Source organism: Leuconostoc sp. S50 (assembly GCF_016624925.1).
GTDB lineage: Bacteria > Bacillota > Bacilli > Lactobacillales > Lactobacillaceae > Leuconostoc > Leuconostoc pseudomesenteroides.
On record NZ_JACVUE010000010.1, the window covers coordinates 1 to 84862 of the forward strand.

General features: G+C 39.4%; 89 protein-coding genes and 1 tRNA gene. 78 read left to right on the forward strand and 12 right to left on the reverse strand.

Going from position 1 to position 84862, the window contains the following annotated elements; genetic code table 11:
* Nucleotides 1–249: 249 nt before the first annotated feature.
* The 17 genes from IAE53_RS08355 to IAE53_RS08435 all read left to right on the forward strand — a co-directional run bounded on the left by IAE53_RS08355 (nt 250) and on the right by IAE53_RS08435 (nt 17188).
* Nucleotides 250–1224, forward strand: coding sequence for a ring-cleaving dioxygenase (locus IAE53_RS08355; protein ID WP_200136282.1), 975 nt, complete (start codon nt 250–252; stop codon nt 1222–1224).
* A gap of 59 nt (nt 1225–1283) precedes the next feature.
* Nucleotides 1284–1946 (forward strand): alpha/beta hydrolase, encoded by a 663-nt coding sequence (locus IAE53_RS08360; protein ID WP_188353020.1) that lies wholly within the window; start codon nt 1284–1286, stop codon nt 1944–1946.
* Nucleotides 1947–2034: 88 nt separating this feature from the next.
* On the forward strand, nt 2035–2475 hold the full coding sequence (gene msrB, locus IAE53_RS08365; RefSeq protein WP_148423723.1) for a peptide-methionine (R)-S-oxide reductase MsrB: 441 nt from the start codon (nt 2035–2037) through the stop codon (nt 2473–2475).
* An 84-nt stretch (nt 2476–2559) separates the two neighbouring features.
* A complete protein-coding gene (pnuC, locus tag IAE53_RS08370; protein ID WP_148423724.1) occupies nt 2560–3327 on the forward strand; it encodes a nicotinamide riboside transporter PnuC in 768 nt (255 codons plus the stop codon).
* Nucleotides 3328–3366: 39 nt separating this feature from the next.
* On the forward strand, nt 3367–4509 hold the full coding sequence (locus IAE53_RS08375; protein WP_148423725.1) for a nicotinamide-nucleotide adenylyltransferase: 1143 nt from the start codon (nt 3367–3369) through the stop codon (nt 4507–4509).
* A gap of 77 nt (nt 4510–4586) precedes the next feature.
* On the forward strand, nt 4587–6998 hold the full coding sequence (priA, locus tag IAE53_RS08380) for a primosomal protein N' (RefSeq protein WP_188353019.1): 2412 nt from the start codon (nt 4587–4589) through the stop codon (nt 6996–6998).
* 87 nt (nt 6999–7085) lie between these two features.
* Nucleotides 7086–8051, forward strand: coding sequence for a methionyl-tRNA formyltransferase (fmt, locus tag IAE53_RS08385; RefSeq protein ID WP_148423727.1), 966 nt, complete (start codon nt 7086–7088; stop codon nt 8049–8051).
* The gene (gene rsmB, locus IAE53_RS08390; protein WP_188353017.1) at nt 8041–9384 is read left to right on the forward strand and encodes a 16S rRNA (cytosine(967)-C(5))-methyltransferase RsmB; all 1344 of its coding nucleotides are present in this window, start codon (nt 8041–8043) and stop codon (nt 9382–9384) included. Before fmt ends, rsmB begins: the two co-directional genes overlap by 11 nt.
* Before the next feature lie 3 nt (nt 9385–9387).
* Nucleotides 9388–10122, forward strand: a complete 735-nt coding sequence (locus IAE53_RS08395) for a protein phosphatase 2C domain-containing protein (protein WP_188353016.1) — start codon at nt 9388–9390, stop codon at nt 10120–10122.
* A 2-nt stretch (nt 10123–10124) separates the two neighbouring features.
* A complete protein-coding gene (gene pknB / locus IAE53_RS08400) occupies nt 10125–12023 on the forward strand; it encodes a Stk1 family PASTA domain-containing Ser/Thr kinase (protein WP_200136283.1) in 1899 nt (632 codons plus the stop codon).
* Nucleotides 12024–12077: 54 nt separating this feature from the next.
* On the forward strand, nt 12078–12968 hold the full coding sequence (rsgA, locus tag IAE53_RS08405; protein WP_188353014.1) for a ribosome small subunit-dependent GTPase A: 891 nt from the start codon (nt 12078–12080) through the stop codon (nt 12966–12968).
* A gap of 14 nt (nt 12969–12982) precedes the next feature.
* Nucleotides 12983–13639: a ribulose-phosphate 3-epimerase gene (gene rpe / locus IAE53_RS08410; protein WP_200136284.1), complete on the forward strand. Its 657-nt coding sequence runs from the start codon at nt 12983–12985 to the stop codon at nt 13637–13639.
* Nucleotides 13639–14283, forward strand: coding sequence for a thiamine diphosphokinase (locus IAE53_RS08415; protein ID WP_148423732.1), 645 nt, complete (start codon nt 13639–13641; stop codon nt 14281–14283). Before rpe ends, IAE53_RS08415 begins: the two co-directional genes overlap by 1 nt.
* A gap of 1 nt (nt 14284) precedes the next feature.
* A complete protein-coding gene (trxA, locus tag IAE53_RS08420) occupies nt 14285–14599 on the forward strand; it encodes a thioredoxin (protein ID WP_148423733.1) in 315 nt (104 codons plus the stop codon).
* Between the two features lie 87 nt (nt 14600–14686).
* Nucleotides 14687–14887, forward strand: a complete 201-nt coding sequence (gene rpmB, locus IAE53_RS08425) for a 50S ribosomal protein L28 (RefSeq protein ID WP_002815208.1) — start codon at nt 14687–14689, stop codon at nt 14885–14887.
* Between the two features lie 226 nt (nt 14888–15113).
* Nucleotides 15114–15473 (forward strand): Asp23/Gls24 family envelope stress response protein, encoded by a 360-nt coding sequence (locus tag IAE53_RS08430; protein ID WP_010291951.1) that lies wholly within the window; start codon nt 15114–15116, stop codon nt 15471–15473.
* An 8-nt stretch (nt 15474–15481) separates the two neighbouring features.
* Nucleotides 15482–17188 (forward strand): DAK2 domain-containing protein, encoded by a 1707-nt coding sequence (locus IAE53_RS08435; protein ID WP_188353012.1) that lies wholly within the window; start codon nt 15482–15484, stop codon nt 17186–17188.
* A 31-nt stretch (nt 17189–17219) separates the two neighbouring features.
* Here the strand turns inward: IAE53_RS08435 and IAE53_RS08440 are convergent, their stop codons facing one another.
* Nucleotides 17220–17426 (reverse strand): DUF4044 domain-containing protein, encoded by a 207-nt coding sequence (locus tag IAE53_RS08440; protein WP_010291948.1) that lies wholly within the window; start codon nt 17424–17426, stop codon nt 17220–17222.
* Nucleotides 17427–17528: 102 nt separating this feature from the next.
* Here IAE53_RS08440 and IAE53_RS08445 point away from each other — a divergent pair, with 102 nt between their 5' ends.
* The 37 genes from IAE53_RS08445 to IAE53_RS08625 all read left to right on the forward strand — a co-directional run bounded on the left by IAE53_RS08445 (nt 17529) and on the right by IAE53_RS08625 (nt 56760).
* A complete protein-coding gene (locus IAE53_RS08445) occupies nt 17529–17870 on the forward strand; it encodes a DUF3397 domain-containing protein (protein ID WP_188353011.1) in 342 nt (113 codons plus the stop codon).
* A 150-nt stretch (nt 17871–18020) separates the two neighbouring features.
* Nucleotides 18021–18452 (forward strand): division/cell wall cluster transcriptional repressor MraZ, encoded by a 432-nt coding sequence (gene mraZ, locus IAE53_RS08450; RefSeq protein ID WP_004914780.1) that lies wholly within the window; start codon nt 18021–18023, stop codon nt 18450–18452.
* A gap of 39 nt (nt 18453–18491) precedes the next feature.
* Nucleotides 18492–19430 carry a 16S rRNA (cytosine(1402)-N(4))-methyltransferase RsmH gene (rsmH, locus tag IAE53_RS08455; protein WP_200136285.1) on the forward strand — a complete coding sequence of 313 codons (939 nt, stop codon included), beginning with the start codon at nt 18492–18494 and terminating at the stop codon, nt 19428–19430.
* A 56-nt stretch (nt 19431–19486) separates the two neighbouring features.
* On the forward strand, nt 19487–19858 hold the full coding sequence (gene ftsL, locus IAE53_RS08460) for a cell division protein FtsL (RefSeq protein WP_139967425.1): 372 nt from the start codon (nt 19487–19489) through the stop codon (nt 19856–19858).
* 2 nt (nt 19859–19860) lie between these two features.
* Nucleotides 19861–22005: a penicillin-binding protein gene (locus IAE53_RS08465; protein ID WP_188353009.1), complete on the forward strand. Its 2145-nt coding sequence runs from the start codon at nt 19861–19863 to the stop codon at nt 22003–22005.
* A 9-nt stretch (nt 22006–22014) separates the two neighbouring features.
* Nucleotides 22015–22977, forward strand: coding sequence for a phospho-N-acetylmuramoyl-pentapeptide-transferase (gene mraY / locus IAE53_RS08470; RefSeq protein WP_010291935.1), 963 nt, complete (start codon nt 22015–22017; stop codon nt 22975–22977).
* Between the two features lie 44 nt (nt 22978–23021).
* Nucleotides 23022–24368, forward strand: coding sequence for a UDP-N-acetylmuramoyl-L-alanine--D-glutamate ligase (gene murD / locus IAE53_RS08475; RefSeq protein ID WP_188353008.1), 1347 nt, complete (start codon nt 23022–23024; stop codon nt 24366–24368).
* An 11-nt stretch (nt 24369–24379) separates the two neighbouring features.
* Nucleotides 24380–25471, forward strand: a complete 1092-nt coding sequence (murG, locus tag IAE53_RS08480; RefSeq protein ID WP_188353007.1) for an undecaprenyldiphospho-muramoylpentapeptide beta-N-acetylglucosaminyltransferase — start codon at nt 24380–24382, stop codon at nt 25469–25471.
* A complete protein-coding gene (locus tag IAE53_RS08485; protein WP_148423739.1) occupies nt 25471–26184 on the forward strand; it encodes a cell division protein FtsQ/DivIB in 714 nt (237 codons plus the stop codon). The genes murG and IAE53_RS08485 overlap by 1 nt, the downstream gene beginning before the upstream one ends.
* A 111-nt stretch (nt 26185–26295) precedes the next feature.
* Nucleotides 26296–27624: a cell division protein FtsA gene (gene ftsA / locus IAE53_RS08490; protein ID WP_148423740.1), complete on the forward strand. Its 1329-nt coding sequence runs from the start codon at nt 26296–26298 to the stop codon at nt 27622–27624.
* A 23-nt stretch (nt 27625–27647) separates the two neighbouring features.
* Entirely contained in the window at nt 27648–28949 is a 1302-nt protein-coding gene (ftsZ, locus tag IAE53_RS08495; RefSeq protein WP_148423741.1) for a cell division protein FtsZ, read from the forward strand.
* 9 nt (nt 28950–28958) lie between these two features.
* Nucleotides 28959–29423, forward strand: a complete 465-nt coding sequence (locus tag IAE53_RS08500; RefSeq protein WP_010291918.1) for a cell division protein SepF — start codon at nt 28959–28961, stop codon at nt 29421–29423.
* Between the two features lie 3 nt (nt 29424–29426).
* On the forward strand, nt 29427–29690 hold the full coding sequence (locus tag IAE53_RS08505) for a YggT family protein (RefSeq protein ID WP_004914758.1): 264 nt from the start codon (nt 29427–29429) through the stop codon (nt 29688–29690).
* Nucleotides 29687–30484 (forward strand): RNA-binding protein, encoded by a 798-nt coding sequence (locus IAE53_RS08510; protein ID WP_188353004.1) that lies wholly within the window; start codon nt 29687–29689, stop codon nt 30482–30484. Before IAE53_RS08505 ends, IAE53_RS08510 begins: the two co-directional genes overlap by 4 nt.
* A gap of 75 nt (nt 30485–30559) precedes the next feature.
* On the forward strand, nt 30560–31222 hold the full coding sequence (locus tag IAE53_RS08515; RefSeq protein ID WP_148423743.1) for a DivIVA domain-containing protein: 663 nt from the start codon (nt 30560–30562) through the stop codon (nt 31220–31222).
* A 298-nt stretch (nt 31223–31520) separates the two neighbouring features.
* Nucleotides 31521–34313 (forward strand): isoleucine--tRNA ligase, encoded by a 2793-nt coding sequence (gene ileS, locus IAE53_RS08520; protein ID WP_200136286.1) that lies wholly within the window; start codon nt 31521–31523, stop codon nt 34311–34313.
* A 146-nt stretch (nt 34314–34459) separates the two neighbouring features.
* Entirely contained in the window at nt 34460–34780 is a 321-nt protein-coding gene (locus tag IAE53_RS08525) for a PTS sugar transporter subunit IIB (protein ID WP_010291907.1), read from the forward strand.
* A gap of 13 nt (nt 34781–34793) precedes the next feature.
* Nucleotides 34794–35114 carry a PTS lactose/cellobiose transporter subunit IIA gene (locus tag IAE53_RS08530; protein ID WP_031941278.1) on the forward strand — a complete coding sequence of 107 codons (321 nt, stop codon included), beginning with the start codon at nt 34794–34796 and terminating at the stop codon, nt 35112–35114.
* A gap of 76 nt (nt 35115–35190) precedes the next feature.
* Nucleotides 35191–36627 (forward strand): 6-phospho-beta-glucosidase, encoded by a 1437-nt coding sequence (locus tag IAE53_RS08535; RefSeq protein ID WP_200136287.1) that lies wholly within the window; start codon nt 35191–35193, stop codon nt 36625–36627.
* Between the two features lie 99 nt (nt 36628–36726).
* Nucleotides 36727–37218, forward strand: coding sequence for a PH domain-containing protein (locus tag IAE53_RS08540; RefSeq protein ID WP_188353002.1), 492 nt, complete (start codon nt 36727–36729; stop codon nt 37216–37218).
* Nucleotides 37211–38665 (forward strand): PH domain-containing protein, encoded by a 1455-nt coding sequence (locus tag IAE53_RS08545; protein ID WP_188353001.1) that lies wholly within the window; start codon nt 37211–37213, stop codon nt 38663–38665. The genes IAE53_RS08540 and IAE53_RS08545 overlap by 8 nt, the downstream gene beginning before the upstream one ends.
* 114 nt (nt 38666–38779) lie before the next feature.
* Complete coding sequence (locus IAE53_RS08550; RefSeq protein ID WP_010291897.1) at nt 38780–38986, forward strand: hypothetical protein; 207 nt, start codon at nt 38780–38782, stop codon at nt 38984–38986.
* An 87-nt stretch (nt 38987–39073) separates the two neighbouring features.
* A complete protein-coding gene (rpsP, locus tag IAE53_RS08555; RefSeq protein WP_188353000.1) occupies nt 39074–39502 on the forward strand; it encodes a 30S ribosomal protein S16 in 429 nt (142 codons plus the stop codon).
* Nucleotides 39503–39663: 161 nt separating this feature from the next.
* A complete protein-coding gene (locus tag IAE53_RS08560; RefSeq protein WP_148423748.1) occupies nt 39664–40455 on the forward strand; it encodes an alpha/beta hydrolase family protein in 792 nt (263 codons plus the stop codon).
* Entirely contained in the window at nt 40455–43937 is a 3483-nt protein-coding gene (locus IAE53_RS08565) for a PD-(D/E)XK nuclease family protein (RefSeq protein ID WP_200136288.1), read from the forward strand. The genes IAE53_RS08560 and IAE53_RS08565 overlap by 1 nt, the downstream gene beginning before the upstream one ends.
* Nucleotides 43937–47632, forward strand: coding sequence for a helicase-exonuclease AddAB subunit AddA (gene addA, locus IAE53_RS08570; protein ID WP_188352998.1), 3696 nt, complete (start codon nt 43937–43939; stop codon nt 47630–47632). Before IAE53_RS08565 ends, addA begins: the two co-directional genes overlap by 1 nt.
* A 344-nt stretch (nt 47633–47976) precedes the next feature.
* On the forward strand, nt 47977–48174 hold the full coding sequence (locus IAE53_RS08575; RefSeq protein ID WP_148423751.1) for a hypothetical protein: 198 nt from the start codon (nt 47977–47979) through the stop codon (nt 48172–48174).
* A gap of 346 nt (nt 48175–48520) precedes the next feature.
* Nucleotides 48521–48751, forward strand: coding sequence for a hypothetical protein (locus IAE53_RS08580; protein WP_148423752.1), 231 nt, complete (start codon nt 48521–48523; stop codon nt 48749–48751).
* 76 nt (nt 48752–48827) lie between these two features.
* Nucleotides 48828–49310 carry a methylated-DNA--[protein]-cysteine S-methyltransferase gene (locus IAE53_RS08585; protein WP_148423753.1) on the forward strand — a complete coding sequence of 161 codons (483 nt, stop codon included), beginning with the start codon at nt 48828–48830 and terminating at the stop codon, nt 49308–49310.
* Nucleotides 49311–49354: 44 nt separating this feature from the next.
* Nucleotides 49355–49876: a ribosome maturation factor RimM gene (gene rimM, locus IAE53_RS08590; protein ID WP_200136289.1), complete on the forward strand. Its 522-nt coding sequence runs from the start codon at nt 49355–49357 to the stop codon at nt 49874–49876.
* Nucleotides 49876–50616, forward strand: coding sequence for a tRNA (guanosine(37)-N1)-methyltransferase TrmD (gene trmD, locus IAE53_RS08595; protein ID WP_148423754.1), 741 nt, complete (start codon nt 49876–49878; stop codon nt 50614–50616). Before rimM ends, trmD begins: the two co-directional genes overlap by 1 nt.
* A gap of 118 nt (nt 50617–50734) precedes the next feature.
* The gene (locus IAE53_RS08600; RefSeq protein WP_188352996.1) at nt 50735–51688 is read left to right on the forward strand and encodes a ketopantoate reductase family protein; all 954 of its coding nucleotides are present in this window, start codon (nt 50735–50737) and stop codon (nt 51686–51688) included.
* A 60-nt stretch (nt 51689–51748) separates the two neighbouring features.
* A complete protein-coding gene (gene msrA / locus IAE53_RS08605; protein WP_188352995.1) occupies nt 51749–52270 on the forward strand; it encodes a peptide-methionine (S)-S-oxide reductase MsrA in 522 nt (173 codons plus the stop codon).
* A 111-nt stretch (nt 52271–52381) separates the two neighbouring features.
* On the forward strand, nt 52382–53338 hold the full coding sequence (gene rnz, locus IAE53_RS08610) for a ribonuclease Z (RefSeq protein WP_200136290.1): 957 nt from the start codon (nt 52382–52384) through the stop codon (nt 53336–53338).
* Nucleotides 53325–55292, forward strand: coding sequence for a single-stranded-DNA-specific exonuclease RecJ (recJ, locus tag IAE53_RS08615; protein ID WP_200136291.1), 1968 nt, complete (start codon nt 53325–53327; stop codon nt 55290–55292). Before rnz ends, recJ begins: the two co-directional genes overlap by 14 nt.
* A gap of 35 nt (nt 55293–55327) precedes the next feature.
* Nucleotides 55328–55858, forward strand: a complete 531-nt coding sequence (locus IAE53_RS08620) for an adenine phosphoribosyltransferase (protein ID WP_148423759.1) — start codon at nt 55328–55330, stop codon at nt 55856–55858.
* 65 nt (nt 55859–55923) lie between these two features.
* Nucleotides 55924–56760 (forward strand): DUF368 domain-containing protein, encoded by an 837-nt coding sequence (locus tag IAE53_RS08625; protein WP_200136292.1) that lies wholly within the window; start codon nt 55924–55926, stop codon nt 56758–56760.
* A gap of 35 nt (nt 56761–56795) precedes the next feature.
* On the opposite strand, the gene IAE53_RS08630 is transcribed toward IAE53_RS08625, so the two are convergent.
* A complete protein-coding gene (locus IAE53_RS08630) occupies nt 56796–57503 on the reverse strand; it encodes an SAM-dependent methyltransferase (protein WP_200136320.1) in 708 nt (235 codons plus the stop codon).
* Nucleotides 57487–57813, reverse strand: a complete 327-nt coding sequence (locus IAE53_RS08635) for a hypothetical protein (protein WP_139967454.1) — start codon at nt 57811–57813, stop codon at nt 57487–57489. The genes IAE53_RS08630 and IAE53_RS08635 overlap by 17 nt, the downstream gene beginning before the upstream one ends.
* Nucleotides 57814–58183: 370 nt before the next feature.
* On the opposite strand from IAE53_RS08635, the gene IAE53_RS08640 reads away from it, so the two are divergent.
* Nucleotides 58184–59323, forward strand: a complete 1140-nt coding sequence (locus IAE53_RS08640; RefSeq protein ID WP_200136293.1) for a PTS transporter subunit IIC — start codon at nt 58184–58186, stop codon at nt 59321–59323.
* 67 nt (nt 59324–59390) lie between these two features.
* Here the strand turns inward: IAE53_RS08640 and IAE53_RS08645 are convergent, their stop codons facing one another.
* Nucleotides 59391–59930, reverse strand: a complete 540-nt coding sequence (locus tag IAE53_RS08645; protein WP_010291839.1) for an LURP-one-related/scramblase family protein — start codon at nt 59928–59930, stop codon at nt 59391–59393.
* 51 nt (nt 59931–59981) lie between these two features.
* Between IAE53_RS08645 and IAE53_RS08650 the strand changes: the two genes are divergently transcribed.
* Together IAE53_RS08650 and pta are read left to right on the forward strand one after the other, a co-directional pair.
* Nucleotides 59982–60644 (forward strand): uracil-DNA glycosylase, encoded by a 663-nt coding sequence (locus tag IAE53_RS08650; protein ID WP_200136294.1) that lies wholly within the window; start codon nt 59982–59984, stop codon nt 60642–60644.
* A 111-nt stretch (nt 60645–60755) separates the two neighbouring features.
* Entirely contained in the window at nt 60756–61739 is a 984-nt protein-coding gene (gene pta / locus IAE53_RS08655; protein ID WP_200136295.1) for a phosphate acetyltransferase, read from the forward strand.
* A gap of 32 nt (nt 61740–61771) precedes the next feature.
* On the opposite strand, the gene IAE53_RS08660 is transcribed toward pta, so the two are convergent.
* Nucleotides 61772–62008 (reverse strand): phosphate acetyltransferase, encoded by a 237-nt coding sequence (locus tag IAE53_RS08660; protein WP_200136296.1) that lies wholly within the window; start codon nt 62006–62008, stop codon nt 61772–61774.
* Between the two features lie 4 nt (nt 62009–62012).
* Nucleotides 62013–63809, reverse strand: coding sequence for an ABC transporter ATP-binding protein (locus tag IAE53_RS08665; protein WP_200136297.1), 1797 nt, complete (start codon nt 63807–63809; stop codon nt 62013–62015).
* Between the two features lie 406 nt (nt 63810–64215).
* Between IAE53_RS08665 and IAE53_RS08670 the strand changes: the two genes are divergently transcribed.
* From IAE53_RS08670 to IAE53_RS08680, 4 genes are all read left to right on the forward strand, one after another.
* On the forward strand, nt 64216–64500 hold the full coding sequence (locus IAE53_RS08670) for a hypothetical protein (protein WP_188352991.1): 285 nt from the start codon (nt 64216–64218) through the stop codon (nt 64498–64500).
* A gap of 281 nt (nt 64501–64781) precedes the next feature.
* On the forward strand, nt 64782–65138 hold the full coding sequence (locus IAE53_RS08675; protein ID WP_233610720.1) for a holin: 357 nt from the start codon (nt 64782–64784) through the stop codon (nt 65136–65138).
* Complete coding sequence (locus IAE53_RS11565; RefSeq protein ID WP_255527372.1) at nt 65128–65262, forward strand: hypothetical protein; 135 nt, start codon at nt 65128–65130, stop codon at nt 65260–65262. The genes IAE53_RS08675 and IAE53_RS11565 overlap by 11 nt, the downstream gene beginning before the upstream one ends.
* Nucleotides 65263–65383: 121 nt before the next feature.
* Complete coding sequence (locus tag IAE53_RS08680) at nt 65384–66157, forward strand: MucBP domain-containing protein (protein ID WP_200136298.1); 774 nt, start codon at nt 65384–65386, stop codon at nt 66155–66157.
* A gap of 192 nt (nt 66158–66349) precedes the next feature.
* On the opposite strand, the gene IAE53_RS08685 is transcribed toward IAE53_RS08680, so the two are convergent.
* Nucleotides 66350–66433: transfer RNA gene (locus tag IAE53_RS08685), tRNA-Leu, on the reverse strand.
* A gap of 235 nt (nt 66434–66668) precedes the next feature.
* Here IAE53_RS08685 and serC point away from each other — a divergent pair.
* The 9 genes from serC (at nt 66669) to argF (ending at nt 77629) form a co-directional block, all read left to right on the forward strand.
* A complete protein-coding gene (serC, locus tag IAE53_RS08690; RefSeq protein WP_200136299.1) occupies nt 66669–67751 on the forward strand; it encodes a 3-phosphoserine/phosphohydroxythreonine transaminase in 1083 nt (360 codons plus the stop codon).
* 3 nt (nt 67752–67754) lie between these two features.
* Nucleotides 67755–68945: a 3-phosphoglycerate dehydrogenase family protein gene (locus IAE53_RS08695; protein WP_200136300.1), complete on the forward strand. Its 1191-nt coding sequence runs from the start codon at nt 67755–67757 to the stop codon at nt 68943–68945.
* 10 nt (nt 68946–68955) lie between these two features.
* Nucleotides 68956–69444 (forward strand): phosphatidylglycerophosphatase A, encoded by a 489-nt coding sequence (locus IAE53_RS08700; protein WP_200136301.1) that lies wholly within the window; start codon nt 68956–68958, stop codon nt 69442–69444.
* Between the two features lie 157 nt (nt 69445–69601).
* Nucleotides 69602–71371, forward strand: a complete 1770-nt coding sequence (locus IAE53_RS08705; RefSeq protein WP_233610721.1) for a hypothetical protein — start codon at nt 69602–69604, stop codon at nt 71369–71371.
* Nucleotides 71372–71452: 81 nt separating this feature from the next.
* Nucleotides 71453–72175: a YebC/PmpR family DNA-binding transcriptional regulator gene (locus tag IAE53_RS08710; RefSeq protein ID WP_139967462.1), complete on the forward strand. Its 723-nt coding sequence runs from the start codon at nt 71453–71455 to the stop codon at nt 72173–72175.
* Between the two features lie 300 nt (nt 72176–72475).
* A complete protein-coding gene (locus IAE53_RS08715) occupies nt 72476–73762 on the forward strand; it encodes an adenylosuccinate synthase (protein ID WP_200136303.1) in 1287 nt (428 codons plus the stop codon).
* Nucleotides 73763–73930: 168 nt separating this feature from the next.
* Nucleotides 73931–75157 carry an argininosuccinate synthase gene (locus IAE53_RS08720; protein ID WP_188357031.1) on the forward strand — a complete coding sequence of 409 codons (1227 nt, stop codon included), beginning with the start codon at nt 73931–73933 and terminating at the stop codon, nt 75155–75157.
* A 73-nt stretch (nt 75158–75230) separates the two neighbouring features.
* Complete coding sequence (gene argH / locus IAE53_RS08725) at nt 75231–76616, forward strand: argininosuccinate lyase (RefSeq protein ID WP_200136304.1); 1386 nt, start codon at nt 75231–75233, stop codon at nt 76614–76616.
* The gene (gene argF, locus IAE53_RS08730; protein WP_200136305.1) at nt 76613–77629 is read left to right on the forward strand and encodes an ornithine carbamoyltransferase; all 1017 of its coding nucleotides are present in this window, start codon (nt 76613–76615) and stop codon (nt 77627–77629) included. Before argH ends, argF begins: the two co-directional genes overlap by 4 nt.
* A 20-nt stretch (nt 77630–77649) precedes the next feature.
* On the opposite strand, the gene IAE53_RS08735 is transcribed toward argF, so the two are convergent.
* From IAE53_RS08735 to IAE53_RS08755, 5 genes are all read right to left on the reverse strand, one after another.
* Complete coding sequence (locus IAE53_RS08735; protein ID WP_200136306.1) at nt 77650–79347, reverse strand: NFACT RNA binding domain-containing protein; 1698 nt, start codon at nt 79345–79347, stop codon at nt 77650–77652.
* Between the two features lie 146 nt (nt 79348–79493).
* Nucleotides 79494–80549, reverse strand: a complete 1056-nt coding sequence (locus IAE53_RS08740) for a site-specific integrase (protein ID WP_200136307.1) — start codon at nt 80547–80549, stop codon at nt 79494–79496.
* Nucleotides 80550–80669: 120 nt separating this feature from the next.
* Nucleotides 80670–81047, reverse strand: coding sequence for a DUF4429 domain-containing protein (locus IAE53_RS08745; protein WP_200136308.1), 378 nt, complete (start codon nt 81045–81047; stop codon nt 80670–80672).
* 47 nt (nt 81048–81094) lie between these two features.
* A complete protein-coding gene (locus tag IAE53_RS08750; protein ID WP_200136309.1) occupies nt 81095–81529 on the reverse strand; it encodes an ImmA/IrrE family metallo-endopeptidase in 435 nt (144 codons plus the stop codon).
* A complete protein-coding gene (locus IAE53_RS08755) occupies nt 81526–81876 on the reverse strand; it encodes a helix-turn-helix domain-containing protein (protein ID WP_200136310.1) in 351 nt (116 codons plus the stop codon). Before IAE53_RS08755 ends, IAE53_RS08750 begins: the two co-directional genes overlap by 4 nt.
* A 286-nt stretch (nt 81877–82162) precedes the next feature.
* Between IAE53_RS08755 and IAE53_RS08760 the strand changes: the two genes are divergently transcribed.
* The 8 genes from IAE53_RS08760 to IAE53_RS08795 are packed head-to-tail and all read left to right on the forward strand — an operon-like array spanning nt 82163 to nt 84811.
* Nucleotides 82163–82378 (forward strand): hypothetical protein, encoded by a 216-nt coding sequence (locus tag IAE53_RS08760; RefSeq protein WP_200136311.1) that lies wholly within the window; start codon nt 82163–82165, stop codon nt 82376–82378.
* Nucleotides 82379–82393: 15 nt separating this feature from the next.
* Nucleotides 82394–82594: a hypothetical protein gene (locus IAE53_RS08765; RefSeq protein WP_200136312.1), complete on the forward strand. Its 201-nt coding sequence runs from the start codon at nt 82394–82396 to the stop codon at nt 82592–82594.
* A 13-nt stretch (nt 82595–82607) separates the two neighbouring features.
* Nucleotides 82608–82751: a hypothetical protein gene (locus tag IAE53_RS08770; RefSeq protein WP_200136313.1), complete on the forward strand. Its 144-nt coding sequence runs from the start codon at nt 82608–82610 to the stop codon at nt 82749–82751.
* The gene (locus tag IAE53_RS08775; protein ID WP_200136314.1) at nt 82748–82972 is read left to right on the forward strand and encodes a hypothetical protein; all 225 of its coding nucleotides are present in this window, start codon (nt 82748–82750) and stop codon (nt 82970–82972) included. Before IAE53_RS08770 ends, IAE53_RS08775 begins: the two co-directional genes overlap by 4 nt.
* Entirely contained in the window at nt 82965–83132 is a 168-nt protein-coding gene (locus IAE53_RS08780) for a hypothetical protein (RefSeq protein WP_200136315.1), read from the forward strand. Before IAE53_RS08775 ends, IAE53_RS08780 begins: the two co-directional genes overlap by 8 nt.
* On the forward strand, nt 83122–83319 hold the full coding sequence (locus IAE53_RS08785) for a hypothetical protein (protein ID WP_200136316.1): 198 nt from the start codon (nt 83122–83124) through the stop codon (nt 83317–83319). Before IAE53_RS08780 ends, IAE53_RS08785 begins: the two co-directional genes overlap by 11 nt.
* Before the next feature lie 51 nt (nt 83320–83370).
* The gene (locus tag IAE53_RS08790) at nt 83371–83673 is read left to right on the forward strand and encodes a VRR-NUC domain-containing protein (RefSeq protein WP_200136317.1); all 303 of its coding nucleotides are present in this window, start codon (nt 83371–83373) and stop codon (nt 83671–83673) included.
* Entirely contained in the window at nt 83654–84811 is a 1158-nt protein-coding gene (locus IAE53_RS08795) for a DEAD/DEAH box helicase family protein (protein ID WP_200136318.1), read from the forward strand. The genes IAE53_RS08790 and IAE53_RS08795 overlap by 20 nt, the downstream gene beginning before the upstream one ends.
* The last annotated feature ends 51 nt before the right edge of the window (nt 84812–84862 follow it).

An 84862-nucleotide genomic window follows, 5' to 3' on the forward strand; every position in this document is an offset into this window, starting at 1 on the left:
GACAGCTTGGCAGTGGCATCAGAGCCACCCTAAGGGCTATGATGATCATCATAATGACTAGCTGTTTAGTGATAAACCTACAATGAAAGAGAACATCAACGAATGCGTGAACGCATTTGGTTGATGTTTTTTATTTTGATACACGGTCAATATTACGCTTATAATTAGTAAGTCGTATTACTTGCGTTTATAATGTAATAGTGTATAGTATTGACTATACACTAACAAAAAGTAAGAGGAATAAAAGCTATGGGGACAAATATTCGCGGTATTCACCACTTAACAACGATTACTTCCGATTCGCCTAAGATTTGGGACTTTTTTACGAATAAATTGGGATTGCACTTAATTAAAAAAACGGTTAATCAAGACGATGTTCGTACGTATCATCTTTATTTTTCTGATGACCAAGGCGAGGGTGGCTCTGTTTTGACATTTTTTGATTTTCCAGGGATCCAAAAAGCGGTTTTTGGTACTGATGAGATTTCAAGAACGTCTTTTAGAGTACCTTCTCAAGACTCATTTGCTTATTGGCAAGCGCGTTTTGATGAATTTGGTATTCGTTATGATTCTAAAACATACGAATTATTTGGTGCCACATACTTAAATTTTTATGATTTTGATGATCAACGGTATGCTTTGATCGCCGACGATACCAATCCGCGTCACAATGAATTGACGGTGCCACACACGCCATGGCGACATTCTTCGGTGGATCCACAACATGCGATTGTGGGTTTAGGACCAGAATTGCTGACAATTAACAATCATGATGCAATGGATATGGTCTTAACCAAAGTAATGGGTGCTGAAAAAATTGATACCAAAGGCGATTATGCGTTGTATGAATTTGATCACGGCGGTTATGGTGCGCAGGTCATCACTTTGCTTTCTCGTATCATTCCGCGCGGTTTACAAGGATTCGGTGGGCCTCACCATTTAGCATTTATTGTTGATGATGAAGAAGCATTAAACTTTTGGATTAAGCGTCTACAAGAATTAGGATTTCAAGATTCAGGATTTGTTGATCGTTTTTATTTTAAATCAGAATATTTCCAACCAACGCCAGGTATTTTGTTTGAATTAGCGACAAACGGACCAGGTTTCTTAGTAGATGAAACTTATGAAGAAGCTGGTGTTCATCTTGAATTGCCACCTTTTCTAGAGGATATGCGAACACAAATTGAGGCTAATTTGGTTGACTTTAATAGTCCTAAAAATTAATATGACAGACAAACGGCTCATCAATGAATGGGCCGTTTTGTAGCATAAAGGAGTTCATTATGGTTGATACGAATGATAGTATGATTAAGCAGAATTTCAATGATGTGCACCATTTATTTATTGCTGGTAATCCAGATTTACCGACGGTTGTATTGCTACATGGCACAGGAGGTGATGAAAATGACTTAGTGCCTATTGCTAAATATTTGGCACCAAATCATCCAATTTTAGCTATTAGAGGTCGTGTTTTAGAAAATGGCTATCATCGTTTTTTTGAACGATATGCTGAAGGCAAATTTAATTTAGTATCACTTGATAAACAGACAGCTTGGTTGGTGAAATCAGTGAGTGAATTATTAACAAAATATGATTTGAACACATCGCCAGCGTTCGCGCTTGGATTGTCAAATGGTGCCAATATTGCTTTGCATGCGCTGTTAACACATCCAGAAACACCATTCAAGAATGTCATGGCACTACATGCGATGCAATTAACGCCCATTGCAGAGCCGGCCAATTTGCAAGGCAGTCATGTTTTTTTATCGCACGGTAATTTTGACCCTATTGTACCGCGTGACAGTTTTGATGCGCTAGTCGATAACTTGACCCAAGCAAAAGCATTAGTGACCGTTTTTCGTTTGAATCAATCTCATGTTATTTCCAGTGAAGAATTACAGGCGGCTAAAATTTGGCTTCAGGCTAACAATATTGATGAGGCGTGATATTTGACGGGATGACTTTGCTGTGTAAAATTAAGAGATATGAACATTAGAATTTTTGTTGGTTTTAGATAACTAAAGGAGGATAGCAATTATGAAAGAATCTGATGAAGCGTTGCGTGCACGTTTAACACCGGAGCAATATGAAGTAACCCAACATGCTGCCACTGAACGTGCTTTTACAGGTAAATATGATCAGTGGTGGGACGACGGCATTTTTGTTGATGTTGTGAGTGGTGAACCGTTGTTTAGCTCTACTGATAAATATGATGCCGGCTGTGGTTGGCCTGCTTTTACTCAGGGCATTGACGAGCACCACATTAAGCGGCACGTTGATTACTCGTTTGGTATGACACGAACGGAGGTAACGTCCAAAGAAGCCGGATCGCATTTAGGGCATGTCTTCACTGATGGTCCTGTTGAAAAAGGTGGTCTGCGATATTGCATTAATTCGGCCAGTTTGCGATTTGTCCCCAAGGCGGATTTACAAAAAGAGGGTTACGGCCAATATATGTCATTGTTTGAAAATTAAATGACGTTCTGATTACTTGACGATACTTTCTCTGCGCTAACTGTTATAATGGTAGAAAATAATATATAATGTGGGAGAATTCACATGGCTGAGGAGACAGTCTCACGTCGATTTTGGCGTTATTTCAATCCAAAAAATATCGTTAGCGAACTATTATATGGTTGGACATTAGCTGAAGGCACGCTGTTTATCGTTTTGGTAGCACTACAAGGACTCGTATGGGGACTGGGTGTTGCACATAGTCATACGTTTGATTGGTTTGGCTTGACGACAGGGTTGATGAATATCATTACAGTAATACTGGTGGCCAAAGGTCGCATCACGAACTACTTTTGGGGTTTGATTTATTCTGTGATGTATATGCCACTCGCATTTCAATCACAGTTATTCGGAGAAGTGGCATTGAGTGCTTTCTGGGTTGTCATGCAGTTTGTTGGTATTGCGGCGTGGTTAGGATTTATGAAACGAGACCAGATCACCCAAAAAGACAAGCAAGACGTTGTTGCAACCAAGTATATGACCCCGAAACAATGGCTATTTGTCATACCAGTTTTTCTCGTTATCCTTGGTATTGTTGGACTGATTTTACAACAAGCAGGTTCCCGTCAACCCTATATGGATGGCTTGACAACCACGATTTCCATGGGTGCCCAAATTTTACAAACCGCTAAGTTTGCGGAATCTTGGTATGCGTGGTTGCTATTTGATATCGTGGAAATCGTACTTTGGGCGCGTGCATGGACTGGACATGCTGATCCCAGTGCTTTTGCCATGTTGGGTATGAATTTAGCATTGACTGTTAATGCTATTTACGGTATTATTCAGTGGCGCAAATTAACTAAAAAGGAATAGCAACATTTTCAATTAAGTGCTGCAAAATTAAATAACATCATGATTACAATTGCAGGTAATTTATATAAAGATGATTTAGAAGGTCACAAAATCGGCGTGTTTTTTGGCACATTAGCTCCAATGCATGTCGGCCATCAAGCTGAAATTTATAAAGCAGCGGCTTTAAATGACGGCGTAGTTGTTATTGCATCAGGTTATACAGGTGACCGTGGTTATCAAATGGGACTACCTGTTGAAAAGCGCTTCCGTTATTTGCGAGAGGCGTTCAGTGATGAAACAGACATTAAAGTAGATTACATTAATGAAGATGATATCCCACAAATGCCAAATGGTTGGGATGAGTGGACTAACCGTTTGGTTGAGACTGTCAAGCGCAATATTGTGGACGAACAGGCCCAAATCACTTTTTACACAGGTGAAGCTGATTATAAAGTTGAGTTGGAAAAACGCTTGCCACAAACCGGTCAATTCAAAGTTAGTTTGATGGATCGCACTGTTTTAAAAATTTCAGGAACAGAGATTCGTCAAGATCCAATTGGTAACTGGGATTATATTAACCGAGTCTTTCGACGCCATTTTACAAAGAAAGTCACGATCATGGGATCGGCTTCTACTGGCAAATCAACGCTTGTGAGGCGTTTGGCAAGAACGAGTAATTCACCATTTTCTGAGGAATATGCTCGTGAATATCAAGAACGCTCTAATGTGAGTGATGATGAACTAGTTGTGAAGGACTACATTCGTCTGATTCAAGGTCAATATGATGCTAATTCAAAAGAAATCAATTCACCCGCTAATAACGGGTTAACAATTTTTGATACAGATGCCATGGTCACCAAAGTTTACGCGGATATGTGGTTGAGCAAGGAAGATAATGCGCAATTGCAACCATTGTTTGATAATACAATTGGTGAGGAATTAATTGATTTAATTTTAGTAATTCCACCAGTGACACCGTATGTAGATGATGGATTCCGTAATATGGATAGTGCTGATGATGACACACGTTGGCAATTCCATAATCAACTCATGCAAGTAATTGAAGATTATGGCTTTATGGATAAAGTTGTGATGTTAGATGCGCAGGGTGGTAGCGAGGATCCCTATGGCTATTATGCGCGTTATTTGCAGGCGTTAAATGCCATTCAAGAACGTACAGGATTTAACATCAAGCATATTTAAAAGATAGCAGACAAATGTTTTGTCTGCTTTTTATTTTGTTGGATGAAGTGATTTGCCAGCTCTGTTAAAATAGAGATATGAAGAAACAATATGCACAAATCATTGTTGATGTGCCAACAATGCAAACAGATCAACCTTATACATATGTCATTCCTGAAGAAATGATTGATCAAATTTTACCTGGCATGCGTGTTACGGTACCTTTTGGACGTCGAAAAGTGATGGGATTTGTGATTGGTATTCGTGCGACGACCGATTTGTTAGAAGATCAATTGCGATCATTGACAACAATTTTAGATTTGTCACCGGTTTTAAACACAGAATTGTTGTCGTTGTCTGATTATTTAGCGGATGAAACCTTTGCCTTTAGAATTTCGATTTTACAAACCATGTTGCCCAATGCCCTAAAAGCAGACTATCAACATTTTATAAAAATAGTCGGTAAGGTCAGTGATGACGTCGCTAATCGACTATTCATGGGATTGACTGAAATTGAGTTTCATGCTAGTCAATATAGCGACAAGGATTTGGCTACGCTAGCCAAACTCCGCCGTCAACATAGTATCGAAGTTAGAATTGAAGTCAATGATCGGGCAAAAGTAAAAACACAGTTAGCTTATCAATTTAGTCAAAATGTCACGATGTTAAAGACGGCGCAACGGTCATTGCGATCAACAGCTAAAAAGCAGGCGCAACTGATAGCATTCATTTTGCAGCATGTCGGTGAGACATGGCTAAAAAAAGAATTGCAAGAAATCTTACCGGTTAGTGATGCAACATTGGCACATGCCGTGACACAGGAATGGCTTGTCAAAAAACAAGTTGAGGCATTACGCGATCCGTTTAAAGCAATGGTACAAAAAAGTGACCCGTTAGATTTAAACGATGAGCAACAGCAAGCTTTTGATCGTATTTCAGCCTCAGCTGATTTACATCGTTTTGCGCCTTTTTTGCTGGAAGGCATTACTGGCTCAGGCAAAACTGAAGTATATTTGCAGGTGGCACAACACGTGTTAAAGCAGGGCAAAACCGTGCTATTTTTGGTCCCTGAAATTGCCTTAACGCCACAAATGGTGCGACGTGTTAAAAGTCGTTTTGGAGAACAAACAGCTGTACTTCATTCAGGTTTAAGTGATGGCGAGCGCTATGATGAGTGGCGACGAATTGAACGGGGTGATGTGCAAATTGTCGTAGGGGCAAGGTCTGCAGTGTTTGCACCATTAGATAATCTTGGGCTTATTATTGTTGACGAAGAACATGAAACGACATATAAGCAGTCTGATAATCCTCGCTACAACGCCCGGGATGTGGCCTTGTGGCGTGGTGAATATTATCAAATCCCAGTTATTCTTGGTTCAGCAACACCGTCATTAGAGACACGAGCGCGCGCACAACGTGGCGTTTATGAACGTCTGACTTTAACACAAAGAGCCGGCGGAGCCAAACTGCCAAAGGTTGATGTCATTGACATGAAAGATACCTTGGCTGACGGTCCTGAAACGAATTTTTCTGCTGAATTGAAAGACAAAATTGCTGACCGGTTAAATAAAAAAGAGCAAATTGTTCTGATGCTTAATCGTCGCGGTTTTTCAAGTTTTGTCATGTGTCGTGATTGTGGCTTTGTACCACGGGATCCTAATTGTAATTTAGCAATGACGTTGCACATGGATTCGCACACGTTAAAATGTCATTATTGTGGTCATGAGGAGTCTATCCCAACAGTTTGCCCGAATTGTGGGTCAAAACGCATTCGCTATTACGGTACTGGTACGGAAAAGGTGGCTGTTGAACTAGCTGAGCTTTTCCCAAAAGCACGTGTGATTCGAATGGATCAAGATACGACTCGAAAAAAGGGTAGTATGGACAAATTACTAGAAAAATTTGGACGTCATGAAGCTGATATTTTACTAGGCACGCAAATGATTGCCAAGGGATTAGACTTTCCAGATGTCACTTTGGTCGGTGTTTTAAATGCAGACACAGCGTTGGGATTACCTGATTTTCACGCCAGTGAACGCACCTTTCAACTGTTAACGCAAGTCAGCGGGCGAGCAGGTCGCGCTCAAAAAAGTGGGGAAGTTGTCGTCCAAACTTTTAACCCGCAGCACTATGCAATTGTTTTTGCTCAGCAGCATGATTATGAAGGGTTTTATCATCAAGAAATGCGCGCGCGACATGCCGGTAATTACTCACCGTATTACTACACTGTTCAAATTCAAGCCAGTCATTCTGATGAAAATCAAGCAGCTTTGCAAATGCTACAAGTTGCACGTTGGTTACGTGCACATGTTGATCAAGACGTTATTGTTTTAGGACCATCGCCAAAACCGATTGCCAAAATGCGCAATCGTTATTATTTCCAAATCATTCTCAAGTTTAAACAGCGAGATATGGTCGACAATTTATTGAAGACTTTACAAAATCGTTCACAAAATGCAAAAGGTGATTTGCTTCTCAGTATTGACCGTGAACCAGTCTCATTTATGTGATGTGATATAATAAAGAAAAACAAATACCCGCAGTTAAACGGGTATTTTTGTTGGGTGACAATTTAATTTTTAAGTCGAGGTAAATTAATGAGCTATACGGTTGTTTTTATGGGCACTCCCAAGTTTGCGGTGCCAATATTGGAAGCATTATTGGCCGATAATCAATATGAAGTGAAGGGGGTTGTCACTCAGCCAGATCGACCAAAAGGTCGGCGGCATGAATTGACGCCCAGCCCTGTTAAAGAAGCAGCGATGGTACATGGTGTTCGTGTTTTGCAGCCCGAAAAAATTAGCGGTTCTCCAGAAATGCAACAAGTCATTGACTGGCAACCCGATTTCATTGTGACGGCAGCTTTTGGACAATTTTTACCGGAAAAAATGTTGTCAGCCGCTCGAATTGCTGCAGTGAACACCCATGCCTCATTATTACCAAAATATCGTGGCGGCGCGCCTGTCCATTATGCAATCATGAATGGCGATCAAGAAACTGGCGTTTCCATAATGTACATGGTCAAAAAAATGGACGCTGGGGATGTGATTGATGTTGTTAAAGTGCCGATTACTGCCAATGACAATGTGGGCACAATGTTTGAAAAGTTGAGCTTAGCCGGTCGTGATTTGTTAATGGCGACACTGCCGAAAATCGCTAATGGCGACATTCAACCAGTGGTGCAAGATGAAGCTGAGGTGACTTTTGCACCCAATATTCCTCATGATTTGCAAAACTTGCATTTTGAAAACGAGACGGCACAACAACTTGACTGGCATATTCGTGGTCTTTATCCCACGCATCCTGCCTACATTCAAGTTGGCTCACAACGTGTAAAATTAATTGATGTCACACCACAGCTTGATACAACAACACAAGCACCGGGTACTGTTGTGGCCAAAACAAAAAAATCATTATCTATCGCAGCAGCAAATGGTACTGTGATTACAGTTAATCAATTACAACCAGCTGGTAAATCAAAAATGGCAATTAGTGATTATTTAAATGGTGCTGGGAAAAATCTTGAAGTAGGGGAACAATGGGTAACAAAACATGAGCGATAAACGAGTATACAGTGATAATCCTCGGGTTTTAGCGGTGCAAACGTTAGCTAAAATTAAAAATGGTGCTTATTCTAATTTGCAACTGAACCAAGTTATCAAGCAACATCATTTAGGTGAAGCAGATACACGACTATTAACGACATTGGTTTATGGTGTCATTCAACATCGTTTAACTTTCGATTATTGGCTAACTCCTTTTGTCAAAAATAAAAAAATTGATTCATGGGTTACGGAGTTGCTTTATACCGCATTATTTCAAATGGTCTATTTGGATAAAATTCCGCAACACGCTATTTTTAATGAGTCAATTGAAGTGGCTAAAGTCATGGGACATGTTGGAACAGCTAAATTTGTCACAGCAATATTGCATAATATTGATCGTCAAGGCTTACAATCAACAACTGATATTTCAGATACAGTGACACGCCTGTCGGTTGAAGCAAGCCTACCCGTCTGGTTAATTGAGACGTTGATAAATCAAAATGGTGAAACTAAAACACGCCAAATTGTTGCCACAATTAATGATGCGCCATCACAATCTGTACGTGTTAACACTACTTTGACTAATGATAACGAGGTTAAGGCTGCACTGGAAGCAGAGAATTTCACAGCAATAGCATCAAAAGTTGCTGCTCACGCTTTTGTCGTTAATGGTGGTCATGTTGCAAGTTCAAAGGCTTATCAAGATGGTCTTGTGACAATACAAGATGAAAGTGCAATGTTGCCGGTGGAAAGTTTGCAACTGACAGAAAACGTCAAAAATATTTTAGATGCTGCTGCAGCACCGGGCGGTAAAACCACACAAATTGCACAATATATCGCTGATGATGCTAAAGTATTAGCGCTGGATATTCATGAACACAAAATCAAGCTGATCCAACATAATGCTGAGCGCATGCATTTGTCCGATAAAATTAAAACACGTGTGCTTGACGCTCGCAAAGTGCCTGAACAAATTGATCAACAATTTGATCGGATTTTAGTTGATGCACCATGTTCTGGTTTTGGTTTATTACGCCGTAAACCTGAAATTAGATATGATAAAACACTAGCTGATGTTGAAAGTCTATCACGCTTACAACTCGCAATTTTGAATTCAGTTAGCAAAAACCTTGCAAAAAATGGTATCATGGTTTACAGTACTTGTACAATTTTGCGTCAAGAAAATGACGATGTTGTGACAAGCTTTTTGAATGACAATCCAAATTTTGAATTGATACCAACAGAAACATCACAAAATCTCAAAGGAAATAGACATGAGAAAGTCTTGCATGTTTATCCTGATGATTATCATACTGATGGTTTCTTTGTTGCAGTACTGAGGAAAAAATAATCTATGGCAATTGCCTATCATACTGATCCTGGGGCAAAGCGTCCAGATAATCAAGACTATGTTGGTGCTTTCACCAATAGTTTTGGGCGAACGATGGTTATTGTAGCAGACGGCGTCACATCCAATGAGGGTGGTGAAGTCGCCAGTGCGATGACCGTAGAACATTTTGGACATGCATGGGAAAGTAGCCAACTTGAAACAATTGTACCAACAATTGAATGGCTTAAAAATCAAACAATAATTGAAAATCAAACGATTCTAGAAGCGGGGCAACGATTTGAGGAACTGTCAGAGATGGCAACAACTCTTGTATTAGCTGTACTATTTGATGATCAGGTTGTCGTTGCTAATTTAGGTGATTCGAAAGCCTTTTTGTTACACGGAAATGAGCTCACGCAATTATCCTTTGATCATACACTGAAAAATGAGATGATACGTAGCGGTGCCCTATCGACAGAAAGTGCTAGCAATTTACCAAATGCACGGAGCGTGACCCGTTTTCTAGGCGTTGATCAACATGCAATTTTAGAAGTTATTCAGCATGAGTTTGTTGGAGAGGATATGCTCTTTTTGACAACAGACGGTATTACAAAAGTATTAACACAAGATGAAATAAAAGCAACAATGCGTTTAGAGGCATCATTAGATATCAGAGTGTTTGATATGATTCAACAAGCAAATAACCATGGTGCGCCAGATAACGTGACGGCGGTGCTCGTTACACATGAAAAGGATTAAAAATGTTACCTGATACATTAGTTGACAATCGATATCTTATTATTAAATCACTTGGCGGTGGTGGCATGGCCAATGTTTATTTGGCGCATGATGAGTTTTTAGATCGTGACGTGACATTTAAAATGATGCGCCTTGATATGCAAGCTGACGCTGATTTGGCAAAACGTTTTCAACATGAGGCTTTGGCAGCTACCGAATTGGTTAATGACAATATTGTTCAAGTTTATGATGTTGGTGAGTATGAAGGCTCTCAATACATCGTTATGGAATATGTTGAAGGAACTGACTTAAAATCATACATTCAAGCACATTTTCCAATTCCCTATCAACAAGTTGTTGATATTATGTTGCAGGTTCTGAACGCAGTCCAAGCAGCCCACGATGCAGATATTATTCATCGGGATCTCAAACCACAAAATATTCTGATTGATGCACAAAATAAAGTTAAAATCACTGATTTTGGGATTGCTATTGCTAAATCAGAACAGGATTTAACACAAACAAATACGGTCATTGGATCTGTTCATTACCTATCACCAGAACAAACACGGGGTGGCATGGCTTCAACAAAGTCTGACATCTATGCGTTGGGTGTTATGCTTTACGAAATGCTAACACAGCATGTGCCATATGAAGGCGATACACCCGTTGCGGTAGCACTTAAACATGCGGCGGCTGATATGCCATCTGTTCGTGATTTTGACCCAAGGATTCCGCAGGCTTTAGAAAATGTCATTTTAAAAGCAACCGCGAAAAAGCCACAGGATCGCTATCTTAATGCGGCGGCTATGTCGGAAGACATCAGGACATCATTGTCACCAAGGCGAACACATGAGTCACGTTTTGCACCAATGACAGATGCTGACGATGAAACTAGAATTATTCCAATGGCTCAAATCCAGGATCAACTGAAAACCGGTGTCTCATCAGTAAATGTACTACCAGATGAGGCCCCAGAAGAACCCTCTATTAAAGATCGTATTATTGAATATGCTAAAAAAGGTTATAATGTCAAAGAAATTGCTAAAGTTGTAGACCGTACACCTGCCTATGTAAGATCAGTATTACGAGGCGAGGGCATTAAGTACCGCGAAAGCAAAACGGGTAAAATTGTGGCGTTACTTGCAATTGTGTTGGTTGCTGTAATTAGTTTTTTGGTTGTTTTACAAATTCAAGCCAATAAAACGACCGTGCCTGATGTGGTGGATTTAACTCAAAGTCAGGCAGAAAGTAAGATTAAAAAGGCTGGCTTAAATGTTGGCACGGTGACATCCACGACTTCCAAGTCAATCAAAAAAGGTAATGTCGTCCGTTCAACACCAACTGATGGTGCTGATGCCAAAAAAGGGGATACTGTTAATTTGATAGTTTCCTCTGGTCGTGCAAAAGTCCGTTTTGGTGATTATGTCGGTTCTGATTATGATATGACAGCCACCCAGCTGCGGACACAAGGCTACGAAGTACAAAAGACATCTCAAGCCTCAGATACTATTGCTTCTGGATCAATTATTGCACAGTCAGTTTCTGCCAATGACAAAGTTGATCCAACTGAAACGACAGTTAAATTTACAGTCTCAACTGGGCCTGAAAAGATTACGGTACCTGATTTCACCAAGTCAAGTACGCAAGATGACGTGCAAAATTGGGCAGCACAAAACGGAATTACGGTCAACGTTAATACCACCTATTCAAATTCCGTTAAAAAAGACCATGTTATTAGCCAGTCAATTCGCGGTGGTTCAAAAATCACAAGGGATAATACATTATTAGTGACCATTTCACAAGGACCAGAACAATCTAGCTCAAGTAGTAGCTCATCTAGTTCGAGTTCCTCATCTAGTGATGACTCAAGTGATGAAAGTAGTCAATCTTCATCTTCTAGTAGTTCGGGTAATTCTTAAATAAATTAGTGAGTAAAAGTCGATTATATCGACTTTTTTTGTTATGATTATGTTATGAAAACAGGACGCATTATACGCTCTTTGAGCGGTTACTATGATATACAATTAGATGGTACCGAAGAAATTCAACGAACGCGTGCCCGTGGCGAATTTCGCAACTCAAAGCAAAAGCCATTGGTTGGTGATTTTGTTGATTTTGAAAGTGATCGTGACGAAGGTCTGATTTGGGCTATTCATGATCGGCGAAACGTTCTCGTCCGTCCGCCGGTTGCTAATATTGATATTGCTGTGATTGTCACAGCAGTAAAAGAACCAAATTTTACAGCTAACTTGCTTGATAGACAATTAGTCGCCTTGGAAGCTGCCGGTGTGGACCCACTAATTTATTTTTCGAAATTCGATTTACTTTCATCTGAAGAGCGTCAAAGGATGAAACAAGTTGTTCAAGACTATCGTCAAATTGGCTATCCAGTGATTGAATCAACAGCACCCAACGCGTTTGACCAATTGAAAGCTGAGTTGCAAGACAAAGTTTCAGTTTTCATGGGTCAAACTGGTGCAGGTAAATCAACGTTGTTGAATCATTTATCTCCAAACCTTGGTCTTGAAACAGGAGAGGTCTCAAAAGCACTAAGCCGTGGTAAACATACAACGCGTCAAGTCACTCTCATTCGGGTTGATGACGCCTTGATCGCTGATACACCAGGATTTTCGTCGTACGAAGTCTTCGATTTTTCCGCTGAGACTTTAGACGATTTTTTTCCGGAATTTGTTGCAGTTCGTTCGAATTGTCGCTTTCGTGGCTGTTTACATCTAAATGAACCAGCTTGTGCAGTAAAAGAAGCTGTGACAGTTGGCACAATTTCTCAGTCAAGGTATAATAGTTATAAAGCGTTTTACCAACTGATAAAAGCGCAAAAACCAAAATATAAAACAGATAACTAAAAGGGGACATAAACATGTCAGGAATTATTTCACCATCTATTTTGAGTGCCGATTATACTAATTTAGAGCGCGACGTTAAGCTCGTTGAAGCAGCAGGCGCAGAATACTTACACATTGATGTTATGGATGGCAGTTTTGTGCCAGCTATTTCTTACGGTCCAAACTGGGTTAAACAATTACGTCCGGAAACAGACTTGGTGTTAGACGTCCATTTGATGATTGTTAATCCAGAACGCTTTGTTGATGATTTTGCTGATGCGGGTGCCGACATCATCGGTGTTCATGTTGAAGCTACACCACATATTCATCGTGCTTTACAAATGATCAAAAACAAAGGTGTCAAAGCTGAAGTTGTTATTAATCCCGGTACACCTGTGTCAGCGATTGAATCAGTTCTTGATATGGTCGACCAAGTATTAGTCATGACTGTTAATCCAGGATTTGGTGGTCAAAAGTTTTTGCCATCTACAATTGAAAAAATTGCGCAATTAAAAGTTTTCCGTGATGCTCGTGGTCTTGACTTTGATATTGAAATTGATGGTGGCGTGAATAATGAAACGATTGCTACGGCCTATGAAGCGGGGGCTAATGTTTTTGTTGCCGGATCGTATGTGTATGATAAAGTTGATCCCGCTGCAAAAATTGCCATTTTGAAAGAACTGACTAAATAATGCAAATTAATATTTTAGCAGGCGGACCAGTCGATTTGTGGCCAAAAAATTTATTCAATGAGCCTGGTGTGTGGATTGGCGCTGATCGTGGGGCTTGGTACCTTTATCAACATCGTGTAGCAATGATGTTAGCAGTTGGTGATTTTGATTCTTTGACATCAGCTGAATTTGAGGCGCTGCAAGAACATATTACCGCTGAAAATATTGTCCATGTTCGTGCTGAAAAAGATGAAACAGATACAGAGCTGGCGATTATGTTTGCACAAAAACAAGCGGTGTCTCGTATTAAAGTTTTTGGCGCCACAGGTGGTAGATTGGATCATTTATTAAGCAATTTATGGCTAATGGCTGACCCAAAGTTTGATGATGTCGTTGAAAAACTTGAAATCATTGATCAAACCAACAGCGTGACTTTTTTGAAGGCTGGTCATCATAGTGTTTTAAAGCAGAAAAACAGTCATTATCTTGGTTTTATGCCGATTAATGACGTCAAAAATTTTAAAATTATCGACGCAAAATATCCGTTGACACTAACAGAAAATAAGTATAAAATGTGGTCATCAAATGAATTCTTAAATGATAGGGTTCACGTCAGTTTTGATACGGGTATTATCATGGTGACGCAATCCATAGATAGGAGTTAACATGGCAGTAAAGACAGTAGAAGATGCAACTTTTGAAGCAGCAACAAATGAAGGTGTTAGTATTACAGATTTTTGGGCGACTTGGTGTGGCCCATGTCGCATGCAATCACCTGTGCTAGAAGCATTATCAGATGAAGTTGACAATGTGGAATTCGTCAAGATGGATGTGGATCAGAATCCTCAAACACCCTCTGAATTCGGCATTAGGGCAATTCCAACACTTCTTGTTAAAAAAGATGGTGAAGTTGTGGAACGCCTAACAGGTTTTCATAATAAACAACAGTTGGCAGATATTTTGTCAAAATACACGAATTAACTTGTCAAAAGGTTAAAATTCTGGTAAAATTTAATATTGTTGTAGAAAGAGCTTAAAAAATAAATGGCTCGAAAAGGAGGGTCGAACATGGCAAAAGATGCTATTACTGGTGCACGCACACGCTTCGGTAACCAACGTTCACACGCGTTGAACTCAAGCCGTCGCAGCTGGAAGCCAAACTTGCAAAAAGTTACGGTAAAAATCAACGGTGCCGCACCAAAGAAGGTTTACTTGACGGCGCGTACTTTGAAGGCCGGATTAAAGAACGGTTCAATCGAACGCGTTTAAAACACGTTTTGTTGGTTCGCCAATATCGTGAGACCACCGCATGGTGGTTTTTTTGTTCACAGTTAAGTGCTAATTAAGTCGGCTATGGTTATTTAGAAGCCGTATAGGCGTAATATCAATTTTCTATGGTAAAATAGTATTTAACGAACCTTTGGTAAGGAGGAAAAGTGTGTTATTGTAAACGACAAAAGTAAAAGTCGTATTACAACGACGCATGGAATCAACTATGGCAATTAAAATGAAAACTAAAAACGGCGATATTACGCTAGAAAATGATGTCATTGCGACGATTGTGGGTGGTTCTGCAATTGAAAATCCTGGGGTTGTCGGCATGGCTTCCAAGGCTACTTTTCGAGATGGTGTTAATCAAATATTGAACCGTGAAAATTATGGTAAGGGTGTCGTTGTGCATCAAGAAAATAGTGGTGTCGGTGTTGATGTTTATTTAGTTGCTCAATATGGCACTAAACTATCAGAAATATCAAAGTCGGTTCAAGGTAAAGTCAAATATAATCTCGACGCATTATTGGGCATCCATGTCACTGAAGTTAATGTGATAGTTCAAGGTGTCCGCGTCAGTGACTAGGAGAGGTCATGTCAGTCAATTCACTCACAGTTATTACCAATGTAGAATTTGGTAAAATGATAAATGCTGCGTCAGCAGCACTTGCCGCAAATGCGGATAAAATCAATAAATTAAATGTATTCCCAGTGCCCGATGGTGACACTGGTACAAATATGAGCTTGTCGATGGCGAGTGGCGCACAATATGAGAGAGACGCGTTAGATACAAACATTGGTGCACTCGCTAAAGCAACGTCAAAAGGCTTACTAATGGGCGCTAGAGGTAACTCAGGCGTTATCTTGTCTCAAATTTTTCGTGGTTTTGCCAATAGCATGGCAGACAAAGAAACACTTTCAGCACGTGATTTAGCCGATGCTTTGATGGCTGGTGCACAAATTGCCTATAAGTCTGTCATGAAGCCAACAGAAGGCACAATTCTGACAGTTATTCGGGAAGCGGCTTCGAAAGCAAATAAGGTAGCAAACCAAACTGATGATGTTGTTGAGTTGATGGCTGCCGTTGAAGACGCAGCTCAGCAAGCTTTAAATAGCACACCCGATTTATTACCGGTGTTAAAAGAAGTTGGCGTTGTTGATTCAGGTGGCCAAGGACTCGTGTTTGTTTTGCAGGCGTTCTATCAAGTGCTAAGTGGCGATTTTAATGAAGAAGATATGAAAGCGCCGGATAATGCGGAACTTGATCAAATGGTCAAAGAACTACACGCTGGTGCTCAAGCCAATACCAATCTTGACCCTGCAGATATCAAGTATGGTTACTGTACAGAAGTCATGGTCCAAATTGGCAAGGGAACGACTTATGATCATCAATTTGATTATGATGAATTTTATAAGCATTTAGCGCAACTGGGTGACTCATTGTTAGTTATTAATGATGATGAAATTGTTAAAGTGCATGTTCATACAGAAAATCCAGGTGAAGTTATTAGCTGGGGTACGCACTTTGGGTCATTAGTCAAAGTGAAAGTTGATAACATGCGCGATCAGCAACAGGCTGTTATTGACGCCCAACGTGAGGATGAGGCACAGGCTGCTAAAATTTCTGAAATGACGATGCCTGTCCCTGAAACTGCCGTTATCGCCATCGCTGCTGGTGACGGTGTGGCCAAGTTGTTTAAGAGTCTAGGCGTTCATACGGTTATTTCTGGTGGGCAGACTATGAATCCTTCAACAGCAGACATTGTTGATGCAATTAAAGCAAGTGGTGCTAATCAAGCAGTGGTTTTGCCGAATAATAGTAATATTTTCATGGCAGCCGAACAAGCGATTGACCTAGCTGATGTGCCGGTACAAGTTGTTAAAACGCGTACCGTTCAGCAGGGTTTGACAGCAATGATGGGGTACAATCCTGAGGCTGAAGCATCCGAAAATGCCAATGCTATGTCAGACATGATTGATGATGTTAAATCAGCTCAAGTCACACAGGCAGTGCGTGATACGACACTAAACGGTGTTGAAATTCACAATGGCGATTGGATGGGAATCATTGACGGTGACATTCAAGTTGTGGCAGACTCAGCTGAAGATGCAGCGGAACAATCAGTCGAAAAAATGTTGGATGATGACTCGGAAATTGTGACGATTATTTTTGGTGCAGACACAAAAGAAAAAGCGGCTAATAAATTAGCAAAAAGCGTTTCTGCTATTGATGAAGATCTAGAAGTTGAAATTCACGATGGTGGACAGCCGTTGTATCCATTTTTAATTTCGGTAGAGTAAAAAAACATGAGTGAGAAATCACCCATGTTTTTTACATCCAACCTAATGCGCTAACAGCTGCGTAAACAACCGATCCTACCATTAAAATGACCATTAACCACGACATAACCAAAATCATTTTTTCAATGCGCGTACGTGATTTTTTTTCGATTTTAGGGACGCGATGCTGATTAAGTTGTGCGTCGATTTCTGCCTGTAATTTTGCGTTTACTGGTCGTTTATGTTGGTCATCTGCCATTGATTTCACCTCTAATTTATTCTTATTTAGTGTATCATAAGTCACAAAAGAATTGAAATTTTTTATAAAATTCGTTAGAGTTAGAACACGAGGTAATTAAAAATGCAATGGTGGTATTGGCCATTAGGTGGCTTGCTTTTTTGTTTAATATTAATAGGCGCTAATCAGTGGACAGCAATGAAAAAGTTGCGACTGCATGTTTTAGACGTTGTTACGCTACCTGTCTGGATAGTTGCGCACTACACGATGGGATATTTATTTGGGGTTAGCTATGTCGAGTGGCTCTTGCTCTTTTGGTTTGCTTTTGGCGCCATTTTGGCTTGGTTCTTATTACAAAAAGAATGGGGTTGGCGCCATTTTTGGCATCTTTATTGGCAATGGAGTGGCCTTTTTGGCATTGTAGTCATAATAGTTGTCATGATTTTGGGTTTTATTAACCACTGACCCCCACTTTTATAAAAGCAGTACTATCATTGATAGTACTGCTTTTTTTGCGTTAAAATTTACCGATTGATGACAAAATTAAAAATAAGGTGGAGAGAAGTGGTGGAATGTGGTAAATTAGTAGTATAGAATTTTAATGGAGGTGGTCCTATGTTTATGGGCGAATATTCACATACGCTCGATACGAAAGGACGCCTAATTATTCCGGCAAAATTCCGTAATCAACTTGGTGAAAAATTTATCGTCACTAAATGGATGGAAAAATCGTTACGGGCGATGCCACTATCTGTTTGGGAAAAGTTAGAAAACCAGTTGAATCAATTACCAACCGGTAAAAAAGACGCGCGCTCGTTTAGACGTTTTGTTATGGCCGGTGCATTAGAAGCTGAGTTTGATAAGCAAGGTCGAATTATTGTACCAAGTAACTTACGAGAGTACGCATCATTAGAAAAAGATGTTATTGTGACTGGCGTTGGTGATTCTTTTGAAATTTGGAGTGCTGACACTTGGGCTGCGTACACAGCTGAAACAGCCGAAAACTTTGATGATATTGCTGAGGGATTAGTTGATTTTGATTTTTAATGTAACCAAGTATGGTTGCCAGAAGGAAAGTGAGCTGAAATGACATTTGAACACGTTACGGTGCTATTGCATGAGGCCATTGAATTATTAGATATCAAACCTGACGGTATTTATGTGGACGCAACGCTTGGTGGTGGTGGACACACGGGTGAAATTCTAAAGCAATTAACAACTGGCAAGCTGTATAGCTTTGATCAGGATGATACAGCAATTCAATACAATATGAACCGCTACGCAGATGACATCGCAACTGGCAAACTCGTTTTGATTCATCAAAACTTTAGGACGTTAACTTCGGCGCTAGCAGCACAGAATGTTCAGAATGTCGATGGCATTGTTTATGATCTGGGTGTTAGTTCAGTTCAATTTGATGATGGACAACGCGGGTTTAGTTACAATTACGATGCTGAGTTGGACATGAGAATGGATCAAAGACAAACTTTGACTGCTAAAACAATTGTCAATGAATGGTCGTTTAATGAACTTCTTCGAGTTTTAAGCCGTTATGGCGAAGATCGCTTTCCAAAACAAATTGCCCGCAAAATAGAACAGCATAGAGAAAATGGCCCTATTAATACAACCTTTGAGTTGGTTGACATCATTAAAGAAGCAATTCCAGCACCAGCTCGCCGCAAAGGTGGACATCCAGCTAAAAGAACGTTTCAAGCGTTAAGAATTGCGGTTAATGATGAATTAGGTGCTCTGGAAGATTCTTTAACGCAGGCACTCGATTTAATTGATCATAATGGTCGCATTAGTGTGATTACATTTCAGTCATTAGAAGATCGTCTTGTAAAGCAAATGTTTCGTGAGAAAACTAGCACACCTGAGTTACCTGTTGGTTTGCCTGTACTACCGGGACAATTTGAAGCTGAGTATGATGCGCTTACCAAGAAACCGATCTTACCAAGCGTTACCGAAATGAGTACCAATCATCGCTCGGAATCAGCTAAACTACGCGGTATTCGACGCAAATAACTTAATTTAAGTTTTAAAACTAATTGTTACATCATCAGATTTTTGGAGAAAAAGCTATGGCACAAAATGCATACGAATATTCATCAGCTGCTGCACAACAAGCACCGCTTACGCAACCACGCCATCGCCAACGCAAAGCAATTAAATACAAAGCAGCAGCTTGGACTAAAAAAGAGCGTGGTTTAGTTATTTTTGTTGCTGCAGTTGTCTTATCATTGATGGTTGGTGCTGTCTTTACGAGTATGCAAATTACCAAAGCGACTAACAGTACTACGGCTATTGAAACGAAAATAAGCAATACGAAACAAAATAATGATGCTTTACAAACTAAGATTCAGGATGTTACTAGTAAGTCAAATCTAGATAAGGTTGCAAAAAAATACGGCATGACACTTTCAGATGATAGTGTGCGTAATGTTAATCAATAATTATGAAAAATAAAGTGAGACGGATACCTAACAAAAGAATCACAAAGAATGCCAAAATATTTGGCGGGTTGTTGCTGTGTGGCACAACAGTTGTGATTTTAATGCTTGGTATTCGTCTTTTTGTTATCGCAGGGAACAAAGCCGTTGATGGGCATAACCTAACAAAAGCAACACGAGAAGCGTTTATGGGAAAACAAAACATTATTGCCAATCGTGGTAAAATTTTTGATGTCAACGGACAAGTGTTAGCCGAGAACACAACGGTTTATAATATGTATGCAGTCTTAGACAAAAATCAAAAAGACGCTAATGGCAAACCGGATTATGTGACGGATGCGAGTGAAACAGCTCAGAAATTAAGCACGGTCATTAACCTAAAAGAAAAAGCGATTTACAAACGATTGATAGCTAAGCAATTTCAAGTAGAGTTTGGATCAGCTGGTAAAAGTCTGACAATTGCGCAGCATAAGAAAATAGTGGCCATGAAACTTCCGGGTATAAAATTCACATCACAAGCGGCACGTGTTTACCCCAATGATCAAATGGCATCTCATCTGATTGGAAACATTAAGTATAGTGAAAATGTTAGCGGTCAATCTACAATGATTGGGACAATGGGAATTGAAGCGGCCGAAAATTCTGTACTAACTGGTAAAAATGGCATTAAAAGCTACGAAGGTCAAAAAGAGAATAACAAAAGTAGCCGAACCGTTAAAAATGGGGATGACGTGTACCTCACTTTAGATGATAGTTTGCAAAACACTCTAGAAACGCGTATGGATACATTGTTTAAAGATACGGGGGCAAAAACAGCAGTTGCAGTATTAATGGAAGCAAAGACAGGGCGAATTGTTGCGGCAACACAAAGACCAAACTTTAATGCTAACGACAAATCCTCAAATCCGGCGACTTGGCAAAATCTACTTGATCAAGGTGCCTTTGAGCCCGGATCAACTATGAAAGGCATAACGCTGGCAGCGGCTATTGATACAGGAGAGTGGCGACCTAATGATACCTATCAATCGGGGACATTTTTAATTGATGGCAAAAAAGTCGTTGATGCCTTTGGTCAAGATGCCGGTGTGTTGACCTATCGTGAAGGATTTTGGCGTTCATCGAACGTAGCCTTTGCACGCACCGAACAAAAGCTGGGTGCAACAACATGGCGTAAGTATTTGACGCGATTCCGTTTTTTACAGTCTACTAAATCAGGTCTCAATGGGGAAGAAGCTGGGTCTATTTCGTTTAATTATCCAATTGAACAGGCCAATACGGCTTATGGTCAAGCCATTAATGTGACGCCGTTGCAACTGATTCAAGCCTATTCAGCAATAGCAAATAATGGTAAAGAAGTTAGACCCTATTTTGTCGATAAAGTAGTTAATTCTTCGACCGGTGCAATTGTCAAAGAAGGGAAAACGACAACGGTTGCTCACCCCATTAAAGCCAGTACGGCCGAAAAAGTTCGTGAATATATGATTGATGTTGTGAATCAATCTACTGGAACTGCCAAGGAATTTGATTTGCGAGATGCTGGTTATCAGATTGCTGCTAAAACCGGTACTGCCCAAGTAGCAGAAAAAGGTCAATATCTAGATGGTCTTAAAAATGCGATTCATTCAGTTGTTGTATTAGCACCAGAAAAAAATCCAAAGTATATTTTTTACATGGCTGTTAAACAACCAAAAGTTTTCCCGGATCCAACAATTCAAACCACAATGAACAAAGTATTTAGACCATTAATGCTACAAGCTTTGAATAATAGCAGTAGTGCTGTAAAATCTAAGACAACGAAACAGACGGTGCCTGATGTTGTCGGGCAATCAATTACTGCTGCCAAAACAACATTAACTAAAGCAGGTTTCCGAGTGGCTGTCGTTGGGACAGCTGGAAAAATTAAATCACAATCGCTGTTACCGGAACAAAAAGCATTAACCAATCAATTAGTGATATTGAAAGCACAAGGTACTACGAATATGCCTGATATGACAGGCTGGAGTTTAACTGATGCGCAGTCATTTGCGAAGCAAATTGGCTTCACGTTGACTTGGAAAGGGTCTGGCTACATTACGAGTCAAACTGTTGGTGCTAATCAGTTGGTTGTCAAAAGCAGTCAAGTAGCGATTGTATTGAAAGAGAAGGAGTAGCAGGGAGAGATGACAGAAAATCTATGGACTTTCGCACGATCGTTTATCGTGACAGTTATTTTTATGCCAGCATTGATTAACTTTTTGAGACATTCTAAGGAGCAGGCAGTAATACGTAAACTTGGTCCTGATCATCAGGCCAAAGCAGGAACACCAAGTATGGGCGGTGCCTTATTTGTACTAGCAGCGGTAATCAGTGCGATTGTTGGTGGTGTAGCAAGTGAAGGATGGCATGGTTTCATGCTCCAGTTGATGCCACTTTTGGCATTTGTGGCATTTGCTGTTATTGGTGGTGTTGATGATGCACTTAAAATCTTGAAACATGCGGATGATGGTTTTAGATTCAAACCAAAATTGTTGGCACAAACACTTAGTGCTTTGGTGGTAATGATTGTTATGTGGTTTATGAATGTACCATTTGTGCTGAATGTACCGTTTGTTGGTCATATTTATTTGGGTGGTTTTTATTTCATTTTCATGTGGTTCTGGCTCGTAGGATGGTCAAATGCCACTAACTTGACAGACGGTCTTGACGGTCTACTAACGGGTATTAGCATTATTGTTTATGGTACCTATACATGGATTGCAATGGCAATGCATAACCAGTCTATTGTGATTTTTAATATTGCGATTATTGGTGCGTTAGTTGGATTTTTGATTTATAACAAACCAAAAGCCAAAATTTTTATGGGAGATACCGGTTCACTAGCTTTGGGCGCAGGATTAGCAATTGAGTCAATTTTGCTTGGCATTCCATTTTCTCTAGTGTGGTTTGGCATTATTTTTGTAATCGAAACGCTGTCAGTTATTATTCAAACAATTGGTTATCACTTTTGGAAAAAACGCATTTTTCCAATGGCACCAATCCACCATTCATTTGAAAAATTCGGTTGGCGTGAATGGCAAATTGATATACTATTCTGGGTCGTTAGTCTTCTAGTAAGCATTGTAGGAATTTTATATATGAGTTAAAACGGTGATGACCGTGTACATAAATAAAGAAATCAGGTTAAATCATGCAGGCAATGGACTTTAAAAATAAAAAAATTATGGTTTATGGTTGGGCACGCTCTGGAAAAGCAGTGACTAAGCTTTTATTGGCACTTGGCGCTGATGTTACCGTTGCAAATGATGGCGATTTTCAAGAAGATGATGATTTTATGCATCTACAATCGCAACAGGTTACTTTTTTATCACAGGCGCAAGATGCGCATCTGGATAATAGTTTCAAATATCTGGTGAAAAATCCAGGCATTAATTATGATCAACCATTGGTGCAAAAAGCGCTTGATTTGAAAATACCAATTTTAACAGAGGTTGCCGTGGCGTTGAGCACATTCAAAGGTCGATTAATTGCGGTGACAGGATCTAATGGTAAAACGACAACGACTTCATTGATTCGTGATATGCTCAAGTCTGATGAACAGCCGGTCACGACAGCTGGTAATATTGGCACACCTGTCAGTGAAGTCGTTGCTGATTTAACCGAAAAAGATACGTTATTGTTAGAACTATCAAGTTTCCAATTAATGGGCATACCTGATATTCAACCAGATATCGCTGTTGTGACTAATATTTTTTCAAATCATCTGGATTATCACAAAACTAGAGATAATTATGTAGCTGCTAAATTTCAGATTACACGCCATCAAACGTCAAATCAGTATTTAATTTTAAATGCTGATGGACCAGACACGCCTAGTTTTTCTGCCAAAACACATGCCAAAGTGTTGACGTTTTCACGTCAACAAACTGGTTTGCCGGCAGAAATTAAAGATGATCAATTATTGATTGACGGTGATGCAATAATGCCTGTAACGGACATTAAACTAGTTGGGCCTCACAATTTAGAAAATGTTTTGGCGGCAGCAACGGCTTCAAAATTAGCTGGTGTGAGTGATCGTGCGATTAAAGATGTATTGAAGACTTTTGGTGGTGTTGCGCATCGTTTACAGTATTTATTTACTGTGAATGGTGTGAAGTACTATAATGATTCAAAAGCCACAGATATCGAAGCTACGCAGACAGCATTAAATAGTTTTGATCAACCAACAATATGGATTGGTGGTGGCTTAGACCGCGGTGATGATTTGTCACGCATGGTGCCTAATTTAAAACACGTTAAAACAGTAATTGCTGTTGGTCAAACGCAGCAAAAAATTGTTGATTTGGCACATCAGGCCGGTAAAACAGTGATTACTGTTAAAGATGTTATGGCAGCGGCGCCAGAAGCGGTGCAGTTAGCGCATCCAGGTGATGTGGTATTGCTTTCGCCCGCTCATGCGAGTTGGGATCAATTTAAGACATTTGAAGAACGCGGTGAAAAATTTGTCGCTGCACTAAAAAAAGCACTTAAAATTTGAAAGGAGTCGTTATGAAAATTATTTTATCTGGTGGTGGAACAGGTGGTCATATTTATCCAGCGCTTGCTTTAGCCGAAGTGATTAAAAAGCATGAACCAGATACACAATTTTTGTATGTGGGATCGGAACGAGGCGTTGAGTCTAACATTGTGCCTGCGACTGGAATGGCATTTGATCGTTTAACAGTTCAGGGCTTCAAACGATCACTGTCTTTAGATAATGTTAAAACGGTTTCTTTGTTTTTAAAAGCGGTTCGTGAAGCAAAAAAAATTCTCAAGAAATTTCAGCCAGATGTTGTTGTTGGAACGGGTGGGTATGTCAGTGGTGCAGTTGTCTATGCTGCCCAAAGATTGCATATTCCGACGGTCATTCATGAACAAAATTCAATTGCTGGTGTTACAAATAAGTTTTTGTCTCGCGGGGCGACGCGCATTGGCGTTGCTTTCGATGTTGCATTATCACAATTTCCCAAAGGGAAAGCAACGGTGGTTGGAAACCCAAGAGCACAACAAGTTGCTTCACTCAAGTCAAATTTCTCATGGCGACAGATTGGTTTACGGGATGACAAACAGACGCTGTTAATATTTGGCGGTTCGCAAGGCGCCCCAGCTATTAATTTAGCAGTTATTGATGCCTTAGAAACGTTTAATCAACGCAGTTATCAAGTGGTATTTGTCACAGGACCAAAACGTTATCAAAATGTACTTGATAGAATGACTGCACAACCAGCTGAAAATGTGCGAATTTTACCTTATATTGATAATATGCCAGAAGTTATGGCACAAACTGATGCGATAGTGGCGAGGGCTGGCGCGACCTCGATAGCAGAAATTACTGCCTTGGGTATTCCGTCTATTTTAATTCCGAGTCCATTTGTGACAGGAGATCATCAGACAAAAAATGCGCAAAGTTTAGTTGATGCTGGGGCTGCATTGATGATTTCAGAGCCATCTTTGTCAGCGATTACGCTAACTCAAGCGGCCGATACATTGTTACTAAATGACAAGGTGAGTGAGGCAATGGCGGCCCAATCAACTAAAATTGGTGTGCGTGACGCTGGCGAAAGGCTTTATGCACTAATTCTAGACGCAATTGGAGAATAATGAAAGAAGTTATACCACAATCAAAGTATATTATTACTAGAAAACGACCGTTACAACTCTGGTTGAGTTTAGCGGTTTTTGCTGTTTTGATTGGCGGTTTAATATTGATTTTACAACCTTGGCGTACGATTAAAAATGTGTCAGTGGCGTCGACAGTTGTTTCGAAAGAACAAATTAAAAAATATGTAAATGTTAGTCAGAAAACGCCGTATTGGCGTTTAGTTGGGCAACAAACTTTTATTGAAAATCGATTGCAATCACAAAGTGACAAAGTTGATTCAGTAAAAGTCACGTTAAAAGATGATGATGTACTATTTACTGTTGTGGAAAGAATAAATGCTGGATTTGTCCAACAAAAGGGACAGTGGTATGCTATCAATCAACAAGGTAATCGGCATCAAATAAGCCAACCAGATGGCGAAGCACCTGTATATAGTGGTTTCAAGAGTGACGCTGTGTTATCAAAAACTGCTGTTATATTTTCTAACCTTGAGGCTGCTCTTCGACAAAATATTAGTCAAATAATATTTTCACCCACTACAGAGAATCCAAAACGCCTAAAAATTATCATGGCAGATGGTAATACTGTACTGGCAACAACTACAACATTCGGTCAAAAGATTGTTTATTATCCTGGTATTGCAGCACAAATGAAAGCAAAAGGTGTGGTTGATTTACAGTTTGGGGCTTTCTCATATAACTATAAATCTTAATCATAATTATCTATATCAAAGAGAAGAATTGGGTCGCAAAATATTGCGATTTTATGTTATTATTAATATTAGGTATATTTTGTAAAAATAATTAACAAAGGGGCACGACGCATGAATAATTCAGGCGTGACGGTTGGATTGGACATTGGAACCACTTCAATTAAAGTTGTCATTGCACAAACTGCTGGAAATCAATTTAATGTCATTGGTGCGGGAAGCGCCCCTTCACGTGGTTTACGCCGTGGTGTGATTGTCGATATCGATACCACTGCTGCCGCTATTCGTGAAGCGATTGATCAAGCACAAGAAAAAGCAAATATTAAAATTACCGATGTTGTCGTTGGTATTCCAGCTAATCAGGTTGAAATTATCAACGTTAATGGTTTAGTATCTATTGCTAACCAGAATAAACGCATTACCTATCAGGATGTTCAAAATGTAGCACAACAGGCCTTATCTAATGGTTTGCCAGCGGATCGTGATGTGATTGAATTAGTAGCTGAAGAATTCGTTGTTGACGGCTTTGATGGCATTAAAGATCCACATGAAATGATTGGCGTACGGCTCGAAATGCATGGGGTTGCCTATGTTGGACCTAGTAAAATTCTTGACAATACGCGAATGGCGATTCAAAAGGCCGGTCTTAATTTGCAAGAATTTATTCTATCGCCACTGGCGTTGGGTACAACCATTTTAAATGATGGCGAACAGGACTTTGGAACGGTTTTGATTGATTTAGGAGGCGGACAGACTAGCGCTGCTGTTATCCATGATCGCAAATTGAAATATATGTTTGTTGATATTGAAGGTGGTGATAGTGTTACTAAGGACATCTCGACTGTTCTTGGTACTTCTTACATCAATGCCGAAAGAGTAAAACGGGACTATGGCTTTGCGGATCCTTTGCAAACAGATCAAGACAATGAATTTCCTGTGGAAGTTATTGGTGAAGCTGTTCCAAAGCAATTTGATGAGAAATATTTATCGGAAATCATTGCGGCGCGTTTAGAACAGATGTTTACGAGAATATTTGATCACTTGCAACAGGTTAATGCGTTAAACATGCCCGGAGGCTTTGTATTAACCGGCGGAAATGCTGCTTTACCAAAAATGGTTGATTTTGCTCAACAATTGTTGGGCGATAATGTGCGTTTGTTTGTACCAGATCAAATTGGGCTGCGTCATCCTTCGTACACTCGTGCATTAGCATATTCTGTGTTTGCATCTAGAGAAAATATGGTGCAACAGGTGATTAAACAGACGATTATGAATCGTCGTGAGGTCGCCCCTAATCCTGAACCAACGTCAACAGTAATTGAGGCGCCACAGCAAGAATCATATGATAGTTATCAATATGTTAATGATTCGACTGAAGCACCCCGTGAAGGTTGGTTTGGAAAAATTCGCCAAAAGATCAGCAATTTATTTAACGAAGACTAAAAAGACACTTAAGGAGACAACTCATGGATTTTTCAATTGATGATACCCAGGAAGCGGGCGCAATCATAAAAGTTATCGGTGTTGGTGGTGGTGGCTCAAATGCTGTTAACCATATGATCGAAGAAGGCGTCGGTGGCGTTGAATTCATCGTAGCTAATACTGACGTACAAGCACTAGATAAGTCAAAAGCCGATACGAAGATTCAAATCGGCCCTAAATTAACCGGTGGTTTGGGTGCAGGCTCAAATCCAGAGCGTGGTACCAAAGCTGCTGAAGAATCAACTGAAGATATTGCTAATGCTTTAGCCGGTGCCGATATGGTTGTCATTACTGCAGGAATGGGCGGTGGAACTGGTAACGGCGCAGCTCCTGTTGTTGCACGTATTGCTAAAGAACAGGGCGCATTAACGGTTGCAGTTGTAACACGACCATTTAAATGGGAAGGCCCAAAGCGTGGACGATTTGCTGCCGAAGGATTACAGGCTTTATCAGAGTCTGTTGATTCATTAATTGTGATCACTAACGAACGCTTGAAAGACCGTATTGATCTTCGTACACCACTGTCTGAAGCATTTAAGGTAGTTGATGAGGTTGTGGCACAAGGTGTTCGTGGTATTTCTGAGTTGATCACTAACCCTGGTTTCATTAACTTAGATTTTGCTGATGTGAAGACTGTCATGCAAGATGCCGGACCTGCTTTGATGGGCGTTGGTCAAGCAAGTGGTGAAACTCGTGCAGCTGACGCAACAAAACAGGCTATTTCGTCACCGTTGCTTGAAGTTGATATGTCCGGCGCAGAAGACGTTTTGCTTAATATTACTGGTGGCCTAGATATGTCCTTGTTTGAAGCACAAACTGCTTCAGAAGTCATCAGCCAAGAGGCAGGACGTGACGTTAACGTTATATTTGGAACATCAATCGATGAAGATCTTGGTGATTCAATTCGTGTGACTGTTATCGCGACCGGTCTTCAGAACACAAATGATAAATCTAAACAATCTGTAACAAAGAATGTTGCACCAGCAGCGTCGGTTTTTGGCACGGCAACAACAACTGAGTCGGCAGCACCTTCGTCTTCTGCTTCATCAGTTTTTGAAAAACCAGCGACATCATCACCAGCTCCTAAGGTAACACCAACACAAAGCGATCCATTCGCCGATTGGAATATTGGTGGCACAACCAAGGACGCATTTGCTGAAGATGATCGCTTTGATGGCGTTCAAAAGCAATCATTTGATGTCTTTAATACACCCAGCTCAAGTGCAGCGGTTGATTTAGGCAATGATGATGACACTGACCAACCACCATTTTTCAAGAAACGTTAAGGAGAACTCATGGCATTAGGGGACACAATTAAACGTCTATTTAGTAATGAGGAAGATTATTACGAAGATGAAGGGTATGATCAACAATCGTACCAAGAGCAGCCACAACCACAGCCTGTTCAACAGCAATCAAATACTTCCCAACAACAACGATTTACACGACCATCAGCGACACAACAAGCCACTTCAGACTTTAATAGTGCAAATAGTAAAATTGCACTGTTTGAACCAAAAGTGTATTCTGATTCGCGCGCAATTGCTTCACAAATTTTGGGTGGCGAAGCGGTGATTGTTAACTTTACGCAGATTGATGAAGCACAAGCTAAGCGGATTCTTGATTTTCTGGGTGGTGCAGTTTATGCTGTCAACGGCGAAATTGAGCGTATTGGTCAGTCTATTTTCTTGGTAACACCAAATACATTTGAAATTTCAGGGACTTTGACAGATAACCTTGAACCCAATAGTAGGTACTAATTCATGATTGCAGAAATTGTCATATGGTTGTTTCGTTTAGTGCAATATTATGAATATGCAATTGTTATTTATATTTTAATGTCGTGGCTACCAGGTGCTCGTGAGTCAGGTTTGGGACGGTTTTTGGGGCGTATAGTTGAGCCTTATCTGCGAATCTTTCGATTTATTCCACCAATTGGGATGCTTGATTTTTCACCAATTGTCGCAATTTTAGCTTTGAATTTTGCACGTAGTGGATTGTTACATTTAGTTTCAATATTCCTATGACGGACAACATATCAAGCATTTCACAGCATTTTCGTGAGTATGAGCAACCTTTTATACAACAAGTCTTGGATTGGATGAAACAGGCTGATGACGACTATCGCTTAGTTTTGACGCGATTTTTAAATCCTAGAGAACAATACATTTTACAAACACTAATTAATCGTCAATCTGAGTTGCAAAGTTATTTGTATGGTGGTGTGGCTGGTGCTGAAAGCCAAAGAGCAATTATTGCACCAGAAGTTTTTGACATAAAACTAGAAGATTTTGGAATTGCTTTGTTAACTGTACAATATCCGCAAAAGTTTGCGACATTGCATCATGCAACAATATTGGGTACACTAATGCATTTGGGTATTAGTCGTGATGTGGTTGGAGATATACTGTTTGATGCTGAAGAAACAAGTTGGCAGATTATTGTTGATAAAAAAATGGTAGCGTATATTCAACAAACAGTTACAAAAATTGGCAGAGTTGCTGTCAATTTGAAAGAGCTACCGCTGAACCAGGCCCTGCCTGTTTTAACTAATTGGCAAGAGCAATTTACTTTGATGTCATCTCTTCGGCTTGATGTGGTCATATCATCTATTTTTCAACTGTCACGTAGCGATACTAAGACACTTATTGAAAGTGATCAGGTTCACGTGAATTGGATGATTGCGCAAAAAACTAATATGGATGTCGCAGTAGGTGATTTGATATCAGTTAGAAAGCATGGTCGTGCACAGATCAAATCATTAGATGGTCGGAGTAAAAAAGATAAATTGAAAGCAATTGTCAATGTTGTGCAAAGATAGTAATGTCAAGCTTCTATCTAATTTAGACTAAGCATGATAAAATTATGAAGTACAATTATGTTAAAGGAGAATGTTATGGCATTATCACCAGATGAAATTTTAAATCACGAATTTACAAAAAAAGGCAGTAAAGCATACGTTGCGACGGAAGTAGACGCATTTTTGGATCAAGTTAATGGTGATTATGAAGCATTAATTGCTGAACGTGATGCGCTTAAAGTACAACTTGAACAGTCACAATCTCAAGTTGATGAACTAGAAGCCAAACGTGAGCAAGTTAATCAATCTATATTTGTCGCGCAAGAAGCAGCTGACCGATTGAAAAAGGATGCTGACGTTGAAGTTAAAAAGCAGCTGACACATGCACAAGAAGCCGCTACTAAAATTATCAGTGATTCTCGTGTTAAGGCGGAAGCCGAAGCAGAGCGCTTGGCGCAAGAAAACGCAGAATTAACTAATGAGCAAAATCAATTACGTACAGAAGTTGAAAGTTTTAAAAATTCCTTCTTGCAATTATTAACAGCACAGCGTACACTATTAGAAAATGATGAGTTAGCAGAAGCTGTTCATCGTTTACCAATTGGTCAAGTGACAGCCAACCGTATTGGTCAAGTTGCGGAAGCAGCACCAGTTGAAGTTTCAACAGAGCAAGGGTCAGATGACCAACAGGAAACAGCAGAAGCTCAAGGACCAGTTGTGGTGTTTCCAGAATCAGAAGACCAAGCAGACAATCATTAATAACTATAAAAAGCGTAACACAGCAAAGTTGGCATATATACGTGCAGCGAGTCATGGTGGTGGAAGATGACCGTCCCTGATGCCAATCAGATCAGTTACCAGTTTTGTTTAGCTGAAATTATAGTAAGCTAGAACGGCGCAGGTCGTTAATGCTGATTTGAGAGTAATAATTACGATTGATTATTACTAAATATTGGGTGGTACCACGTGAAAACGTCCCTATGCTGATGAGGCATAGGGACGTTTTTATAATTATTTGCATGATTGTTTTCGATTAATTTTTGTAGGAGAATGGAATATGAAGTATAAAGATACGTTAAATCTTGGCAAAACGGCTTTTCCAATGCGAGGATCGTTGCCTAAGACGGAACCAGAACGTCAGGCAAAATGGTATGAGGAGGACTTGTATCATCAACGTTTGGCCCAAAATGAGAAAAAACCTCATTTTAATTTACATGATGGACCACCATACGCAAATGGTAATATCCACATCGGTCACGCCATGAATAAAATTACCAAGGACATTATTGTACGTTATAAGAACATGTCTGGCTTTTATGCACCGTACGTCCCTGGTTGGGATACGCATGGTTTACCAATTGAACAGCAATTGACCAAAGCTGGTCATGACAGAAAAAGTATGCCCAAATCAGAATGGCGTAATTTAGCTAAAGACTTTGCTTTACAACAAGTCGATAAGCAACGCTCGGATTTTAAACGTTTGGGTGTGTTAGGCGATTGGGAAAATCCATATATTACATTGAAGCCAGAATTTGAGGCAGCGCAAATTAGAGTATTTGGTGCAATGGCTGGGAAAGGCTACATTTTTAGAGGTGCTAAGCCCGTATATTGGTCTTGGTCATCTGAATCTGCATTGGCTGAAGCTGAGATTGAATATCATGACATTGATTCAACATCATTATTTTATGCCAACAAAGTAAAAGATGGCAAAGGCATCTTGGATGAAAACACCTACTTTGTCGTCTGGACAACAACGCCATTTACGGTCACAGCCTCTCGGGGTATTACGTTAGGACCTGACTTCGAATATTCAGTTGTGAAACCAGCTGGTGATACGAGACAATTTGTTGTTGCTACTGAACTACTTGATTCAGTGGCGCCTAAATTTGGTTGGGAATCATACGAAACAATCGCGACATATAAAGGTCAAGAACTTGATCGTATTACAGCTTATCATCCTTGGGACAGTGATCATGAAGAGTTAGTCATGAATGCTGATCACGTGACACTCGATTCAGGGACAGGGTTGGTTCATACAGCACCTGGATTTGGTGAGGATGATTATAATGTCGGAACAAAGTACGGTCTTCCCGCTGAAGTAACGGTTGACTCAAAAGGTTATATGACAGCCGAGGCAGGGTCTGATTTTGAAGGGAAATTCTATGATGATGTTGTTGGTATTGTCATCAACAAGTTAACAGATGCTGGTCTGTTCTTGGCAAAAGAAAAGATTACCCACTCTTATCCATTTGATTGGCGTACAAAAAAGCCAATTATTTGGCGGGCAGTGCCCCAATGGTTTGCTTCTGTGGCCAAGTTCCGTTCAGAAATTTTATCCGAGCTTGATAAAGTCACATATTTCCCAGATTGGGGTAAAGTGAGACTGCACAATATGATTCGCGATCGAGGTGATTGGGTCATTTCACGACAACGTGTTTGGGGTGTACCATTACCAATTTTCTATGCAGAAGATGGTACAGCTATTCTGGACGAAAAGTTGATCAACCACGTCGCTGATTTGTTTGCTGAACACGGTTCCAATTATTGGTTTGAACATGATGCTAAAGCATTGTTACCGGAAGGTTATACTAATGAGCATTCACCAAATGGTGAATTTACTAAAGAAGAAGACATCATGGATGTCTGGTTCGATTCTGGTTCATCTTGGAATGGTGTTTTGAATACCCGTCCTGATTTAGATTATCCTGCCGATATGTATTTGGAAGGCTCTGACCAATTCCGTGGCTGGTTTAATTCATCGCTTATTACGTCGGTGGCGGTAAATGGTATTGCACCTTATAAGGCAATCTTACATCAAGGCTTTACATTAGATGGTAAAGGCAACAAGATGTCAAAGTCTATAGGAAATACTATTTCGCCACTTGAAGTCGCTGATAAAATGGGAATTGAAATTCTACGTCTTTGGGTGACATCAGTTGATACATCACAAGATATGCGTGTTTCAAATGATATTTTGAAACAGGTGTCAGAGAGCTATCGAAAGTTGCGTAATACGTTACGCTTCTTGTTGGCAAACACTGCTGATTTTGATCCGAAAGAAGATGGCGTTTCATATCAATCATTGGCAGCACATGATCAATATTTCTATGCCTTAGAAAATAATTTTGTTAAAGATGTTCGCAGTGCTTATGATAATTACCAATTCAACGATGTCTTTAAGCGTGTGATTAACTTTGTTAACGTTGATTTATCAGCCTTTTATCTCGATGTGGCTAAGGATGTTGTTTATGTTGAGGCACCTACGGGGCACGCGCGTCGTTCCATGCAAACTGTTTTCTATAAGATTTTGACTGATTTGACACGATTGTTGCTACCAATCTTGCCCCACACAGCTGAAGAAGTATGGGAATATCTACCCTATGAAACAGAACAATTTGCATACTTGACAGAAATGCCAAATGTTGAAGATTTAGGTGATACAACAGTTTTGTTTGAGCAATGGTCTGTCTTTATGAGCCTTCGTGATGCTGTCAATAAGGCACTTGAAGAAGCACGTGAAACCGACTTAATTGGTAAGAATGCAGAGGCTTCTCTGACACTTTATTTGACGACTGAACAACAGTTATGGTTAAAAGATCTGAATGCGGATGTTCGTTTGTTGTTAATGGTGTCACAACTTCATTTGGAATCATTGGAAAGTGCACAAAATGTAGAAGACTTTGCAGGTTGGCACATTACTGTTGACCATGCTACAGGGCAAGTTTCACCACGAGATCGACTGTATCATGACGATATTGGTTCTGACACTGATTTTCCAGAATTGTCAAAGCATGAAGCAGATATTGTCCGTGAGTTTTATCCAGAAGCCCTAACTGAGGGGCTAGAATAGTATCAAAAAACATCACAATTCATAATTGTGATGTTTTTTTGATCGTTTTGGAAAAGTATGAACAAACTGTGAAAGCGTTTACATTTGTTTGAAAACGTGCTATGATAAGGCTATAAAAGAAATGATTTTTAAAGGAGAAACATATTATGGCAACTAAAACAATTATGCTGGCTTGCGCAGCCGGTATGTCAACATCATTATTGGTAGCAAACATGCAAAAGGCCGCTGCAGCTCAAGGAAAGGATTACGATATTTTTGCAACTTCAACGTCTGATGTTGACGCTAAGCTAAAAGAAAAGCATCCTGATGTTGTGATGCTTGGACCTCAAGTTGCTTATATGAAAAATGAGGTTAAGGGACACACAGATGCCGCTGGTGTGCCAATGGATGTCATCAATATGATGGATTATGGCATGATGAAGGGCGACAATGTTTTGAAGTCTGCCGAAACATTGATGGGAGTTTAAGATGGCCGATTTGATGCAAGATGAAGCACGAATGCAAGTTGTGATGGGTCTGATTATGCATGGTGGCAATGCCAAGTCGCAAGCTTTTCAGGCAATTCAGTTGGCTAAATCAGGTGATTTTGAGGGTGCACAAGCAGCAATTGATGAAGCTGACAAATCACTTAAAGAAGCACATGATGTTCAAACGGACATGCTAACACAAGAAGCACAAGGTAATCATACTGAAGTTGACTTGTACATGGTTCATGCCCAAGATCATTTGATGAATGGTATTACTTTTCGTGATTTAGCAGTTGAAATCATTGCACTTTATCGCAAATTGGCAGAGAACTGATTGAAAGCTCGCTTTTGCGGGCTTTTCTTTTACAAAATAATCGCTAAATGAACCTAAGAACTGGAGAAGATAACAAATGACAACAGGTTATAAAATGCCACAAGACTTTTTATGGGGCGGTGCAGTAGCAGCACATCAACTAGAAGGTGCTTGGAATGTTGACGGCAAAGGTGTTTCAATTGCTGATGTGATGTTGGCAGGTAAAAACGGTGTGAAAAGAGTAGTGACGGACACTGTTTTACCAGATGGGAACTATCCTAACCATAGAGGAATTGATTTTTATCATTCATTCCCGCAAGATTTTGCGTTGATGCGAGAATTAGGAATGAAAGCCTTTAGAACATCGATTGCTTGGACGCGTATTTTTCCAAAAGGTGATGAGGAAACACCTAACGAGGCTGGTTTGGCATTTTATGATAATATGATTGATGCCATGCTTGATAACGGTTTAGAACCAGTCATTACGTTATCCCATTTTGAAATGCCATATCATTTAGTGACCGAATATGGTGGATGGCGCAATCGTAAAATGATTGATTTTTTCACTAAATTTGCGCGTGTGGTATTCGAACGTTATGGTGATCGTGTCAAGTACTGGATGACTTTTAATGAAATTAATAATCAGACTTCTTGGATGGATTCACATCCAATGCTACAAAACTCTGGGTTAAAAGATTATCCGGAAGAACAGGCACAAGAACTGATGTACCAAGCATCACACCATGAGTTAGTTGCCTCAGCCTTAGCAACCAAAATTGCTCATGAGATCAATCCTAACATTATGGTAGGTGATATGATTGCGATGAACCCCGTTTATCCCGCGACATCAAACACAGAAGACATTTTGATGGCACAGCGAGCGATGCAAACACGTTATTATTGGGGTGATGTCCATGCGTTGGGAGAATATCCTAACTGGCTTTTGAATTTTTGGGCACACAAAGGCTTCGATATAAAAATGTCACCTGAAGATGCTAAAATCTTAAAAGAAAACACCGTCGACTATGTGGCGTTTTCTTACTATATGAGTTGGACCGTTTCTGCAACGGGTGATGATTATTTAGAATATGATGAAGAAGCTAACCATGGTGATAATCCTTACCTCAAACAATCCGATTGGGGCTGGCAAATTGATCCAACAGGCGTTCGTTATGCAATGAACTGGATGTGGGATCGTTGGCATAAAAAGATGATGATTGTGGAAAATGGATTTGGTGCTTATGATAAATTGACGAGTTCGGGTGAGATACACGATCCGTACCGAATTGATTATTTTAGGGGACATATCAAGTCCATGGAACAAGCAGTTGTGTTAGATGGCATTCCTCTAATTGGCTATATGCCTTGGTCTGGTATTGATATTGTTTCCGCTTCAACGGGGGAAATGGCCAAACGCTATGGTTTCATTTACGTTGATTTAGATGATATGGGCCAAGGTACGGGAAAACGCTACAAAAAGGATTCATTTGATTGGTACCAACATGTTATTGCAACCAACGGTGAATCATTATAAATGTTCAAAAGCTAGTGAAATGCTAGTTTTTTTTTGCATTCAATACATGGCTTTGATACACTGAATACTATGAATGTCTAGTATTTGGGGGAGAAATATATGATTCCAGAAGAAGCCACGCAGCTGCCTAAAGCGGCTAAAATTGTTTGGTTAATTCATGATGTTATCAGTTTGTTGTTTTTATTATCTGTTGAAATAGCGATTTACGTGTTTTTTTTGCGCGGTAATTTTCGTCAATTGGAAATGTTATTTTTAATTGTTATGGTTTTGGTAGCTGTTTTGCCTGTCATACACATGATATTAATTCCGTATTTTTATCGTTTTAGACGTTATGTGATTGATGAGCAAGCGGTGTACATTTATCGTGGTTTTATTTTTAGAAAGTCTGAATCAATTCCACTGAATCGTATTCAAAATGTTGATACCAAACAGGGACCGATTTTACGTTATTTTAAATTAATGGACTTATCTATTGAAACAGCGGCACATGGTTTCAAAATTGAGGCTATTGGTGAAGTAACAGCTAAAAAGTTGAGAGGTCAATTAGTCGAAGCAGCTTTACACGCCCGTGAGGTAGCTTCAGATGACTAAACAGCATCAAAGTTGGTTTGCGATTGTTGTTAATTTTTTTAGTCACATCAAAATAATGATTTGGCCAATTATATTGGGCTTACTCAATATTAAAAACGATGGTGTGATTTTTTTACCTTTGATAGTATTAGGTATGTTTGTCGTATTTATCGGTAGCGCTTGGATTCAGTGGTTATTTTTTACCTTCGAATTTGATGACAATGAGCTATCAGTAAAACAGGGTATTTTTAATAAAAAGCAAGTTCATGTCCCTTTTGAACGTATTCAGACTATTTCTAGAACGGTGCCGTTTTATTATCAACCATTTCAATCCGTGCGTTTACAAATTGATACCTCAGGGCAAGGCAAACCAGAAGTGGTCTTTGATGCTCTAAGTTTGACACAAGCTGATATTCTCGAGCAAAAAAGGCGCAGTGCCCAAAATAAAAAAGCTGCTGTTGCAGAAATTAGGTCAAAACAATCGATATCAGAGCTAAGATATCATGTGACAAATAGGGACTTAATGTTATACGCTGTTACCTCACTGAGTGGTCTCGGTGGCTTTTTGGCTTTGTTCACATTATGGACGCAAATTGACGATCTTTTACCAAAACATCTCAAAGCGACATTTACAAATTTTGTGAATCATCAATCCGTGATAGTATTGAGTTCTTTAATTGTAATTGGTATATTGATAGGTATTGTCGTTGGATTTTTCAGGATTTATAATCAATATTTTGATTTTAAAATTTTACATGAAGACAATCATCTTGTGATTTCGCGCGGTTTACTAGCACGTAAAAGTGTCCAACTTAATTTTAGTAGAATTCAAGCTGTTCAATTGCGACAAACTTTGCTGAGAAGGATGGTTAAGTTGATGAATGCCAACGTTTTGCTTTCCGCAAGTCGAGATCAAGATGACAAGACAACTGTACTGATTCCAGTACTTAGCAATCAAAAGGTAACAACTACGTTGCGAAAAGTTTTGGGAGTTGATGACTTCGATATCAAGCAGTGGCAACCTAGCGCTATTAAGGCGGCTGCATGGTATCAGGTTAGATTTAGTTTATTGCGGATAGCAACTATGATTGTCGTTTTGAGTGGTGTTTTGAGGGTCTGGTTACCAAAATTTTGGGATTGGCATAATATATTGCTTGGTATTTTGATTACTTTGGTTGTGGCAGTGTTTTTAATTTTAAAAAACACGATGACAATAAAAGACCAAAAAATCGGATATCATGAGTCTGTTATTTACTTGCAGCGTAGTAATGGTCTAACGAAAGAGGGATATTTTATTTCACGTGATAAAATACAAGGTGTTAATACTCATGGTATGTTTACCTTAACCACAAAAAAGGCAACACATCTCGACATCATTGTTCGTGATGATAATGGGGGACACATGATACATTTACGATATGTGCCTGAAGAAACAATACAAAATATTAACAAATGGCTGCTTTTATAACTAATAACGCGTCTTTTTAAAATTTTGATTGTAATAATTTAATCTTAAGAAGATTTTTTGTTATTTTCTTGTTAATTTGGTAGAATAAATGATATATCAACTGGAGGATTTTTTATGACGGAGAATGAGCAACTCACTAGTTGGCAGAATCAGCTTGTAAAAATTATTAATGATTTAAATACACCACATACGCTTGGTGGCATCACCAATGAGGCCAATCGCAAACATGATTCTTTTTTGGCGCGACGTGCATTAGATAATTTGATCATTTTGAGTGAAGAAATCAATATTGCACGTGAACAACAGAAGGATGTCAAGTAAAAACACTTGACACAGCTTGGAAGTAGTGGCATAATTATCTAGTAGAATAAATGTGTACAAACACAAAGATAATTGGAGGACTACCACATGGCAGTTAAAATTCGTTTGAAGCGTATGGGTGCAAAAAAGCGTCCATTCTATCGTGTCGTTATTGCTGATTCACGTTCACCTCGTGACGGTCGTTTTATTGAAACAGTTGGTACTTATAACCCAATCGCACAACCTGCTGAAATCAAATTGGATGAAAACAAGATTTTGTCATGGTTGGGCAATGGTGCACAACCATCTGACACAGTTCGCAACTTGTTGAGCAACGCAGGTATTTTGGCTAAGTATAATGACTCAAAGTCAGGTAAGAAGCCAGCTGCAAAGTCAGCAAAAAAAGCTGCTGCTAAGCCTGCTACTGACAAGCCTACAGAAAAGAATACAGTTGCTGAAATCAAAGCATATTTGGATGCACAAGGTACTGAATACGCATCTTCTGCAAAGAAGGCTGATTTGTTAGCACTTGTTTAATTCAAAAAGTTTAAAAATGTTGCCATTAATTTGGCACATTTTTTTTTGCCAAAAATAGGTTTTGATTTGCGACAATAGCGAAAAAAAACTGATGTTTCCAATCACAATTGCAGGTTATTTCTGTTAAAATAGCAGTAAATACTAAAAGGGGATAACAACGCATGGCATTTTTACAAGTTAATTATTATTCGCAGGTTTTGGGAATGGATCGACACATGAACGTGATTTTACCTGAATTATCTGATCACAATCCGAGTTGGACAGCTGATATGCTGCAAGACATACCAGTATTGTATTTGCTACATGGCATGTCTGGCGATCAAGATATTTGGCAGCGTCGTACATCGATTGAGCGATTAGTTCGTCAAACAATTGTGGCTGTTGTGATGCCGTCAACTGATTTGGCCTGGTATACTAACACAACATACGGTCTGAATTACTTTGATGCCTTGGCAGAAGAATTACCGAACAAAGTAGCCTCATTGTTCCCACAACTGTCAACCAAGCGCGAAAAAAACTTTGTCGCTGGTTTATCGATGGGTGGCTACGGTGCTTTCAAACTTGGATTAGGCACAACTCGGTTTAGCTATGCCGCTTCATTGTCAGGTGCGTTAGTAGGTGATCCGCAATTTGGTACAATACCAGATGAGACGCCGCATGATTATTGGACCGGTATTTTTGGCGATTTGGACAAATTTGTTGGTTCGGATAATGACTTGCTTGCGCTAGCCAAAAAAAATACGCATAAACCACAATTATACGCTTGGATTGGAGAACAGGATTATTTAAAGCCGACTAACGATGACTTCATTCCAAAGTTACGTGATTTAAACTATGATATCACTTTTGAAACTGCACCTGGTAAGCATGAATGGTATTATTGGGATAAAAAAATTGAGCGTGTCTTAGAATGGTTACCAATTAATTATGTCCCTGAAGAAAGGCTAAGTTAATGGCGCTCAATATTTTAATGGGGCGTGCTAAGCATGACATGCGTGGTGAAATGTTGGCCGATATTCAAAAACAGCTCCAGCAAAATGCTAGTTTAACCATATATTATATTGTGCCTAATCACGTTAAATTTGACAGCGAAGTTGATGTGCTTCAACGTTTTTCTGTAATCAATGGTCATAGTCAGGTGCAACGTTATTCGCAGAGTCGGCTGCAGGTATATTCGTTAACACGGCTGGCTTGGGCCCTCATGAAAAATAGACCAACGAAGCAACCAGAAACGGTTTCAACGGCCGGATTGTTTATGATGGTCACTGATATTTTGCGAGAGAAGGCAAGCCAATTGCCAGTTTTTGCACGTCTACAAGCTAAAAGCGGTTTTGTGACAGCGTTGGTCTCACAATTAATTGAGCTACGTGTGAGTCGCGTATCACCTCAAGATTTGCTTGACATAGTGGCTAAATCAGCTGACAATATTTTTTTGCGACAAACTTTAAATGCTAAACTTCGTGATTTGGCAATTGTCGCTGAAGCATTTGAACAACAACTAGGACAACAAAGAATTACTGTACAAGAAACTTTGTTGCATTTTGTCGAGGAATTGAATGATTTTGAGCTGACAAATACGATGTTTTATTTAGACGGCTTCAATGGCTTTACTAGTGCGGAACAAGCTGTCGTAAATGCTTTAATTGCCCGCTATCCAGTGACAATAGCGCTATTAGGTGATACTTCAAAACTGGGTAAACAGCAAGCAGGGGATGTCTTTTTTAAGCCGATGACAACTGCCCAACAGTTGATTGCATGGGCATCAAACAATCAACAATCAGTGAATACTCGTAGTGCTAGCAGTTTGCGTAATCTCTCTTCTGCTAATGAGCAAGTCTTATCCGCATGGGAGAAATTAGGGGAATATCGTTCATTTCAAGCAACTGATAATAATATAACCGCACTCCAAGCATTTGCAGCTGAAACGCCGATTGTGGAAATTCAGGAGGTAGCCAGACGCATCAAGCGTGCTTTACAACAGGATCCGTCACTGCATTTAAGAGATATTTTGATTTTGGCTCGCGATTTGGGACCTTATCAACCTCATATTTCGGCTGTGATGGCCACATTTGAGCTGCCTTTTTTTCTGGACACTGATATCACAATGATGAATCATCCGTTGGTCGAACTGATTATGACACTTTTATCGCCACAAAAATTTAATTATCAAAATGTGTTAGCAATATTAAAAACGGGTTTGTTGCGACCAACTGTCGACGGAAAGTTAGTTGATAGTGATGAATTTTTCGACATTGTGGGCTATTTGGATAATTATTTATATGCTTATCGACCTTATGAGTCCACTTGGCATCAGTTTGATCGACCTTTTCAACTATTCCAAGTGACTCGTGATAATGATGAAACAGAAATTTCACAAGATCAAAAAATTAATCAACGGCTCGAGTTTTTGCGTCGCTTTGTGGTTAAATCATTTGATCAGTTAGATGATGGTTTTAAAAAAGCAACAACTTTCCGTCAAGCAGCCACTGTGTTGATCGAATGGCTACAAAAAAAGCATGTTGTTGAAGCCTTGATTAAGCAACGCGATAATTTAATGGCGCAGGGGGATTTAGTACACGCCCAACAACACGATGAAGTTTGGCAGATGTTTAGCCAGACATTAGATGATATGGTTAGTTTCAAAGGCGATGATGATTTTGTTTTGACAGACATGGTTGATATTTTGATTGCTGGCTTTTCCGGTGCTAAATTTTCAGGCATTCCAAACAGTCTAGATCAATTAACCATATCTGAAGCTGGGATTGTGCAAAGTACGAGCTATCGGGCATTATTTTTTATTGGCGGTACGCGCCAAAACTTACCGGCACAAACTAAAACAACAGCTTTAATTAATGATGCCGAGCGAACAATGGTTATGCCAGACTTACAGTCAGGTGACCAGCCACGATACCTGCAAAATACAGCGCAGCAGCAGATGGCAGAAGAAAATTTGTTATTTTATGGTAGTCTGATGTCAGCGACTGATCATATCACGTTATCTTACCCAATCTTGGATAGCAGTGGACAAATAGCAGAAATGTCGCCATTTTTCAAACGCTTAGTTGATGCCTTCAGTGTTGACGTGACAACCGTCAGCGGGCAGCCAGCTTCTAGTTCAGCCCTAATTAAACACTATATTGGAACACCTCAAACAACATTATCTGAATTAGTGAAAATTTTACCGGTTGCTAGGCAAACTTCTGCGTTTAAAGCAGTGAAATCATTGCTTGAAACAACGGTAAAATCACGACTTAATCGTGTTTTTTCTGCACCAAATTATCAAAATAAGCCGGTCCAATTGCGCCCAGAATTTGTGGCAGCACTGTTTGGTGACCAGTTAAATGTCTCGATTTCTCAATTAGAAAGTTACTACCATAATCCGTATGCCTACTTTTTGCAGTATGGGCTGCGTTTAAAAGAGCGCACAACAAACACCCTAGATGTCGCGCAAACAGGCACACTGTATCATGCTATTTTTGAAAAGGTGTTAGCGCACCTCATTCAAAATAATTTAAGTTTGCGTGACTTGACTAGCGATGATATCAAACATTTGGTTTCCGAACAAATGGCTGAATTAGTAACATTGCCAGTTTTTGAGATGCTTACCGAAGATGGTAAAATGCGTGCTACCAGTGAGTATTTGACACGTGTTAGTGACATTTTATTATTGAATTTGCAAGCAGCAGCACGTGAAAACACGAGTCGGCCATTAGCGGTCGAACAATTATTTGGTTTTCCAAAAGCTTCATTGCCAGCCTTACAGTTACCAAAAATACATGTCCGTGGTAAGTTGGATCGTTTAGATTTGCAAGACAGTGCGGGTGAATTTGGGACCATTATTGACTATAAATCAAATGGCAAACTATTTAGCTGGGCACAAGCTTATGATGGTTTGCAAATGCAATTGTTGACTTATTGGGATGCTGCGCAACAGAGTGCTAGTCAACTCGGTTTTGATAAAGTGGGTGGGGCGTTTTTTGCAAAAATTGTACCTGATAAGACCTCATTAACGCGTAGTATGGACATTGATGCACTATTAGCAGGTAAAATCTTACCAGAAAACTTCAAATACCGCGGACTATTCATTTCTGATTCAGCTTATGTTGATGCACTTGCTGACATTGAAGCATCAGAAAAGTCGCCCCATTATCCACTGGCGCGTCTCAAAAATGGTGATTTAGGAAAATCAGGTGTTGACGCTGTATCACCTGAAGAATTTGAAGCACTCTTAAAACGGAATCGAAAAAACATTGTGACAGCAGGACAACAAATATTAGCTGGTCACTTTCCACTTTCGCCAGTTGAGGGTGGTTTAACTTACTCACCATATCTTGATATTATGCGTTTTGATCGCGCGCTTGGTGACCGTTATCGTGAGCAAACCACGGGTGATAAGAATCGTATTTTAGAATTATTGAAAGATGAGGGTGAATAATGGCGACCACATTTACAGCTAATCAACAACGCGCTATTGATGAAACAGATCATAATATTCTGGTTGCTGCCTCAGCCGGTTCTGGTAAAACAACAGTTTTAATTGAACGCATTATTCAAAAAATTTTGGCGGGAACGAGCGTTGACAATTTTTTAATTGTGACATTTACTAACGCCGCTGCTCATGAAATGCGACAAAGACTAGAGATAGCCATTGAGAAGCGTTTGCAGACGGCAACTGGGAAACAAAAACGATTTTTACAAGAGCAATTGTTGTTGTTGCCCGCAGCTAATATTTCCACTATTGATGCGTATGCTTTACGACTTATTGAAATGTACTATCACGTGATAGGCTTAGATCCACAATTCCGTCTTTTATCTGACACAGCCGAGCGTGAGCTGATGCGTCAAGATGTTTTAATTGAAGTGTTTGCTGAATTTTATGCGGAAGAAAATGACAACCACCAAGACTTTTTAGCCTTGGTCAATAATTTTGGTAATCCAAATCATGATGATGCGTTGCAAAATATTGTTCTAAAATTAGCTGATTTTGCGGAAGCACGAGCTGATGGCACGCAATGGTTAGAAAACTTACGGAATCCATACCGCGTTAGTGGCGAGCCATTGGTTAAAACTGATTTATTCACCAAACACATCAAACCGTTTTTGAAGGCGGACATTGCTGACTTAACGGAAAAAGTGCAACAGATTCAACTCGGCGTTGATGGTGTTGACGAATTACAAAAAACACAAGATGCTTTTGACGAAATAGCAACGTACCTATCGTCAGTTGCTCAGCAGATTGAAACGGGTTCGTGGGACGCATTACAATCTGCTATTTTAGCAGTACCAGCTGCTAAAATGAACACGCAAACCAAAGCAATTAAAGAAGATCCTGATCTGTCTGCATTGGTGGCCGCCGCGCGGCAAGTACGAACACAAGTCATTGGGTCAAAATCACAATTAAAGCCATGGTTGGAAGACTACTTCATATTAAACGAGTCGGCATGGTTACGTGTTCAAGGGTTGGCATTTCAATTAATTGACACGTTAGTTATTGTGACGCAGTCTTTCCGGAAGTCCTTTGAGCAAGCAAAACGAGACGCAAAGTTACTCGATTTTCCAGATTTGGGGACGTTAGCCTTACAAATTTTATCTGATGACGTTACCAAACAAACCATACAAGGCCAATTCCAAGAAATTTTAGTTGATGAGTATCAAGATATTAATCAGCTCCAAGAAACTTTACTAACCAGTGTTTCCAACGGGCACAACATGTACATGGTTGGCGATGTGAAGCAAAGTATTTATGGTTTTCGTCAAGCAGAACCATCATTATTTACTGCCAAGTACAAAAAGTTTGCACAATCAGGAAATAATGATAGCCGAATAGATTTGGCTGACAATTTTCGTTCACAAAACAATGTTACGCGTGTGACGAATTTAATTTTCACTCAACTGATGGATGAAACATTGGGCGATATTGCTTACGTTGGGGATGCTAAATTAGTGCCCAAAGCTTCATACCCAGAGGAAGTCGCACCTGTCTTTCATCTTGATATCATAACTCAAGACAATGATGACGAAACGAGTGAAGAAGATACATTTGAAAAACGTCAGGCACAATATGCCTTACTGGCTAACAAAATATTAGCGTTACGTGGTACAACTATATATGACCGCAAAGCTGAGCCAGCGGGAATGCGACCGGTTGCCTATGGTGATATTGCAATTTTAACACGTTCTAAAACTGGCTATATTGATTTGGTCGCGACATTGCGACAAGCAGGTATTCCAGTCCAAGTGGATGGTGTTGGCAATTATTTTCAGGCTATGGAAATATACTTGATGTTGGATATATTACGTGTCATTGATAATCCACATCAAGATATTCCGTTAGTGGCAATCTTGCGTTCGCCAATGTTTGAATTTAATGAGAATGATTTGGCGGCCATTCGGACGGCGGATCAGCAACATGATTTTTGGACAGCATTTAATCGCTATGCCAAATCAAATGAACAAGCTGAAAACGTGATTGCAATGATTAACAAATGGCATGATATTGCGATTCAAAATGACCTCGTGACGCTTATTTGGAGCATTTATGACGAGACAGCTTGGTTGGATTATGTTGGTGGTATGGCAGGTGGTTCCCAGCGCCAAGCTAATCTACACGCTTTGTACACGTATGCGCAAAGCTACCAAAATAACACACATGCTGGGTTATTTCGATTTATTCGTTACATTGAACAATTGCAAAGTTCTGATGGCGACTTGGGTGAGGCACCACAAGAAGCTGACGCACAAGCGGTTCGTTTGATGACGATTCACGCGTCAAAAGGATTAGAATTTCCGATTGTCATGCTACCGGAAGCTGATAAAGCTTTTAATACCAAAGACCTGAATGGGGGACTATTAATTCAAAAAAATGCGGATGTTGGTCTGGAATATTTGCAACCCGACGCATTGGTCACGATGCCGACCTTGCAGAAATTAGTTGTCAAACAAGCTTTAAAACGACAAAGTTGGTCTGAAGAAATGCGCTTGCTGTATGTTGCATTAACTCGCGCTGAGCAACAACTTTATATTGTTGGAACCGTCAAAATTAAAGGCGAAGAGGGCAACGAAGCAATTAAAGCATTATGGCAATCAGCGAAGCAAACTAGCGGTCAATTTTTGTCAGAAAACTTGCGATTACAAGCAAATTCATATTTACAATGGTTGCTGATTAGTTTTGCACGAACTGAGAATCAAGTATTGGACGCGTGGTTAGGCGACGATAGTCTACCGCGTTTGATGGGAAATGAAACACCAACCAACGCAAAAACATCAATTACAATCACACCGCAAATGGATATTGTTGCACCAAATATAGTATCAGAAGGCTTGCCTAATGAAGCTGAGCAACAAGATGATTACACAGCTGAAGACTATACTCAAGCTAAAGCACTACTATCGTACCGATATCCCAATATGTCAGCAGCAAAAACGGCAGCTTATCAATCTGTTAGTGAGATTAAACGTTTATTTGAAGATCCCGATCGCTTGAATATGAGCACGCTGATACTTGATGAGCAAGGCAATACACAAGCTGCTAATGCCTACGTGTCAGAGACTTTGCCATTACCTACTTTTTTGAGTGACGGTCAGCAAAAACCATCAAGCAGCGCTATTGGTACAGCGACACACTTGCTGTTGCAATTGATTGATATAACGCAACCTGTTGATGCTAAAAGTGTTGATAATTTATTAACAAAATTAGTGGCTAGTGAGCAAATTTTGCCTAGCGTGGCAGCATTGATACAAGTTGATGACATTTTACGTTTTGTACACACACCATTTGCTCAAGAAATTGCAGCACATCAGCGTACATTACAACGAGAAGCCACATTTGCCATGATTGTACCAGCTAATCAAATCTATCAAGAAGTCAATGACGATGCGCCTGTACTCATACACGGTATAATTGACGGTTATTTTGTCGATGAATCAACCAAAAGCGTGACGCTATTTGACTACAAAACAGATTTTGTGCAACCAACGCGCCTTGCAGAAGGATTAGCACAACTAAAGCTACGCTATAAAGGGCAGCTTAATTTATATCAAGAAGCATTACGACAAGAATATCCAGAATACAAAATAAACCCACCTAAACTGATTGCTTTGAGCGTGGGTGAGGTGGTAGATGTGGGGTGACTGTAAAAGTTCACAATTTAAGTTAATGAATTGTGATATTCTGGATTGAGAAGGGAATAAAAATATGCTTCAGATGTATGTCTGATTAATGGGGCTTTATACAAAAAAACACTTAGAAGTTAAAATAATACTTGCGATAGCGGCCACGCTACAAGCATTATCACAGCTAATAAGTGCTTTGAAGAAATAAAGCTAGGGCCAGCAATGGCCCGCTTTATGCCACGTTCATTTTAACACACTATGAAAAAACAAAAAATAGATGGAATAACGTGGTATATATTAATCACATCAACAATCGCATGGATATTGGCAATTTACAATGTTTTTAAAGGAAAGGGGAAGCAATGGGACGACCTAATAAGTATGATGATCCAAAGGAAGCGCAGCGAATAGCTAATAAAAGATACCGGGAAAAAAATAGGGAACATGTAAACTATATGCGTTTAAGATCATCAACTAAAAATTTTATCTTAAACTATGCACTATCTAGTGATCTTGATAATTTAGAGGAACTGATAAGAGAAAAAAGAGCAAATTTGTGATAAAACATGATTGTGATTATTCCTCGTGTTCTTGAAAGTGCTGTTCCTCTGCCTCAAATGTACTTCAGATCAATGGTGCTTTAGACTCAAACTCTATATAACCGTTTTAAAAAATGCTTCAGATGTGAGGCGAAACGATTATATCTTATTTCCGAATATTTAAAAACCCGCAATCATTTCAAATAGCAATCCAGTTTCAGTGGCAAAAATCACCCCAAAATATTTTTTATTTGAATCCTAAAAAAGGGATTGAAATGAGATATCTATTACAGAAATTTAATGATATTATAAATGGTAACTAAACAGCAGTTTAGCAATTAATACTATCGCAGAATGGAGAACTATTATGCCTGCATTCATAGTTGCTATATTTTTAACAATTGTTATTGTCATTCTAATTCCAGATATACTTATTATTGAAGTTTTTGGTGGTTTTTTGTTGGTCTTAGGCATTGCTTATCTGCTATGGAAAGTCTTCGGTGCTGATTTGAATGAAACAGAATCTGGTACATGCCATTCACGAATACGTAAATTATTAAGCCAACTGACATCGCTTAAAGTTGAAAAAAATAAGTAAAACTATTTTGTCAAACAGGGTTAACTTTTAATGCAAGATAATTGTTGAATCATTATCATCATGATAAACTAAACGTATGATTAAGTATGAGACAATTGATTTTTTGGGCGGTCATTTAACCGTTTTTGAGCGTGATGGACATTTAGTTTTTATCAGTTTGGCAAACGATGGGGTAGCTGAGTTTCTGTCTGAATATCCAGGATATGGGTTAGAACCAGATACACTGCCGGTTGCGCAACTGTTCCATCAATACGAAAATGGTTTGCCAGTTGACTGGACGCGTGTGCCAATTGATTTTCTTTCGGGTACTGAATTTCAAAAATCAGTCTGGCGGACGCTTAATCAGTTCAAAGGCACATTGACTTATAGTCAATTAGCAGAAAAAGTGGGTCGTCCTAAGGCGATTCGTGCTGTCGCAAGCGCTGTTGGTAAAAATCCATTACCAATTATTAATGCTTGTCACCGTATTTTGCCTAAAAGTGGTGGCGTTGGCAAATTTCGATATGGTACTTTAGTCAAAGCGCAACTATTAACCCTAGAAGGCATTAAAATTGATTAACTTGGAGTATAGGTTGTTACTTAAAAACCTGATACAATAGAGTCATGACTAATACAGATAATTTTTTTAAAGTTGGCACAATTGTTAACACGCATGGTATCCGTGGCGAAGTCAAAATTATGGCTATCACCGATTTTGCAGAAGAACGTTTCCAAAAAGGAGCGTCTCTTTTTATTGATACCAAACAAGGTCGCGTACCGGTAACAGTTAAATCCTCACGTTTACACAAAAATGCTTGGTTGGTACTCTTCGACGGTGTCAGCCATATTAACGAGATTGAAAAATACAAAGGCGATGACGTTTATGTAGAAGGCAATTCACGTCCAGAACTCGGCGATGATGAATATTATTATGATGAAATCATTGATAGTGAGGTTGTTGACTTATCAGGCAATCATATCGGTATTGTTAAAGAGATTATGACCACTGGTGCTAATGATGTTTGGATTGTTAAACGTGAAGGTCAATCTGATGCGCTCATTCCGCTGATTGATGATGTTGTAAAGGAAATAAACGTCAACGACAAATTGATTACCATTGATGTTTTAGAAGGGTTGTTAGATTAATGCGAATTGATGTTTTAAGTCTTTTTCCAGATATGTTTGCGCCGATGCGACAATCAATTATTGGAAAAGCGATTGACAAACAGGCACTTGATTTTAATGTGACTGATTTTCGTGATTTTACGGACAACAAGCATAATAATGTTGATGACTATCCATTCGGCGGTGGTGCGGGCATGTTATTGATGCCCCAACCAATTTTTGATGCGATGGCCGATGTTGAAAAAAAGGCCGGTGATAAGGGACATGTCATTTTATTGGACCCTGCCGGACGACAGTTTAATCATTCTGTTGCACAAGAACTGGCGCAATATGATCATTTGACATTTATTGCGGGCCATTATGAGGGTTATGATGATCGTATTCGCGAGTTAGTAGATGATGAAATCTCACTTGGGGATTATGTTTTAACTGGTGGTGAACTGGGCGCGATGGTTATTATTGATGCCACAGTGCGCTTCTTACCGGAAATTCTTGGCAACGCTTCAAGTGCTGATGACGATTCATTTCAGAATGGCCTACTTGAATTTCCGCAATACACTAGACCAGCAGACTTTAGAGGACGACAAGTACCAGAAGTTTTGACTAATGGCAATCATGCTAAAATTGCAGAGTGGCGTTTGAAAGAATCATTGCGACGGACCTACTTGCGACGACCGGATTTGCTCGAAAATCGTCAATTAACCGCACAAGAACGTGATTTACTCGATGACATTAAAACTGAAGAAATGACGGAAGGCTAAGAAAAATCTTAGCTTTTTATTTTACTTATAGATGAGAAAATATGGTACGGTACTAATAAGTAAAGTGGAGGAAGTGTATCACAATCGTTTCCGATTGGATGATATGCGACAATAAATCATGAAAATTGCAATTGCGGGTTTTGGCGCATTAGGTGCGCGAGTTGGTGTAATGTTGCAACGTGCTGGTCACGATGTAATTGGTATTGATGGTTGGGCAGCGCACATTGCGGCAATCAATACCAAGGGATTGACTGTGACAGAGGATGACGGGTCATCTAAAAAATATTTTATTCCAGTCATGACACCCAAAGAAGTTACTGGTGAATTTGATTTGGTGATTTTATTGACAAAAACACCACAATTGGATCGTATGTTAACTGATATTCAACCGCTTATCACAAAACAAACACAGTTATTAGTCTTGTCAAATGGACTGGGTAATGTTGAAGTAATGGCAAAGCACGTGTCATCACAACAAATTATCGCTGGGGTAACTCTGTGGACATCTGATTTGGTCCAACCTGGTGAAATTCATGTGACAGGCACAGGCTCAATTAAATTACAAGCGATTGATCACGCAGATATTACCGCTGTTGTCACTGCTTTGAATGAAGCTGGGCTTAATGCTGAAGTATCCGACAATGTTGTAGAAGCTATTTGGCATAAAGCGGGCATTAATTCAGTCCTTAACCCATTGACAGTCTTACTTGATGCCAACATTGCAGAATTCGGGACAGCAGGGAATGGCATGGATCTTGCATTGAACATTTTAGATGAGATTAAGCAAGTTGGCGACGCGGCTGGCGTTAATGTTGACGTCAATGGCATTTTAAGCGACCTTTCAAATTTGCTAAAACCAGAAAACGCGGGTAATCACTACCCATCAATGTACCAAGATATTCAAGCTGGTAAGCGAACTGAAATCGACTTTTTGAATGGCTACTTTGCTAAATTGGGGCGTGAAAATCATATCGCCACACCTTTTAATGCACTTGTAACACGATTAATTCATGCAAAAGAAGATATTGAACGTGTTAAATTGGCCAAGCAACAAGAAACCTTTGAAATTTGATGAGAATTAAAGTAAAATTAGAATCAAATCATTTTACTTTTAATTTGTAAGGAGAAAATAATGGCAATTGAAACAGCAGTATTTGCAGGCGGTTGCTTTTGGTGCATGGTGCAACCTTTTGATTCGTTACCGGGAATTGAAAAGGTACGTTCTGGCTACACAGGCGGACACACGGTTAATCCAACTTATGAGGAAGTATCATCACACACCACTGGTCATACAGAAGCAGTTAAAATTTGGTTTGATCCCGAAAAAATAACTTATGCAGAATTAGTTGAAATCTATTGGGAACAAACAGATCCAACTGACGCAATGGGACAATTTCAAGATCGTGGTGATAACTATCGACCTGTTATCTTTGTTGCTGACGAAAAACAGCGTCAAATTGCCGAACAATCTAAAGCTAATCTAGCTGCGTCTGGTCGATTTACCGATCCAATTGTCACAACGATTGAAGATGTTAAACCATTTTATGAAGCAGAAGAGTATCATCAAGAATTTTACAAGAAAGATCCTACTCGAGAAGCGCTTGAAATGGAGCAACGATTAGCTTTCAAACTAGCCAATTGGCAACAAGAGTAACAGATTTTTAGGATACTGAAAATCGGTGAAAATGAGCGGAGACGCTTTTTTTTTGTTATAATTGATTTCGTTATGAACGTTAAAAGGAAAGCACGCCGTAGGTAAAAAAACATGCAACTTGAATTTCTTGGGACTGGGTCTGGCCAGCCATCTAAATTTAGAAATGTGACTAGTATTGCTTTACGGCTACTGGATGAACGAAACGCTGTCTGGCTATTTGATGTTGGGGAAGCCACACAGCACCAAATTTTAAAAACAACAATTCGACCACGAAAAGTCGAAAAAATTTTCATATCTCATTTACACGGTGATCATATTTTTGGGCTACCTGGTTTTTTGAGCTCCCGCTCGTTTCAAGGTGCTGATAAAAATGAACCGTTAACGATTTATGGTCCTAAAGGCATTAAAGATTTTGTACAGACTGCTTTGCGTGTTTCTGAAACTCGTCTGTCTTATCCTATCAATTATGTAGCTTTGCAGGAAGGGGTTATTTTTGATGATCCAACCTTCCAAGTGATTGCAGCACCGATGCGTCACCGCATTGAAACTTGGGGATTTCGCGTCGTTGAAAAAGATCATCCAGGGGAACTCTTGGTTGACAAGTTACGTGCTGAAAATATACCATCTGGACCTTTATATGGTCGGTTAAAGGCAGGTAAAACAGTGACATTGCCTGACGGTCGTACGATAAACGGACTGGATTATATCGGGAAAACACAAAAAGGACGTGTTGTGACATTGATACTAGACACGCGACCTAATGATAATATTGCTTTATTGGCGCATCATGCGGATGTATTAGTGCATGAAAGTACTTATGGTGCAAGTGATGAAGAATCAAAGATGGCGAGAGCACACGCCCATTCAACTAGCATTAATGCGGCCAATGTGGCCAGAAAAGCCCAAGTTGGTAAGCTAGTGTTGACACATTTGTCAGCACGTTATGTTGGTCCGTTGGTCAAAAATCTCATTCAAGACGTGCGAAAAGTATTTCCCAACACATACGTTGCGCGAGATTTGGATGTAATCGAAATTCCATTTAAGAAAGAAATTCATGAGTCAAAGTAACTGGCATATGTTGCCAAAACCAAATGATAAAGTTGTTAAACAACTGGTGTCACAATTAAATATTAGCCAACTTTCCGCGATGATTGTTGCCCAAAAAGGCTATGATTCGCCTGAGGCTGCTTTTCAGTATTTAAAACCTAGTATGTCTACGCTCCACGATCCGATGGCGCTCCATGATATGGCGGCCACTATTGAGCGTTTGCAGGAAGCAGCGTTTGGCGGTGAAAAAATTGTTGTGTATGGCGATTATGATATGGATGGTGTCACCAGTACAGCCATTATGGTTGAGGCATTAGAAGTTTTGGGCGCTGATGTGACTGCCTATATTCCAAATCGTTTTTCTGATGGATATGGGCCTAATGTCGCGGCTTACCAAAAATTAATTGCAGATGGTGCACAACTAATCGTGACAGTTGATAATGGCGTTAGTGGTAATGAAGCGGTTGAATATGCAATGGCACAAGGTATTGATGTGATTATTACCGATCATCATGAATTACCTGCAACACTACCAAAAGCTTTTGCAATTGTACATCCAAGACATCCGAAAGGAAACTATCCATTTGGTGACTTGTCAGGAGCAGGTGTGGCTTTTAAAGTGGCGCAGGCGTTACTCAGCGATGGTCAAACTGCCACTGATATTTCTGAGTTACCCACAGAGCTCTTGGATTTAGTGGCATTAGGCGAATTAGCAGACATGGTGTCGCTAACCGACGAAAATCGTGTCCTTGTGGCACTTGGTTTACAACAAATCAATCAAGCGCCGCGTCCAGGATTAAGTGCTATTTTAAAGAACGCTGGTCAAAAAGATAATGAACCAGTCATTTCAGAAACAGTCGGCTTCAAAATTGCACCACGCATTAATGCGGTAGGACGATTGGGGGATGCTGATTTATCACTAAAACTGTTGATGTCTCAAGATCCAGAAGAAGCTGTCACCTTAGCTTCTGAGGTTGAAGCATTGAATGCTCAGCGACAAGAAATTGTTGAGGAAGTTTTGGGTGCAGCAAAACAAGTTGCTTTGTCAGAAAAATATCAGCCAGATAAAGTAGTTATTGTAGCTGGGGATAGTTGGCATCAGGGTATTTTAGGAATTGTTGCTAGTCGATTAGTTGATATACTTCACAAACCTGTGATTGTTTTGAGTTTAGTTGACGGTATCTATAAAGGGTCGGGTCGAACGTTTGGTGATTTTGACTTGTATCAGTTGATGAATGATTATCGTCAGTTATACGCAACATTTGGTGGTCACAAAAGCGCTTTGGGTTTGGCAATAACGCCAGATAACCTCAAAAAGCTAATTGAACAAATACGTTCACAAAATGATCAGATTATTGTGAAACCCGAGCCAATAGATGTCAATTTGGTTTTGCCACCTGAAGCGATGACAACTGAAATTTATCATGATTTGCAAATGATGGAACCATTTGGAACAGATAATCCACAGCCTGTTTTCGCTTTAAAATCACCAAGTGTTGTTAGTGCTGTCACAATGGGCAATGCTAAACAACATATCAAGTTAAAATTACAAAATAATGTTGAGGTACTTGGTTTTAATCACCCTGACTGGTTGCCGGTAGTCGCACAGCCTAATGGTCATGCTATGGTTGGTACGTTAGGTTTGAATTATTTTCGAGGCAAAAAAACATTACAATTATTATTACTTGATGTTGATTTACCGGTTCAAAAAGATGATAATGAAGAACATAAAAGGTTTTTTGCGAGTTTATATAAATTTATTTATCACAATCAAACCTTGAATTTTGCCGAAAATTTGGATAAAATTGCCAAACAATTCAATATTAGCAAAACGGACCTAAATATTATGGTGCAAGTGTTTATCGAGTTAGATTTTGTGTCGGTACATGACGGTTTTGTCAAAATTAACCCAAATGCCGCACAAAAATCGTTAACGACTTCCACAACCTACCAAAAATATTTAGCTGGTCGATAATTTAGAAAGTATGAGCTTTGGCTCAGAGAAAAAGAATGACAGTAGATTTACATGATTACGTTGCAACAGTAGAAAACTTTCCTGAACCAGGTGTCAATTTTCGTGATATTTCACCACTGATGGGGGATGGCGTTGCTTACAAGCAAGCGGTTGACGCGATAGCAGATTTTGCCAAGCAACTGGATGTGGCTTTAATTGCAGGACCTGAATCACGTGGCTTTATTGTCGGGTCACCATTAGCCTACACTTTGGGCATTGGTTTTGTCCCAGCACGTAAAGGTGGCAAACTTCCGCGTAAAGCTGTCAGTGCATCCTATACACTTGAGTATGGTGGTGTTAACGAACTGGAAATTCATGAGGATGCTATCAAACCAGGTCAGCGTGTCCTAATTGTTGATGACTTACTGGCTACTGGTGGCACCATTAATGCGACACGAGAAATCATTGAAAAATTAGGTGGTATAGTTGCCGGTGTTGCATTCATTATTGAATTAGAAGATTTACATGGCCGTGAAAAAATCATGGAAGCCGGTGAAGTACCATTTTTAGCGTTGATGGAGTATTAAAAGTGTCAAAAATGGGATAGTTGCAGAGCTTGACACCTTCTCATTTATCCTTTAATCTTAATGCTATGGAAAAAAAACAAATCACGAATTGGTTTATTCGCTTTATTAAAGGTGTTTTTATTGCCTTAGGTTTTATTTTGCCAGGCGTTTCTGGTGGTGTTTTGGCTGCTATATTAGGACTTTACGAGCGCATGCTCAGTTTTATGGCTCATATTCGTCAAAATTTCAAACGAGATTTTGCGTTTTTTTTGCCGGTCGGTCTGGGCGGAATTGCTGGTATTATTTTACTCAGCCGACCGCTTGAGTTTTTGTTGGTCTCCTATAAAGCAATAGTGCTTTGGGGATTTGCTGGTGCAATTGTTGGGACATTGCCTGCACTATTCAAAGAAAGTGCAAAAAAAGGGCGCAGTTATCGTGATTGGATCATGTTTGGTGTAACAGCAGTTGTGGGCGGGTTATTTTTGTATAATATGACTGCCATTTTTGGACAAATGCCAATTAATTTCTTCTCTTGGTTGTTGGCGGGGGCGCTCATTGCACTAGGTGTGATAGTGCCTGGCTTAAGTCCATCGAATTTTTTGTTATATCTTGGCCTGTTTGATCCAATGTTAGCTGGCTTCAAACGCGCGGATATGGGTGTTTTCATACCAATTGCTGTAGGAGCGATGGTGACTCTAATTTCCTTTTCTAAAGTCATGAGTTACTTGTTGCAGCACTTTTATTCTCTTGTTTATCACTTTATTTTGGCGATTGTTGTTGTTTCAACAGTCTTGATTGTTATACCACCAGTTGCCGATTATAGCGGTTTTAACATGACCAGTGCCTTAATTAGTGCGATCCTGTTTGTTTTGGGTATCGTAGTAGGGTACTGGATGAGTGGCTTAGAAAAAAAATACAAATAAAAAACGATTACGTATAATTCTTACGTAATCGTTTTTTATTTGACTAACCAAACAGCATCTTTAATCGTATCAAAGGGTTGATGGTTCTGATTGAGAATTTCTGGTTGCGACAAAATCGCATTTTGCCAAAATTCAGGAGAATTTGTAACGCCATTTTGTTCACCGATGACAATAAAATCCCCTGTAAATCCTTGGTTACGCAAGGTGGTTAAAATTTGCCAATCAATGTTTTGAGTGTCAGGGGCCCAACTTAAAATTAAAACATCGAAGGATCTCCGCTTGACACTTTCTAGTGCATCTTCTTGTTCAACATGAGTCCATGGTTTAGGCGTCAAAATATCTTGACCACGCCAATCAAAATTGTCTGTGCTGGTTACTTCATCTTGTAGTTGTCGGAGTCCAGCAGAAATCAAAGCATTGCCAGCCATAATTTCTAATACTGAACGACCATTGATAAAATGATGTAAATCCACTAACCATCGCTGATTAGGAATATGCCAAATGCCAAAGGTTTGAATGATTTCTTGTCGAAACATAGCTAAATCATCATCAAGCGGCATTAACGCAAAATTGCTAAAAATTTCTTTTTCTGAAAAGGATAGTAGGGGTAAGTTATTTTTTGGTAATTGTTGGAGCTTCAAGCTGACAATGGCTTTTTTAACTGACTGAATTTTAAAAAGAACATCAGATGTTGTTGCAAACTTTTCTTCCCATTGATTGAGTTGTTCAAGATAGGGTATCATCATCTTCAGTCACGTCGCGTCGATTTTTAAAGCTTGCACCGTGTTTGTCAATGTGAACATTATAATGTTTGCCATGATGTTCAAAGTCAAAATCATTGTTTTTAATATCACGTCTAAAACGCCACATTGTCAGCATAGCGATGATACCACCAATAGCTGCAACAATTAGGGCAAATAACAACGCGATACCAATAATACTCAAAACAACTGGCACAGCAACACCAATAACAACAAGTAAAATAGGGATGAGAATGAGTAGCACAACAATGATGGTGACAATAGCACCAATGAATTGAAATAATTTTTTCATAGATAAACCCTCCAATCATTCAATTATACTACACTTTTATTAGAATTTAGAAAAAGTATTGACATGTAAATATTAGTAGTGTATATTATTATTCATAAAGTAATAGCGCATTCGTCGCTCAAATTTAAGGAGTCGTATCATGACAAAGCACATGACCATCAAATTCAATAACGCCCTCCTCCTCAACCTCCAACTCATTTGAGTCTAGTAGGTTGTTATTTGAGCAACATCAGCTACTAGACTATCGTCATTGATAAGTTTGGTAGCTGGTTAGGTAGGAATGTCCTAACGAGCAATCGTTGGGGCATTTTTATTTTTCTCAACGATTGTGGGCTCACATTGGAGAACACACATTTAAGGAGAAAGAATTATGGCACAAAATGCAATTACAGCAGAGCAGGTAAAATCAGCAAGTAACAAAAAGTCAGCCGCTGTCGACAAAGAATCAATTCGCGATACAGTCTACAAAGTCAGTGCTGCTGTCTCTAATGCAATATTGGTGACTTTGGGTATGGGCCTATTGTTGCAAACAATTGCAGGATTTATTCATTGGGCACCAATGGTACAAATGGGCGCTATCACCAAAGTAATGTTGCCAGCTGCTTTTGGCGCAGCGATTGCTTCACAAATGAAAACCAACACAATGGTTATGTTTAGTGCTATGGCCGCATCAGCGGTTGGTGCTAACGCTGTATTTTTCACTGATAAAGCTGTCCAAGGTGTTACCGCAACTGGTTATGCCGGTGCACAAGCTGCTGGATCGGCAATTATTACAACTGGTCAACCAATTTCAGCCGTATTGGCTGGTTTGATAGCTGTATTGTTTGGTAAATGGTTGAGCGGTAAAACACCATTGGATATGGTAATCGTTCCTGCCGCAACAACAATTGTTGGAACAGTTGCGGGTTACTATTTGGCCGCTGTAACAACACCAATTTTGGTTGCTATTGGTGCTTTCATTGCTTCAAGTGTTGCAGTTAACCCAATTATTGGAACAGCTGTTGTTGCGATGGTGTTTGGTGCTTTGACCATGACACCAGCTTCAGCCGCCGCATTGGCAGTCGCTATTGGTGCTACGGGTGTAACATCACCTGAAGCAGCCGGTGCTATCTTGATTGGTACAACCGCAGTATTCGTTGGTTTCCCTGCAATGTCATTCCATGAAAACAAGATTGGGGCAACCATTGCACAAGGTATCGTAACACCAAAAATTCAATTCCCTAATTTGACAGAAAATCCAGCTTTGATTATCCCACCAATGATTGGCGCCGCCATTGCAGCTCCAATTGCAACAATGGTCTTCCATGTGACGGCACCATTCGCGATGGCGGGTATCGGATTTAACTCATTCATTGTGCCATTGGCATTGGCGGGATCTAACCCAGTTGCATTTGCTGCTTATATGGGCGTCGGCGTTGCCGTACCAGTCGTTGTTTCATTTATCGGTTATCGCATTATGCGCAAAATTGGTTGGGCTAAGCCACAACAATTGCATTTGGAGCTGATTTAATTTAACCAAGTTCTAAAATAATAAAAGCCACCAAATTTCATTGTTTAATGAGAAAATTGGTGGTTTTTTAGTGTACTTTGGTCGTTAATTTGTAGGTGCGGTTTTGACCTGGTAGCCATTTGATGGCTGTTAGCGGGTTAGATTTTACGCCCCAAATATCCAATAGAGCAGCAATAGCAATATGAACAGGTGCTTGTGAGTCGAAAGTAACGGTTAACTGGTTATAGATACCATCAGGACGACTTTCGGGTTTGACACTGAGTAATTTTTTGGTATTGTGGTAGATGAGGTAGCGATTGGCAATAAAATTGCCAGAAATTAACCAACCAAGATGACGAACATAAACAATATCACCGAGATGCCCAAAAGTAAAACTGATTGAGCCAACAATATGGCCACGGTAGTTAAGGGTGAAGCGTGGTAAAATGCCATAAGATGTTTGACGAATACGTACTAGCACATTGCCTGACATGTCTTGAACGTGAAGTTCATCAGACTTTTTACCGGAGCGACCTGAAACAAGGTAAGATGCCTTAAAGTCGGAGTCAAAAACAATATTGACACCATCATCAATACTATGTCGTTGTCTCAAATAATATTTTGTCATCTGCTAAGCACCTCTCATTCACCTATTATTTTATCATGAAAGAAGAAAAAAATGCCGTTAACTCACACAACTTGGGCACCAGCCGTCAAAGCAAAACTTACTTCGGATTATTTAGATCGTGTGGCAATATTTATTAATCAAACCTATCAGTTCGAAGAAAATATTTTTCCGCCTAGAGAAAAAATTTTTTCTGCGCTAGAAACAACACCACTTCCTGAGACTAAAGTCGTGATAATGGGACAAGATCCATATCATGAAGTTGGACAAGCGCAGGGTCTGAGTTTTTCAGTTCCTGATGACGTTCCTGCGCCACCGTCCTTGCAAAATATTTTAAAAGAACTGTCAACAGATATTGGGCAGCGTCAGTCTCATGACTTAACTAGTTGGGCGGAGCAGGGCGTTTTATTGCTCAACGCTGTACTAACTGTTCCGGAAGGGCGCGCTAATGCACATCAAGGTTTAATTTGGGAACCATTAACTGATGCGTTGATTCAAATTGCTTCAGAAGATAGCACGCCGAAAGTCTTTATTTTGTGGGGAAAATTTGCCCAGTCAAAGCGTCGTTTTGTTGATGAATCAAAGCATTTAGTTATCACGAGTGCGCATCCTAGTCCATTGTCAGCATATCGCGGATTTTTCGGTAGCCAACCTTTTTCAAAGGCGAATGCGTATTTAAGGACACATAATCGAGAACCGATTGATTGGATGGGATAGTTAAAACATTCACAAAATAACAACAAAATCGCAGACAATTATGACTTGGTCTGTTACAATTAAGGTGTAAATGAAAATTTAATGATTCACAGTAGTGAATTTGGAGGAATTATGGAATTATTTGAGCAACTTAAAAACAAAATTAGTGGTCAAAACAAAACGATTGTGTTTCCTGAAGGAGAAGATGTCCGTATCCAAGGCGCCGCAGTAAGATTGGCAGCGGATGGCCTTTTGAAGCCAATTTTGTTGGGAGATAGCAAAGCCATAGCAGCTACTGCAACCGCTAATAATTTTGATTTGTCTGGGGTAGAAGTGATTGACCCTGCCAACTATGATGAAAGTGCGCTAGCGCAATTAAATGCTGCGTTGGTTGAGCGTCGTAAGGGTAAGACAGATGCCGAGACTGCTGCCAAGTGGCTAAAAGATGTTAATTATTTTGGTACAATGCTCGTTTACACAGGTAAAGCTGATGGCATGGTTTCTGGGGCAACACATCCAACAGGCGATACGGTTCGTCCGGCGTTGCAAATTATCAAAACTGCACCCGGCTCAAGCCGGATTTCTGGTGCCTTCATCATGCAAAAAGGTGATGAACGTTATGTTTTCTCCGATGCGGCTATCAATATTGATATTGACGCTCCAACCATGGCTGAAATTGCTGTGCAATCTGCCAAGACTGCAAAAGTCTTTGAAATTGACCCTAGAGTAGCCATGTTGTCATTTTCAACAAAGGGTTCAGCTAAATCACCATTGGTAGATAAAGTTGCCGAAGCGACTAAGTTAGCTAAAGAGTTGGCGCCAGAATTTGCTGACGTGATTGATGGCGAATTGCAATTTGATGCTGCATTTGTGCCAACAGTCGGTGCAGCTAAGGCACCTGATTCAAAGGTTGCTGGGCACGCCAATACATTTATTTTTCCAAGTCTAGAAGCCGGAAATATTGGTTACAAAATTGCCCAACGACTGGGTGGTTACGAAGCAATTGGTCCGATTTTGCAAGGTTTGGCAAAACCTGTTTCTGATTTGTCACGTGGTGCCAATGAAGAAGATGTTTATAAGGTTGCTATTATTACTGCAGCACAAGCATTGGCTTAAATCGTTTAATTGATAAAAAAAGGAATCCAAGATTATTCTGGATTCCTTTTTTGTGTCACAATAAGCGACTGTCGTTGGTTAAAAGTTGAAAACGTGGCTTGTTCATCGTCCTTAAAAATTGAAAATAGTTCGGTAGCATTCTTTTCAGAAAGTTTCACGGACCAATCGCCAATCGTTAAAAAATACTGATCAGCCATGTCGTAAAATTGCAGTTTTGCTATTTTACCTTGATGATCAACCATCAAATCGTATACAGTCTTTTTTGTCATATCATTATTCAAATTGGGCATCGTAAAGTCGTTTGTATATTCCTTGTTTCTGCAATAGTGAGTCATGTGTACCAGTTTCAGCAACTTGACCGTCGTTCATCACAATAATCTGATCAGCCTTATGAACGGTGCTCAGTCGATGAGCAATGACGATTGCCGTCTTTGCTACCATTAAATTGTCGAGTGCATGCTGAATTGTTTTTTCGGACTCATTATCAAGTGCTGCAGTTGCTTCATCAAGAATGACAATCGGTGCATCCTTGAGTAGAGCACGCGCAATTGATAAACGTTGTTTTTGACCACCTGATAATTTTAAACCGCGTTCTCCAACTTGTGTTGCCAATTGATTGGGTTGTTTAGCTATGAAATCCGCAATGTCAGCGCGCTTTGCTGCTTGCCAGATGGCTTCTTCATTGGTATTGTTACTGCCATACATAATATTGTCAGCGATTGTGCCATCGACAATCGTGACATCTTGGCTAACGACAGAAATATGTTGTCTGAGGTCTGAGATTTGAAAAGCTCGAATATCAATGTTGTCAAATAAAATATCGCCTTTACTACGATCATAAAAACGAGTGAGTAGTTTGATGATTGTTGATTTTCCTGAACCGGAACGCCCCACTAAGGCGGTGGTTTTACCGGCTGGAATTGTCATACTAACATCATTTAAGGCATGATCTGAACCCATTTCATAATCGAAAGTTACATTAGAAAGCTGAATATGTTGCTGGAGTGGATTTGGGAAAGGTTGAGGTGTTGTAGGTTCAAGTATCTTTGGCTCATAACTCAAAATATTTTTAATGCGATCATAAGAAACTTGGGCGGTTTGAAACACATTCATGAGCATTGAAAACGAACGGATAGGATCTTGTAGCATTGCTACATAGGCCAAATAAGCAACAAGATCACCGATTGTCATGGCTTTGTTCATGACTAATAAGGATCCAAACAATAGCACAATCGCAGTACCAATTGTATTGATTAGCGTGACTAGTGGTTGGAAAATGGCTTGCCATTTAGTTGCTTTTAGTGAGTAACCATTAGATTCTTCAGCGATTGATTCAAATTTAGTCGTTTCGGCATTTTCAGTTGTATAAGCTTTAATCAGCTCAATTTCAGTTAGCGTTGCTTGAAGTTGATTATTAATTTTACTTTGGGCGTATCTGACATTAGAATAAGCTTCTCGAATATGGCCGCGAAAAAAACGAATTGTAACAAACAAAATTGGAAAAGTGATTGATACCATTAATGCGAGTTGCCAATTTTGAATAAACAAAAAAATTAGGACACCAACGAAAGTAAAAATATTGCCAATAATGCCAAAAGTATTGGAGCTAATCAGCATTTGCAAATTGCCAATATCACTCGTTAAACGCACCATGAGATCACCAGTTTTGGCATCTTGAAAAAATGCGTAATCTTCTTTTAAAATAAAGCGATAGGTTTTGATACGTAATTCAGTTATTGCACGTTGCGAAAGCATTTGCATCATGTAAGTTGAGGCAAAGCTGACTACGCCTAAAAAGATTGTGACTATTAACAGACCAATAACATTAGTGTATAGCGCCTGTTGTTGACCACTAGGTAAAGCGTGATCGATAATATTTTTTGTAAACTGTGGGACCACAAAATTTAAAACAGCCATTAGAGTCAGCAAAAAAACATTTAAGATGACTAAACCACGTCTTTTTAAGACCGAACCAAATACAAACCGTAACATTTCAATAGCAGTCGTATCAGATTGGGCAAGTTGTTTTTTAATTTCTGTGGGACTCATACGTCCATTTGGATTTCTCATAATGAAGCTATTATACGCTTTTCAAGGAATAATTGGCTACCAATCCATAATGGAACGACCAATGACGATAAGTGCAAATAATAATAAAGCACATAAATAACAAACGCCAGCCATTAACCACCAAGTAATTCGCATATTATCGCCTCCTCAAAAAGTATTCTCTCACTTAAATATAATGTTAAATTGTGAAAAATCAAAGAAAGCGCATTGCAGTTAAGAAAGTGATAACTTTTTTTAGAAATTCTTTATGAATTAAACACCTGACAAGCTCAAATCACCTTCCAGAAAAATTGAGTGTTTTGATTTAATCATACTTTAAGAGAGCAGGTTGGTTGACAAGAAAGCGCTTTCATGATAATTTTTAGTTAATCTATTACTAAAATATTAATGAGCTTAGGAGAGTGAAATGGGAATAAACAATGTTTTGCATCGTCGGCAATATAAAATTGTAATTGATGACGCAATTAGCGGATTAAACTTAGATATGCTAGGTGACTTAGGTATCTGGAGTAACCCTAAAAATAAGCATTACCTTTTAACATTAAGATCAAATGAAGATCCGAATACAGATATTGGTACATTCATCAAGATTTTTGAAAAGAAGACAGGATTAACTTCTGATAATTTTACAATCCAGTCTCAAACCGGACCATTGACATTACAAAGAGGGGTTGATGATGAGTGGTTTTAAATGATTGAAAAAGCTACCTCAGCGTATGTGCTAGGTAGTTTTTAATTGCTGTTTTGAAAAGAGTGGTTTAGGTTAATGACACAAAATGGTTTAAAAGCGTATAACCGATAAGTTCATAAATCAACATTTCTGACAAAGCAAAAATGATGTTGAAGTCTGTAGTATCTTTGACGATAAAGGACAAGATTATTTCACAGACAGATACGACTGTAAACGTTGAAATAGTTGGAGAGCCAGTGAGTCTAATGAAGAGTTTTGTCACAATCAAATAAGGAGATCGCATGCAAGTAAATAGTATTTCAGATGTTATCATCGCAATCGCTTTGGCAGCTATTCCAATCATAGGTGGTTGGATTGGTAAAGTCATTACTGGCAATAGCAAAGCTACAACGTTGATTAACGTTTTATCACCATTAGCTAAGGCTGCAATCGTAGCTATGCAAAAGTTAGGTGTGACACAATACCTAGAGGGTGAAGTCAAGAAATTGGGTGCCGTTGATATTGTCAAAAAAGCGTTATCAGCGTTAGGATTATCAGAAACTGATGAAGCAATAATCAAGAACGCTATTGAAAAAGAATACGCTGCATTGATTAATGAACTGAATCAGACATATCCACAGATCACAGATGACGGCTGAACAAGATAAAGCGCAAGAAGTAGCAGCACAACAAGCAAGTGAAGTAGCCAAGGCTGATGAATTAGCCAAAGTACAACAGGCATTAGCTGATGCACAAGCAAAGGTTAACGCCTTACAAAATTGAATATAATAAAAACCTCAATCAAATAAAAATGATTGAGGTTTTTTTAATTGGTTATTGTATTTATATTTCTGTGGTGTTACAATCAGTTTACAGAACTAATTTAATTAATGGGGAAAGAGAAATGAAAACTAAGAGTCGTGCAAAACTGTTTTTGAGTGTAGTTGTAGCTTCGTTTGGTCTACTTGCACTTGGGGTAAATTCTGTTAATGCTGATAGTAACCAAGCGGTAAGTCAATCACAAACGTCTGAAAAGCAAATGGGTAAAGTAGTGGTTCAATATGTGGATCAGTTTGGAGATTACGTTTTCCCATCTCGAACGGATGAAGGCGAAGTCGGCATTGATTATCATGTTCAAACGTCTGCACCAGTGCTAGCTGATGCCACAGTACAATGGCCAAGCGAATCGGATTTTCCAAAAACATATACAGCTCAAACACAATACATCACATTTAAATATACGCGCGAGCTAAACGCAGGAACGATTACCGTTCAATTCAAAGATGACGCAGGCAATCAAGTTGCACCAAACAAAGTAATACAGGGCTATATAGGTCAAGCATTTCCTTGGTATATTAGAGTTGGAGTTACCGAAAATTCCACTGGTAGGCATATAGTTGGTGACACATCAGCATTTAACGCAATTCCAAGAACAGTAACTGTTGTTTTTGATAGAAAAGTGAGCAGCTCTTCAGCAGACACAACTTCTGCAAGTCAAGATACATCACAAGCAAAAGATGTGAAGACGGTTCAGAGCAATTCATCCACTAGTAACTCGGCTGTCTTACCAAACACAAATGCATCAAAGAGTAGTGTAGCAACAGTACCTGTTTTGCTTGTTGCAGGTATGATTGTTGTTTTGATATTTGGAATAGGATTAGTAAAAAACAAAAAGTAAACGCAAAAACCCGCTCGACTGGATTATTTCTGGTTGGGCGGGTTTTTGTTACCTTTGTGTAGCCCTTGTAGCCTAAAAAAGTTAATTTTGGTTACATTTTAATACACTACAAAAGCCCGTTGAAACGTTGTTAAATCAACATTTATGCAAATAAAAACCGTTTCCTCAACATTTGTGAGAAAACGGGAAATATGCCGATGACAGGAATCGAACCTGCACGATGTTGCCATCATACCGACCTGAACGGTACGCGTCTGCCAGTTCCGCCACATCGGCAAATCAACTCCCTTATTATACCCGAAAAAAAGAGGGTTGACAAATTTTCTCAATAAGGTATTCTAATGTTACGTAAGAAAAGGAAATAGTAATGACAGTATTCACATTCAATCTAGCTTCTTCCTCCACTCAATCACTCGTGTGATTGGGATTCTTTGCGTATGATAACGTGGAATTGCTGACGACATGAGTTTAACAACTGATGTCGTCTTTTTGTATACTGAAAGGAATGGTCATGGTAACGTATAATTTTTCGGCGGGTCCGGGTGTACTTCCGACCCCAGTTATTTCCCAAATTCAGGCAGATTTGGCACAAAATGAATTCACACATCTGTCCATTTTGGAAATTTCACATCGTTCGGCACAGTTTGAAACAATAATGGCCAGTGCGCAGCAACGCCTGCGTGATTTGATGTCTATTCCCGACGAATATGGTGTTGCATTTGTTCAAGGCGGTGGTTCGTTACAATTCGAAATGTTACCGTTGAATTTGGCAACAGACAAAAAAAGCATTGCGGTTCTTGATTCTGGCAATTTTGCGGCTAAAGCGGCACAAGCTGCTCAAATGTTAGGTAAAAAAACGACAATTGTTGGCTCAAGCAAGCCACAACATTATCGTTATTTACCAAAATTAGCGGGTGATTTTGATGCGAATGCTTATGATTACTTGCATATCACGACTAACAACACAATTGAAGGTACAACCTATCATCAGGATAAATTACCGCAAACAACTGGTCGTTTAACGGCTGATATGAGCTCGAACATTTTGGCAGAACCGTATGATATTAAACAATTTGATGCCGTTTTTGCCGGCGCCCAAAAAAATCTTGGTCCTGCTGGCGTCACACTCGCCATTGTCAAAAAAGATTGGTTAGCTTCGCAATCAATTGAAAACGTCGGTCCAATGATGCGTTATCAAAATTATTTAGATAAAGATTCAATGTATAACACACCGCCAGTATTTTCTATTTATGCCCTTGACCTAGTCTTGTCTTGGGTACAAGCAGCGGGTGGTGTTGATGAAATGACGCGTCGTAATCAATTAAAAGCAGCTAAGTTGTATGATTTCTTGGACGAATCTTGTTTGTTTGAGGCACCAGTAAAGACCTCAGACCGTTCATTGACCAATATTGTTTTCACGACAAATGACGCAAAGCGTGATGCACAAATAACTGCTCAAGCAAAAGAAAATGGTTTATTTAATCTTGGTGGTCATCGTTCTGTTGGCGGTTTTAGAGCGTCACTTTATAACGCTCAGCCAATGGCAGCCGTTGATGCGCTGATTGAATTTTTAAACAAAGTAGAAAAAGGATAAGCAATGACTAATATAAAAACGTATAATGCCATTAGCGGCAAGGGTTTGGATTATTTATCGCAACATGGTTATGATATTAATGCGCAAGAATCACCCAAGGGAATTTTGCTACGTTCACAGAATCTATTTGACGAAGTGATTCCAGATACTGTAAGAGCCGTTGTTCGCTCGGGTGCTGGTTTTAATAATATTCCGGTTGCAGATTTGTCAAAACGGGGAATTGTTGTCTTTAACACGCCTGGTGGTAACGCAAATGCTGTTAAAGAATTAACCATTGCCTCATTGATTTTAGCAGCCCGTCCGGTAGTTGGGGCAATCAGATTTGCTAACCAGACACGTGGTGGGGATGTGTCATTGCGGACTGAATCAAATAAAGGCGGCTACCGAGGCACAGAGTTGGCTGGCAAAACGCTGGGTGTGATCGGATTGGGGAATGTGGGATCTAAGGTCGCCAACACAGCTTTGGCTTTGGATATGGATGTGATTGGCTACGATCCGGGTCTAAATGCTAATACAGCATGGCGAATAGATCGCCATATTGCTCACGCGCGCAATGTTGAAGAAGTCTTGCGTCAAGCAGACTACGTCACTGTGCATATTCCAATGGAAGAAAAGAACCAGCACTTTATTGACGCTAGCAAGCTGCAATTAATGAAACCCGAAGCGGCACTGTTGAATTTGTCGCGTGGTGGCATTGTTGACGATCATGCGGCTAAAGCCGCATTGGATAGTGATCAGCTACGTATGTATATCACTGACTTTGCTGATGATGTTTTGTTTGATAATCCTAAAGTGATTATCACACCACATATTGGGGGCTCGACAATTGAAGCTGAAGATACAAGCGCTCTGATGGCAGCCAAGGAGTTAGATGAATATTTGACTAGCGGTAATATTATTAATTCTGTAAATTATCCTGATGTTAATGAACCATTTACCACCAACTATCGTGTTGGTATAATTCATGAGAATGTACCAAACATGATTGGTCAAATCTCTGCCTTTTTTGGAGATAATGGCATTAACATTGAGCAATTGAGCAACCGCGCTGTGGGACAATACGCCTATACTTTGGTAGCAATCAATGATTTTACATCAGCGCAACAGGAACATGTCAAAACAGCTTTGGATGAAATTCCACATGTGATTTTAACAAGACGTTATCAAAATCCAAATATGATGATTAATGATTAAAGGAGATAATATGACACAAGAATTACAAGAGCAAGCCATTGCACAGTTAGCAAAGCGTGGCGTTGAAATTGAAGATATTGCAGAAGGCACTCGTACTTTCTTAACTGACAAATACCACGATGATCTCGATGAGCAAATATTGACACAAGCTATATCACGTGTGTTACATAAAGACGAAGTAGCAGATATTATTTTGACAGCGCTTTATTTGGATGAACAAGCGGAAACGATGCCAGATGATCAACCGTTAAAACCTCGCCTGCAACGAGATGCTAATGGCCATAATGTCGATGAAATTTTAGCGATTGCAATTACCCAGCAATTCTCTGCGGCTGCAACTGTTCATTACGGTTTATTAGATGACCTGAAGCCAGGATTGATTGGTGTTATCAACGATAAAACGGATAGTATTAATGTTTATCTTGACGATATCTTGGCAGCGCTAATTGCCAGTGCTGCCATGACATATTTGGAATTACTTGGTGGTAATAACTATTAAACGCAGCAATGCGTTTTTTTTGGACACAAATTCTTCATAATGCCTAAAATTCTTACTTATCTCAACATGATTAGGTCAATAATTATTCACTTTCTTTTTTTAAAATAGAAATATAATATGACTGGTTAGAAATTGAAGGGGAGAAAGAACAATGGATATGGCACCTCAAAAACATTATGTTTGGGTCAATCAACGGCGCACAATTGCATCACTTCTGTTAGCGAAAGAAAAAGATTGGGAAACAAAAATTGATAAAGTTTCGGACAGAAACGCTGCTGAATTTACAAATCAATTCGATTTTGACTTAATTTTTCATCCTGATAAAATCGTCCGAGATGAAGTCCTTGAGTCAATGCGAAGATTGCAAGTGCCACCACATCTTGTTAATAATACCGATGTTCAAACTGCTTTGGAAAAACTAAAAAAATGTTTTAGTACAGCAAAATCCAATGATGAACTAATAACAGCGCGTCGATTCTTACACGACACTATGCTGGCATCAGAAAAAGTGCATCAAAAAACACTCCGCCAGGCTAAGATGACACTATATGATGTGAAACCGGTTGGAAATGAAATTAAGGTCAAACAGGAAGTTTTTTCGTTGGCGCAATTGTTATTAAACCCTGAATCAAGTACTGAAGCGTTGGCTACCGCAATTACTAATTTGACAGCCGCAACTGTTTTGGCACGAATTGATCGAAAAATAGCATTTTTAGATTTAACTGCGGACCCAAGTACCAGATTATATAGGAGAATGTCTGATGCACAATTATTGGGAACAAACCAAATTGGTAATTTAACAAATTTAGCACCTAAATATCGTGGTGATTTAGCAAAGTTGTTAAAGCGTTATAAGATTTTATCTTCCGAAAATGTGTACCAACAGTTGAATACGATGTTACTTCAAGCAGCAAAACAACGTCATGAAAATTGGGACGAATTGTATCAAAATGCTGAAAAAGAGCTTGACGCTTTATTGCAACAACGTGAAAAATTCGACCGTCATTTAGAAGAGATAATGGCAAACATGAGTACTACTAGTGTTGCAATCGAACCTGATGTTAAAATTGTCATTGAATTTATTCAAGCCATGTTTAAAGGCGCCATGGAAGATGAACAATTTGTGCTTAAATTGTTATCTGAACGTGTGACACAGGCAACAATTGAACGTGAAAAAGCAGTTGAGTTTGCTGAGATATATCTTAATGATCTGTACATGAGTCGTTGGTCAGAGGATAATGATGTTCAAATTGATGCACTTATACTAGACAATACATTATACGATAGCAAGGCGACAATCTCGTCCATCTATTCTCTAACCAATCGATTAAGATCATCAGTACGACGGAAACAAGCTGAGCTGGATGAAGCATTGAAACTGGCACGTCAATTGCTCATGACAATGAATGGATCGTTTCAAGATAAAGAAATTGTTAGCGATATAAAATACTTAAAAAAAACCATGAAGTCATTAGATTCAAAAGCCATCATGGCTGCCTACCAGCAATTGCAAGCCACTCAGAAAATGATTAATGCATCAACAAAAACGGAGAAAAGTCAGCTAGATCTTCTCTTGGAGGAAATTTTTCAGAGTAGCGTGGCCAATGAACCAACGTTACAAAAACTAATTGCTCACATTCATACCTGCGAGGGATTCGCCGCCATGAAAAAGACACATCATGATTTGTCAGAGACATTTATCGATTTGCAAACGGCTAGGCAAGGCGTTACTGCGATGGCAACTATGCTATTGAAACAATCGAATAGACGTGTTTTTAAAAAAGAGTTAATCGTGCAGAAAGCACAGAAACAGTTGTTGTCTATATTAGATGATTCATCAACAACTGCTGAAATTTTAGTCGCTGTCAGAAACCTACGTGGGGCCCTTGATCAAGTTAAACTGATGCTACAACGACTAGCTAGATAGTTATCATATAGGTCAAACTGGTAAATTGTTCGTTTTTTTGATAAAATAAGTTGAATATTCATATTTCAAGGAGATGACACAATGTCAGGACATAGTAAATGGCATAACATCCAAGGTCGTAAAAACGCCCAAGATGCTAAGCGTGGTAAGATTTTTCAAAAGCTGGCACACGACTTATATGTTGCTGCAAAGGCTGGCGGTGCAGATCCAGAGATGAACGCGTCATTGCGTTTAGTCGTTGAAAAAGCTAAGGCAGCTAACATGCCAAAGGACAACATTCAACGTGCACTTGATAAAGCATCTGGTGCCGGTGGTGCAAAGTTTGAAGAAGTGACCTATGAAGGTTATGGCACAGCTGGTGTCGCTGTGTTAGTTGAAGCATCAACGGATAACATTAATCGTACAGTTTCTACCGTTCGTAATTCATTCAAACATGCTGGTGGTGCTTTAGGCACATCTGGTTCAGTTGCTTTCCAATTTGACCGAAAAGGTTACTTAGCAATTGATCGTGAAGCGTATCCTGATTTGGATGAAGACACCGTTTTGGAGGCGGCGTTGGAAGCTGGTGCCGAAGATGTTCAAACTGCTGATGAAGTATTTGAAATTTACACTGACCCAGCAGACTTTCAGACGGTTGAAGGTGCTTTGACTGAAGCTGGTTTTGTCTTTGAAGACGCAGAGATTACGATGATCGCGCAGAACCCAATGACAATTACCGATGAAGATCGCGAAAAACTAGATCATTTGGTTGATGAACTTGAAGAAAATGAAGACGTTTTGGCTGTTTATACGACGGCAGACTGATTTAAAAGGACATTATATGTCTTTTTTTATTTCTATAAATTCGATGAGGCAAACGTTTCAAACAATAATATTAGAAATTAACATCACTTTTCTCAAAAATAAATTTATAATTATGGTAAAATAAATAGGTAAAAGGCGGTTATCACATTTAATGTTCGTGTTTTACACAAAAATGAACGATGATAGAGGGACACTCACGGATAGGCGCAAACAGGTTAGTTATTCTGAATGCAGAATGCTGGCTTTCTCCGACAAACCTATCCCGTCTGAAAGCAGCTATCGGCGTAACAGGAGAAAAATATGTCTGGTGTAATTGTTGTTGGTTCCCAATGGGGCGATGAAGGTAAAGGAAAAATCGTTGATTTTTTCGCTGAACATGCGGATGCTGTTGTCCGTTACCAAGGTGGTAACAATGCGGGACACACAATCTGGCATGGTCAAACAAAATTTGAATTGTCTGCATTACCATCTGGAATCATCACGAAAGGTCAACTAGCAGTACTTGGCAACGGCGTTGTTGTCAATCCCGAAGCACTTTTAGCTGAAATTAAGGAAGTTGAAAGCCAAGGAATTACGATTGAGAATTTGCGTATTTCAAACCGCGCACATGTTATTATGCCGTACCACATTGCGTTGGATAAGGCCTCTGAATCTGCTTCAAATAATCGAATTGGTACGACAAAAAAAGGTATCGGTCCTGCCTACACGGATAAAATTTCACGTGTTGGTATTCGCGTGGCTGATTTGATTGATCCAGAAGTATTTGGTAAGTTGCTAAAAGAATACTTGCCATTTAAAAATGCCCAATTGACTAAATTGTATGGTGAAGAAGCGTTAGATTACGATGACATTTACCAAACTTATGTTGAATATGGTCGTCAGTTGGCACCTTATGTGACAGATACGTCTTACTTGTTGGGGCAGTTGATGAAAGATGGCAAACGTGTTGTATTTGAAGGTGCACAAGGTGTGATGCTTGATGTTGACCACGGTACGTATCCTTATGTGACAAGCTCTAATCCAACAGCAGGTGGTGTGATGAACGGTGCGGGTGTGGGACCAAAGCAAATTCAAGATGTTGTTGGCGTTATTAAAGCTTATACATCTCGAGTTGGTGAAGGACCTTTCCCAACAGAATTGTTTGATGATATTGCTGATCACATTCGCGAAGTGGGTCACGAGTACGGCGTGATTACTAAGCGCCCTCGTCGTATTGGCTGGTTAGACGCGGTTGCTTTGCGACACGCGGTACAAGTTTCTGGTTTGACTAAGTTAGCCATTAACTCATTGGATGTTTTGTCAGGTTTGAAAAAATTAAAAATTGCGACTTCATATACTTATAAAGGTGAAGAAATTCATCATTTCCCAGCTTCAGATACTTGGTTTAATGGATTGGACATCAATTGCGAAACATTGCCAGGTTGGGATGAAGACATTACTGGTGTGACAACATTTGAAGAATTACCAGTCAACGCGCAACATTATCTCCAACGTATTTCTGAATTGTTGGAAGTTGATTTGTTGAGCTTCGCCGTAGGGCCAACGCCAGAACAAACCCATTTGTTGGAACCTGTTTGGCATGAATAAGATATATTAGTAGAACCGAAAGGTTCTTTTTTATTGCAAAAATATACATTAAAAATCAATTTATACAACTTTTAAATGTATATAAGCGTTGTTTTATTGCATATATAAACAGGGCGCGCTAATATATAAACAACAAATAACTAAAACAAAAACAGCGAGGACATTATCATGACAGAAAAATTAGTATTAGCTTATTCAGGTGGGTTGGATACCTCAGTAGCCATTCCTTGGTTGAACGAAAAAGGTTATGACGTTATCGCTGTCGTTTTAGACGTTGGTCAACATGGCAAAGATATGGACATGATTCAAGCCAAGGCATTGCAGGTTGGCGCCACACAGTCGATTGTTATTGACGCAAAATCAGAATTTGCTGAGCAATACGTCGCACCAGTTATCAAAGCAAACATGATGTATGAAGGCGAATATCCAATGGTTTCTGCTTTGTCACGTCCTTTGATTATCAAAAAATTGGTTGACATTGCACATGAAAATGATGCCGTTGCCATTGCTCACGGTTCAACTGGGCACGGTAATGATCAAGTACGGTTTGAAGCAGCTATCCATGCGCTTGATCCTGAAATGAAAATTGAAGCACCAATTCGTGATTTCCAATGGTCGCGTGAAGAAGAAATTGAATACGCCCATGCACATGACGTGCCAGTGCCTATCGATTTGGACTCACCATACTCAATTGATGAAAACTTGTGGGGACGTGCTAACGAAGCTGGTATTCTTGAAAACCCATGGAATCAAGCACCTGAAGATGCATACGCCTTAACACAGGCTATTGAAAACACACCTGATATACCAGAATTTATTGATGTGACATTTGAACAAGGCGTGCCGGTAGCGTTAAATGGTGAACAATTGCCACTTGCTGAACTAATTGTTGCAGTCAATGAAATTGCTGGTCAACATGGTATTGGTCGAATTGACCATATTGAGAATCGTCTGGTAGGCATCAAGTCTCGTGAAATTTATGAAGCGCCTGCTGCTGCGGTGTTGATGACCGCGCACAAGGATCTCGAAGATTTGACGCTCGAACGTGATGTGGCTCATTTCAAGCCATTAATTGAGCAACAATTAGCTAATCTCGTTTATGAAGCTAAGTGGGTATCACCTTTGTTTGACAGCTTGATGGCTTTCGTTGATGATACACAAAAAAATGTGAACGGTGTTGTCAAAATGAAACTTTATAAAGGTAATGCAATTGCTGTTGCGCGTCAATCAGAGCAAAATTCATTATATAACGAAGATTTGGCCACTTACACGGCTGCATCATCCTTTGACCAAGAAGCTGCTGTTGGCTTCATCAAGTTGTGGACATTGAGTAACACGGTGTATGAACAAGTGAACCATGTTCATTCACAACCAAAAAAAGATACAGTGAAATAAACAAGCGCTTCGGCGCGTACATAGCTTTGAAGAAGGGAAAGCACTGTTGCATTACGCAGTGCAAAAAATTGATATGAGTGATAAATTATGGGGTGGTCGTTTTACTGCCAAAGCATCTGAATGGGTTGATGAGTTTGGGGCGTCGATTCATTTTGATCAAAAAATGGCGGCTGAAGATTTAGAAGGGTCAATTGCCCACGCAAAAATGTTGGGCAAACAAGCTATTATATCAAGTGACGAATCAGCCCAAATTGTTGCTGGCTTAGAAAGTTTGCAACAAGAATTAACAGCGGGCAATTTGAGATTTGATGTTAAAAATGAAGATATCCATATGAATATGGAAGCGCTATTGACAGAAAAAATTGGCGCTGTTGCTGGCAAACTTCATACTGCGCGTTCTCGAAATGATCAGGTGGCAACTGATTTTCATCTTTGGGTTAAACACCGTTTACCACATGTGATGTCAGCCTTGACCGACTTGCAGAGTGAGCTATTATCATTGGCAGACAAACACGCCGGCACGATTATGTCTGGCTATACTCACTTACAACATGCCCAACCTATCACTTATGGTCATTATTTGTTAGCTTATTTTAACATGTTCCAACGTGATTACGAACGTTTTGAATTTAACCAAAAACATACAGACATTCTGCCACTAGGCGCTGCTGCTTTGGCGGGTACCACATTTCCCATTGATCGTGAATTTGTTGCGGGTGAGCTAGGCTTTAGTGATATTTATCATAATTCATTAGATGCTGTGTCAGATCGTGACTTTGCATTGGAATTTCTCGGCAATGCTTCGATTTTAATGATGCATTTATCACGTATGGCTGAAGAGTTAATTTTATGGTCGAGTTATGAATTTAATTATATTGAATTGTCAGATGATTTTTCAACAGGCTCTTCAATCATGCCTCAAAAAAAGAACGCTGATTTTGCAGAATTGGTGCGGGGTAAAACTGGCCGTACCTATGGCTCATTATTGGCGCTATTGACGACAATGAAATCTTTACCACTTGCTTATAACAAAGACATGCAAGAGGATAAGGAACAAGTTTTTGATGTGATGGATACCGTGATTGCCTCGGTGAAAATATTTACTGGCATGTTAAATGGCTTGACGGTTCATGAGGGACAGATGTTAGCTGCAACGCAAGATGACTTTTCAAATGCAACAGAACTCGCTGACTATTTAGCCACCAAAGGGGTGCCTTTCCGTGAAGCACATGCGATTGTTGGTCAACTAGTATTGAAGGGCATTCAGACACACACACCATTGCAAAAAATGACTCTGACCGACTTACAAGTTGCTGCACCTCAAATCGAGGCTGATATTTATCAAATTTTGGCTTCAGAAACGGCTGTTAATCGTCGCACATCACTTGGTGGCACGGCCGTGACCAACGTCAAAAAAGAAGTAACGCGCAATTATAAAATTTTGGAGGAGCGCCAATGAATTCACATTTCCAAGGTAAATCATTTTTGAAGGAGATTGATTTTACTAAAGCAGAGCTAGAAACCTTGATCGATTTGGCAGCGCATTTAAAGTCACTCAAACAACAAAATATTCCCCATCAGTATTTGGCGGGTAAAAATATTGCCCTATTATTTGAAAAAACGTCAACGCGGACACGTTCCGCATTCACAGTTGCGGCCAATGATTTGGGCGCACATCCAGAATTTTTGGGTCACAATGACATTCAATTTGGCAAAAAAGAATCGCTACAAGATACGGCAAAAGTTTTAGGCAGTATGTATGATGGTATTGAATACCGTGGCTTTTCTCAGAAAATTGTTGAAGAGTTGGCAAGCACAAGTGGCGTGCCAGTGTGGAATGGTTTAACAGATGAGTGGCATCCGACACAAATGTTAGCTGATTTTTTGACCATCAAAGAACATTTTGGTCATTTGTCAGGTATTACGTTGGCTTATTTAGGGGATGGCCGCAATAATGTTGCCCACTCTTTGTTGGTGACTGGCGCTATTTTGGGTGTTAATGTTCATATTGTGGCGCCTAAAAGTTTTCAGCCAACGGATGATGTGCAACAGTTGGCAAAACAAAAAGCTGCCGTATCTGGTTCAAAAATTACTATTACCGATGATGTTGATTTAGGTGTTTCAGGCGCAGATGTTTTGTATACAGACGTCTGGGCATCAATGGGTGAGGAAGACCAGTTCGCACAACGAATCGAACTATTGTTACCTTATCAAATCAATCATGAATTGGTAGCAAAAACGCATAATGATCGAGTTATTGTCCTGCATGATCTGCCAGCATTTCATGATGTGAAAACGACAATGGCACAAGATATTTATGACAAGTACGGTTTGACAGAAATGGAAATCACTGACGATGTCTTTAATGCACCGTATGCACATCAATTCCAACAAGCAGAAAATCGTTTGCACACAATTAAAGCAGTGTTAGCTGCGACACTAGGCAATCTTTATTTACCAAATCCTAACTAAAAAAAACAGCCGTTAGGCTGTTATTTTTTTACTTTCAATTGTGCAACAAGTCCAGCATCAGGGGTCACATAGAGTGTTTGCTGCCCTTCAAAAATGACGAAGCCAGGTTTTGCACCATTTGGCTTACGTAATTTACCAGCCGGTAAATAATCAACAGGAACATTAGCCGAATCTCTAGCTTTACTATAATAAGCAGCTAATTTGGCTGCCTCGATAAGTGTTGCTTCTGACGGATTGGCGTCATGAATGATGACGTGTGATCCAGGAATTTTCTGAACGTGTAACCAAATATCGCGACGATCAGCTTGCTTGAGCGAGAGACGCTCATTCTGCAAATTATTTTTTCCGACTTCAATGAGCGTGCCATCGCTGCTTTCAAATCTGTCGGGGTGTGACACTTTAGGTCGCTGTTTACTTTTCTTTTTGGTTCGAATATAGCCTTCTGTTGTTAATTCAATGCGGATATCTTCAACATCTTTTGGTGAAGCCACATCTAATTGCGCCATAATATTATTGAAATATGAAATTTCAGCGTCAGTGAGTGCCAACTGTTCATTGACAAAGTCAACTGCTGTCCGCAGCTTTCGGTATTTCGTGAAATATTTTTCCGCATTTTTGAGCCCATTTAGTTTAGGATCAAGTGTGATTGATAGTAAGTTATTGTTATCGTAGTAGTTTTCAATTTGTACGCTTGTCATGCCTTTTTCTACAAGGTGCGGATAGGTGATGAGCAAGTCGCCTTTGACTTTCAAATCATCGGCATTTTCTGCGTCTGATAGCGTATTTAAAAGCTTTTTACGTTTTGTGATATTTTTTTTGAGCTCGTTTTTAACAACACGGACTAATGATCCGGCTTGTTGATTAACACGCTCACGCTCAGCTTTACCAACGTAATAAGCATCTAACATTTCACCAATTGTGTCAAATGATTGCGCGATTTCAGATTCTTGTTGCCAATTAAATGCTGCATAACTGAACACACCGTTGGTTGATGTAAACAAGGTCGGTTGTGGCTTATCAAATTGTGCCAACCAATGACGTGCATTTGCCAAGTGGTCGCCATCCTGATTGATAGCGCGGGCTAAAGCCTGCGCACTATCGCGACTAAATCCTTGAAAGGTACTTTGAATTTGCTTTGCCCAATTGTCGAACGGCTCATCTAAAATCATAGATGCTAAGCTGTCTAAACCGCTCTGGAAAGGATTTAACAAATTTTGCGCTGGCGGCAAAATATAGGTTGCGCCTGGGAACAATGAACGGACGCGATTTTGGTCAGCGGGCACATGCTTGATGAGTTCTAGAATACGATTATCATGCTCACGTACGAGAAAAAGGTTAGAGTGGCGTCCCATCATTTCAAGCGTGACTCGAATTTCTTGTACATCGCCTAGTTCGTCGCGTGCGTTAACATAAAAATTGATAATACGATCATTGTCAACTTGTTCAATTCGTTGTATTTTAGTACCTTCCAAATAGCGTCGCAAAAACATTACAAAATTTGGTGCGGTTTGTGGATTTTCGTACGGAATATAGGTGATTTGTGCGCGCGCGTAACTTGGATGCGCGCTCAAAAGTAGTGGATAATTCTGCCCGTTGTTACGTACAACAAGGACGATTTCGTTTGAATAGGGTTGATGTACTTTGGTGATACGGCCACCCGTTATCAATGTATTAAGCTCATGAACGATGGCATGAGTGAAGAGTCCATCTAATGGCATTTGATTAGCTCCTGACTAATGTTTTTTAAATGTTGATTTAACAGCTTTAACGTTGATATATCAACGTTTTAATAAGTTTCGCTTTTACTAATGATAACTATTAAATACTATTGTTTTCTATGTCATTTGTACACTTTTTGTACACTTTATAAATCATTTAAGAGTGATATTGTTTTATCTTCTTCTTGGTCACGAAGTGACTTTAACAAATGAGAATAAACTTGTTGAGTGATAGAAACATCAGCGTGTCCTAAACGTTCTGATACATATTGAATTGCAACGCCTCTTGAAATTAAGTAAGAAGCATGAGAATGTCGCAACGCATGAAATGTTACATCTTTAATTCCCAACTCTTTTATTGTAACATGTAAAAATCGTGTTACTCTTTGAGCGTTTGAATTAATAATATAATCATCTTTTTTTGTTTTAATGTTCTTCAGTATTTTTAGAAGTGTGTCATCAACTTTTATTGTCCTGATGCTGTTTTTAGTTTTTGGTTCTCTTTCATTACGGAACATATCAAGTGACTTAGTTACGGATAATTCTTTATTTTTATAGTCAATATTAGATTGACGTAGTGCCGCTACTTCACCAAAGCGCAGTCCGGTGTGAATTGAAATTATCATGGCCAAAAATACATCGTTTTCTAAATAATGATCATAGGCGTAGCTTTCCAATTTTTTCATTTCATCAAATTCTAAAAACTTCATGCTGCTATCTTTTCCGTCTAAACCAACTGTTTTAACTCGGATAGTGGGGTCACGTTTTATCATTCCCTCCGCATAGGCATCTTTGAGTGATTGAGCAATATGAACACGGCGCTTGTTAACTGTTTCTTTACTATGGTTGCTGCCATAGTCATTTACAAACTTCTGAAAGTCACTCCTATCAAAGTCGGCTAATCTCATAGCTGGTAAATATTTTTTGATAACATGTTCTGTTGTTCTGTATTGAAATAAGGTAGCGGGGGCAGTATCTGTTTTATAGATAGATACCCAACGTGTAAAGTAATCAACCAACAGCTCGTCTGAATAGTTTTGCTCATCATCATCTAGTTTTTTAGCTTCAATTTGCGTAGCCCATGCTCTTGCTTCAGTTTTATTTTTAAAACCTGATTTTGTTTTTTGCTTATATTTACCATTCACTGGTATTGATACTTTAACACGATAAGTTCCTGCATCTGTTTTGAAAATTGAAGCCATAATAAAAACCTCCTTTAAAAAGGGGGCTTATATCTGTTATAATCTAATAGAACGCCCCGTGCGTTTATTCTATAATGTTGAGCACGCCTAGTCTTTAGTCGGATGGGTGTGCTTTTTTATTTATTTTAATTTTGATTCGATAGCGTTTTTAATTTCTAAAATAGTTGACTTTTCTCCCTTTGAGAAGGCAATCGTATTCTCGTCTTTAACAGCTGACCAAACACCAGCTTTAACATCTGATGATCCTGGGTAGATAAACTGCATATAGCCAGTTGTTACGCCAGGTTCTTTTATTTGGAATGCCGTAATAGTACTTAACAAAATGCTTTTTTCACCATCTAATCCCTGTAAGATAGCATTATTAAGACCGCCTCGTGCAATTCTTAGAAACTTATTGTCTAGCCGTATTGTTGTTTTACTAGATTTAATGTAAAAAGTTGTTTCAGATTCAGTTGGTTGAAATAGATCTACGTGTTCTTTGTCTGCAAAAAGTCCCATGCTTTTGTCTCCTAAAGCCTTTTTGTGTGGTTACTTAGCACATAAACCTATTCTACAACACTAAGCGACTGAAATATTTCATTTGCGTAACGTTCGAGCCAAGAGGGCACGTGATAATATTCCATAAAACCATTAACGGTTGTTGGCATTTCAATAGACATTAATATTCTGATAGCATTTCTATGAGCAAGTAGTTCTTCTCCGCGCTTACCGAATTCGCTGAATTGATATACAGCTTGCGCTTCATGATCACCATATAATATGTGGCTTAGTTCGTGCGATAGTCGGTAACAATAATCCACACCGATATCGAAATTAGCATTCATTATGATGGCACGACTTTTTACTAAAGCTGTGTCAGGCACGTGAGAAAGTAAATTATCAGCTAGTATAACAATTACGTTGTTTTTACGAGCTATTGATTCAACGTTTTGAACAATTTCAGGATATAGTTGCTCACTGTAATTGTAAAATTCTGTCATTTATTCTCCTTCTCACGTAAGGAAATAATATAACGTGCATAATCACGTAACTTCTCTTTTTCAGATTCTTCTATTTCCATGCCATCGAAAGCAAGAATGGTTTCGTCATCTAAAATATCAGTCACTTTTGATGAATTTGAAACAGAGTTCAAATCTTCAGTGCGTCCCAGAAGGTAATCTGTTGATACATTTAAAATGTCAGCAACCTTTTGGAGGTTGTCCGCTTTTGGCGTAGATTTTTTCCAATCATATATAGAGTTTTCGGCCAATCCTGCTTTAATGGCTAGATTTTTTAATGAATATCCTCGTTGTTTTGACAAATTTATTGTGCGCTCATACAGTGTCATTGTAGGTTTTTCCTTTTTAAAAACACAAAAATTATGAAACTTCCCGTTTTATTGTTGACAATTACAAAACTTCCAGTTATACTAATTCTTGTAAGTTAGTTACTAAGTTCTAAGCAAAACAAAAACACCTACAAATTTATCTATCTTGGCGGAGCGATAAGGTTAGTAGCCCTTTGTTTATGCTTGTTTACTATGTCATTATATTATGAAACTTCCATAATGTAAAGCAAAACTTACAACTAATTATATGAAACTTACTAAGTTTTGTAGGAAAGGAGATACATACATGACAGAACAAATGATTGTAGACGCTGCAAAGATGTTTAAAAAGCGTGTTAAAGATGGTCTGTTTGACCGAGAAATGACTCAACGAGATTTAGCAAATGCGGTCGGTGTCACCGAAGCAGTGTTGAGTTTAGCAATTAACACTTACGCAGTAAACAAGCAATCTCGTGAGGTTCGCGAAAAGGTTAGAAAGTTGCTAGACATTCAGGACATTTAGAAAGGAGGCAAACAAATGTCATTATCAATCAACGGTGCGAGATTATTAGACATTACTGGTCTACAAAAAGAATTGGAAGGTCCATCTCGTGACTTGGTTAGAGAGATTACATTAGAGCCAAATTTTCCAGTTCGCAAAATCAGGTCGAAAGAATTTTATCCCGAGCATTTAGTTGCAAAGTGGATTGCAGATACAACTAGACCAAGAAAGTTTTAGGAAGGTAAGCAATATGTGGTTTTTACAATTAGTGGTGCTAATCGTTCTAGTGGGCGGTGCATTCCTAATGGGTGCATCAGTTGGTGAAAAACAAGAACGCAAGCAACAAGAAAGAATTAAGTGGTATCAGGATAGGCAACAAGGAGGTAACAGATGACAGTACCGGATTCGTTAAAAGCTTATGGCGGTGATATTCAAAAAGAACCAGTTGGTTACGAAATTCAGTTGTACGATTTGAGCGGTCGTGGTTATTACAAACAAAAATTTGACAGTGAAGCAAAAGCAGACAATGCCATTGCTGAAAATGTTGATGAGTTGAATGAGATAGCCATAGCTTTAGACACACAGCAGAAAGAGCAGGTGTACAAGTATGACTGACCGTGATTTGATTGCAAAGATTGAACGCCTAAAAGGTGATGTGATCAATATCAATACCGAAATTCCATCAAGTCAAAAGATGGTCAAAAAGTACGGAAAAGACGTTGTGGTCATGCTAAACATCATGATTGGCAGGTTAAGTAATGTACATGAATTATGACGTAATGATAGCCAACATGGAAGCCGAACGCAATAAGGCAAATGATGACTTGCAATATTATCGTCGGTTCACAGCACCGATGCACAACGGTTTTACACGTAAGCAGATGATACGTCAGTTGACTAATCGTAAACGAATGTTAGACGCACGTATCAGACGTTTAATTGAACAAAAAAACGCCCAATAACGACTGCAATCGCTTGGACGTAATAAAAATAGGATAGGTACATTATAGCACATGAAAGAGGAAGCTAAGCTACAAACAAAAATCATCAAGTTTCTAAGGCATGAGGGACGATTTGTGATTAAGACACAAGGCGGGACACCTGGAACAGATACAGGAACACCTGACATTGTCACAATTTACCCAGATGGACGATTTATCGGTTTAGAAATTAAACGACCTGACGGCGGTGGCATTGTCAGTCCTGAACAGAAGGCTATTGGAAAGCAAATCAACCGCAACAACGGTTTGTGGTATGTGATTGATAGCTGGGAAAAGTTTGAGGAGGTCTGGCGAGATGTCACAACCCTCATTTAAATTATATGACGCACAACGTGAACAAGTTGAAAAATCACAACCAACCTATTATTACATCATGAAAATGGGAACGGGTAAGACGGTTGTTGGCTTATCGCACGCCATGAAATGGTTTCCTGATAAAGATGTGATAGTAGTTGCACCACGACAAGTTTTTAATGCTAAATCATGGCAAAAGGACGCAGAAAAAGTTGGCTTCAAAAACGACTTGAAAGTTGTCAAGACAGATGGCGTTAAGAAATTAACCACTGACGAAGTAATGGGTAAGGTATTGATTATTGATGAAGCTCACAAGTTCAAAAATAATTCAGCACGATCTAAACGACTGCAAGAACTATTGAGGTTATCAGCAGGGTTTGTTTTTCTATCTGGAACACCAACCAATGGCAAAAGTGATGACCTTGAAATGTACGCCTTGTACTTTAGACACGTTAGAACACGTAAGCAGTTCAAAGACTTGTACAAGGTTGCAGAGACGCCACATTGGAGCAAATATCCTATCTGGCATGTTGGTAAGAATGAACAGCAGTTGATTGACTGGTTTAAATCAATTACATCAGATGTCGTGACCTTAGATGATATTGCCGAACTACCTGATGTAATTGAGAACATTATTGATTTTGACCCAGACCGTGAGTACAAGAAAACTAAAATGTCGTATCGAAAAGACGACAAGGTTATCTTTGCTAATCCAACAGCAAGACGTGTGTATCAGAGACAAAATCAGAACAACAAGGCAAAACTTGAATGGCTTGATAGCGTCAGAGAAGAGTATGCAAAAGACAAAACAATCATCTTTTACACGTATGACAACGAGCTTGATTTGTTGAATGAATCGTTGAAAGATTACACGGTTGGTCATGTCAACGGTCATGAGTACACACCAGGTGGCGACTTCACTTTAATCCAAATCACAAGTGGTTCAGGGTTGACGTTGAACGAGTATAAGCACGCAATATGGTGGTCGTTGCCTGATAGTTTCATTGACTTTGACCAGTCAAAATATCGCAATTATCGTATCGGTCAAGACAATAAAATCACACGTGATTATCTAGTAGTTCATGGCACGATTGACGACAATATATGGAACGCATTGGAGTTGAAACAGAACTTCAACGCAGAAATGTTTGAGGATTAAATAATGACAATTCACATGAGCCCGACAAGGGCATTGAAGTTTAACAAAAAC

Coding starts and splice junctions, on each gene's coding strand:
- IAE53_RS08355 (WP_200136282.1), top strand. CDS start 250: ATGGGGACAAATATTCGCGGTATTCACCACTTAACAACGATTACTTCC.
- IAE53_RS08360 (WP_188353020.1), top strand. CDS start 1,284: ATGGTTGATACGAATGATAGTATGATTAAGCAGAATTTCAATGATGTG.
- pnuC (WP_148423724.1), top strand. CDS start 2,560: ATGGCTGAGGAGACAGTCTCACGTCGATTTTGGCGTTATTTCAATCCA.
- IAE53_RS08375 (WP_148423725.1), top strand. CDS start 3,367: ATGATTACAATTGCAGGTAATTTATATAAAGATGATTTAGAAGGTCAC.
- priA (WP_188353019.1), top strand. CDS start 4,587: ATGAAGAAACAATATGCACAAATCATTGTTGATGTGCCAACAATGCAA.
- fmt (WP_148423727.1), top strand. CDS start 7,086: ATGAGCTATACGGTTGTTTTTATGGGCACTCCCAAGTTTGCGGTGCCA.
- rsmB (WP_188353017.1), top strand. CDS start 8,041: ATGAGCGATAAACGAGTATACAGTGATAATCCTCGGGTTTTAGCGGTG.
- IAE53_RS08395 (WP_188353016.1), top strand. CDS start 9,388: ATGGCAATTGCCTATCATACTGATCCTGGGGCAAAGCGTCCAGATAAT.
- pknB (WP_200136283.1), top strand. CDS start 10,125: ATGTTACCTGATACATTAGTTGACAATCGATATCTTATTATTAAATCA.
- rsgA (WP_188353014.1), top strand. CDS start 12,078: ATGAAAACAGGACGCATTATACGCTCTTTGAGCGGTTACTATGATATA.
- rpe (WP_200136284.1), top strand. CDS start 12,983: ATGTCAGGAATTATTTCACCATCTATTTTGAGTGCCGATTATACTAAT.
- IAE53_RS08415 (WP_148423732.1), top strand. CDS start 13,639: ATGCAAATTAATATTTTAGCAGGCGGACCAGTCGATTTGTGGCCAAAA.
- trxA (WP_148423733.1), top strand. CDS start 14,285: ATGGCAGTAAAGACAGTAGAAGATGCAACTTTTGAAGCAGCAACAAAT.
- rpmB (WP_002815208.1), top strand. CDS start 14,687: ATGGCAAAAGATGCTATTACTGGTGCACGCACACGCTTCGGTAACCAA.
- IAE53_RS08430 (WP_010291951.1), top strand. CDS start 15,114: ATGGCAATTAAAATGAAAACTAAAAACGGCGATATTACGCTAGAAAAT.
- IAE53_RS08435 (WP_188353012.1), top strand. CDS start 15,482: ATGTCAGTCAATTCACTCACAGTTATTACCAATGTAGAATTTGGTAAA.
- IAE53_RS08440 (WP_010291948.1), bottom strand. CDS start 17,426: ATGGCAGATGACCAACATAAACGACCAGTAAACGCAAAATTACAGGCA.
- IAE53_RS08445 (WP_188353011.1), top strand. CDS start 17,529: ATGCAATGGTGGTATTGGCCATTAGGTGGCTTGCTTTTTTGTTTAATA.
- mraZ (WP_004914780.1), top strand. CDS start 18,021: ATGTTTATGGGCGAATATTCACATACGCTCGATACGAAAGGACGCCTA.
- rsmH (WP_200136285.1), top strand. CDS start 18,492: ATGACATTTGAACACGTTACGGTGCTATTGCATGAGGCCATTGAATTA.
- ftsL (WP_139967425.1), top strand. CDS start 19,487: ATGGCACAAAATGCATACGAATATTCATCAGCTGCTGCACAACAAGCA.
- IAE53_RS08465 (WP_188353009.1), top strand. CDS start 19,861: ATGAAAAATAAAGTGAGACGGATACCTAACAAAAGAATCACAAAGAAT.
- mraY (WP_010291935.1), top strand. CDS start 22,015: ATGACAGAAAATCTATGGACTTTCGCACGATCGTTTATCGTGACAGTT.
- murD (WP_188353008.1), top strand. CDS start 23,022: ATGCAGGCAATGGACTTTAAAAATAAAAAAATTATGGTTTATGGTTGG.
- murG (WP_188353007.1), top strand. CDS start 24,380: ATGAAAATTATTTTATCTGGTGGTGGAACAGGTGGTCATATTTATCCA.
- IAE53_RS08485 (WP_148423739.1), top strand. CDS start 25,471: ATGAAAGAAGTTATACCACAATCAAAGTATATTATTACTAGAAAACGA.
- ftsA (WP_148423740.1), top strand. CDS start 26,296: ATGAATAATTCAGGCGTGACGGTTGGATTGGACATTGGAACCACTTCA.
- ftsZ (WP_148423741.1), top strand. CDS start 27,648: ATGGATTTTTCAATTGATGATACCCAGGAAGCGGGCGCAATCATAAAA.
- IAE53_RS08500 (WP_010291918.1), top strand. CDS start 28,959: ATGGCATTAGGGGACACAATTAAACGTCTATTTAGTAATGAGGAAGAT.
- IAE53_RS08505 (WP_004914758.1), top strand. CDS start 29,427: ATGATTGCAGAAATTGTCATATGGTTGTTTCGTTTAGTGCAATATTAT.
- IAE53_RS08510 (WP_188353004.1), top strand. CDS start 29,687: ATGACGGACAACATATCAAGCATTTCACAGCATTTTCGTGAGTATGAG.
- IAE53_RS08515 (WP_148423743.1), top strand. CDS start 30,560: ATGGCATTATCACCAGATGAAATTTTAAATCACGAATTTACAAAAAAA.
- ileS (WP_200136286.1), top strand. CDS start 31,521: ATGAAGTATAAAGATACGTTAAATCTTGGCAAAACGGCTTTTCCAATG.
- IAE53_RS08525 (WP_010291907.1), top strand. CDS start 34,460: ATGGCAACTAAAACAATTATGCTGGCTTGCGCAGCCGGTATGTCAACA.
- IAE53_RS08530 (WP_031941278.1), top strand. CDS start 34,794: ATGCAAGATGAAGCACGAATGCAAGTTGTGATGGGTCTGATTATGCAT.
- IAE53_RS08535 (WP_200136287.1), top strand. CDS start 35,191: ATGACAACAGGTTATAAAATGCCACAAGACTTTTTATGGGGCGGTGCA.
- IAE53_RS08540 (WP_188353002.1), top strand. CDS start 36,727: ATGATTCCAGAAGAAGCCACGCAGCTGCCTAAAGCGGCTAAAATTGTT.
- IAE53_RS08545 (WP_188353001.1), top strand. CDS start 37,211: ATGACTAAACAGCATCAAAGTTGGTTTGCGATTGTTGTTAATTTTTTT.
- IAE53_RS08550 (WP_010291897.1), top strand. CDS start 38,780: ATGACGGAGAATGAGCAACTCACTAGTTGGCAGAATCAGCTTGTAAAA.
- rpsP (WP_188353000.1), top strand. CDS start 39,074: ATGGCAGTTAAAATTCGTTTGAAGCGTATGGGTGCAAAAAAGCGTCCA.
- IAE53_RS08560 (WP_148423748.1), top strand. CDS start 39,664: ATGGCATTTTTACAAGTTAATTATTATTCGCAGGTTTTGGGAATGGAT.
- IAE53_RS08565 (WP_200136288.1), top strand. CDS start 40,455: ATGGCGCTCAATATTTTAATGGGGCGTGCTAAGCATGACATGCGTGGT.
- addA (WP_188352998.1), top strand. CDS start 43,937: ATGGCGACCACATTTACAGCTAATCAACAACGCGCTATTGATGAAACA.
- IAE53_RS08575 (WP_148423751.1), top strand. CDS start 47,977: ATGGGACGACCTAATAAGTATGATGATCCAAAGGAAGCGCAGCGAATA.
- IAE53_RS08580 (WP_148423752.1), top strand. CDS start 48,521: ATGCCTGCATTCATAGTTGCTATATTTTTAACAATTGTTATTGTCATT.
- IAE53_RS08585 (WP_148423753.1), top strand. CDS start 48,828: ATGATTAAGTATGAGACAATTGATTTTTTGGGCGGTCATTTAACCGTT.
- rimM (WP_200136289.1), top strand. CDS start 49,355: ATGACTAATACAGATAATTTTTTTAAAGTTGGCACAATTGTTAACACG.
- trmD (WP_148423754.1), top strand. CDS start 49,876: ATGCGAATTGATGTTTTAAGTCTTTTTCCAGATATGTTTGCGCCGATG.
- IAE53_RS08600 (WP_188352996.1), top strand. CDS start 50,735: ATGAAAATTGCAATTGCGGGTTTTGGCGCATTAGGTGCGCGAGTTGGT.
- msrA (WP_188352995.1), top strand. CDS start 51,749: ATGGCAATTGAAACAGCAGTATTTGCAGGCGGTTGCTTTTGGTGCATG.
- rnz (WP_200136290.1), top strand. CDS start 52,382: ATGCAACTTGAATTTCTTGGGACTGGGTCTGGCCAGCCATCTAAATTT.
- recJ (WP_200136291.1), top strand. CDS start 53,325: ATGAGTCAAAGTAACTGGCATATGTTGCCAAAACCAAATGATAAAGTT.
- IAE53_RS08620 (WP_148423759.1), top strand. CDS start 55,328: ATGACAGTAGATTTACATGATTACGTTGCAACAGTAGAAAACTTTCCT.
- IAE53_RS08625 (WP_200136292.1), top strand. CDS start 55,924: ATGGAAAAAAAACAAATCACGAATTGGTTTATTCGCTTTATTAAAGGT.
- IAE53_RS08630 (WP_200136320.1), bottom strand. CDS start 57,503: ATGATACCCTATCTTGAACAACTCAATCAATGGGAAGAAAAGTTTGCA.
- IAE53_RS08635 (WP_139967454.1), bottom strand. CDS start 57,813: ATGAAAAAATTATTTCAATTCATTGGTGCTATTGTCACCATCATTGTT.
- IAE53_RS08640 (WP_200136293.1), top strand. CDS start 58,184: ATGGCACAAAATGCAATTACAGCAGAGCAGGTAAAATCAGCAAGTAAC.
- IAE53_RS08645 (WP_010291839.1), bottom strand. CDS start 59,930: ATGACAAAATATTATTTGAGACAACGACATAGTATTGATGATGGTGTC.
- IAE53_RS08650 (WP_200136294.1), top strand. CDS start 59,982: ATGCCGTTAACTCACACAACTTGGGCACCAGCCGTCAAAGCAAAACTT.
- pta (WP_200136295.1), top strand. CDS start 60,756: ATGGAATTATTTGAGCAACTTAAAAACAAAATTAGTGGTCAAAACAAA.
- IAE53_RS08660 (WP_200136296.1), bottom strand. CDS start 62,008: ATGACAAAAAAGACTGTATACGATTTGATGGTTGATCATCAAGGTAAA.
- IAE53_RS08665 (WP_200136297.1), bottom strand. CDS start 63,809: ATGAGAAATCCAAATGGACGTATGAGTCCCACAGAAATTAAAAAACAA.
- IAE53_RS08670 (WP_188352991.1), top strand. CDS start 64,216: ATGGGAATAAACAATGTTTTGCATCGTCGGCAATATAAAATTGTAATT.
- IAE53_RS08675 (WP_233610720.1), top strand. CDS start 64,782: ATGCAAGTAAATAGTATTTCAGATGTTATCATCGCAATCGCTTTGGCA.
- IAE53_RS11565 (WP_255527372.1), top strand. CDS start 65,128: ATGACGGCTGAACAAGATAAAGCGCAAGAAGTAGCAGCACAACAAGCA.
- IAE53_RS08680 (WP_200136298.1), top strand. CDS start 65,384: ATGAAAACTAAGAGTCGTGCAAAACTGTTTTTGAGTGTAGTTGTAGCT.
- serC (WP_200136299.1), top strand. CDS start 66,669: ATGGTAACGTATAATTTTTCGGCGGGTCCGGGTGTACTTCCGACCCCA.
- IAE53_RS08695 (WP_200136300.1), top strand. CDS start 67,755: ATGACTAATATAAAAACGTATAATGCCATTAGCGGCAAGGGTTTGGAT.
- IAE53_RS08700 (WP_200136301.1), top strand. CDS start 68,956: ATGACACAAGAATTACAAGAGCAAGCCATTGCACAGTTAGCAAAGCGT.
- IAE53_RS08705 (WP_233610721.1), top strand. CDS start 69,602: ATGGCACCTCAAAAACATTATGTTTGGGTCAATCAACGGCGCACAATT.
- IAE53_RS08710 (WP_139967462.1), top strand. CDS start 71,453: ATGTCAGGACATAGTAAATGGCATAACATCCAAGGTCGTAAAAACGCC.
- IAE53_RS08715 (WP_200136303.1), top strand. CDS start 72,476: ATGTCTGGTGTAATTGTTGTTGGTTCCCAATGGGGCGATGAAGGTAAA.
- IAE53_RS08720 (WP_188357031.1), top strand. CDS start 73,931: ATGACAGAAAAATTAGTATTAGCTTATTCAGGTGGGTTGGATACCTCA.
- argH (WP_200136304.1), top strand. CDS start 75,231: ATGAGTGATAAATTATGGGGTGGTCGTTTTACTGCCAAAGCATCTGAA.
- argF (WP_200136305.1), top strand. CDS start 76,613: ATGAATTCACATTTCCAAGGTAAATCATTTTTGAAGGAGATTGATTTT.
- IAE53_RS08735 (WP_200136306.1), bottom strand. CDS start 79,347: ATGCCATTAGATGGACTCTTCACTCATGCCATCGTTCATGAGCTTAAT.
- IAE53_RS08740 (WP_200136307.1), bottom strand. CDS start 80,549: ATGGCTTCAATTTTCAAAACAGATGCAGGAACTTATCGTGTTAAAGTA.
- IAE53_RS08745 (WP_200136308.1), bottom strand. CDS start 81,047: ATGGGACTTTTTGCAGACAAAGAACACGTAGATCTATTTCAACCAACT.
- IAE53_RS08750 (WP_200136309.1), bottom strand. CDS start 81,529: ATGACAGAATTTTACAATTACAGTGAGCAACTATATCCTGAAATTGTT.
- IAE53_RS08755 (WP_200136310.1), bottom strand. CDS start 81,876: ATGACACTGTATGAGCGCACAATAAATTTGTCAAAACAACGAGGATAT.
- IAE53_RS08760 (WP_200136311.1), top strand. CDS start 82,163: ATGACAGAACAAATGATTGTAGACGCTGCAAAGATGTTTAAAAAGCGT.
- IAE53_RS08765 (WP_200136312.1), top strand. CDS start 82,394: ATGTCATTATCAATCAACGGTGCGAGATTATTAGACATTACTGGTCTA.
- IAE53_RS08770 (WP_200136313.1), top strand. CDS start 82,608: ATGTGGTTTTTACAATTAGTGGTGCTAATCGTTCTAGTGGGCGGTGCA.
- IAE53_RS08775 (WP_200136314.1), top strand. CDS start 82,748: ATGACAGTACCGGATTCGTTAAAAGCTTATGGCGGTGATATTCAAAAA.
- IAE53_RS08780 (WP_200136315.1), top strand. CDS start 82,965: ATGACTGACCGTGATTTGATTGCAAAGATTGAACGCCTAAAAGGTGAT.
- IAE53_RS08785 (WP_200136316.1), top strand. CDS start 83,122: ATGAATTATGACGTAATGATAGCCAACATGGAAGCCGAACGCAATAAG.
- IAE53_RS08790 (WP_200136317.1), top strand. CDS start 83,371: ATGAAAGAGGAAGCTAAGCTACAAACAAAAATCATCAAGTTTCTAAGG.
- IAE53_RS08795 (WP_200136318.1), top strand. CDS start 83,654: ATGTCACAACCCTCATTTAAATTATATGACGCACAACGTGAACAAGTT.